At 44.2% G+C, this 115,343-nt stretch carries 93 protein-coding genes, 1 tRNA gene, 5 pseudogenes and 1 riboswitch (1 of these 100 running past the window's edge); of the genes and pseudogenes, 33 read left to right on the forward strand and 66 right to left on the reverse strand.

Translation table 11 applies throughout. The features are described 5' to 3' along the window. The first annotated feature begins 150 nt into the window (after nt 1–150). Entirely contained in the window at nt 151–1,269 is a 1,119-nt protein-coding gene (locus WA381_RS00005; RefSeq protein ID WP_156086917.1) for an adenosylhomocysteinase, read from the forward strand. A 188-nt stretch (nt 1,270–1,457) separates the two neighbouring features. Further along, the gene (locus WA381_RS00010; protein WP_156087369.1) at nt 1,458–2,663 is read left to right on the forward strand and encodes a M24 family metallopeptidase; all 1,206 of its coding nucleotides are present in this window, start codon (nt 1,458–1,460) and stop codon (nt 2,661–2,663) included. A 26-nt stretch (nt 2,664–2,689) separates the two neighbouring features. Here WA381_RS00010 and WA381_RS00015 read toward each other — a convergent pair whose 3' ends face one another. Together WA381_RS00015 and WA381_RS00020 are read right to left on the reverse strand one after the other, a co-directional pair. Then, on the reverse strand, nt 2,690–4,393 hold the full coding sequence (locus WA381_RS00015) for a protein adenylyltransferase SelO (RefSeq protein ID WP_156086916.1): 1,704 nt from the start codon (nt 4,391–4,393) through the stop codon (nt 2,690–2,692). 113 nt (nt 4,394–4,506) lie between these two features. After that, nucleotides 4,507–5,064, reverse strand: a complete 558-nt coding sequence (locus WA381_RS00020) for a DUF1439 domain-containing protein (protein ID WP_156086915.1) — start codon at nt 5,062–5,064, stop codon at nt 4,507–4,509. A gap of 351 nt (nt 5,065–5,415) precedes the next feature. Further along, nucleotides 5,416–5,543, forward strand: a riboswitch (yybP-ykoY riboswitch). 52 nt (nt 5,544–5,595) lie between these two features. Here WA381_RS00020 and WA381_RS00025 point away from each other — a divergent pair. Then, complete coding sequence (locus WA381_RS00025) at nt 5,596–6,153, forward strand: manganese efflux pump MntP (protein ID WP_014950655.1); 558 nt, start codon at nt 5,596–5,598, stop codon at nt 6,151–6,153. Nucleotides 6,154–6,161: 8 nt separating this feature from the next. On the opposite strand, the pseudogene WA381_RS00030 reads toward WA381_RS00025, so the two are convergent. Next, nucleotides 6,162–6,374, reverse strand: a pseudogene (locus WA381_RS00030) (TonB-dependent receptor plug domain-containing protein); the annotation flags it as partial. A 310-nt stretch (nt 6,375–6,684) separates the two neighbouring features. Here WA381_RS00030 and WA381_RS00035 point away from each other — a divergent pair. Continuing rightward, nucleotides 6,685–8,571 carry a TonB-dependent receptor plug domain-containing protein gene (locus WA381_RS00035; RefSeq protein WP_156086914.1) on the forward strand — a complete coding sequence of 629 codons (1,887 nt, stop codon included), beginning with the start codon at nt 6,685–6,687 and terminating at the stop codon, nt 8,569–8,571. A 10-nt stretch (nt 8,572–8,581) separates the two neighbouring features. Beyond that, on the forward strand, nt 8,582–9,025 hold the full coding sequence (locus WA381_RS00040) for a DUF6314 family protein (RefSeq protein WP_101565768.1): 444 nt from the start codon (nt 8,582–8,584) through the stop codon (nt 9,023–9,025). Nucleotides 9,026–9,043: 18 nt separating this feature from the next. Here WA381_RS00040 and WA381_RS00045 read toward each other — a convergent pair whose 3' ends face one another. The 3 genes from WA381_RS00045 to WA381_RS00055 form a co-directional block, all read right to left on the reverse strand. After that, nucleotides 9,044–9,901, reverse strand: coding sequence for a DMT family transporter (locus WA381_RS00045; protein ID WP_156086913.1), 858 nt, complete (start codon nt 9,899–9,901; stop codon nt 9,044–9,046). A gap of 181 nt (nt 9,902–10,082) precedes the next feature. Continuing rightward, the gene (locus WA381_RS00050) at nt 10,083–10,952 is read right to left on the reverse strand and encodes an MIP/aquaporin family protein (protein ID WP_014977345.1); all 870 of its coding nucleotides are present in this window, start codon (nt 10,950–10,952) and stop codon (nt 10,083–10,085) included. A gap of 284 nt (nt 10,953–11,236) precedes the next feature. After that, the gene (locus WA381_RS00055; RefSeq protein WP_014977344.1) at nt 11,237–11,428 is read right to left on the reverse strand and encodes a hypothetical protein; all 192 of its coding nucleotides are present in this window, start codon (nt 11,426–11,428) and stop codon (nt 11,237–11,239) included. A gap of 238 nt (nt 11,429–11,666) precedes the next feature. Between WA381_RS00055 and WA381_RS00060 the strand changes: the two genes are divergently transcribed. The 3 genes from WA381_RS00060 (at nt 11,667) to WA381_RS00070 (ending at nt 13,873) form a co-directional block, all read left to right on the forward strand. Further along, nucleotides 11,667–12,083 carry a Dabb family protein gene (locus WA381_RS00060; protein ID WP_014977343.1) on the forward strand — a complete coding sequence of 139 codons (417 nt, stop codon included), beginning with the start codon at nt 11,667–11,669 and terminating at the stop codon, nt 12,081–12,083. A 157-nt stretch (nt 12,084–12,240) separates the two neighbouring features. Beyond that, nucleotides 12,241–12,573, forward strand: coding sequence for a DUF1904 family protein (locus tag WA381_RS00065; RefSeq protein ID WP_014977342.1), 333 nt, complete (start codon nt 12,241–12,243; stop codon nt 12,571–12,573). Nucleotides 12,574–12,700: 127 nt separating this feature from the next. Then, a complete protein-coding gene (locus WA381_RS00070; protein ID WP_014977341.1) occupies nt 12,701–13,873 on the forward strand; it encodes a thiolase C-terminal domain-containing protein in 1,173 nt (390 codons plus the stop codon). A 105-nt stretch (nt 13,874–13,978) separates the two neighbouring features. Here WA381_RS00070 and WA381_RS00075 read toward each other — a convergent pair whose 3' ends face one another. Together WA381_RS00075 and WA381_RS00080 are read right to left on the reverse strand one after the other, a co-directional pair. Next, nucleotides 13,979–15,298 (reverse strand): histidine kinase dimerization/phospho-acceptor domain-containing protein, encoded by a 1,320-nt coding sequence (locus WA381_RS00075; protein ID WP_014977340.1) that lies wholly within the window; start codon nt 15,296–15,298, stop codon nt 13,979–13,981. 5 nt (nt 15,299–15,303) lie between these two features. After that, on the reverse strand, nt 15,304–15,969 hold the full coding sequence (locus WA381_RS00080; protein ID WP_014977339.1) for a response regulator transcription factor: 666 nt from the start codon (nt 15,967–15,969) through the stop codon (nt 15,304–15,306). Nucleotides 15,970–16,077: 108 nt separating this feature from the next. Here WA381_RS00080 and WA381_RS00085 point away from each other — a divergent pair, with 108 nt between their 5' ends. From WA381_RS00085 to WA381_RS00095, 3 genes are all read left to right on the forward strand, one after another. After that, nucleotides 16,078–16,887, forward strand: coding sequence for a TlpA disulfide reductase family protein (locus WA381_RS00085; protein ID WP_231506568.1), 810 nt, complete (start codon nt 16,078–16,080; stop codon nt 16,885–16,887). 23 nt (nt 16,888–16,910) lie between these two features. Beyond that, nucleotides 16,911–17,657 (forward strand): thiol:disulfide interchange protein DsbG, encoded by a 747-nt coding sequence (dsbG, locus tag WA381_RS00090; protein WP_014977337.1) that lies wholly within the window; start codon nt 16,911–16,913, stop codon nt 17,655–17,657. A gap of 151 nt (nt 17,658–17,808) precedes the next feature. Beyond that, the gene (locus tag WA381_RS00095; protein WP_014977336.1) at nt 17,809–18,819 is read left to right on the forward strand and encodes a zinc-dependent alcohol dehydrogenase family protein; all 1,011 of its coding nucleotides are present in this window, start codon (nt 17,809–17,811) and stop codon (nt 18,817–18,819) included. Nucleotides 18,820–19,097: 278 nt separating this feature from the next. Here the strand turns inward: WA381_RS00095 and WA381_RS00100 are convergent, their stop codons facing one another. The 4 genes from WA381_RS00100 to WA381_RS00115 form a co-directional block, all read right to left on the reverse strand. Further along, nucleotides 19,098–20,534, reverse strand: coding sequence for a PepSY-associated TM helix domain-containing protein (locus tag WA381_RS00100; RefSeq protein WP_049588167.1), 1,437 nt, complete (start codon nt 20,532–20,534; stop codon nt 19,098–19,100). Between the two features lies 1 nt (nt 20,535). After that, nucleotides 20,536–21,093, reverse strand: coding sequence for a hypothetical protein (locus WA381_RS00105; protein WP_049588169.1), 558 nt, complete (start codon nt 21,091–21,093; stop codon nt 20,536–20,538). Between the two features lie 11 nt (nt 21,094–21,104). Next, nucleotides 21,105–23,273 (reverse strand): TonB-dependent receptor, encoded by a 2,169-nt coding sequence (locus WA381_RS00110; protein ID WP_156086912.1) that lies wholly within the window; start codon nt 23,271–23,273, stop codon nt 21,105–21,107. A 193-nt stretch (nt 23,274–23,466) separates the two neighbouring features. After that, nucleotides 23,467–24,627, reverse strand: a complete 1,161-nt coding sequence (locus WA381_RS00115; protein WP_156086911.1) for an AI-2E family transporter — start codon at nt 24,625–24,627, stop codon at nt 23,467–23,469. A gap of 191 nt (nt 24,628–24,818) precedes the next feature. On the opposite strand from WA381_RS00115, the gene WA381_RS00120 reads away from it, so the two are divergent. Continuing rightward, a complete protein-coding gene (locus WA381_RS00120; protein WP_156086910.1) occupies nt 24,819–27,650 on the forward strand; it encodes a PAS domain S-box protein in 2,832 nt (943 codons plus the stop codon). Between the two features lie 237 nt (nt 27,651–27,887). Then, entirely contained in the window at nt 27,888–28,976 is a 1,089-nt protein-coding gene (locus tag WA381_RS00125; RefSeq protein WP_156086909.1) for a Gfo/Idh/MocA family protein, read from the forward strand. Nucleotides 28,977–29,060: 84 nt separating this feature from the next. Here WA381_RS00125 and WA381_RS00130 read toward each other — a convergent pair whose 3' ends face one another. The 9 genes from WA381_RS00130 to WA381_RS00170 all read right to left on the reverse strand — a co-directional run bounded on the left by WA381_RS00130 (nt 29,061) and on the right by WA381_RS00170 (nt 39,308). Then, complete coding sequence (locus WA381_RS00130) at nt 29,061–30,134, reverse strand: ADP-ribosylglycohydrolase family protein (RefSeq protein WP_156086908.1); 1,074 nt, start codon at nt 30,132–30,134, stop codon at nt 29,061–29,063. An 89-nt stretch (nt 30,135–30,223) separates the two neighbouring features. After that, a complete protein-coding gene (locus tag WA381_RS00135; RefSeq protein ID WP_014950619.1) occupies nt 30,224–31,012 on the reverse strand; it encodes a lipase family protein in 789 nt (262 codons plus the stop codon). 221 nt (nt 31,013–31,233) lie between these two features. Beyond that, the gene (locus tag WA381_RS00140) at nt 31,234–33,339 is read right to left on the reverse strand and encodes an ATP-dependent helicase (protein WP_156086907.1); all 2,106 of its coding nucleotides are present in this window, start codon (nt 33,337–33,339) and stop codon (nt 31,234–31,236) included. Nucleotides 33,340–33,547: 208 nt separating this feature from the next. Continuing rightward, complete coding sequence (locus tag WA381_RS00145; protein ID WP_156086906.1) at nt 33,548–34,729, reverse strand: PD-(D/E)XK nuclease family protein; 1,182 nt, start codon at nt 34,727–34,729, stop codon at nt 33,548–33,550. A 636-nt stretch (nt 34,730–35,365) separates the two neighbouring features. After that, a complete protein-coding gene (locus WA381_RS00150; RefSeq protein WP_231506567.1) occupies nt 35,366–37,198 on the reverse strand; it encodes a lipoprotein N-acyltransferase Lnb domain-containing protein in 1,833 nt (610 codons plus the stop codon). Between the two features lie 3 nt (nt 37,199–37,201). Continuing rightward, entirely contained in the window at nt 37,202–37,558 is a 357-nt protein-coding gene (locus tag WA381_RS00155) for a hypothetical protein (RefSeq protein WP_014950617.1), read from the reverse strand. 218 nt (nt 37,559–37,776) lie between these two features. Then, nucleotides 37,777–38,151 (reverse strand): hypothetical protein, encoded by a 375-nt coding sequence (locus tag WA381_RS00160; protein ID WP_156086905.1) that lies wholly within the window; start codon nt 38,149–38,151, stop codon nt 37,777–37,779. Nucleotides 38,152–38,159: 8 nt separating this feature from the next. After that, a complete protein-coding gene (locus tag WA381_RS00165) occupies nt 38,160–38,702 on the reverse strand; it encodes a redoxin domain-containing protein (protein ID WP_156086904.1) in 543 nt (180 codons plus the stop codon). Nucleotides 38,703–38,711: 9 nt separating this feature from the next. Further along, complete coding sequence (locus tag WA381_RS00170) at nt 38,712–39,308, reverse strand: NAD(P)H-dependent oxidoreductase (RefSeq protein ID WP_071815877.1); 597 nt, start codon at nt 39,306–39,308, stop codon at nt 38,712–38,714. A 136-nt stretch (nt 39,309–39,444) separates the two neighbouring features. Here WA381_RS00170 and WA381_RS00175 point away from each other — a divergent pair. Next, nucleotides 39,445–39,805: pseudogene (locus tag WA381_RS00175) on the forward strand (winged helix-turn-helix transcriptional regulator). Nucleotides 39,806–39,914: 109 nt separating this feature from the next. On the opposite strand, the gene WA381_RS00180 reads toward WA381_RS00175, so the two are convergent. Next, nucleotides 39,915–41,003 (reverse strand): CaiB/BaiF CoA transferase family protein, encoded by a 1,089-nt coding sequence (locus WA381_RS00180; protein ID WP_156086903.1) that lies wholly within the window; start codon nt 41,001–41,003, stop codon nt 39,915–39,917. Between the two features lie 397 nt (nt 41,004–41,400). On the opposite strand from WA381_RS00180, the gene WA381_RS00185 reads away from it, so the two are divergent. The 5 genes from WA381_RS00185 (at nt 41,401) to WA381_RS00205 (ending at nt 48,811) form a co-directional block, all read left to right on the forward strand. After that, nucleotides 41,401–42,609: an acetyl-CoA C-acetyltransferase gene (locus WA381_RS00185; protein ID WP_156086902.1), complete on the forward strand. Its 1,209-nt coding sequence runs from the start codon at nt 41,401–41,403 to the stop codon at nt 42,607–42,609. Between the two features lie 22 nt (nt 42,610–42,631). Beyond that, nucleotides 42,632–44,782, forward strand: coding sequence for a 3-hydroxyacyl-CoA dehydrogenase NAD-binding domain-containing protein (locus tag WA381_RS00190; protein WP_156086901.1), 2,151 nt, complete (start codon nt 42,632–42,634; stop codon nt 44,780–44,782). A gap of 64 nt (nt 44,783–44,846) precedes the next feature. Continuing rightward, a complete protein-coding gene (locus WA381_RS00195; protein ID WP_156086900.1) occupies nt 44,847–46,490 on the forward strand; it encodes an AMP-binding protein in 1,644 nt (547 codons plus the stop codon). Nucleotides 46,491–46,569: 79 nt separating this feature from the next. Then, nucleotides 46,570–47,571, forward strand: coding sequence for a helix-turn-helix domain-containing protein (locus WA381_RS00200; RefSeq protein ID WP_156086899.1), 1,002 nt, complete (start codon nt 46,570–46,572; stop codon nt 47,569–47,571). Nucleotides 47,572–47,668: 97 nt separating this feature from the next. After that, nucleotides 47,669–48,811, forward strand: a complete 1,143-nt coding sequence (locus tag WA381_RS00205) for an acyl-CoA dehydrogenase family protein (protein ID WP_156086898.1) — start codon at nt 47,669–47,671, stop codon at nt 48,809–48,811. A gap of 168 nt (nt 48,812–48,979) precedes the next feature. Here WA381_RS00205 and WA381_RS00210 read toward each other — a convergent pair whose 3' ends face one another. From WA381_RS00210 to WA381_RS00220, 3 genes are read right to left on the reverse strand one after another with little or no spacing between them, the layout of a single operon-like run. Then, the gene (locus WA381_RS00210) at nt 48,980–49,753 is read right to left on the reverse strand and encodes a 2OG-Fe(II) oxygenase (protein ID WP_156086897.1); all 774 of its coding nucleotides are present in this window, start codon (nt 49,751–49,753) and stop codon (nt 48,980–48,982) included. 10 nt (nt 49,754–49,763) lie between these two features. Further along, complete coding sequence (locus WA381_RS00215) at nt 49,764–51,101, reverse strand: aldehyde dehydrogenase family protein (protein ID WP_156086896.1); 1,338 nt, start codon at nt 51,099–51,101, stop codon at nt 49,764–49,766. Further along, nucleotides 51,094–51,888, reverse strand: coding sequence for a CmcJ/NvfI family oxidoreductase (locus tag WA381_RS00220; RefSeq protein ID WP_156086895.1), 795 nt, complete (start codon nt 51,886–51,888; stop codon nt 51,094–51,096). The genes WA381_RS00215 and WA381_RS00220 overlap by 8 nt, the downstream gene beginning before the upstream one ends. Nucleotides 51,889–51,965: 77 nt before the next feature. Between WA381_RS00220 and WA381_RS00225 the strand changes: the two genes are divergently transcribed. Continuing rightward, nucleotides 51,966–52,883 (forward strand): LysR family transcriptional regulator, encoded by a 918-nt coding sequence (locus tag WA381_RS00225; protein WP_231506566.1) that lies wholly within the window; start codon nt 51,966–51,968, stop codon nt 52,881–52,883. 126 nt (nt 52,884–53,009) lie between these two features. On the opposite strand, the gene WA381_RS00230 is transcribed toward WA381_RS00225, so the two are convergent. The 12 genes and pseudogenes from WA381_RS00230 to WA381_RS00285 form a co-directional block, all read right to left on the reverse strand. After that, nucleotides 53,010–54,098, reverse strand: a complete 1,089-nt coding sequence (locus tag WA381_RS00230; RefSeq protein WP_197044422.1) for an ABC transporter permease — start codon at nt 54,096–54,098, stop codon at nt 53,010–53,012. 17 nt (nt 54,099–54,115) lie between these two features. Further along, a complete protein-coding gene (locus WA381_RS00235) occupies nt 54,116–55,318 on the reverse strand; it encodes an ABC transporter permease (RefSeq protein WP_156086893.1) in 1,203 nt (400 codons plus the stop codon). A 3-nt stretch (nt 55,319–55,321) separates the two neighbouring features. After that, nucleotides 55,322–56,299, reverse strand: coding sequence for an HlyD family secretion protein (locus WA381_RS00240; RefSeq protein WP_156086892.1), 978 nt, complete (start codon nt 56,297–56,299; stop codon nt 55,322–55,324). 842 nt (nt 56,300–57,141) lie between these two features. Further along, nucleotides 57,142–57,801: a hypothetical protein gene (locus WA381_RS00245; protein ID WP_156086891.1), complete on the reverse strand. Its 660-nt coding sequence runs from the start codon at nt 57,799–57,801 to the stop codon at nt 57,142–57,144. A gap of 221 nt (nt 57,802–58,022) precedes the next feature. Beyond that, nucleotides 58,023–58,883, reverse strand: a complete 861-nt coding sequence (locus WA381_RS00250; protein WP_156086890.1) for a hypothetical protein — start codon at nt 58,881–58,883, stop codon at nt 58,023–58,025. Nucleotides 58,884–59,047: 164 nt separating this feature from the next. Further along, a complete protein-coding gene (locus WA381_RS00255) occupies nt 59,048–59,548 on the reverse strand; it encodes a hypothetical protein (protein WP_156086889.1) in 501 nt (166 codons plus the stop codon). Nucleotides 59,549–59,560: 12 nt separating this feature from the next. Beyond that, nucleotides 59,561–60,034 (reverse strand): hypothetical protein, encoded by a 474-nt coding sequence (locus WA381_RS00260; RefSeq protein ID WP_156086888.1) that lies wholly within the window; start codon nt 60,032–60,034, stop codon nt 59,561–59,563. 372 nt (nt 60,035–60,406) lie between these two features. Continuing rightward, entirely contained in the window at nt 60,407–61,234 is an 828-nt protein-coding gene (locus tag WA381_RS00265) for a hypothetical protein (protein ID WP_156086887.1), read from the reverse strand. 220 nt (nt 61,235–61,454) lie between these two features. Continuing rightward, complete coding sequence (locus WA381_RS00270; RefSeq protein ID WP_156086886.1) at nt 61,455–62,525, reverse strand: hypothetical protein; 1,071 nt, start codon at nt 62,523–62,525, stop codon at nt 61,455–61,457. A gap of 532 nt (nt 62,526–63,057) precedes the next feature. Next, nucleotides 63,058–63,300 (reverse strand): annotated as a pseudogene (locus tag WA381_RS00275) (transposase); the annotation flags it as partial. Nucleotides 63,301–63,444: 144 nt separating this feature from the next. Next, nucleotides 63,445–65,385: a hypothetical protein gene (locus WA381_RS00280; protein ID WP_156086884.1), complete on the reverse strand. Its 1,941-nt coding sequence runs from the start codon at nt 65,383–65,385 to the stop codon at nt 63,445–63,447. A gap of 14 nt (nt 65,386–65,399) precedes the next feature. Continuing rightward, complete coding sequence (locus WA381_RS00285) at nt 65,400–66,383, reverse strand: MBL fold metallo-hydrolase (protein ID WP_156086883.1); 984 nt, start codon at nt 66,381–66,383, stop codon at nt 65,400–65,402. Between the two features lie 250 nt (nt 66,384–66,633). Here WA381_RS00285 and WA381_RS00290 point away from each other — a divergent pair. Continuing rightward, a pseudogene (locus tag WA381_RS00290) lies at nt 66,634–67,919 on the forward strand (site-specific integrase). A gap of 28 nt (nt 67,920–67,947) precedes the next feature. On the opposite strand, the gene WA381_RS00295 reads toward WA381_RS00290, so the two are convergent. The 11 genes from WA381_RS00295 to WA381_RS00345 all read right to left on the reverse strand — a co-directional run bounded on the left by WA381_RS00295 (nt 67,948) and on the right by WA381_RS00345 (nt 79,709). Beyond that, complete coding sequence (locus WA381_RS00295) at nt 67,948–68,793, reverse strand: DUF6998 domain-containing protein (RefSeq protein ID WP_156086882.1); 846 nt, start codon at nt 68,791–68,793, stop codon at nt 67,948–67,950. Nucleotides 68,794–68,804: 11 nt separating this feature from the next. Next, on the reverse strand, nt 68,805–69,476 hold the full coding sequence (locus WA381_RS00300; protein WP_061486496.1) for a DUF6998 domain-containing protein: 672 nt from the start codon (nt 69,474–69,476) through the stop codon (nt 68,805–68,807). A 238-nt stretch (nt 69,477–69,714) separates the two neighbouring features. Continuing rightward, nucleotides 69,715–70,818, reverse strand: a complete 1,104-nt coding sequence (locus WA381_RS00305; RefSeq protein ID WP_061486495.1) for a GGDEF domain-containing protein — start codon at nt 70,816–70,818, stop codon at nt 69,715–69,717. Nucleotides 70,819–71,371: 553 nt separating this feature from the next. Then, nucleotides 71,372–71,458: transfer RNA gene (locus WA381_RS00310), tRNA-Leu, on the reverse strand. Between the two features lie 160 nt (nt 71,459–71,618). Further along, nucleotides 71,619–72,716, reverse strand: a complete 1,098-nt coding sequence (locus WA381_RS00315) for a HupE/UreJ family protein (protein WP_156086881.1) — start codon at nt 72,714–72,716, stop codon at nt 71,619–71,621. 28 nt (nt 72,717–72,744) lie between these two features. Next, nucleotides 72,745–73,815, reverse strand: coding sequence for a hypothetical protein (locus WA381_RS00320; RefSeq protein ID WP_156086880.1), 1,071 nt, complete (start codon nt 73,813–73,815; stop codon nt 72,745–72,747). Between the two features lie 62 nt (nt 73,816–73,877). Next, nucleotides 73,878–74,456 carry an Ig-like domain-containing protein gene (locus tag WA381_RS00325; protein ID WP_156086879.1) on the reverse strand — a complete coding sequence of 193 codons (579 nt, stop codon included), beginning with the start codon at nt 74,454–74,456 and terminating at the stop codon, nt 73,878–73,880. Nucleotides 74,457–74,467: 11 nt separating this feature from the next. Then, nucleotides 74,468–76,060, reverse strand: a complete 1,593-nt coding sequence (locus WA381_RS00330; RefSeq protein WP_156086878.1) for a DUF4331 domain-containing protein — start codon at nt 76,058–76,060, stop codon at nt 74,468–74,470. Nucleotides 76,061–76,213: 153 nt separating this feature from the next. Continuing rightward, nucleotides 76,214–76,951, reverse strand: a complete 738-nt coding sequence (locus WA381_RS00335; RefSeq protein WP_069944843.1) for an anti-sigma factor — start codon at nt 76,949–76,951, stop codon at nt 76,214–76,216. Further along, the gene (locus WA381_RS00340; RefSeq protein ID WP_156086877.1) at nt 76,948–77,481 is read right to left on the reverse strand and encodes a sigma-70 family RNA polymerase sigma factor; all 534 of its coding nucleotides are present in this window, start codon (nt 77,479–77,481) and stop codon (nt 76,948–76,950) included. The genes WA381_RS00335 and WA381_RS00340 overlap by 4 nt, the downstream gene beginning before the upstream one ends. 152 nt (nt 77,482–77,633) lie before the next feature. Further along, a complete protein-coding gene (locus WA381_RS00345) occupies nt 77,634–79,709 on the reverse strand; it encodes a TonB-dependent receptor (RefSeq protein ID WP_156087365.1) in 2,076 nt (691 codons plus the stop codon). Nucleotides 79,710–79,884: 175 nt separating this feature from the next. Here WA381_RS00345 and WA381_RS00350 point away from each other — a divergent pair, with 175 nt between their 5' ends. Continuing rightward, nucleotides 79,885–80,469, forward strand: a complete 585-nt coding sequence (locus WA381_RS00350; protein WP_156086876.1) for an RDD family protein — start codon at nt 79,885–79,887, stop codon at nt 80,467–80,469. Nucleotides 80,470–80,566: 97 nt separating this feature from the next. Here WA381_RS00350 and lptG read toward each other — a convergent pair whose 3' ends face one another. Together lptG and lptF are read right to left on the reverse strand one after the other, a co-directional pair. Beyond that, nucleotides 80,567–81,628, reverse strand: a complete 1,062-nt coding sequence (gene lptG / locus WA381_RS00355; protein WP_014977294.1) for an LPS export ABC transporter permease LptG — start codon at nt 81,626–81,628, stop codon at nt 80,567–80,569. After that, the gene (gene lptF / locus WA381_RS00360) at nt 81,629–82,729 is read right to left on the reverse strand and encodes an LPS export ABC transporter permease LptF (RefSeq protein WP_049588260.1); all 1,101 of its coding nucleotides are present in this window, start codon (nt 82,727–82,729) and stop codon (nt 81,629–81,631) included. Nucleotides 82,730–82,992: 263 nt separating this feature from the next. On the opposite strand from lptF, the gene pepA reads away from it, so the two are divergent. From pepA to WA381_RS00375, 3 genes are read left to right on the forward strand one after another with little or no spacing between them, the layout of a single operon-like run. After that, nucleotides 82,993–84,498, forward strand: coding sequence for a leucyl aminopeptidase (gene pepA / locus WA381_RS00365; RefSeq protein WP_014950602.1), 1,506 nt, complete (start codon nt 82,993–82,995; stop codon nt 84,496–84,498). 6 nt (nt 84,499–84,504) lie between these two features. Beyond that, nucleotides 84,505–84,927, forward strand: coding sequence for a DNA polymerase III subunit chi (locus WA381_RS00370; RefSeq protein ID WP_156086875.1), 423 nt, complete (start codon nt 84,505–84,507; stop codon nt 84,925–84,927). A 35-nt stretch (nt 84,928–84,962) separates the two neighbouring features. Further along, nucleotides 84,963–87,737 carry a valine--tRNA ligase gene (locus WA381_RS00375; RefSeq protein WP_156086874.1) on the forward strand — a complete coding sequence of 925 codons (2,775 nt, stop codon included), beginning with the start codon at nt 84,963–84,965 and terminating at the stop codon, nt 87,735–87,737. Between the two features lie 213 nt (nt 87,738–87,950). Here the strand turns inward: WA381_RS00375 and WA381_RS00380 are convergent, their stop codons facing one another. After that, nucleotides 87,951–90,623, reverse strand: a complete 2,673-nt coding sequence (locus WA381_RS00380) for a hybrid sensor histidine kinase/response regulator (RefSeq protein ID WP_156086873.1) — start codon at nt 90,621–90,623, stop codon at nt 87,951–87,953. A 55-nt stretch (nt 90,624–90,678) separates the two neighbouring features. Further along, entirely contained in the window at nt 90,679–91,962 is a 1,284-nt protein-coding gene (locus tag WA381_RS00385) for an ABC transporter substrate-binding protein (protein ID WP_156086872.1), read from the reverse strand. 187 nt (nt 91,963–92,149) lie between these two features. On the opposite strand from WA381_RS00385, the gene WA381_RS00390 reads away from it, so the two are divergent. Then, a complete protein-coding gene (locus tag WA381_RS00390) occupies nt 92,150–92,998 on the forward strand; it encodes an SPFH domain-containing protein (RefSeq protein ID WP_014950598.1) in 849 nt (282 codons plus the stop codon). Between the two features lie 71 nt (nt 92,999–93,069). After that, entirely contained in the window at nt 93,070–93,279 is a 210-nt protein-coding gene (locus WA381_RS00395) for a hypothetical protein (RefSeq protein WP_014950597.1), read from the forward strand. 119 nt (nt 93,280–93,398) lie between these two features. Here the strand turns inward: WA381_RS00395 and WA381_RS00400 are convergent. The 4 genes and pseudogenes from WA381_RS00400 to WA381_RS00415 form a co-directional block, all read right to left on the reverse strand. After that, nucleotides 93,399–94,874 (reverse strand): annotated as a pseudogene (locus WA381_RS00400) (diguanylate cyclase domain-containing protein). Nucleotides 94,875–95,041: 167 nt separating this feature from the next. Continuing rightward, nucleotides 95,042–95,857, reverse strand: a complete 816-nt coding sequence (locus WA381_RS00405; protein WP_156086871.1) for a choice-of-anchor H family protein — start codon at nt 95,855–95,857, stop codon at nt 95,042–95,044. Between the two features lie 116 nt (nt 95,858–95,973). Beyond that, a complete protein-coding gene (gene rraB, locus WA381_RS00410; RefSeq protein ID WP_014950594.1) occupies nt 95,974–96,372 on the reverse strand; it encodes a ribonuclease E inhibitor RraB in 399 nt (132 codons plus the stop codon). A gap of 32 nt (nt 96,373–96,404) precedes the next feature. Further along, nucleotides 96,405–97,130, reverse strand: a complete 726-nt coding sequence (locus WA381_RS00415; RefSeq protein WP_156086870.1) for a 1-acylglycerol-3-phosphate O-acyltransferase — start codon at nt 97,128–97,130, stop codon at nt 96,405–96,407. 205 nt (nt 97,131–97,335) lie between these two features. Here WA381_RS00415 and WA381_RS00420 point away from each other — a divergent pair, with 205 nt between their 5' ends. Beyond that, nucleotides 97,336–98,475, forward strand: a complete 1,140-nt coding sequence (locus WA381_RS00420; protein ID WP_014950592.1) for an HD-GYP domain-containing protein — start codon at nt 97,336–97,338, stop codon at nt 98,473–98,475. A 62-nt stretch (nt 98,476–98,537) separates the two neighbouring features. On the opposite strand, the gene glnG is transcribed toward WA381_RS00420, so the two are convergent. The 4 genes from glnG to glnA form a co-directional block, all read right to left on the reverse strand. After that, nucleotides 98,538–99,947 carry a nitrogen regulation protein NR(I) gene (gene glnG / locus WA381_RS00425; RefSeq protein WP_014977284.1) on the reverse strand — a complete coding sequence of 470 codons (1,410 nt, stop codon included), beginning with the start codon at nt 99,945–99,947 and terminating at the stop codon, nt 98,538–98,540. Next, complete coding sequence (gene glnL, locus WA381_RS00430; RefSeq protein ID WP_014950590.1) at nt 99,937–101,022, reverse strand: nitrogen regulation protein NR(II); 1,086 nt, start codon at nt 101,020–101,022, stop codon at nt 99,937–99,939. The genes glnG and glnL overlap by 11 nt, the downstream gene beginning before the upstream one ends. Before the next feature lie 130 nt (nt 101,023–101,152). Beyond that, the gene (locus WA381_RS00435) at nt 101,153–101,779 is read right to left on the reverse strand and encodes a hypothetical protein (RefSeq protein ID WP_014950589.1); all 627 of its coding nucleotides are present in this window, start codon (nt 101,777–101,779) and stop codon (nt 101,153–101,155) included. Between the two features lie 238 nt (nt 101,780–102,017). Next, nucleotides 102,018–103,427: a glutamate--ammonia ligase gene (gene glnA / locus WA381_RS00440; protein WP_014950588.1), complete on the reverse strand. Its 1,410-nt coding sequence runs from the start codon at nt 103,425–103,427 to the stop codon at nt 102,018–102,020. 457 nt (nt 103,428–103,884) lie between these two features. Here glnA and typA point away from each other — a divergent pair, with 457 nt between their 5' ends. The 3 genes from typA to WA381_RS00455 all read left to right on the forward strand — a co-directional run bounded on the left by typA (nt 103,885) and on the right by WA381_RS00455 (nt 107,895). Continuing rightward, complete coding sequence (gene typA / locus WA381_RS00445) at nt 103,885–105,717, forward strand: translational GTPase TypA (protein WP_014950587.1); 1,833 nt, start codon at nt 103,885–103,887, stop codon at nt 105,715–105,717. Nucleotides 105,718–106,078: 361 nt separating this feature from the next. Beyond that, nucleotides 106,079–106,456, forward strand: a complete 378-nt coding sequence (locus WA381_RS00450; protein WP_014950586.1) for a response regulator — start codon at nt 106,079–106,081, stop codon at nt 106,454–106,456. A gap of 263 nt (nt 106,457–106,719) precedes the next feature. Beyond that, complete coding sequence (locus WA381_RS00455; protein WP_014950585.1) at nt 106,720–107,895, forward strand: MalY/PatB family protein; 1,176 nt, start codon at nt 106,720–106,722, stop codon at nt 107,893–107,895. A gap of 206 nt (nt 107,896–108,101) precedes the next feature. On the opposite strand, the gene WA381_RS00460 is transcribed toward WA381_RS00455, so the two are convergent. Beyond that, nucleotides 108,102–109,298, reverse strand: a complete 1,197-nt coding sequence (locus WA381_RS00460) for an Nramp family divalent metal transporter (protein ID WP_156086869.1) — start codon at nt 109,296–109,298, stop codon at nt 108,102–108,104. A gap of 253 nt (nt 109,299–109,551) precedes the next feature. Here WA381_RS00460 and WA381_RS00465 point away from each other — a divergent pair, with 253 nt between their 5' ends. Continuing rightward, the gene (locus WA381_RS00465; protein WP_039226366.1) at nt 109,552–110,253 is read left to right on the forward strand and encodes a UPF0149 family protein; all 702 of its coding nucleotides are present in this window, start codon (nt 109,552–109,554) and stop codon (nt 110,251–110,253) included. 60 nt (nt 110,254–110,313) lie between these two features. Here WA381_RS00465 and WA381_RS00470 read toward each other — a convergent pair whose 3' ends face one another. The 3 genes from WA381_RS00470 to WA381_RS00480 form a co-directional block, all read right to left on the reverse strand. Then, nucleotides 110,314–110,505 (reverse strand): hypothetical protein, encoded by a 192-nt coding sequence (locus WA381_RS00470; protein ID WP_014950582.1) that lies wholly within the window; start codon nt 110,503–110,505, stop codon nt 110,314–110,316. 196 nt (nt 110,506–110,701) lie between these two features. Continuing rightward, nucleotides 110,702–111,130: a CopD family protein gene (locus WA381_RS00475; RefSeq protein WP_156086868.1), complete on the reverse strand. Its 429-nt coding sequence runs from the start codon at nt 111,128–111,130 to the stop codon at nt 110,702–110,704. A 1-nt stretch (nt 111,131) separates the two neighbouring features. Then, nucleotides 111,132–112,808 carry a chloride channel protein gene (locus WA381_RS00480; protein ID WP_039235311.1) on the reverse strand — a complete coding sequence of 559 codons (1,677 nt, stop codon included), beginning with the start codon at nt 112,806–112,808 and terminating at the stop codon, nt 111,132–111,134. Between the two features lie 106 nt (nt 112,809–112,914). Here WA381_RS00480 and WA381_RS00485 point away from each other — a divergent pair, with 106 nt between their 5' ends. Further along, entirely contained in the window at nt 112,915–113,622 is a 708-nt protein-coding gene (locus WA381_RS00485; protein ID WP_039235602.1) for a DUF6776 family protein, read from the forward strand. Nucleotides 113,623–113,680: 58 nt separating this feature from the next. On the opposite strand, the gene WA381_RS00490 is transcribed toward WA381_RS00485, so the two are convergent. Together WA381_RS00490 and azu are read right to left on the reverse strand one after the other, a co-directional pair. After that, a complete protein-coding gene (locus WA381_RS00490; RefSeq protein WP_156086867.1) occupies nt 113,681–114,916 on the reverse strand; it encodes a putative manganese transporter in 1,236 nt (411 codons plus the stop codon). Nucleotides 114,917–114,992: 76 nt separating this feature from the next. Next, nucleotides 114,993–115,343 carry the 3' portion of an azurin gene (gene azu, locus WA381_RS00495; protein WP_061095795.1) on the reverse strand. 99 nt of this gene lie beyond the right edge of the window, so 351 of the gene's 450 nt are visible here — the last part of the coding sequence; its start codon lies off the right edge, out of view; its stop codon occupies nt 114,993–114,995.

Genomic DNA, 115,343 nt, shown 5'->3' on the forward strand with positions numbered 1-115,343 from the left:
AGCCGGATATACGGACGCAAACCATTTTAGTCAAAACAGCATGTTTACTCTTGCAATAACGGGGGAGACCATATACAGGCCCTAGCTGATTTATAAATACAGCATTCTCACGTATGATTCTGCTTTTCATTTTCTCAGAGTATCCTTTTCATGTACCAAGATTTTCAAGCAGAGTTGGCGTGGGCTAGCCTTCATATGCCGCGCACTCGTAATGCCATTGCATCACTTCCCGATCTGTCGAACGTTAAACTTGCTTGCAACATGCATTTAGATTTGAAAATGGCGCCTTTGGTTGAAGGGCTACTTTCACGAGGATGCGACATTTTTCTTACCACGTGTAACCCCACTACAGTGCAAGATGACGTGGTGTCTTATCTTGTTGATAAAGGCGCAACGGCCCATGCATGGCGTGATATGAGCGAGGCTGACTGGTCTGAGTCATTCGATAAAGCGCTGGCGTGGCAGCCTACCCATTTGTGTGAAATGGGCGCTGATCTGACAACTCGACTTCACGAAAATATAAAAGCAAGTAAACCAGTACCGAGTATTGTATCGGGCTTAGAAGCAACGGGCTCTGGCATTAACCGTTTAAATGGTATGGCGCCAAACTACCCAATTTTTAACTGGGATGATTTGCCAGTAAAAGAAGGGCTTCACAACAGGCACATGGTGGGCTTAAGCGCATGGCAAACCTTCTTCCAAACCACTCATCTAACCCTGCACGAAAAAGTAGTGGTTGTTATTGGTTATGGCTTGGTTGGGCAGGGCGTTGCCGCCTCGGCTAAAGCGTTCGGGGCACAGGTTCAAGTAGCAGAACTTGACCCAGCAAGAGCGCTTCAGGCGAAATACGACGGCTGGCCAGTGGTTGATTTAAATGGAGCGGCTAGCCAGGCTGATGTTATTGCCACAGCAACTGGTGCGTATGGCGTGGTGAATTCGAGTCATCTAGACAACATGAAAGACGGAACGTTTATTTTAAACGTAGGCCATGTAGCCCAAGAAATTGATGTGCCTTACCTTAAAAACAACGCTACTCACAGTGAGCCAATGCCCTATGTAAATGCTTATAAACTAGGCGATAAAACACTGTATCTTCTAGCCGATGGCTCTATGTTTAACTTAACTGCGGGCTATGGTGACAGCATTAATGCTTTCGACGTAACCTTGGCCGTCATGGCTGCGGGCATCGGCTATATCGTGAATGAAGGTGCAAAAAGCGAAAAAGGCTTGTACTTGTTACCAGAGGCTGCGTGGAAAAGTGCGCTTTAAAGCGCTGCAAATCATAAGAGAGTGTTTATCTTTAGGTACGCAGTACAAAAGGTCTAGCCACCTCTGCTTATCTCGACATTCCTATTGAATGTTGTACAGTGAGCCCGTTTTAATAAATTCATAGTTAAGGCGGGCTGATGACCATTCAAATAGACAATCAGCCTTGCGCCAGTGTAGGGACGAAAAAAATGGGTAAAATAATAGGTACAAAAACACCACAGCAGGCTTTAGATAGCCTTGTCAACATGACAGGCGATTTGCGCCCCATAGAGCTCTCTGAATACAAAGCCCGAATTGCCAAAGCGCAGCATTATATGCAGGAAAATGGCATTGGTGCGCTTTACTTAAACGCTGGTACTAACTTAGCGTATTTTACAGGTATGCAGTGGTACGCCAGTGAGCGTTTAGTCGGTGCGCTTTTACCTGCAAAAGGTGACCTTGTATATCTAGCTCCTACCTTTGAAATCGACTCTTTAAACGAACGTAAATTAGTGGAAGGCGACATAATTGGATGGCAAGAGCACGAGAGCCCATATGCGCTTGTCATAGCTATGCTAGATAAACTAAACACCGCTGGAGGCGATAAACTGGGTGTGGATGAGTCGACCCAGTTTTTTATCGTAGATGGTTTGAACAAGATGCTTGGCCAATCTGGGCAAATTATCAATGGTGCAGAGGTAACAGCACACTGTCGCATGCACAAATCTGAAAGTGAACTCACGCTTATTCAACGCGCTATGGACATGACCCTAGCTGTGCACAAAGCGACTGCCAGTATGCTTTATGAAGGCATTACCACGACAGAAGTTGAAGCATTTATTAACGATGCACATAAGAAAGTGGGGGCCGCTGGTAACTATTTTTGCATTGTACTTTTTGGAAAAGCCACCTCGTTTCCCCACGGCGTTAAAGACCCTCAAGTACTAAAGAAGAACGACTTAGTATTGATTGATACTGGCTGTAAGGTGCACGGCTACCTCTCTGATATCACGAGAACCTATTGTTTTGGTGAGCCAACCGATAAGCAACGAGCATTATGGGAAAGCGAAAAGCGCGCGCAGCTTGCCGCATTTAACGCTGCAAAAGTTGGTGTTCCCTGTGGCGATGTGGATAAAGCCGCGCGAGACAGCTTAGCTAAAGATGGCTTAGGACCAGACTATAACTTACCAGGTTTGCCCCATCGAACCGGGCACGGCATAGGCATGGATATTCACGAATGGCCGTATTTGGTAAAAGACAATCCTCACCCGCTAGCATCTGGCATGTGTTTTAGTAACGAACCTATGATCGTAGTACCAAACGAGTTCGGTATTCGCTTAGAAGATCACTTTTATATGACCGAAGATGGCCCGGTGTGGTTTACTGAGCCTAGCGAATCGATTGACTCTTTGTAAGTAAACTAGAATGAAGCTGCTCTTTGTTACGAAGAGCAGCTGTAGTGCGCGACTCCGCCAGCACTGAAAAATTCAAGTGGGCGCAGCTGGTAGTACTTATTCTCTACCTCTTTTGATTGCTCATCATAAGGCGCAGTAAGTATCTTCTGAAGTTCGTGAATTGGCGTAAAGTCACCTTTCTCTGCGGCTTTATAGGCAGGCACAATTAACCATTCGCGCCATGTGAATTTAGGGTTTGCTTTGCGCATATTCTCTACGGTAGCAGCAATAGCGTTTGTAACATCACCTTGTGTTTCGGCGTCCTTTTCAATGCGCTCACGCCATGTTTGTAGCCATGCTTCCCATTCTGTCATGACCTCTGCTTTAGGCGGGTAGTAAAAGCTTTTCGTCAAACTCGCCATATCTTCAGGCATTGACGATAGCTCTCGGAAAAACAGATTGTAGTCCACGCCTGTGCGCAGCATTAATTGCAGCAGCTTAATCAGCAAGTCGTGGTTGTAGCTGGCAATGCCAAGCTTTGTTGCCCACATACTCTCCATGGCGCGTTCCATCACGCCAGAAAAACCGTCGTTGATCTCGTTAAGCTTTGAGAGCTGTTCACTGTTGCCTTCAAGTAACGGCATCAGTGAGCGACAGAACATATCAAAGTTCTTTTGCGCAGCAATGGGCTGGTTTAAAAACGAGAAGTGACGTCCGCCGCCTGTCCAAGGTTGGTAGTCTGCTTCAAAAAATTCACAAAAGCCGAATGGTCCATAATCCAGCGTAAAGCCTCCTGCGGCGCAGTTATCGCTATTAAAATTGCCCTGGCAATAACCGACGCGAACCCAACCAGAAACAAGACGCGTTAGCCGGTCTCGAAATAGTGCAGCCAGCGTTACCACTTGCTCTTCAAACAACGTGGTTGTGTCAATTTCACTTGAGTACTCTCGCTCAATAAGGTGCTTAACAATGGCTTCTAGTTCGTTTAACGCTTCGCTGTGTTCGTTACAGCGAGCTCGCCTAGCAAAAAGCTCTATTTGGCCTACGCGCAAAAAGGAGGGCGCCACGCGGGTAGAAATAGCAGTTATATTTTCTACCATCACTTCAGGTTCATAGGAATGAGACCCTTCGCGATACCACGGCCTGTCTACCGTGTCTGATTCAGACATAAACAAGCTCAGCGAACGTGAGGTCGGAATGCCAAGCGCATGCATGTGTTCTTGCACTAAAAATTCGCGCACGCTTGAGCGCAATACGGCGCGCCCGTCTGCGCCGCGACAATAAGGCGTGCGACCCGCACCTTTTAACTGCATTTCCCAACGCTTGCCGTTTAATACTGCTTCAACGATAGAAATTGCTCTGCCGTCGCCGTAGCCGTTACCTGTTCTAAACGGGCACTGCTGTGTGTACTCCGTACCGTAAATAGAAAGTGCGTAGCCGGTTGCCCAGCCGAAGGGGGTCATTGGAGCAGGTACATCCGACATGTCCCCTGAGAACAGCTGGGTGAAATCTTTAGATGTTGCCAAGCTATCGTCTAAGCCTAATTCGGCAAACAGCGTTTCGCTATGAGCAACGTACGTCGGTGCATTTAATGGGGTCGGAGTAACTGGCACATAGTGACCTGAGAACACTTGGCGCGGGTCATGGTCGTCACCATCGCACGTCGACTGCGGGTCTGGGGTAAGGGTATTCAGCAAAGAGTAATCTACGTGCTTTGCGAATTCATCTAGTGTTTTGATACGTTCTGTCACTATGCCTGCCTATTTCACTGAATGGGAAAATCTGTTTGCGAGCATCGAGGCTCAGGTTACTTTTGCACCTTTAACCATTAACAATCTCGACACTTCATACGTTTTTTCAATGATTATTGTTTAGGTCGAAGTGCAAGCTGGCCTTGCTCTACAGTTAGCTGTAAAGGTACCGTTGAAAGCATGCTTACCGCTTTGTTCGCAGGATCTAGGCGATAAACAGGGTTATTGGCTAAATAGCCATTGATGAGCTGCATGAATTCGCCACTTACAGGGGCTAAATTACCCTTAAAGCCGCCAGCATCAATTGTGCTATCAAGTAGAGACAATGAGCGCACAAAAATCGCTTTTTCTTCACTGTCGTAATAAGGCGTGCCTTCCAAAGCAAGACTTACTTTTGCAGGGTAGTTCAACCCAAATGCACTAATACGCGCAGTGGCAATAGCGCCTAGCTGAACCACGTCTCTGCCATCTGGGCCTATGGTTGCTGTCATATCTTCCACGTCTAAATAAAGAGGAATACCAGCAAGTGACGTTTGCTTCTGCAACTTACTCACTTGGCTATCAAGCACTTGTTCTAACTCGGCATTAGATACAGTGTAAACTGCCAGTTGAGAGAGAGTAGCGCAGCCTGCAAGAATGGTAGCGAAGGCAATGGAAAGTAGAATTCTCATAAAAAAGTCTCTTTTAGCAATGAGTTGTCGAATTACACCGTGCGAGCCGGAAATACTGGCGCTGCAACAAAGAAGTGCCTCTATTGTACGGGCAGAGGAAAGGGATGAACAATGAAATCGTTAATTCGCTAAGACAACGGCTTATTCAGGGAGTCCATGAGTAGGAGAGAGGCGCAAAGCGTAACGCTGGAAAAAAATACTTGGTTGCCGACACTTAATAAAATTGTGTGTATGACCACTGTTGGAATATGTGCAATCGAAAGAGCGTGAACATGGCGTCATTTATATCTCAAGTTGGACAGTTTGTCGCAATCAACTTGATTAGTTTATAGCGGCTGTATTACCGTAGGCCCCTCGGTTGGGGAGTAGCCTGTTTCCGTTTCGAATGGAAAAGTTTGTATCAACATAATTGGTCACATTACCATGGTACAAACACCTCTTGGTTGGCGAGACCATCGATAAGTCCACGCGTAAAGGTCAGGCGTGCGGATTTGTCGTGGACTCAATTAGCCTGACCGGAGTTCTAAAACTATGAGTATCTTCGCTCTTATCTTGCTAGCCTTTGCTATGTCAACAGATGCGTTTGCCGCCGCGATAGGCAAAGGTGTCAAAATCAATCGCCCTCGTTTAAGTTTTGCCCTCAAAATTGGCCTTTTGTTCGGACTTATAGAGGCAACAACTCCATTTATAGGCTGGTTCATTGGTCGCGCGGCGTCTTCATACGTTGAAGCATGGGATCATTGGATTGCGCTAATAATTCTTTCTGGTTTAGGTATTCATATGGTACTCGAGAGCCTGAAACCTGCCGAAGAAGAGTCGACGTCTCAAAAACAATCCTTTATTTTGTTGTGTATTACTGCGTTAGGCACAAGCATCGACGCAATGGCAGTGGGTGCAAGTCTCGCGCTAATTGACGTGAACATTGCTATTGCTGCGACGTTAATTGGGATAGCCACTTTTTCTATGGTAACTATTGGCATTATGTTGGGCAGTGTTATGGGAACATTGATAGGTAAGCGAGCAGAGACATTTGGTGGCATTGTGCTTGTTTCGGTTGGTACTTGGATCTTTGTGAGTCACACACTCTAGAGCGTGTTGATCTTTGTGGTTTGAACGTTAACCGTGCTTCTATTACCGCTATAGCCACGCACGTTGAAACCGTTTATTAGATAACCCGATGGGTTATTTTCATCGCCAGAAAAACCTCGGATCGCAAAGCTATCGAACATGCCGCCAGAGTTGTTTTGTCTAACAATGGTGGGCGCAAAATCTAGTGCATCGATGAAGCGCGAGATCCCTTCTTTTAAGATCAAGCATAAGCAAGGTATTACGTGTCTTTGGCAGGTTTTGCAGAGGTCATGAACGTTATGTTATCTCGTTTCTTTTAGCAAGGAAGGTAAGCAAACAATAAGGTGAGATTGATGATTATTGCGGGCTGCTACAGATACATACAGGCTGTTTATATTGATAAATGGAAATGTGCAGAGCTGTGAGTAAAAATAAACTTACTGGTCTAAACTCACCTGCGCAGCGTTTTCCTCGGTCTACTAATGCTATACACTTCGCGTTTTTATTACTCTTGCCTGCAGGCTGAACCTAAATTTTTAACTAGGACACTGAATGCGTCACACAACCCTATCTTTGCTCTTTTGTACTTTACCTTTTGCCGCCATGGCCGCTGAAAGTGTTGATTCATCAAACGCTAACTCTGGCGTGGACAGCAACGAAAAAGGCGTAGAAAAAATTACGATTGAAGGGGCGGCGACGGCGAACAACAAGCCGGTAGGGACGTTTAATTCACCTATATCTAACTTAGAATACGATCCGCGAGTCGATTTGCAATCAAGGAACATGGCAGAAGCGCAGGCTGACGTGACTATTCGCGGCGGTATATTCGAAAACACGGGTTTTCGCATAGGAAGCGCAACGCTGATCGACCCGCAAACGGGGCACTATTTCGCTGAAATTCCGATTGCGCCAGAAATGTTGACGAAGCCGAGTATTTTCACGGGCGTCGATAACGCGCTTTACGGCGTAAATAGCTCTGTAGGTACGGTGTCTTACGGCTGGCGTCCCATCCAAACAGCAGGCAGTGTGTCAGTGGGAATAGGTAATAACAACTTCAATTTGCAGCGTGTACACGGTGCAGTAAAGCACGCGCTTAGTGATTTACCCGGTTGGTCTGTTGGCGTTGAAGGAGAGTATTCTCGCTCTGAAAGTGATGGCACTATTGCTAATGGCGATCATAATTTCGAACGCGCGTCAGGGCGTATTCAGCTGGCAAGTAATGACTCACAAACCGACGTGTTTTATGGCTTTCAGCAAAAGTTTTTTGGCTGGCCTAACTTGTACACGCCTTTTAATGTAAACGAGACAGAAGACATTCAAACCCGTTTGGTCATGCTAAATCACAAACAGCGCTACGGCGAAGAGAGCATGAAAAATACCTTTGAGGTTTCTGCTTACTACAGAGAGAATGACGACCATTACGTATTCTCACGTGAAAATCCTGAAGCGTTTCAGGCGTTTCACGAAACCAAAGTTAAGTCATTGGCGTTTTCCGGTACTCATAATGTTTCGCAAGAATTTGGTATTAACTACGCAGCACAGCTTACTGCAGACGACATCACCTCAACCACGCTAGAGAACAATTTCACCTCTCGCGACTACTACAAAATAAGCGTAGTGCCCGAGTATCGAACTCAGTTGAACAGCAATGAATCGCTTACCGTTCGTTTAGGTGGGGCGTTTGACGATACAAATCGCGACGATGACCGACTGTCTTTTGTGGGCGATATTAGCTGGCTTACCCAAGCAGGGAGCAATGCCTCGCGTACACTCTATCTTTCGTATGCAGAGGCGACGCAGGTGGCTGGCTACACTGCTGTAGGCGGCAGTACCACAAGCGGTCTGTTTAGAAGTAACAACCAGTTACAGCGAGAAGTCAGCAAAAACCTAGAGTTTGGGGCATCATTTGATAAATCCTCTTTCAAAGTTGATACCGCCGTATTCTATCGCTGGGATAACGAGCTGACAGATTGGACGTATAGCTTCGACGCTACGTCAGCTCGCAGTGCAAACCCGGTTGATATCGAAACCTTAGGTGTTGAGGTGATTGCCATTAAACGCTTTGAGAGCGCAGATGTGGTGGCCAGCTACACCTATTTAGATAAGTCTGAAGACTATCGAATTGATGAGGTAGACGCGAGCTTTTACGCGCTTAACTATCCGCCGCATCGCGCCACCCTTGGGTTGGTGTGGTTTGCAACCGATACGGTTGAAGTGCGCATTGACAACGAGTGGCGGAAACAAGAAACCAATGCGCTTAGAAACGGCGGTGACTCTGCGTTTTTCTCACATGTCACTTTCACATATTCACCTGCTCAGGTTGAAGGGTTAAGCCTGGTATTGGCAGTCGATAACTTGTGGGATGAGCGCTTTGAAGAAATCCCAGGAACGCCGGGGCGCGGCGACCAATATTCTGCCACTGTTACCTATTTTTGGTAAGGGCGGCGCAATGACAGTTAATTATCCTCATACCTTGGACGATTTTGCTGGACGATGGACGCTAACGCGCAAAATCATCCAGCGAAATGGTGATGTATTTACCTTTTCTGGCGAGGCTGAATTTAGCTGGCTGGAAGGCAGCGTACAAAAAGAAAAAAGCGGCTTGGCGTATTACGAAAAAGGCGAAGTAACTGCGCCTAACGAAAGCGTAATGCCCGCAGAACGTCGGTATTTCTGGCAGCAGCCTCAAACTGGTTTATTTGAAGTGTTGTTCGACGATGAACGTTATTTTCATTCTTTCAGTGCGACCAACCCAAACGCAGAGCACTTGTGCGGCGATGATAATTACGTGGTGCGCTATGACTTCACAGCGTGGCCTGTGTGGCGCTCTACGTGGCAGGTCAATGGGCCACGCAAAGACTACACCATGGTGAGTGAGTATAGTCCTGCGTAGCTTTGGCCTTTTTGAGGCTTAAATCTGCTTCTTGGCGTGTTGATGGGACATCCAAAGTGCAATAGCAATGATGGTACCGCCAAGAAGCAGGCGAGAAAAGTCGGTGTCTTTTTGCCAAAGCAGTAAATTAACCACAAGCCCCGCTGGAATAAGTGCGTTATTCATTATGGCTAATGTACCTCCAGATACTTTAAGCGCGCCTTGGTTCCAAAAGTAATATCCAAGCCCCGACGCCACAATACCCAACCACAGTAGCACTCCCCACTGCTCGGTATTTTTCGGTAGTTGACTTGGGTTGCCGAATAGGAAAAATGCGGGCAAGGCTACAACTAACGCGCCTAAATAAAACCACGCGAATACGTTGTGATAGGGTACTTGAGCTGTAAAAGTCGAGGTCAGCTTTTTATAACCCACTTGTCCTAGTGCAAAGGAAAGATTAGCACCCTGAACAATGGCAAAACCAAACCAGTAGTTATCAGTCACGCCATCAAAGCGAATTATGGCTGCACCTGCGGTGGCAATAAGTGCGCACAATAAATAAAACGGGGTAAACCGCTTAAACAGGGCGTCGTTCAAAATGGCGACATAAAGCGGCGTAAAAATGGTGAAAAGCAACACTTCTGGCACGCTTAAAAACAAAAATGCGTGATAGAAGAAGATGTACATCAGCCCTAATTGCACAGCACCTAAACTGGCCAGAATCACCTTTTGTTTAAGGTTCAATAATGCCGGCCTAAGGAAAGGAAGGAAGACCAGTGTGGCGAGCACAATGCGTGTCAAAACAGCAAAATAACTGTCTACTGAGCCAGCCAAAAACTCGCCTATGAGCGAAAAGGAAAATGCCCACAGGACAGTAACTGCTACTAAATAAAACACACGCTATGCTTCTTTGTAAGTTCAACCGCGGCGTAAAATAGGCCATCGCCGCTTTTATATCAACAGTTAGCTTCTTCATTGCCGATAATTTTAGTGAATAGAAGGATGCCCGGAGTTTATTATTCCAACGGTGTTCTCATTACCTTTTCTTCTGCCATACCTTCACCCTGTTAACATAAACCTAGCCCCTCTCAATACGTGTTTCAGACGTATTTCTTATCACGGGAGCTTCGCAATCGTTAGGAATAGTGCAGCCATGACTTTCTTGAGAAAGAGAATGGCCTATTAATGTTGGATACAGCCACGCACCAAAGCAAGCGCCAAATATTGGTGCAAAAATAGGAATAATGAAGTACGGGATATCCTTTGCACCGGAAAGTGAATACTCCCATCCTGCGAAATAGGTAAAGAGTCGCGGTCCAAAATCCCTTGCGGGATTCATAGCAAATCCGGTCAATGGCCCTAAAGAAGCGCCGATAACGGCGATTAGAAGACCCACGAGGAGTGGATTCATAGCTCCTCGCGGAGCGCCGTTTTTTTCGTCCCCTAACGCCAATATTGCGAACATTAAAACTGCTGTGATAACGAATTCAACACTGAAGGCACCCCAGAATGAAAGTGCTTCGTGAGGATACGTTGCGAAAATGCCCGCAGTAGCGAGTGCCCCTATGCTTTCTCTTGATAGGTTGTGCGCAAGTTCATAGTCAACAAAAAGTTGATAATATAGGCTGTAGATAAGAGCTGCAGAACAAAATGCTCCCAAAAACTGGGACGCTATGTAGGGCGCGACTTTGTGTTTTTCAAAACCGTGGAACATTGCGAGTGCTATGGTCACCGCGGGGTTGATGTGGGCACCCGAAACGCCAGCAGTACAATAGATGGCAATGGACACGCCCACGCCCCAAAGAATACTCATTTCCCACTGGCCGAAGGAAGCACCTGTTAATACCAATGCTGCCACTGCGCCAACGCCGAAGAATACTAGAATGCCTGTGCCTACAAATTCAGCAATACACTGCCGGACAAGTGTTGGTTCCGAGAGAGGTAACATATGATTTCCTTTTTATTATAACCCGTACAGTGCATGAGTAGAAAAAAGAGGACAAAGTTACGTGCTAGCAAATGTAGGCGAATACCGCTTCTAATGAGCGCGATTATATCATTACGCTAAATAACTCATTTGTCGTAAGTCGTTTATCTAAACTGCTTCCAATGTACAATTAAGAGAAAATCATCATAAAACGAACATAAACGAACTGCAAATGATCAAAATCGAATATTAGTGGCTTTTTGTATATGTTATTGCGTAAAGGTAGGGGCGTATAAATACACTTCTTAGTGGAGTATAGATATCTCCGAATTACCATTGTTGCTTTTGGCGTCGCAATCACCTTTTAACTCACCCGCCTCTTCAACTAATGCCGTCATGGCATCAATAATATCTAGGAAACTCGACAGTTGTTCTGGCGTTAGGCCGTTAGATAAGTGCTCGATCTTATTAATAAGCTGTTTAGTAGGTAAGCGCATAGCGTCAAAATCTCGTTGTTTACGTGTTTAAATTTCGTTTCTTTTAAATGTCTTTCAAGTTGCTTGCCAAGATGCGAATTATTGCGTTCAAAAACCTTGTTAATAGATGGCAATTTATGTCGCTGCGCAATGTTAGGTGACAGATGACTCATCAACGGATTCTTATTGCTTCAATGCGCGTCCAGTGTCATTGTAGAAATTCAGTTTTTTTACCCGTTATAAAAAAAGGATGAAGGCAATGACAGATACAAAAAGAAGACAATTTTTAGCAACCGCAGGAGCGCTAGCTTCACTATCTGCATTGCCGGCTTCTGCACAGGCAAACCCCCGTGCTAGCGCTGAGTTACCACCTATCCTTCACATGGTTTACTTCTGGCTAAAAGACCCAGCGTCGACAGAAGATAAGCAAAAGCTTATTGACGGTTTACAATCGTTGCGCGCCATTCCACAGGTTCACTCGCTCCACATTGGCGTGCCTGCGAATACACTCAAGCGGGATGTTATCGATAATTCCTTTGACGTCTCTGAGCTTATGTTTTTTGAAAGCGTTGAAGCACAAGATGAGTATCAGCTTCATCCTATCCATAAAAAATTCATAGAAGACTGCGCTCACTTATGGCGCGAGGTAGTGGTACGCGATTCCATATCGGTTTAACTATCCGTAATTCCCAAAATAATATATCTGTCGATGTTATACGGAGTCTTTAAGCGTGCTGAAACAAGCCCTTAGTTTCGCGATTTAAAATGCGTGATATGATGTCAGTAAAGACATGATAAACAACAATTTGAGCGCTTTAAGAAGGACCAAGAAAATGCCACATATACGCGCAAGAGGTATTCAGCAAACTGTATTAGAGAAAGTCGCAGTGGATATTGTTGAGCAGTTTGCGAAGCTCACTGATACCCCCAACGATCACTTCACGGTAGAGCATATTGCGAGTCAGTTTGTTGCGGCTGGTGGAGCCTCATCAGGCTATCCTTTCATAGAAGTGTTGTGGTTTGATCGCGGGCAAGATTCCAAAACTGCGGTAGCTAACCTTATCGATGAAGCGCTTCGTCCGTTCGTAGGAAAACATACGGACATTACCGTACTTTTTGAAGACCTAAACGGCAAAGATTATTACGAGAATCGCGAGCACTTTTAGGGCGTGTGCTCAATACTTAACGTGTTGAGCAAAGGCCTCTGGTAGCAGGTTGAACGAAATAATACGCTTTAAATTGTTCAAGTCTTATTATCAGTGTCGCCCGAGACAAATATTGACAGAGACAGACATGAACAACGTTAAAATTATAGGTGCCGGCATGACGAAGTTTGTTAAGCCAGGTAGCCAGTTACCCTATCGCATTATGGCTTCGAATGCCGTGGAATCAGCCCTTAAAGATGCAGATATTGATAAAAAGCATATTCAGCAAGTTTTCGCATCTTATATCTATGGTGACAGCACCTGTGGCCAACACGCTTTTTACGACGTGGCACAGCTTGGCGTGCCAGTTGTCAATGTAAATAATAATTGTGCAAGTGGAGCCAGTGCTATTTATCTTGCCCGACAAGCAATTCTTTCCGGAGAGGTCGACTGCGCTGTAGCTTTTGGTTTTGAGGAGATGCAGCCGGGAGCTTTGGGCAGTCATTGGCAGGACAGAGAAAGTCCGTTTGACCGTTTCACGCCTGTTTATGATGAGTTTGATGTGCCTCCAGCTCCTATCGCGTTGAGAGCGTTCGGTTCAGCTGGCAAGCACTACATGGAAAAATTCGGTGTAAGCCCAAACCTTTTTGCTGAAGTTTCGGTTAAGTCTCGACAGCACGCTATCAACAACCCTTTTTCTTTGTTTACTTCTCCACTTAGCGTGCAAGAAGTGCTAACAGACAAGGTGATTTTCGATAGCTATTTAACGCGAACAATGGCTTGTCCACCTACCTGTGGCGCTGCAGCAGTTGTGTTGTGTAGTGAAACATTTACCAAGAAACACGGCATAACAAATGCGGTGTCTATTCTTGGACAAGGAATGGCTACGGACACTATTGATTCTTGGCGTGACCCCATTTCAGCGGTGGGGAGTGAGATGACAAAAATAGCATCTCACAAGGCATACGAGGCTGCAGCGGTCTCTCCAAACGATATAGATGTAATAGAGCTGCACGATTGCTTCACAACGAATGAGATTATCACTTATGAAGCACTTGGGTTGTGCCTTGAAGGTGAAGCTGAAAAGCTCGTCATTGACCGAGACAATACCTATGGTGGTAAATACGTTGTTGGACCGTCAGGTGGTTTGATGTCAAAAGGCCATCCCATCGGGGCGACGGGTATAGCGCAGTGTGTTGAACTATCGTGGCATTTAACTAACAGAGCAGGGCAGAGACAGGTAGAAAATGCAAAGCTTGCTCTGGCGCATAACATAGGTCTGGGGGGCGCGGCGGTAGTGACTATCCTTGGCGCCGACTAGCTTACAATACATGCCCAGCAGCAAAATGTAGCCGAACCGTGTTTGGGCTAGACGGGCTCGTTGAGCTAAAAAGAAGCTTTCGCTCAATCACAGATTCGGTGTGCCTTACTCGGTATTTGGCGAAGTTGGGAAGGTGATCATTACGTGTAGCTGGTCACCTTCGTAATTGACGTTAAATGTTCCATTCAGCGCTTCTACCAGTGCGTTCACAATCGCTAATCCAAGCCCGTTTCCTTGTGAATGACTTTCACGCCAAAATCGTCTTGTCATGTACGCTAGCGTTTCAGTATTAAGCGTTGCATGATTGGAAACGCGAATAACAAACTCGTTGTCGTCTTCTTCAATGACTATTGAAATCGGCATTCCTTTAACACCATGTTGACGGGCGTTATCTATTAGATTTTTCATGACAATAGTGAATGCGAATACGGGGATGTGTGATAGTCGTTTTGAAACATTGGTATGAACCTGAATGTCGTTGTTTTCACAGCCTAACTCTGTCAGCAGGTTGCTAAGTTCTTTAGACAGTTCCCACGGTTGCACATGCTGCTCAATTGGCGCTTTGTCTACTCTTGCCAGCAACAGCAAGTTTTCTAATAAGCTTTGCAAGCGACGTGCACTAAATAAACTCTTCTCAATGGCACGCTGTTGCGTTTCTCCTTGCGTGACTTTTGCTACCTGTAGTTGACTAATAATGCCCGTCAAAGGTGTTCTTAATTCATGAGCAGCGTTATCGGTAAACGCTTTTTCCCTTTCAATAGCGTTTTCAAGCTTGGTGAACAACTGATTCTGGCTATCAATTAGGGGAGTAATTTCTTGCAGGTTATGCCTTAACCGAATTGGATTTAAATCGTTTGGTGAGCGATTGGTGATGGCGTCTTTTAGTCGCTGAAGCGGCCTCAACTCTCTTCCTAAGGCAAACCAGATCACAAGCAGCGAAACCACGAGGGAAATGAGTGTTGGAAGGGCGCTGACGATTACCATCTGGACAAATATTGCATGTCGCTCAGAAAGCTTTTCAGCGATAGAAATGGTGTGCTTTTCTGTTTTTAAAGAAAATACCCGCCACTCGATGTTTTCAACAATAACGGTATCAAGTCCCGATGGTAGCGTATCAGGTAGTGTTAGCTCTTGAGGGTGGCTATTAGCAATAATTTCACCATTTAACGCGCTTATCTTACAGGCAAGGCCTTTTAAGGTGCCCGCATCGTTGAACGTACCGTTTGGGGAAAGCCCCAAGTTGCCCACTGAATTTTGGTCGGACAGCATAAGGTTATTCATCATTCTTGCTGTGGAGGCAAGGCGGCTATCCATGGCTTGGTTTATCTCGCTTTTCAGCTGGGTAATAGAGAAATAACTGGCTGTTAGCCACAAGACAAAAAATACAGGAGCAATAATTGCGATGAGCTTTAGTCGAAGACTCATGTTTCTTATTCCTGCTGATGAGCGAGGCGGTAGCCCAGACCACGTTCCGTGATAATGATATGTTTACCTACTTTTTTTCTAAGATTAAACAAATGCACGTTTAAGGCGTTGCTATTCACATCATCGTTGACGCCATATAAGTAGTCTTTAAGCTGTGCTTCACTTAAAATTCTGCCTGGGTTTGATAAGAATAAATACAGAAGTTTCAGTTCACATGCAGATAAGGATAACTGTTCGCCGCGCACTTCTACGCGTTTGGCTTTAGCATCAAACGTAAGCTCTTCAAACTTCAATATCTCGTGTAAATGCTGATCTTGTCTTCTCGTTACGCTGTAAATTCTCGCAATTAACTCTTCAAAGTCAAAAGGCTTTGTCACGTAGTCATCTGCGCCTTTGTTGAGCCCCGTCACCTTATCTTCAATGGCATCTCTTGCCGTTAAAAGAATGATTGCCATTGGCAGCTTTTTCTTCCTGACTAACGATAACAATTCCAGTCCGCTTCCATCGGGTAGTGCGATATCTAACAAGCACACGTCAAACTGGTTGATTGATACATAGTGCTTAGCCTCACTTAACGTGACGGCGTGGGTGACTTGCATGAGTTTGCTTTGAAGGTAAACACATACTGCGTCTGCAATAACGAGGTCGTCTTCAACGAGAAGAATATTCATAGTTTTTCACAAAGCGGTTTGATGCGTAGAAGCTAATGGGTGAACATTAATATTAAATTAATCTTTGGTAATTAGTTTACCAGCTCAAACTTACTAAGTGCATTTAACGTGAATACGATCAATTTAGGCCCTTTCGCTATGATGACCAGCACCGCATTAATTATTGCGGGTGTAATTATTTTCTGGAGCCTTGTCGGCTATTTGGCAAGAGCCAGTAAGCAGAAGAACGAAGTTACTGACACTATATTCTGGTCTATCGCAGCAGGGCTAGTTGTGGCACGTTTAATCTTCGTCATAGATTTGTGGGAGATTTATCAAAAAGACTGGCTTTCCGTACTCAATATTAGAGATGGTGGTTTCAATAGCTATTCTGGATGGTTTGCGGGCCTAACGGTTCTTTTGGTTAGAGCAAAAAAGCATCGTCAGCTTATGTCGTTTTATCTTAAATCTGGGGCTATCACCGCGGCTGCGTTGTTTCCACTAGTTGTAATTCAAACCTTATATAATACCTCTCCTAGTCCGCTAAATATCAATGCTCAGACTTCAAGTGGCGAGTATCAATCACTAGAGCTAAATATCGGTAAACCTGTCGTCATCAACTTTTGGGCTTCATGGTGCCCTCCGTGTCGCCGCGAAATGCCCGTTTTAGCGCGGGCACAACAAACGCAGTCAGACGTAAAATTTATTTTTATCAATCAAAGCGAAGCGCCCACGAAAGCAGAACGCTTCTTAATGAGCCAAGGTGTTGACCTTGAAAATACTTACTTTGATTTTGCAGGCAATATCTCAAAAAGCTTTGGCGCATATGGCCTGCCAACTACGTTATTTTTCAATGCAAAAGGCGAGTTAGTTGACCGCCACATGGGGGAGCTGTCTGAGGCTAGCCTTCAGCATTACCTCCGTCCTCTTCTCAAGTAAATTAAGTACCTCAAGGAATAAGAATGCTAAAAGTAGTCTCTTGGATGTTAGCTTTCTCTAGCTCATCATTCGCCACTGATAGTGAGCTTCCAAAGCCTCTCAGCATCGTTGAAAAGCAAGGCGGAGAGGTGATAAGTCGCTTTGATGCGCCATCCCAAATGACAGGCTATGTCATTGACTTCAAAGGTAATGCAATCACGGTTTATGTCACGGAAGATGGTCAGTATATGTTGGCTGGAAAAATGTTCGACGCAAACGGACAAGATGTTGGAGCTAACGAATTAAATAACTACATAAACGGTGCGCAAAGCGAAAAAATATGGCAGCAGTTGAGTGAGTCGAGTTGGGTTTTAGATGGTAACCCTAATGCTAGTAGAGTTGTCTATGCCTTTACCGATCCGAACTGCCCTTATTGTCAAAAGTTTTGGCAGCAGGCCCGACCGTGGGTTGACGCCGGTAATGTTCAAATTCGGCATATCCTGGTCGGTATATTGAAGGCTGATAGTTATGGAAAATCTGCAGCCATTCTTAGCGCAGAAAACCCTAGTGAGATTCTTCACAACCATGAAGCTGGTCAATTAGCGCTGCTTAAGCCTTTGAATAACCCGACACCAGAGGTGAAAAAGGAGCTTGATGACAACCACAGGCTTATGCGACGACTGAGCCTTTCCGCTACGCCTGCCATTTATTTTAGGGATGAGTCTGGTGCTGTGAAATTACAAATGGGGCTTCCGACCACAGCTCAATTAGAAACAGTGCTAGACAATTAAAGATAAAGGGAGAGACGGAATTAACAATGAGTACAAAATGTTCCCTTAAGTCAGGAGCTACATTTACTATTTATCTCAGATAAAAACCTTCAGTAATCTCATTTGAATCGTTTACGTATATTACTAATCAAAATTAAAGAGATATCCGTACATGAGAAAAGTTGTTATTGGAACCCATGATGAAGGGCTTAAAAGATTAAAGACGACAGACGTTGACGAGCCTCAAACAGTTGGAAGTAAAGAAATTAAAGTACGTGTTCATGCGAGTTCATTGAATTACCATGACCTTAGTGTTGCTAATGGCACTATTCCTACGGCGCAGAATCGTGTACCCCTGTCTGATTGCTCTGGCATCATTACTCAAGTTGGTGAGGACGTTGATGAGTTCGAGGAGGGCGATCATGTTGTGTCGACATTTTTTCCGGATTGGCTGAACGGTGAACCTAGGTGTAGCGATTTCAGTCGAACGCCTGGTGATGGCCTTGACGGATACGCAACAGAATATGTCGTTCGACCAGCCACATGGTTTACTAAAGCTCCACAAGGATGGAGCCATGCAGAGGCCGCCACAATTACAACGGCAGGGTTAACAGCGTGGAGAGCATTAGTTGTTGAGGGTAAGCTTAAAGCTGGCGACAAGGTGCTGTTGCTAGGTACTGGCGGTGTCTCAATATACGCACTTCAAATAGCCAAAGCGATGGGGGCATACGTTGCTATCACTTCCTCCTCGGATGAAAAGCTTGAAAAGGCTAAAGCCCTTGGCGCTGATTTCATCGTGAACTATAAAGCAGAACCCGAGTGGGGGAGTGCGGTTAACGCGTGGAGCGGAGAGAAAGGTGTAGACCACGTTGTGGAAGTGGGAGGGCCTGCTACCTTAGCACAGTCAATCAATGCGTGTCGTGTGAATGGAAATATTGTCCTTATTGGCGTATTGACCGGCGTGAAAGGAGATGTTCCAACAGCAGCGCTGATGGCAAAGCAGATCAATCTTAAAGGGATTATTGTTGGGAGCAGGGAGCATCAAAATGACTTCGTAAATGCCCTAGAGGCGAGCGGAATAAAGCCTGTAATTGATACAAGTTTTTCACTCGATGAACTCGCTAAAGCGTTTGAATATGAGGTTAATGGCAAACACTTCGGCAAGATTTGTATTGATATCTAAGAGTTCTGGCATTGTTTGTGACGCTATCAAAGTTAATGGTTTGCAAATCAAGTGATGCATTGATAACAAGACTTCTTTGTCAAAGCTGGATCATTGGCAGTTAGGGAGCCACTTGAATTAAATGATGATGATGGATTAAGTGTGCCAGCGGTGTTTCGCAACAGACTTCAAAAGCAAAAAGCCTTCCACACGGAAGGCTTTTTAATATCAATTATGCTCAGACTTAGACTATGTAAAAATGCTAATTTTTACTCAAACTTAACCTTCATCTGGTTGAGCTAAATGTTCCAGCCTTTCTTCAACCTAGAATATAGGTAGCGCCATACGCACAGGGCAAAAACGATAAACGCGCTGTCTATAATGAGCGAGTTCATGACTAACGAACTAGGGTAGTGAACAGCAAAGTGAGTAATGGCCAATACAACTAACAAGGCGGCGAGACAATTCAACAGCACCAAGTGAGTTTTCATAAGCACTTTTTGCATTAGTGAAGCGATAAGAATAGCTGTCAATGTTACCCAGAAAACAGGTTTTGTGGGCAGCGCCAGCGTTAACTCTAACAATGCAGCCCAAATAAATGCGATAGGCGTGCCCCACACGAAACCCAGCCAAAGCTGGTTTAAGGCATCTTGCTTAGCGCGTTTTGCCAGCCACAAATTTATGCCGGTAACAGAGATAATGGTTAACGCGAACCCCATTAATCCGAAGAATATCTTCATTGCTTCTGGACCAAAGTGGCCGAAGTGTATGCGATATACAGAAAATATCGCTTGTTGGCCAGCATCACCATCTGAATAACCGACTTTATCGATGTATTGTCCACTGGCATCAAAGCGGTATTGTTCTGAATAAATGAGCTTATCCAAGTGCTGAGAGCCGAGCAAAATATACTGATTGTCTTTGGTCGCGTTTTCCAAAGTAACAAAAATGGGCTGGGTATTGGGCTCCATTTTCATTATGTCGGTCAGCGCTTTTTCTATATTCGCAATGGCTGGCTGATGTTCAAGCTGAATTGATGAACCATAAATGTCGGCAAACAGATCAAGCTTGTTTCCTTCATATAAGGTATCGGCATAAATGGACGTTAAAAACGATGCTAAACCAAAATAAACGCCGGTTAGTGCAATCATCAAGTGAAAAGGCAAGCCCCACACGCTCATTCTATTGTGTAAGTCGCCTTGTGTAAGTTGCTCGTTGTTACCTGTTCGCAAGCGAAAGGCATCTTTAAAAATACGTCTGTGAGCAACAATGCCAGAGATAATCAATGCACTCAAAATAGCACCCAATACACTGACGGCCATCATTCCGATGTCTTCTGGCAAATGAAGAGCGGTGTGTAAATCAACGATTAAATCAGTAATAGGTGTTGTGGATGGTTCACTTAATTCGCCGGTTGGAGAAATATTCCAATACTCACCGTCTGCACTAATGCGTGCGCGTGGCAAATCGTGCGTAGGCAAGCGAATGACAATGTTTCCCTGTGTTTGACCCTCTTTCATTGTGAGAAAGCGTTCATAAGCATTTTGAATGCTGCCAGGGGTGTAATCTAGATTATCTGCAATATGGGGTTGTTCCCACCGCAGAAGTTCTTGAGAGAAAACAGATAAAGTGCCTGAAAAGCACACCCAATACATCAATACACTAACGGCTAGTCCTAACCAAGCGTGACTTTTTAAGGCGCTTTTATTTGCGCTGGGAGAAATAGAAATACTCATTTTATATACTATACAAGTAGAAGTAACTTAACGCGCTAAGTACACTCAACACCCCAACCGGGCGCCATAGTTTACTGTCTGCACACAGCCAGTATGCGCCACATCCCCATAAAAGAGGCATGGTGTAAATTCCAAGTGCAATCTGATTCACTTTGCTCATGCTAAGTGCTGTTGTCCACACTACAGTAACTAACATGGCGCAAATAGCACTTAAAAACACACTGCCAAGTAGTTTTACAAGGGCGTTAAAAGCAATAGAGGTAGACGGGGTAGTCAATCCAGATGCGAACGGTAAATTGACGCGTTTTACATCTTTACTTATTCGTTGTCGGGCGAGATAAATCCAACTCCATGCTTGTAACGAGAAAGCGACCACTGCGTAACAGGTACCTAATTCAGGGCCGTACTCTGTAACCCAAAGGCTTAAACTCGCCAGCATTAACAACAATGCCGAGAGTTTAGATATACGTTTAAAGGCGATCTGTGTGCTTTGCCAAGCGCGGTAAAACAAACCTATCGCCAATGCGCTGCCTAAAAAGGCAGCGATTGACAGCAGCATAACTTAATCCGTTAAAAATTGAATGAAGCAGACAGTCTGAATGTCCGAGGTTCACTTAATACAAGGTAGTTTGAGCCAGGGAAGCCTCCTACCGACGCCCAGTAATTATTGTCAAAGACGTTATCTACACGAGCGCGAAGTGTGATGTCGGTCATTCCTGCAAAGAAGCTGTAACGAACGCCTAAATCGAAACGATTGGATGCATCGACTTCAAGGCTATTATCGGCACTGGCATATTGTTTCGATGTATAGGCCGCACGTGCATCGACAGTAAGCCCTGGAAGGGCATCAACATCCCACTCAATATTAATGTTAGCTTGTAAATCAGGAACACCAATGGCCGTTTTGCCATCTAGTGTACCGTCTTGAGTTTTCGTCATTTCCGCATCGAGCCAAGTGAATCCGCCCAAAACACGTAAATTTGAAGTTGGCATGCCAAATACGCTTAACTCAAGCCCTTGGTTTTGCTGTTCACCATCGGTACTGAAAACATTGTCTTTAATAATTGAGCTTTGCTTTGAGGTGTTGAAAACACTCAATGAACCACCGTATTGGCCAGCATCATATTTCACACCTACTTCTATTTGCTCGGCGCTGTATGGGTCAAAAGCTTCACCCGCGTTTTCAATTGGTTCACCACCGCTTGATGCAGGCGCTACCTCACCAGGAAGCAGCCCCTCGATATAGTTGGCGTAATAAGACACCTGTTCTGACGATTTATAAACAATGCCCACAACCGGCGTGAATTGAGATTCGTCGTACCCTGACAACTCATCACCTGTATTGTAATCAAAGGTGCGGGTTTCAATGTTTTGAACACGGCCACCAAGGGTTAAGAGAATTTTTCCATCGTTAAACGAAATCATGTCTGCAAGAGCAAAACTAGAAAGGTCTGTTTTTTCTGTGATTAGTGGGTTGCTAAGGTCGCCACCAATAAAGAAGTCAGCATCGGGCACGGTTGCCGTTACCGGGTTATAAATATTTCCAGCAAAGCCGCTAAAATCTGAAAACGCATAGGCATTTTCAGATTCTAGAAAAAACGTTGATGCAGACGTAATGATCGTGTGTCCCACGCTTGCGGTTTTGAATTCGATATTGAGACCCACTTCACCTGAGCGAATTTCATCATTTCTAACGTTATCAAAACGGTAAGCGGAAAAGTCGCCATTTGCTTCTGCCTGTCTAGGGTTAGCAAACACATTATCTTCTTCACCCGATCTGAAACCATACGCCGCCCATGCAGTGATGTTGTCGGTAAAATCGTATTCTCCTCGAACCGCACCGAAAAATTGACGCTCGTTAGTGTAAGTCCACTCTTGGGCAAAATTGGTGTCGCTGTCAGGCGCTTCTGGAATTGTACTGCCTGGCGTGACTGCAGGGCGTGGTGAGTCAACCTGATGGTCTTGGTAGCCCAAATCCAAAGAAAGACGGAAGTTATCGCTATCGTGATCAATGCCGATAGCAGCAACGCTCAATTCACGATCTTGGTTATCGATGCTTGTTTCGCCGCCTCGTTGTACAAAATTAGCTCTTACGCCGGTACTTTGGCTGTCGTCGCCAAATCTGCGGCTTACATCTGCTGCGCCATACCAATGTCCTTGAGACTCGTATCCAAGTGTTACACGGTTTAATGGGTCATCGCCCGCGCGCTTAGGTACTATATTTACCGAACCACCTAAGCCGCTTCCTCCCGGTGCTGCGCCGTTTAGAAATGCACTGGCACCACGGAAAACCTCAACGCGTTCTGACAACTCTGCAGCAACATATTGGCGAGGTAAAACACCGTACAATCCGTTGTAAGTCATATCGTCAGAATAAACGGGAAACCCGCGCATTACGTATAGCTCTTGAAAATTACCGAAGCCTTTTGCCACACGAACCACCGGATCGTTTTGCAACACATCGGCGATACTTCTTGCTTGCTGTTCCCTTATGATGTCTGCGGTAAAGTTGGTGCTTGCAAATGGAGAGTCCATCATGTCGAGATTACCTAAAATACCCGCACGACCACCGCGAGATACTTGGCCTCCTGCAAAGCTATCTCGTAATTCAACCTGAGATGCATCAACAGTAATATGCTCAATGTCATCATTATTATTTTTTTCTGTTTGTGCATATACAGGCGCGCCTGCACACGACAGGCCGATCATCACGGCCAAGGCACTTTTAAGCAAATTCATGGGAGCTCCAAAAATCAAAAGACAACGAATATGATAACTATTTTCATTTTAAAAAGGCAGGATATGTTCCTTTAAAATATGCATTTCGTCTTTTATTTGAAGAGGACTATCGTGCTTTGTGCCTAGATTTTAGGTAAAAGTCCGTACACGCTGCTATCCATGCAACGTGGTTGATGGGGCGAAGAGAGTGAAATTATTTTGACTCGAGAAGTCTTATCCAGTGATCAAATACGCCCAGATTCTCAAGTATGATCTTAAAACACATTAGAATAGGCACGGCAAGTAAAACGCCTACCACACCCCATAGCCAACCCGTTATTGCTATCCAAATTATGATTATTAACGGGTTAAGCTGCATACTTCTTCCTAGCACCGCAGGCGTGATGAGTTGTGATTCAATAATATTCAATACTAAAAACAGACCCGCAGGCAGAAATGCACTGCTGGTAAGCCCAAACTGCACAAGCCCAACTACCAGCAATACCACGCAGCTCGCCACACCACCCAAGTAAGGGACAAAGTTCATCAGCGCAACCAGCGCTCCCCAAAGTAACGCATCGTCTATTCCTAAATAGTAAAACACGCCTGCTGTAGCTAACCCTAAGCAAGAGTTTATGATGCTGATGGTGACGATATACGAAGACAGCTCCCGTTGAATTTGATCGACCAATACCAGCGTTCGTCGCTTGTTGGTAACAATGGGGAAGTCTCTTACAAAAACATTGAATAGGTTGGGGCCAAAAACCAACAAGAAGAAAATTAAAACGATACAGGCGAGCACCTGTGCCAGTAAAAATGGCGCGTTACTGAAGAGTGTGAGCCCAATATCTATTCCGCTTTGTTTAATTTTGTCCGTCACAGAGTTTGTATTGTCTTGTGATGGAGAAAGTTCAGGTGACTTTTCATCGTCACCAAACCAGCTAAAGAATGAACGTTCTTTTTCAACGGGTTCAGCTGGAGGCGTTGCATAAGCGTCGATGTTGCTGCTTATCTCTTCAATTTCTTTGGATATCTCGGCAGCAATTTTGGGGAGAGATTGCATCCAGCGTTCTGCCGGCTCAGCAAGCTCTATACCTAAAAATGTAAACGGCGCGACCAGCAAGACAATCAGGGCTCCTGCTGACAGTGTGCGAGGTATGAATAACTTGCGTGCGAATGCAACAAGAGGGCTCAAAAGCAGAGCAACAAAGGCGGAAAAGAAAAGAGGAACAAGTAAAGATTTGGCAAGGTACAACGTATAAATGACAGCAAAAATCACAAGAATATTTAGCAGTCTGGTTTGTTGGGCTATTTTGGGGAACTTCCCAGCGTACTTCCCGTTCCCTTTATCTTGATTCGAGCCAGCGTTGTCCATGTCTTAGCCTTGGTAGAAAGTGATCTTGGTAAAGCTTTTACTTGTAACAGCGTAAGTGTTACGAAAATTTAATCATTTAAGTTCACTTACCGCACCGCTAGAGAAGTCGCTTTGTACTGCTTAACGTAAATCGTTAGCTAAATAGTGACTTCTACTTTAGTATAATTTTTTCTACATTATTTGAGCGAATTATGTCTGAGCCAATAAGTAAGGCTTCATCTTCTTTTACCGACGACATCCCCTTTCAAGCTCTTATAGAAAATATAACTGATGCGGTGATATTTGCCGATATTAAAGGCAACGTTATTTACGCTAACCATCAGGCCCGTTCCATCTGTGGATTAGACAAATCTGATCTCTTTGACTGCTCGGTGTTTAGTTTGTTTCCTCAGTCGCAAGTACCGAATATTACTCAACAGTTCGAACTGGCAGTAAAACAGGAACCCGGTAAAACAACGGAAATTCGGTTTGGTATTGACCACGCCTGGTTCAAACTCACCATTTTCCCCGTTGCGGCAGGTGTAGTGGGGTTTTCGTTTCATGACTTCTCTATGAAGCGCAGGCTACAGATCATTTCTCAGTCTCAAAGAGATGCCATGAGACTCGCATTATCTGGCGCTACACTAGAAGATGTGTTGACCGTTTTAGTCAATGCAGTAGAGAAGGTGACAGATTTTCAAGCTGTAAGTGGAATATCCTTGGTATCTGAAGATGGGTTATCACTCATTAGCGCGGCTGCACCGTCGATGCCAGAAGAAACTAGGCGGTACTTCAAGAATATTACAATCGATGAACTAACGCCGTTAGGAAAGTGTTGTCAAACTCGTGATGTGGTGAATATTCACATCAACGCCCAAACTGATTCGAGTGATTTTAGTCTCTCCACTCAGGCATTAGGACTTCAATCATTTTGGTGTCGTCCCATTTTATCTGCAGAAAGTCGCACGGTATTGGGCACTTTCTGTTTGTTTCATCGCGAGCGATTTACCCCATTACCCGATGACATTGACGTAATTAATGCACTGTCTAAAACCGCTGCAATCATTATTGAGCGCAACAACGAAAATCGCGCTCGACGGGTTGCGGAGTCGGCGTTACTAGAGAACATTGAGTCTTTTAATAAACAGCGCAGGCTTTACGAAACGGCTCTGTCGAATACGCCCGATTTGCTTTATATCTTCGACCTTGAGGGGCATTTTACGTATGCCAACGACGCGTTACTGCAAATGTGGGGGCTGAGTTGGGATGAAGCGATTGGTAAAACATGTTTAGAGCTTGGGTATGAACCTTGGCATGCAGATATGCACATGCAGGAGATTCGACAGGTAATTGAAACAAAGCAACCTATTCGTAGTGATGTTCCTTTTACCGGTACTCATGGTCGCCGTATATATGACTACATATTTGTTCCTGTTATTGGTGAAGACGGAAACGTTGAAGCCATTGCTGGTTCGACGCGAGATGTTACTGAGCGTAAACACGCTGAAGAAATGGCTAAGCGAGCAGAGTCTCGCAGACGCTTAGCTCTGGAAGCATCACACAGCTTTGGTATTTGGGATTGGGATATTAAGCAAAACTTGTTCACGGCAGATGAGCGTTTGGGAGAACTCTTTAATCTCAGTAGCGATGAGGCTGAAAACGGTGTAGCCATTGAAGTGCCCAAACAATATATCCACCCAGACGATTTAGCAGCGTGTGAGGCTGCTATTTGTGAAAGTATTAATAACCGCACCCTATTTGATGAAGAATACCGTATCTTACAAAAAGACGGCACTGTCCGCTGGGCTTCATTCAGAGGACGAGTCATTTATAACAGCTCTGGTGAGCCGGAACGTTTTCCGGGAGTAGGTGTAGACACCACGAGAGAACGAAATGCGATAGACGCGCTTCAAGAGGCCGATCGCCGCAAAGATGAGTTCCTTGCTACGTTGGCACATGAATTACGTAATCCGCTTGCACCAATTCGCAATGCATTGGAAATTCTGCAGTCAGACGACTACAGCCAGAATCAGAAGAGCGAGGCATTCGGTCGAGTCGAACGACAAGTTACGCAAATGATACGGCTTGTTGATGACCTTATGGATGTGTCACGAATTACCCGAGGGAAAATTCGAATTCATCGAAAGCCTGTGAACTTGTGTGAGATTCTGGATACGGCGATTGAGACTATTCAGCCCCTGATTGATGAAAAACAGCATACGCTGCTGGTGGAAAAAGTAGCAGAGCCCGTTTGGGTAAACGGAGACCTTATCCGGTTGTCGCAGATTTTCTCGAATATTATCAACAATGCTGCAAAGTACACTCCGCCGGGTGGCAATATCGAGGTCTGCATCAGTACTTGCGATGGTAAGGTTACCATTGCAGTTAAAGACAATGGAGAGGGCATTCCAGCAGACAAACTAAAATCGGTTTTCGATATGTTTACTCAGGTAGATGGTGCCCTTGAACGTTCTCAAGGCGGGTTGGGGATTGGCCTTACTCTAGTGAAGAAACTCACTGAATTGCACGATGGAACGGTAAATGTGCAAAGCGATGGCGTTGATAAAGGCACAACGTTTATCGTTACCTTACCCGTTTTAAGTAAAGTACCCAAATTAGCCAGTAAACCGGAAAAGGCCCATGACGTAGTAGACGCTACCGCTGAAAAGCTCAACGTTTTAATTGCCGATGATAATCAAGATGCCGCTATTACCATGGGATGGATATTGGAGGCAAAAGGGTGTCAGGTTCAAGTAGTGGAAGATGGGCCATCCGCATTAAAGGCTGTCGCGTCTTTCACGCCCGATTTAGTGTTGTTGGATATCGGCATGCCGGGTATGAATGGTTACGAATTATGTACGGCACTTCGTCAAAATCGTGCGTTAGCTGACGCTGTATTTGTGGCGCAAACGGGGTGGGGACAACCATCGCACATCCAGCGTTCGAAAGAAGCTGGATTTGACCATCACCTTGTTAAACCTTTGGATTTGAGCGACCTTGAACCTATCGTGGCAGAAGCTTGGCGAGCAAAGCGCAAACAGTAAATTATGTTGTCGATAAAAGTGAGCTGCTTTTCGTCTGATTTTGTTGTAAATCGTTTCGCGTTACCAAACGGCACGATGCGCCATAGGGCTTTAAAGCTGTATTGGTTGTCAGCTATAAACCTTCGATGGTGTTACAGGTAACACATTCGATAATATCGCAACGGTGTTGTGATCTTTCTGAGTAAGAAAGGTACTACTAAAACCATGCACGGATTAATTTCTTAATGGAGAGTACTAATGCCCCGCATTACTCGTCGTCACTTCCTTCAATTGGCAGGTTCAGGTTTGCTGGTTGCGCACAGTCCTTATTTAATGGCACAGCCTTCGAAAAAGAAAATAGGCGTGGCGCTGTTAGGGTTGGGCAACTACAGCACAAATTTACTCGCCCCTGCCTTACAGGACACTAAACACTGTGAATTACGGGGGATAATCACGGGGAGCGAGAGTAAGATCCCGCAGTGGCAGCAAAAGTACGGCATTAAAGACAGTAATGTGTACACGTACAGCACCATGGCAGATATTGCGAATAATGACGATATTGATGTTATTTACGTTGTAACGCCTACTGGCACACACAAGGACTTTGCGGTAAAAGCCGCAAATACCGGAAAGCATGTGTGGTGTGAAAAGCCAATGGCCATGGATAGCGAGGAATGCCAAGCTATCATAGATGCGTGTGACAAAAATGGCGTGCAGTTGTCGATAGGCTATCGCATGCAGCACGAACCCAATACCCGCACTTTTCATCAGTATCTTGAAACTAAGCCGTATGGAAACTTGACCGCGGTATCGAGCTTCGCTGGTTATGCAGGACAAGGAAGAGCGCCTGACAACTGGCGAATGAAAAAGCACATGGGCGGCGGTGCACTCTATGATATGGGCGTTTACGCGATAAACGGCGCACGCTTTTTAACGGGCCGTGAGCCATTAGCGGTAACGGGAAGTCATCCACCACAGCGCTTTCCAGAGACGTTTACTGAGGTTGATGAAACGACCTTGTTTACGATGGATTTTGGCGACGGACTAGTGGCCGATTGCGGTACCAGTGTAGTAAAAGGGTTTAACCATTTTAAAGCTGATTGTGAAAAGGGCTGGTATCAACTTAAACCCATGCAGAGCTACAGCGGGGTAACGGGCACCACGTCTGATGGAAAAACGCTGGCTCCCATAAACGGTATGCAGCAAACGCTGCAAATGGATAACGATGCACTGGCCATATTAACTGGACAACAGCCTATGGTGACTGGCAATGAAGGTCTGGCCGATATCCGCATTGTGAACGCTATATTTAAGGCGGCGAGAACAGGGGAAACGGTTGCGTTGTAAGGCGCTTTTGCGCGAATACGCTACCGGACAGTGAATGCCATTTGCTCATTTTGCGACTGGGTCTACCAGGCTTTTGTGTCTTAGTTACCGTTCATCAAGAAGGTTAATTAGCGCTTCCAAGTCCTTTTTGTCAGCTAATTCACTAAACCATTGGGATATTTCTGTCGCCTGAATTAGCCCCATTATGGCCCCCAATACAAAACCGCGGTGCACGTTGTCGCCCCCCACGTTGGTGTTCGCAATCAACGCCTTCTTATGCGTATCAGCATAACGGTAAGCGAAGTACAAAACGGCGGGCCACGCGTCTGAGATATAACACGCTGGCGAATACATACGCCCAACAATCTCGATATCGCTTTTGTTTTTTGCCGCAATCGCAGCCAAATTCATGTGCGCAGATTTACGGGCAATATCTTCTAAAATGGCCTTGGGTGATTCACCTTCGCGATGCACTAATTTGTAGATTAACTCAACATAGAAATCGCACACCGATGCTAAAGACTCATCCGGGTGAGTTAAATAAAGGTGACTACGACACAGGCGTTTGATGTCCTCAAGGGCTGTGCTTTTGCTTGCTTCTACTACCGCCAAAGGTGTTACCGACACAAAAGCGCCTATTGAAGCCGTATCATGTGTAGCCGCCCCACATTTGTGTGCTGGAGTACCTTGTTCTAAGTTCGCAAAAAAGCCTCTGTGATAAGACTCAGCGTATGTGTCAGGGTGTTTGGGTTCATCAGCGCGCATAAAGCTAATATATTGAGTTAAAAACTCGTTTTCGTCATACCCTTTAAGTGCGCATGATAAAACGATACGCGCGCAATGTGCATTGAGTGTATTTTCTCCCGCTTTCATACCATGATGGTAATGAATGTTGTCCTTGCTCCAATACTGCCTTTTACCTTTGAGAATAACGTCGCCCACTATCTCTTTTTGATTTGCAGACGCCTTATTCGCGCGCCCACCTTGCTGCGTGGAATGTAGCGACATTATTGAAGACGGATGAAATGATGGCGCATCCTCAAATTGCTCTATCCCTAACGGAAATGCCTTATAAATATCTGCTGGGTTGTAATACCAATGTACCGGCATAGCCAACGCGTCGCCGATAAACGCGTTCTTGAGTGCCGCTTTTGCTCGTTTGATTGACAGTGAAGACATTTCTTTAAGCCTACCTCTTACGCAGTACTGTGCGGGATTGAATAATCAAGTACCTTTAAATTACGCACTGTAGGTCGAAAATGATCGTTCTAATGCTCATCGAAAAGTGACTTGTTGCGGATATATTTTCGCATGTAGTGATAGGTAATTGGGCGTAACAACCAGCTGTGAAGCGACATCAAAAAGCGTTTATGGGTAGGCGTGTTTTCGTAAATTTTATCATCGTGCAGCCACAGCATCTTGCCAACGTGCCAGAAGTAAAAAGGGAAGGGCGGCATAAAGGTTATTACATCTAAATCGCAGCAAATGCGATACGTTCTATGGTGTAGCGTGTAGTGCTTATACCAAGAGCGAGTGCCCACTGCGGGCTGTCCGAAAGTCACTACCCTTTTTACTGACTTTGCGTATAAACGCTCAAAGTAATCAGCCATTAATACCGCTACTGCGCCGCCGGACGAATGGCCAATGAATGTAAAGCGCTTGCCTTGCTGCCTAAGTGGTTCAAGCACTTTTACAAGTAGCTCTCTAAGTGGTAATGCTTCATTGGATGTCTTAGTGCTGGAATACATAGGTTGAGCCAATAGCCGCGCAAACCCCCAGTGGACCCAGAATTTTCTGTTTAACTGATTGAGTTTGTTTGGGATGAAGAATAAATTCGCTAGCCAATCTCTTACCCCCAATGATCCGCGAAAAACGATAATGACCTCTTTTTTATTCTCGACCCACAAGATTCTTACGCTCATTCTGCCGTACTTATCGACTAGCTGGCGTTCATAAAAAGGATCTAAGATTTTTTGGTATTGCTCGTCGGCATCAGGGTAGGCGAGTTGGCAGAGAATGGCATATCTTTCATATTGATAGCGTTTCAATTTCTTCATGAAAACTCGTATTGGAGCATTTAGCGTTTTTGAAGCTGAGCCGTTGAAGACTCTTTCACTGAATACTTCACGCTACAGGGAGTTTATTTCAGTGTTATGACGGGGCGCGTCATTTTTCTTTAAATGTCCGTACTCTTTGTTGTGTCACCTTGATGTAGAAGCACTTTACCTGCTGTAACACGCCTTGATTATGAACATTTTAACTCTCGCTGAGGGGAGAGTTATCTATGCGGACTGGTATTGTTCCACATCCCAAGAATATTTTTCTTTATATCGGCTATAGCGCCTTTAGCTATCTTCTTTTCACTGGCTGAAGCAGTACGCTTAGGGTAAGCAATGGGTTCCATGCAAGCGCAAACTGCATCGGTAAAGAAACGGCTCTTGGCACCGTATACATGCTTGTCACCAAACTTTTGTTGCTCTGGCACCCAATATTTCAGGGGCTGAACTAAGCTAAGCTCATCTTTCGCTCGTGTTATGGCAACGTAAAGTAAGCGTCGCTCCTCTTCGAGAGCACGTTTATCACCCGCTGCGTACTCGTTGGGAAAATTGCCATCGGCAACATTCAGTACGAACACATGCTTCCACTCCTGCCCTTTAGCGCTATGCACCGTCGATAAGATAAGAAAGTCGTCATCAAGCAAAGGTTTGCCCGCCAGATCACCTGTGCTCTGCGGTGGATCCAGTGTGAGTTCAGTTAAAAATTGCTCTCTCGATGAATACTGCCCAGAGATCATTGTGAGCTGTTCAATATCGCCGAAACGTGTGAAATGATCGTCATAATTAGCTTCCAACAAATCTTTGTAAAACGTTGCGATGGCGCTTGTTTGCTCGGTCCATGGAATATTGTTGTGGTGCACGTTATCTAGCAAATCAACAAGAGAAAGAAAGGTAGGCTTCGCTGACTCTGAGATTGCGAAGTGGCGTAAATTCCCTATTGCAAAATCTTGCTGCTCTAAAGCATTAAACGCCTTCTCGGCTATCTTCGGACCTATACCAGGTAACAACTTAAGCACTCTAAAAGCAGATATTTTGTGTTTGGGGTTGTCTGCCCAACGTAAAATGCAAAGCATGTCTTTTACGTGAGAAGCCTCTAGGAATTTAAGGCCACCGTGTTTAACGAAAGGGATATTACGTCGAGTAAGTTCAAGCTCTAGACGATCGCTGTGATAACTTGAACGAAACAACACCGCCTGTTGTTTTAAATCGACCCCTTCTTCACGAGCTGCTAAAACTCGCTCAACTATATACTCTGCTTGGAATATGTCGTTTTCAACGGTTATCCACTTAGGCATAGGGCCGCTTTTACGCTCGCTGAACAACGATACCTTATAGCCTTCATCTCTTTCTGAAAGAAGGGTATTAGACAAGTTCAATATGTTCGGATGTGACCGATAATTCTGTTGTAGCGTTATCACTTTGCCAGGCAAGGAAAATGCGTCGGGGAAGTTAAGGATATTGTCTACCGTTGCTGAGCGAAATGAGTAGATTGATTGGGCGTCATCGCCTACAACGGTAAGACCTTCACCGGTTGGGAAGAAACCTTTTAGAATGCCAGCTTGAAGTACGTTGGTATCCTGATACTCGTCTACCAACACATTGTCGAATTGCTCTCTTACTTTTTGAGCAATAGCGTCGACCTGCGCCATGTGAAAACAGTAAAGCAGTAAATCGTCGTAGTCTAAACTCACTTGTTCAATTTTAGTTTTCGCATAGTGAGCAAACAGCGTGTTCAGCTCTTCTTCCCACTCGCTACAATAGGGGAAATGAGTATCGAGTATGTCGATAAGCGGTGCTTGCGCGTTCACGCAACGAGAGTAAATGTCTAAACACGTTTTCTTTTTAGGAAAGCGCCGATTTACGCCGCTAAAGCCAAGTTCGTGACGAAGCAAGTCAAGCATATCCGCGCTGTCGTTACGATCCATAACCGTAAAGTCTGGATCTAAACCAATGAGTGAAGCGTGCTCTCGTAGCAGTCGCGATGCGATTGAATGAAAAGTGCCCATCCAAGGAAGTGTGATCGGATGATACGCCTTTTGTTTCTCACGTAACGTTCGCTCTATTATGCGGTTCGCCCGTGAACTTAATTCCGACGAAGCCCTTCGCGCAAACGTCATCAGTAAAATTCGCTCTGGCGCAACACCATGCAATATTAACTGTGCCGTTTTGTGGGCGAGGGTGTTAGTTTTACCTGTGCCAGCGCCTGCAATAATTAACAGCGGGTGGTGCGTTTCATCGCTCAGCTCCGTTTCGCCCGCTCCTACGGAACTCAACCCGTAGTTCACGGCTTCTTGCTGCTGCGGGTTTAATTCAGAATGAGAGAGCATAAAAAATCCTATTGAAGAGCACTTCAATAGGATAAATTAATGCACTGTATATTTAAACAGTTTTGTGTGGTGTTTAATTTTCTACCTCTGGAATTTATGACGCTCTTTCGGGTTTCACATTTCATCCATTAATACTTTAGCTTTTGAAGCCTTGTCAGGAACGCAGGCCTATAGGCCTGCTTTAGTATCTGTTTTCAAAAAGTAGACATCATCCGTCTTTACTTTTACTCAATTCTGCAAGGAAAGGTTGGAAATTCGGACAAGATAGAAGCAACTCCTGTAATAAACTAATTGAACGAATAAATTCATTAAGCTGCTCTGGAGAATCATGTAACTCAGAGAAAAATGCATCCATGCGCATCAAAACAGCGAAAGGGTGATAAAGGTTTACTTCGGCATTTGTATCAGCGCTCAAATTATCAATCACTTTCCACTTATTATCATGGGGCGAATAACTAACGTTCGATGCATTTAACTCGTTAATTCTTTCAGCGATCTCGCTTCTAAGCCCTTTAAAAGTAGTGCTTGATTGGAGCGAGTTATGTAACGATTTTTGAAAGTCGAAGATTAATCCGACGTGCATGTGTTTGCCCGTTATGTGTTCAAATTTATGGTCAGCACCATCAGCCAAAAAGCCGCAGAAAATACCTGGCTTCCAATCAAGCTTCTGCTCATTTCCAAAACTACAAAACTCTATTCCAATTCTACGCTCAACAGCGGAAAGTCGATCTTTTACAGTAGGTGCCAAAAATTGGGCTAGAGGCCAAAGGATATGTTCAAGAGAGGCTTGCTTGATAAGCGAGCGCATTTGTTCTTCTAGCTGTTTAGCTTCAAGGTAATGAGTAATAGCCAATTGATTGATAGGAGATATCTTACCCAATCCCTCTGCTTGAAGAAGTCCTTTGAAGGACTCCAAGTACCATTTGGCTGTTTCATTTTTTAAAGGCTTAATTTTACCCAATAGTTCGTGAATATCATGCCAACAAATAGCGCAGTCGGGGTTTTGTTTATGTTGATACTCTCGTGCAGTTATAAGAACAACGTGATGATAATTGAAATGTTCTTCAGCATAGGCTCTGTAATTATCGAGCTGAGAGTAACTCAATTCAGAATAGACTTTATGCTCGAAAACTATTACTACGTCGTCCCACTTAACAAGCATGTCAGGAAACTTTCCGTCGAAATTTGCTTGAGTTGTGACCTCATAGTTATTGGTATTGAACGCATTTGGGAGCGCTGATTTTGAATTAATCTCCTCTAAGAGAGCTACCATAACCTCGCTGCTATTCTTCAATAAGTGCGCAAATGCCTCTGTTAAAAAGTTCTCTAATGGATCTGATTTATCTCTAGGTCGATACTTTCTTAAGTTTACGAGTAGGTTGTCTTCCATGCTCTGGGCTCTTCCACATTATTTATTTAATTATCAAGTAACTCACAGAAAGCACCATTTTCATAAGTGCTTTCACCTCGCTCGCGAATACTTATTGCAACCTAACGATAAGAGTTAATGTATCCGGTAAATTGATTATGCGTTTGAAAGGTGAGATAAAAGTCATTAGTAAGCGATTCAAAAGACCGCATAGTGAGTATCTCTTTTCCATTTACATTTTTCGTCCTGTAATGAAAAAGTGTCGATAATGAGTTTTCTACTGCACTTATTTTTAATAATAGTGCTATCAGCAAAAATTTTAAACGTAGCACATCTCTTCTCAAAGAGAACTCGTCCACGAGGGAACATCTGATACTCGGAATTCATAAGTGTAGGAAATTCTGGAAGGTAAGCTTTCTCGGTTTCCCAAACACTTATATGGCTAAAACATGTGTCGGCAATACCCAGACTACTGTACTTTGCTTTCGACAATAATATAGACCTAGATATTAGCCTTTCATGGTAAATCCAAAAGATACCAATACGTGAATTCGATGCTGTCATTTAAGCTGTCTTAATTTAGTTTTACACCCCACTGACACTTTTCATTTTTAGAACCCTCTTTAGATGTTACGTTTCGAAAGCCCCAAAAAAATGTTAAAACCGATACCCCAACATAAAAGCTGCGCTAGATTCATATTCATCGGCAACTTTCTGTATATTCACTTCAAAATCTAACGCGATGTTTTCGAAACCATATTGGTGTAAGCTAAACGATACTGCATCGATTGGGTCATCACTTCTATATTGGTTGTAGGTCCTACTTAAGTTAACCGCCAACTTACTATTCAGTTTTGTATATGCATATAGCCCAATAACGGGTTTGGCGTACACAAATGCTTCGTGCTTGTTAGCGCCTGCACCCACGATGATGTCGCTATACACCCCTAAACCCTGCATTACTTCACGTGTAAAGCCTAAACCAAACTCCGATTGCACAATGAGTTTGCGTTTTCGCTCGCCGGTTAGCACGCGATTTATTCCAATGTTAAATGATGATGACCAGTTGCTTATATTTTGTGTAACAGGTACCCGCGACACCATTTGGTAAAGCATGGCCTTGTCCACATAGATATCACCTAAGTTGCTTTGCTCTAAACCAACTCTGAACTCAACGTCGGCCAAGATAAGCTCGGTTTCACCAATCATGCTCCTGTTGTCGTCGGCTAGCCTTCTTGCAACAGGAAAGGCACGAAACGCCATGAACGAACGGCTGTCTTGATGAATGAAACCGGCAGCAACATAACCTTCTTGCTGGCGAGAGGAAGGAACGGGGAATTCAGATACGTCTAAAGAAAGGTGCTTATATTTAGCATCAAACGCTGCAATTTCAGCGGAGTTCTTTTGATATTTCTGTTCTGAAATTGTTTGTGCTGACCTAAAGTACTGATTAAGCGCCAGTGCGTATTTGGTTTCAACAAACGAAAGTGATAATGAATCTAGCTGAGCGCGAGCTAAATGCGAAGATATGGCAGACGCGCGTTTACTCCCGATGCTTTCTTCTAACGTCGTTATTTCCCATTTGTTAGAAGGTACGAATTGGGTTGATGCAACGAGAGAGTTTGCTTGTGCAAACTTAACAACATCAAGAGGGGTCAGCCAGCTTGCTACCTGATTTAGATGAGCAGGACGAGCAATATTTACCAACAACTGAGTAACGGTCGCACAGTTGAATATATGAAAAAAATAAGCGGGGCTCTGCTGTCCCAATTCCCATATGTAGTCTTGCACAAAGTGGCGCTGTTGCTCGTTGAAATTTAGCGTGTATCGCCAAATGTTTCTTTGCTCTTCATAGAGATAAAACTGCTCAAATTCTTGGTAAGGAGCAACCTTAAATACGCCTTCTTTTCCTGTCATCAATGTTTCGTACATGATGTGAGGAACGTTTAAAGAGTCTAGTTCTGTAAAAAACGTAATACCGTGCTTAACGGGAATGCCTTTATCGTTAGTTCCATCTAGACGAAGCATAATATGCCCCATCATAGAGCTAGCAGATGTAACATTTTCTGAGGCGTAAATTAGCTTGATACTATCGGCCGGAACACTTTCTACAAATTTGCGATATTCTGCGCAGTGCTCGGCAGGGGTAATAGATGCAAATTCGGGTATGTAGCGCTTGAGCAGCCGTAAACGGGCAGGGTAGTTGCAAATGTTTTGGGTATTACGCTGAAAAAGGTCAACGGTAGCTTGCGCTTCGGCTAACGGGCTGACGAACGACTTTGATATATAAATAGAAGTGTCGTTAGTAATTGGCTTCCCATTTTTAAGTTGTAACAATAGATGCCACAATGGGTCGTTAGCTATTTGCTGTAACGTTGCGCTATCAACTTTTGAGTAGCTAGTTTGAGTAACGTCACTGGCCGTGGAATTAGCTGCGAAAATCAAAAAAAAGGAAGCAAGAATGCTTCCTTTTAGAATTCGTGTAAACATATCTTATTTACAAGGTACGCTTACTGAATCTTGGTATTTCCACATTTTGTCTGAGCCGTAATCGGTAGACGAACCGAATACACCGCCACTAAGAATGTTGATGAAAAACGCAGATTCAACTTCTTTGTTCAGGTTAACGTCGGTACATTTTGCATCGTCAGCAACTAGCACTTTATCTTTGTTCTCTTTCTTAACAGTAACCACGCCAGGCACTGTTTGAGACATGCCGTCAACAGTAACTGTAGTCGTTTCACCGCTAGTTGTTGTAACGTTTATTTTGTGTGTTTCTTCGGTAAGAATGGTGGCACAACCTGAGGTAAGAATAAGGCTTGCAGCAGCTAGTCCAATTATTTTTTTCATTATATTTCCCTTTCTGATTTTGAATGTCGAATTTTCGACGAGCGTTAATATAATGTTTACGCTATAAAAATCAAATAAAGATTGTTTCTAAATTGGTCTGCTGGTGGGAGAGGGCAAATATAAGTAAGCGTATGCGCCAAGATAATGAAGTTAGTGCCAAGTAACCCTGACACTAACTTTAAACGCGTTCCTATCACTTACTATAATCGAAGGCTTGGTTATTTAGCTTCCACAATTATTGCAGTAATCGTTGAGTCACCAATATTTTTAACTTGGTGCTCCCATTCGTCATGCCACATGACATAACCATCAGGGATTTCCAAGGTCATTGCTTTGTCAGCTGTTTTGATGATGGCTTTTCCGCCATCTTCAAAATAAACGGTTTCAGCATTGTGTTTGTGCCAAGTGTCTTCCTCGCCGGGCTGAAGCGTCATCTTTAAAACGAGCACGTTTTCGTTTTCTAAAAGAAGAGTGTAGTGCTTTGGCGATACAATATGAGCGTGTCCTGTATTGTCATCGTTCGCCATAGCACACCCAGATAACATAGCACCCGTTGCCAAAAGGGCTGCTACGAAATTAGCCACTTTTTTCATAGAAGCTCCTATTTATGCATACCGCGAATAGGGTAGTTGTTATCAGGATTACGAATCCAGCCCAAACCACTTACTAATGTCTCTAACTCAGGTCTAACAAATGGGTTGTTAGAAATATCAGCGACGTGCACATTACCTTCATTGTTCACAACAAACAGCGCTGGCTCAGAAAACGGGTGATCAGTTTCTTGAGGAGATCTTGGATCAGAGATATATACGCCTAATTCTTCCATCTGCTCCACCGTTAAGCCGTACGCAATTGGAAAGTTGATATCCAATCTAGGCAGGTGACTTTCAAGCTGCGCTTTACTGTCACCAGACACTGCAATAAGGTCTACGCCAGTTTCGGCAAGATAACCTCTAACACTCTCAAGTTGATTGAGGTATCGAGTGCAAAGTGGGCAATGTTGCCCTCGGTAAACCACTATCATTTTCCAATCAAGACCGTTCTCAGGTGTCGCTAACTTTATAGTGTCGCCATTTAACAGCTTTGCTGAAATATCTGGAAAAGCAGAACCTGCATGTAACTTATTGGTGTATTCAGTACTCATGATAAATCCTTAAAAATGCTTGTTGATGTGGGCTTCAAAACGTTTGAAATCGTTTTCTACATCGGCGTTTTTCATTACGTCAAAGCTAGCGAAAGTTTCCATTGGCTTCATGCCAAAGAACTTGAAGTTCATATGCATTGGAAACAGTAAATCGTCTACAGATTTACCTTCGAAAAACTCTTCGCTGTCGTTAAATGACTCTTCTGGAGCATTGAAGGTTAAAGACATCATATATTTAACGTCGGTAAGGGTACCGCCTGTGCCGTAGTTTTTCTTCGGCGCTTCTTCAACGCGACCGTCGCCGGCACATAAGGCGCCACCCATACCTGCAGTGTAGATTTCATCCATATACTTCTTGAATGACCATGGCACACCCATCCAGTTAATTGGTGCCTGTAGAAATACGATGTCAGCCCACTGATGATGGGCCAACTGTTCTTCAACGTTGTGTTCTTCGGCCATTGTCACTACCCGAGTGTTGTAGCCTTTAGCTTCAAGCAGCGTTACTGCTTTATCGACGAAAGATGCGTTTAGCTTGCCTTCCGAGAAAGGGTAATACTGGTGTGCATTAATAATTAGTACATTGTTTTTACTTGTGTTGCTCATTCATATACTCCTAATTGGTAATGTCTGAAATAGCGATATGTTTTCTCGCTCAATCATGTGTGGTATATTTTAGTAACCTGGATACAATAATCAACCAGTAGTGTTTTGGTAACCTATGTGGAATATGAGTTAAATTTTGGAAAACTTAGTAAAAACAAATGGTAAAAAGAGAAAAAATTAACAGCATTATTGATAAGCCTTGCGCTATCGAAAGTGGAATGCGTTTGATTGGTGGAAAATGGAAAGCTTCAATTATCTATCACCTCAAAGATGAGCCTGTTAGATTTAATGATCTAGCAAGGATGCTTGGCGGTGCCAGTAAAAAAATTGTCGATCAAAGGCTTAAAGAACTGGAAAGCGAAGGAATCGTTTTGCGAAAGGTAGTTAGCGAAAGGCCGATCGCTGTTACTTACGAGCTAACTGAGTTTGGCAGAACGGCACTACATATTTTAGAAAAGCTAAGAATATGGTCAGAAAATAATGATGTTCAAACATGAAATGGCCAATATAAGTCTAATCGGGTCTGTTATGAGCTTTGCGTAAAGCCCACTGACCCGCTTTATTACGTAATCAACCTATCTACTGTAGGTTGCAGCCTCGTGTCTCTTACTTTTCTAATCCCTTCAATATTTCATCGGTATGCTGACCTCGCCTTGGTATTCGCGCGCTTTGCTTATGAGCGCTAGGGCTACCGACAAATCGTGGTGCGGGCGCTGCCTGCATAAAACCTTCAGAGGTAGACCATATGTTTCTTGCTTTCATATGCGGGTCTTGCTGCGAATGTTCTGGGCTAAGTACGGGAGAAACGCAAGCGTCACTATTTTCAAAGAGCTGTATCCAATGCTGTTGAGCGTGTTCAGCAAATAATATTTCCAGCTTTTCGCCCAGCTTTTTCCAAAGGGTAGGATCTTTTGGCTTACAGAATTCAGGGTCTTGTTCCAACCCTAATTTCATTAAAAAAGTCCTGTAAAATTGTGGCTCAAGGCATTGAACAGACATCCATTGACCATCAGCGCACTGATAGCAGCGGCTCCAATGTGGGCCATCTAACATACTGTGCCCGCGTGTATCGGAGAATACACCAAGGCCTTTCATGTACATAATTAGGTTCATCATATGGGCTGAGCCGTCTACGATAGCAGCATCAACAACAGCGCCTTTGCCTGATTTTCCTACTCTGTAAAGAGTTGATAGCACTCCTGTGACAAGATAAAGCGCCCCGCCTGCAATGTCTCCTACTAGAGTGGGCGGTGTGAACGGGGCTTGCTTGGGGGGCGATGCATACCAAAGCGCTCCAGACAATGCAATGTAGTTTAAATCATGGCCCGCTTGCTGGGCACGAGGCCCGCTTTGTCCCCAGCCGGTCACTCTTCCGTAAACTAACGCAGGATTAATTTCATGAAGAGCGACGGGTCCAAGGCCAAGTTTTTCCATAGCACCAGGCCGCAACCCTTCAATAAGTACATCAGCGGTTTTAATTAGTTCGCGAACACACGCTTTGCCTTCGTCTGTTTTTAAGTTCAATAAGACAGACTTCTTTCCTCTATCGAGTAGGCTTTTTTCAGTCATCCCCTCTATGGGAACGTCTTCCCGGTGAACCACTGTTACATTCGCCCCTAGGTCTGCAAGCATCATTGCCGCAAAAGGTCCCGGACCAATGCCTTCGATTTCTATAACTTTTAAGCCATCTAACATGTTTTATCGCCTTCTCTGAAGCTTTTGGTCACATTCATTCGGTTGTTGTTCATATAACAGCACTGCACTTTATTTACCGTCGCCAATCTGTAATCTGTGGCCAAAATTTACTTTGTTTTAACAATCTATGTTTTTACAGCGCAATTATTAATGACCAGAAAGCTCAGCATTATTGACAAAATACAACATGCTGCTGCGATATCTTTCGTGTCGTGCACGTAATCGACTTATTTGTCACTTTTAGTCAATTTATATGGTGCCTTTAGTCATCGTTTTTTCGTCCATTCTCTCTATAGTTTTAAGCAACATTTTTTTAACAAGGCCGTGGTCTCAGTGAAATAGTAAAGGTTTCACCATGTACTGTGGCGTCGCTGATACAGCAAAGGGGAATGGTGTTATGGCAATACAAGCTTATATTTTTGATGCGGTGAGAACACCACGCAGTAAGGGAAAGTCTGATGGTTCGCTTCATGAAGTGAAATCTATAGAGCTGGGTGCGGGTTTATTACGTGAATTGCAAAAACGCTACGACCTAGATACGTCCTACGTCGACGACGTAATGTTGGGTTGTACTGGTCCCATCAAAGAGCAAGGTGGCGATATTGCCAAGTCAATTGTGCAGTTTGCTGGGTGGGATGAGAGTGTGGCAGGCGTACAAATGGACAGGTTTTGCGCTTCAGGCTTAGAAGCGGTCAATTCCGCGGCTCAAAATATTATGTCGGGTTGGAATCAGTTAATTGTAGCTGGTGGTGTGGAGTCTATGTCTAGGGTCCCCATGGGAGCCGCGGGGGCTTCGATGATGTTTGACCCCGAGTTTGTAATGACGCAAAAAACACCACCCCAAGGTATTGGCGCTGACTTGATTGCAACCTTGGGCGGCTGGACTCGAAATGATGTAGATAATTATGCGCTTCTTTCACAAAAACGCGCAGCTTATGCCCGGGATAATGGGTATTTCGACCGTTCAGTAGTACCTGTGCGAGATGCAAACGGCTTAATGATATTAGCTAAAGACGATTTCATTAGGGGCAATGCCACGTTAGAAGGGCTCGCCAGTTTAAAACCGTCCTTTAAAAAAATGGGCGAAATGGGAATGGACGCCACACTATTGTCGAAGTATCCGTATATAGAGCGCATTAACCATGTCCATACTCCCGGTAACTCTTCTGGGATTGTAGATGGTGCTAGTGCCGTGCTTATTGGTAGTGAGCAAGCAGGAAAAGATTTGGGGTTATACCCACGTGCAAGAATTGTTGCCGGAGCGGTTACCTCTACAGAACCTTCTATTATGCTAATCGGGCCAGCACCTGCTGCCGAAAAATGCTTAAAAATTGCGGGGCTTCGCAAAGAAGATATCGACCTCTGGGAAATCAACGAAGCTTTTGCTTCTGTGGCGCTTAGGTATATGCGTGAATTAGGTATTAGTGAGGAGGTGACCAACGTTAACGGTGGTGCAATCGCCATGGGACATCCGTTAGGTGCTACCGGCGGTATGCTCGTCAGTACGGTGTTAGATGAGTTGGAACGCCGTGAGTTAAAACGCGCAATGATTTCACTTTGTGTAGGTGGTGGCATGGGCATTTCCACCATTATCGAAAGACTGTAACCGAAGGATAATGGAGGAAAGCATGAATACTTTTAAATACCAAAAAGACGATAACGGCATTGTAGTCATTACCATGGATATGAATGGACCGGTAAACGCAATTAATGACGAGTTTTATCGCGAAATGTCGGAAGCACTAGACACTTTGGAAAAAGAAACAGATTTTTCAGGTGTTGTGTTCACTTCAGCTAAAGATACGTTTTTTGCTGGTGGTGATCTCAATATGCTTATGGCAATGGAGCCAGGAGATGAGCGCAAAATTTTCGATACGGTAGAGGCGAATAAGTCGTTGTTCCGTCGATTAGAGAAGTTACCGGTTCCCGTAGTCGCAGCGATAAACGGTGCAGCGTTAGGTGGTGGCTATGAGCTGTGCTTAGCGAGTAATTATCGCGTTTGTGTAGATAACCCCCGCATTGAAATTGGCTTACCAGAAGTGTCGTTGGGACTATTACCTGGAGCGGGAGGCGTTGTTAGGCTTACAAATCTAATTGGGTTAGAGGCAGCGCTTCCAATGCTTCTTGAAGGTAAAAAAGTCAGGCCGCAGCAAGCTTTGAAAACTGGGTTAATTGACGCCACTGTACAGAGCAAAGATGAGCTTATTTCACATTGTAAAGCCTGGCTTGTTAACAACAAAGATAACGGTGAAGTCGCTATTCAGCCTTGGGATAAAAAAGGTTTCAAAATACCCGGCGGAAATATCAACAGGCCTTCCATAGCGCAAACTGTAGCAATGGCGCCGCATATGCTCCTTAAGAAAACCAGGGGCTTGTTACCCGCGCCAGAAGCGATTTTAGACACAGCAGTACAAGCGGTTACCGTTAATTTTGATACGGCACTTAGAATAGAGTCCAGAAAATTTGCCTCTTTGCCAGTTACTCCTGAAGCAAAGAATATGATGTCAGCTTTTTTCTTCCAATTGAATCAGATTAATGGTGGTGGAAGCCGCCCTGACGTGAAAACAAAGTTCACATTCAAAAAGATTGGGGTAATTGGTGCTGGCATGATGGGGCAAGGCATTGCTGCAGTAGCGGCAGGTTTAGGTATTGAGGTCGTGTTAAAGGACGTGTCTATTGACGCAGCTCAGAAAGGTAAAGCTTATACGGCCAAAGTTTATGATAAGAAAATAGCAAGAGGCCGAGCAACTGAGCAAGATAAAGAGCAAGCTCTCTCACTTATCATTGCTACTGATAATGATGAAGACTTGAAAGGCTGTGAACTTGTTGTAGAGGCTGTTTTCGAAGACATGTCGCTGAAGCACAAGGTGCTTGAAGGCTCAGAGCAATTTCTAACCGAAGATGGAATTTGGGCTTCTAATACCTCAACACTTCCTATCACTCAACTGGCTGAACCTAGTCACAAGCCTGAAAATTTCATTGGGCTGCATTTCTTCTCTCCCGTCGACAAAATGCCGCTGGTAGAAATAATTTGTGGCGAAAAAACGAGTGACGCTACCCTCGCAAAAGCATTCGATTTCGTCCAGCAGATAAAGAAAACCCCCATCGTCGTTAACGACAGTGTTGGCTTTTTTACTTCCAGAACCTTTGCCTCGCAATTACAAGAGGCGGCAACTATGGTCAGTGAGGGTATTCATCCAGTCAGAGTTGATAACTTAGGAAAAGCTATTGGGATGCCCGTAGGTCCACTAACGGTAAATGACGAAGTAAGCTTAACGATTGGTATCAAAGTACGAGAAACGCAAGTAGCCGCGGGCTTGATAAAGGCCGAGGATGATCGTTGGCCTGAAGGGAACAAACTCATCGAAAAGCTTGTGAAGGAACACAATCGCGGTGGTCGCTATCACGGTGAGGGCGGGTATTTTAATTATGTTGATGGTGACAAGGCAATTTGGCCTCAATTACTTGATATGTATTACGACTCAACCATCGACATTTCCGATCGTGACATCAAAGACAGGCTGTTGTTTATAAACGTAATAGAAAGCTTACTGTGTTTGGAGCAGGGTGTGTTGAAATCAGTGGCCGATGCCAATATCGGCAGTATCTTTGGGATAGGTGCACCCATTTGGACAGGCGGATACATTCAATTTGTTAATAGCTATGGGCTTGAGCGCTTCCAAGCCAGGTGTGAAGAGCTTGCTGAAAAATATGGTCAGCGATTTAAAGCCCCCGCCATTGTAGGAAAGAAAATAGCAGCAGGTGAATTATTTCTTTAGAAATACTTCACCTATTTTTTCGAACAATGTTGCTTTACATATTTAGATTGAAGGGGCGTATAGCATGAGCCAGTTAAAAACACCGTTAGACTATTTCTATTATTGGGAAGAAAAAACACCTACTGACATATTTCTGCGGCAGTCTTTAGGCAATGGGCAGTGGAGGGAGTATTCATGGGCAGAAGTAGGAGAGAGAGTTAGAAAAATAGCTTGCTTTATCCATTCTCGCAACCTTCCTCCTCAAAGTAAAATAGCGCTTTGGTCAGCAAATTCAGCTGATTGGATCATGGTAGATCTGGCTATCATGCTAAGTGGGCACATCAGCGTGCCCTTATTCCCCAATCAGTCGGTTAAAGCCGCTAATCATGTGCTAAAAGAATGTGATGTGTCGCTAATGTTTGTTGGTGAGTGTGGGCAAGAGCGAAAGTTTGCAGAATGGAATACGGCAAACGTCACCCTAGTGGGCATGCACGGCTGCTCGATAGCGGTAGACCACAATTTAGCGCAAATTCAGCAGACGTTTGGTCTTGTATTAAGCAACCCAAAAGCAGAGCTCGATAGTCTAATGACAATAGTATACTCGTCCGGCACAACGAGCACCCCCAAAGGCGTTATACACTTGTATTCTGCGCCGGCAAAGGTAACGCCCTCTATCGCCAGAGAGTTCAAAATTTCACGAGAAGAAGGGTATAGAGCCTCACTTTTCTCTTTTTTGCCACTGGCTCATATGGCAGAGCGTGCCCTTGTTGAGTTTACGGGCCTATATAGTAATGCCTGTATTTCATTTTCTGCAGGTCTCGATGATTTTAGCGACGAAATCGTTAGCGTGCAGCCTACATTTTTCTTTGCGGTTCCAAGGCTGTGGGACAAGTTTAAAATGTCGGTAGATAGCAAAATTCCCCCTGAGGCACAGGCTGCATTGAGTAAAGAGGATAAGCATAAAATACGATATATGTTGGGCCTCTCTAGAGCTGATATGATCTTGAGCAGTTCAGCGCCGCTGCAACCACAAGTACACCAGTGGTACTTAAATATGGGAATCAAAGTAAGAGAAGTTTACGGAATGACCGAGACTTTTGCGACAGGAACGGGATGCTTTGAGGATATACCCGCGGCGGGAACAGTAGGGAAACCTATTGGTGATATCGTAGAGGTCAAACTGTCCGATGAGAACGAGGTCCTTATGCGATCTGAGGGTATGATGCTTGGTTATTATAGGGCTGAGGAGAAAACACTAAGCGTGCTTAAAAATGGGTGGTTTCACACGGGTGATTGCGGTACTTATGACGAGAATGGCAACCTAGTGGTTACCGGGCGTAAAGGAGATGAATTCAAAACAGCCAAAGGAAAATTCATTCACCCGGTACCGTTAGAAAAATGCTTCAGCGGTGTACCGGAAATAGAGCAATTTATCGTCGTAGGGCAGGGGCTTAATCAACCGATTTTGTTAGCGACACGCTCTGAGTCTGCTTGTTTATTAACAAACAGTGAGTTGCGCGATAAGCTGAAGCATTATTTGTCGAAAATAAACACCACACTTGCCCCTTACGAGCGCATTTCGCATATTTTAATTACTCGGGCTGCGTGGACAATTGATAACGGTATGTTAACCCCGACCTTGAAATACCATCGAAAAACCATTGAAAGCTGCTTCAAGCCAGATGCCCTAAAATGTTGTGAAAACAAGGAAGAGGTTGTCTTTGTTTAATATCGAGATCCCTTGTATTACATGTATTCGATACGGTATTGATGGGATCAATGTATGAGAGTGTTCTAACTTTAAGCCAATGAAGAAAAAGCAATCGTTACAAAAAGCAGCCTTACAACACCTGTTTGCCGGCTATGAAAAACATGGGCTCTCGATTAAAGCGTTATTTACCGAGTTGGGTTATGACGCGGAAGATTTTGAAGAAGCCAGTTTTAGGTTGCCGTCAGAAAAGTTGGGAAAACTGGTTCGACTTGCGGCAATCAAACTCAACGATGAAACCATAGGCTTTTTTGAGCGCCCCACGAAACTAGGTGGCGTGAAGATAGGTGTGCTGTATGCCTTACGAGGTAAAACACTGCGAGATGCGTATTTCAGACTATTTAAATATCTAATGCTGTTGCATGATGATTTAGATATAAAACTGGTTGAGAGCGGTGAAGAAGCGAATATTGTTATTAACATAAAGCGAGAAGAGTCGGATGCAGACATGCTGGTTTATATAACGCTTATGTTGTTTGTATTTAGATGGTCGTCTTGGGTAACAAATCATCGAATATCGCTTAATCGCCTGAATTTCAGTGGTAAAAAGTCGACTTACTCACACGATTTAGACTCTGCTCTTCCCTGTCGTCACTACTACGAAAGGCCGCAGACGGAATTAAGTATTTATCGAAGCGACCTAGAATTACCTGTTACCCAAAAAGAAGAAAGTGTTACTCAGTTTATACATTCCCTTTCCAACTTACTCATTAATCGCATGTCTGACGCCAGCATTACGGCGCAAATTAAACGCATGTTGAGAGAGTGCGACAATTTAGAAAATTTACCCCTCAAAAAGGTGGCTGATGATCTGAATAAAAGCCCGCAGACTGTTCGTCGCTATCTTGCCCAAGAAAATACAAGTTTTGCGGCATTAAAAGAAAGCGTTAGGAAAGATATTGCAACCTACCACCTTACGCAAAAAGACACCTCCATTAAAAATATTGCCTATCTGGTCGGTTTTTCAGAACCCAGTGCCTTTATACGCGCATTTAAGAAATGGACTGGCCTCACCCCTGGGGAATGGCGCGAACGTCAATGATCGTTTTGGTCTATTCTCTGGCGCTTTCGGTCATCGGTAAGCACTAATTAGGTTGTTAACATGTTGTGAAACTTACATTGAACGTTGGAGTAGGACCATGTTACCGAGAACCTTATTTAGTTCTGAGCACGAGATGCTGCGTGATAGTTTTCGAAAATTCTTACAAACTGAAGCCGTTCCACATTACGAAAAATGGGAAAAGATTGGGCAGGTTGATAAATCAATTTGGAAAGCGGCGGGCGAGCAGGGCTACTTAGCACCGCTCGTTTCAGAGGAATATGGCGGGCTGGGTCTAGACTTTCTATACAACGTTATCCTTACAGAAGAAATCGGCAGACTTGGACTAAACGGAATAGGTTTCCCATTACACTCTGACATTGTCGTTCCTTATCTATCGAGATTAGGCACTGAAGAGCAAAAACAAAAATACCTTCCCGCGTGTGTTTCCGGCGAAATTGTGACGGCAATCGCTATGACAGAACCAGGAACAGGGTCTGATTTGCAAGGAATGAAAACTACAGCAAAAAAAGAGGGTGATGACTTCGTTATCAACGGAAGTAAAACGTTTATTACGAACGGTCAATTAGCTGACTTGGTTATTGTTGTCGCGGTAACCGACCCAACCGCTGGCGCAAAAGGTTTAAGTTTAATACTTGTTGAGGCAAATACACCCGGCTTTGAGCGAGGTTCAAATTTAGCGAAAATTGGCATGAAGTCTCAGGATACTTCGGAATTATTTTTCAATGATGTGAGAGTGCCTCAGTCTAATTTGCTCGGCCCCGAGGGAAGTGGCTTCGCGCAATTAATGGCAGAGTTACCACAGGAGCGCTTAACAATCGCTGTGCATTGTATGGCAATGTGTGAATCTGTTTTAGCGCAAACCGTTGAGTATGTTAAAGAGCGAAAAGCGTTTGGCCAAAATATAGGGGCATTCCAAAACACTCAGTTCGTTTTAGCAGATTTAGACACTGAAATTGATGCGGCCCGCGCTTTTACAGACCGCTGTATTGAATTACATTTGACGAAAGACCTCACTACAGAACTTGCATCAAAAGCTAAATTATTGGTGACTGAACTACTCGGAAAAGTGGTTGATAAGTGCCTACAGCTTTACGGTGGATACGGTTACATGCTGGAGTACCCCGTTGCAAGGGCATACGCAGACGCGCGCGTTATGCGAATTTATGGCGGTACAAGTGAAATTATGAAACTTATCGTTGCTAGGCAGCTGCTAAAATAGCTACCTAATACGCTAATCAGCCTTTACCGTTGGCTTGACGGAAACAACCGCTATAGACGGCTTATGCTGTATGCGGTTGGCCCTCAAGCCGTTAGCGTTAAGGAAGCCGAGGCATCGTGTTACTCATGATGCCAAGTATACACTGTTCGTCTACGCTCTAAGTTACCGTCAGATTTCAAACAGCATATCTGTGCGAATAATGTATTTAACGCCCTTCGTTATTGGCGTTGAACTGTGTAAACAGTGCAATGAATGATGTCCATGTGGAAATAAGAGCACACCGCCTACAGGCGTTCGCACATTTACTTGTGCTTGCCTGTCGCCTCGTTTCGCTGGTTTTCCCGGCTGGTCAGCATTAACCAAAAACTGTGTTTCTCCTCCTTCGAAATTGTCGTTAAGCAAAATAAGAAACGTCATTTTGCTATACCTGTCCGAATAGGCGTTATGAATCAACTTGTCTCCTTCCACTTTAGAGCCAGGCCAGTCCCCATCAATATGATATTTGAAATAATCACCCTCTTGATATCGGTAAAACCGAAAGCGAGTATTAATACCCAGCGGTTTCTTACCGTCGAATATGGTAAGGTTTTGCTGAGTCAATGCCTCAATGCGCTGCCATATCAAGCGCTCCGTAGCATCATCTACAACGATAGTTACATTGTCGTTATGCCGAATTTCACGGGGTAGTGACACTGCCGCATCTTTTAAGTAGCCAAGCTCTTCCGACGTTTTCAGTAGTTTTCTACACTCTTGTTCACTAAAAACATTCAGAAGTTGGTAGGCGCCAGGCACTTCACTTATTTCACGGCGAACCGTTTGTTGCTGAGTTTGCGCTGATGAACTATCAAGCGCAAAGGCGTTATTTGTATGGGCAGCCCATGTAGGAATAGCTGGGTTTTGTGCGCCAGGTTCACGCGCTATAACGAAAAAGTTGTCTTTCATGATACTTCCCTCATGCACTAATTACTTGTACTTGTGTAAACTGGCGATGCCCTTCAAGTGAACCGTGATAACCAAAGCCGCTTTCTTTCGCGCCCACCCATGGACCATCACCTGCGCCTGGGCCACCGTTAATACCCACCATGCCAGCTTCCATATTTTCTGCTACGTAGGCAGCGTTACACTCGCCAAAAACGACTGCACCAAGACCAAGGGGAACGTTGTTCGCACGCATGATGGCTTCATCGATATTGCTAAAACTATCAATAGCGACGACCGGGCCAAACGTTTCTTCTTTTGCCATCAACATCTCATCTGTTAAACCGTCGATAACGGTGGGTTGAATATAAGGGGGGAGGTAATCATCGCTGCCCAGTAAAAAACGCGCGCCTTTTTCTTTCGCGTCTTTTAAATGATGAATTATCTGCTGGTGCTGCTTTTTATTAACGATGGGGCCAATATTTACTCTGGGTTGGTCCCACGGCCCAACGGTATATTGTTTTGCAATCTCCACCACGCGTTCTACAAACGTGTTGTGAATACGCTCATCTACGTAAATACGCTCCGTTGAAGTACACATTTGACCAGCATTTTCGAAACTACTCGCAACAGCAAAGCGAGCAGCCTTATTGATATCAGCGTCTGCAAGAACGATCATAGGGTCGTTGCCACCTAGCTCCATAACAAGTCGATGAAGTTTGTTGGCTGAACTCGCCATAATATGTTTTCCGGCTGCCGCTGAACCAGTAAATGCGACCATATTAATATTGCTGGCAACAAGTGCTTTGCCCACTTCTCCGTCGCCATGAACAACTGACAGCACGCCATTAGGCAAGACTTCATTGAGTTTTCTTACGAACATTTCAGCAACCAAGGGAGTGATTTCAGAGGGTTTCAGTACTACGGTATTTCCTGCTACAAGTGCTGGTAGAAGTAAATTATTTGCCATAGCCAAAGGGTAGTTCCACGGCGAAATCACGCCCACCACTCCCAGTGGACGGTAGTAGATTTTTGTGCCGCTTGGCTTCTTTACTGGTGCAATAGCTTGCATGATCTCTCGGCAAAGATAAGACGCACTTTGTATGACCCCCATCACCTCATAGGTAGCTCGACGATGATCTTTACCCATTTCTTTAGAAATAAGGTTTACTAACTGCTCTTGAACACGGTTTAGGCGCGAGAATGCTTCAATAATTAGTTGTGCTCGCTGCTCTGATGTTAGCTTGCCCCATGCAATTTGGGCGTGTTTTGCGTTGTTTACAACAGTAACTATATCGTCATTACTTGCGACCTTTACGCTTCCCACTTCCTGTTCATCAAGCGGGTTTCGAGATATTAAAATGTTATTCATTGCTTTCACCACTAAACACGATTGCGCGTATTTCTAGGCTTGTACGCGGTTTTTTAGCTTCATCGTTTAAAACATCCACAGCTGAGTGTGGTACCCCAAACATTCCTTGTTCAAATGTAGAGTCATACACTTTGAACAATAGCCCTTCACCCGGCGTCATTTCCGACTGATAAAACCATTTGTGATTAGGGTTATAAGTGATGGCAGCAAGTTCACCGATACGATCGGGATAGATAAGTTTGAGTCGCTGAAAATCAGTTGGCTGCACGGTAGATATATCGACCATGGCTAGCGGAGATGACTCCACTTTATTTCGTACAGGAAGCCACAGGTTCACCAAGGTATAATCGCGGTTTCTTAAATGCTCTTGCCCTTTTGTCTCTTCCATCATGCGGTGATTCGCTGATACATCAGTGTAGTCGTTGTGTACTGTTCTTACCGGGGCTCTATTGTGAATAGACTTATCCGCACGGGTAGTCGAGCGATAAGTATGATCAAAAATGATCACGTCATCACTGTTCATTCTGCGCTTCAACATATCGATTACATATGGATATAGTTGCTTTTGTATTGCCTCGTCATCCTCAAACGCTTCAAAGTCGGGTGAAAACGACACAACTTCAAAGCCATTTTTTTCCAGTGAAAACGTGCTTTTTTCAGCGCGCATATCACTAACGCTAATAGTTCGTTTATCTACTGACGATGTAAGTTCTGAAGCGCCAGGGCCCTTATACGTTTGGTCGTAAACCAAAGGGGCGTCGGGTGAAACGTAGTTTACTGAAAACATAATCATATCCTGTTCTTTAGCTTGTGATTTGATCCTACGCCTTTATCCATTACAATAAAATCAAGTGGATGATGTATGTGATACAACAAAAAATGGTAAGTCAGCTAGACATTAAGCAGTTGCGCACGTTTGTTGCGCTTATAAAAGTAAGAAACTTATCAAGAGTGGCGGAGCAGTTAGGTGTTTCGCAACAGGCCGTGAGTGAGCATTTAAAAAGAATGCGCAATGTGTTTAATGACAGGCTGTTTGTTCGAAGTGGAAATGGTGTACAGCCCACCGCGCTCGCCGTCGCTTTACAGCCCAAAGTTACGGCTACGCTGGAAGCTTTTGATTCGCTTTTGACACCGGAAACTTTCTCACCTTCAACGACATCGACGACTTTCACGTTGGCATGCACTGACTTCGAGCAAGTGTCACTGCTGCCGAGTGCACTTGCCGACATTCGACAACTTGCGCCGAAGTTAAAAATAGCGATAAAAAAATTAGAACTAGATAGCTTGGCGAATGACCTTAAAAACGGTGAAGTAGATCTGGCTATCACAAATCCGTCGTTAGCACCTTCGACATACCCGAGTGAAACGCTCTATCGCGAACGCTATAAATGTGTTGTGTCATCGCAAAGTAAGCTAAGCAAAAATGAAATGACGGTGGCTCAAATATCAAAAATACCTCAGGTTGTGGTTTCGCCCTCTCGAGGCGATTTCAGTGGGGCTATTCATCATTGGTTTGAAGCGAAAGGCCATCCTAGAGAAGTTTTTATGTCTTTTCCTACTTTCTCTGCAGCTATTGAAACAATACACAGTACCGACTTGTGTGGTTTCGTACCAAGTGCGCTTATACCTAATCGAAAGTTACGCGTGATCGAGTTGAATGAAACGCCGCCAGGATTTGATGTTATCAGCACATGGCATCATCGATTATCAAATGATCCACTGACTCTATGGATAAGAAAGCTGTTGATTAATACTATTGAGGGCCGTTCTACGCCGGGCTAGCAAGTAAAATATCGAATGAAGGGTCTATGACTGCGATAGTTATCAAAGTCCCGTCCGCGAAGCACAAATTGAGACTTTTAGTAGAAATTACCAAAACTGGCCGGTATTAATAATCTCAACTGCTAGCTACTTTTTCTGTCCGAATTTCATAAGGCTTAATGAAAGAATTGTATATCCGACAGCTAGCGCTAGCTCAATGAGAATTTTGTCAGCCACTTCATTGAAGCCAGCCCCCATTTGGTCTACTTGCACGAAAGCGGATATAGCCGTTGTCGAAGGAATGAGTAGCGCTATCAATCTAATAGGCTCAGGAATACTTTCCAATGGCCAAGAGATGCCTGATAGAAAAAATAGCGGTAACCCCATAACAACTAAAAAGAATACAACACCTTCTCGTTCTTTAAACACTTGTGATATTGCAAAGCCTAATGCGGTGACAGCAAGCAAAAATGGTATGGCTACACAATAGAGATTTAACCAAGTTCCGAGGCGTGGAATACCATACAAAAACGGCAATAGAATCTGGGTAACAGCAATCCATAGACAGTAGATTGCTATGTACGCAAGAGGAGCCGCCAATAATTCGACCCCTTTAAGAGGCTTGCGACCGGCATGTAAGATCCCAATCCCCATTAAAAATGATTGCTGTACAATCAACACAAATGCCGCAGGTATAACATAAGTAGCGTACCCGCCCGATGGGTTATACAATGCTATTGAAGTGTTCGTAATCGGACTAATCACTGTATTGGCTATTTCTGGATTTATCCCAGATGATGTTAATCGCACATATTCCACATCTGCGCCAATACTGCGTGTTGCTTGAACTACTGCTCCCATCATAGCGTTATAAAGTAAGAAATAACCTGCATCACCGTACGCTGCGACTGGTGATGGCTTACCATCGATTAAGTCCCTTTCGAAATGTGCAGGGATCATCAACACCCCAACAACATTGCGTTCAAAGAACAGCGTTTTTGCTTCTAGAAAGTTGTTTACAATAGATACAACTTGAACCTTGTCAGAAGAGTTGATGCGTCTAATAAGCTCGCGACTTGCATTTGAGCCATCTTGATCAACAACGACAATTGGAACATCACGAGTTACTTCAGATTTATACGGTTGAGGATAAATGACCGCATAGATAATGATCGATGCAATCATGGTTGCACGGGCAGCAGGGTTGGTAACCAATCGCCTTATTGACGTTGCCATACTGCTAATCAAGCCTTTCATAAATTTCTCTCCAAAGAACTTGGATCGGATACATCCTTTGTTTTAGCTTGTTTGGTAAGTAGCAATAATGACATTCCACAAAATAGACAAAGCAACAGCAATAGCCAACCTAAAGTAGGCAGTGATACCCATGTTTCTGCGCCACGCACTACTTGATCGGTCCGAAGTTGGAGGTATGGAGTGAGAGGAATGGCGCTTCCCCATACAAAAGAAAAGTCGTTCATCATCATTCTTGGAAAACTAATTCCGGCAAATGCAAAAGCCGGTGCCGTCAGAATTCCTACCAGTCCAAGGCTACCAAGCGTGTCTTTAGCTAAAAGTGCTAAAAAGGTACCTAGTGATAAGCAAGAAAATACAAACAGCACAGTGTATCCCACATGCAAAAGTAAACTTCCTTTAAAAGGAATTTCAAAAAATACAAATAAAATTGAATCGGCTAAAAGCAATGTTGTTAAATAAGCTAGTGCATATGGCGCGAGCTTTCCTAGCATTGACTTTATTGGAGTTTGCCCTAAGCGCACCAATCTCGACATATGTCCCTTACTATGACGATCACGAGCAAATGCCATTACAGCACTGGCACAAATAAAGATTTGCAATACTGCTGGCATAACAGCAGATAAAAGAAACTGGGTATAGTCAAGTGCAGGGTTGAACAGAGGACTGCGCTGCAATGGAATTGTGTTTTTTGCTGCCATAGCTTCGTAAGCAATTTGCCCTTTAGACTTGCGAACTTGAATTGAAACACCTACCGAAAATGTACCAACAGCAGCATTTGCAGCGCGTGAAACAATGCCGCCTATAGTAAGCACTTGATTGTTGTAAAATGTTACAATTTCTGGTCGTTGCCCAGAGAGTAAATCGCGTTCTGTATGTTTGGGAATGAGAACAACGCCATAGACTTGTCCTTTAGATATTGCCCTTTTAGCCTCGGTTAAATTTGATAAACGAGCAACTATCTCCAGTTCAGGGGTCTCATCAACCATTCTAGATATTTGTCTTGAAACATTGCTATCGTCTTGATCAACAATCGCTACTGGGAGAGCTGTTGGCAAACCCTCATAAAAAATCGAGCACAGCAGCGCGAACAATAAAAGAGGGTAGGGCAGCAACATGAACGCCAATCTTGGTCGCTTCTTTATTTGGCGAAGTTCACGACGAAAAATACGCCAGAAACCCGGTTCGAGGTGACCAAACATAGCTTAGTCCCGTTCTAAGTTGATCAATGCACTCATTCCGGGTCTTAGCTGAGGATCGCGTTCTAAAGGCGTTAGTCGAATTGAAAACGTTCTTAAGTCGAAATCACCAGTAGCTTTGGTTGCTCGCCAATTTGCATAACTACCAAGTGCATTAATAGCTGTAACTTTTGCTTTAAACGTTTTATCCCTCAATGCTGGAACCCGAACATTCAACTGATCGTCAACCTTCAAACCACTTAAATAATCTTCTCTAATATGGAATGTAAACCAGGCATTATTAATGTCGACTACTGAAATGAGTGGCGATCCTGCTGAGAAATTTTTCCCCAATTCAGCCATACGAGCAGTTACTTCACCATCAATTGGCGATACAACTGTTAATTCAGCAATATCTGCTTCCATTTGTTTCACAGTAGCTATTGCTTGCTCAACTTGAGCCTGTGCTACGGATTTTTGTTCTTCACTACTTCCATTCTCGGCTAGTAATAAGTTGGCCTCAGCAGCTTCTTTAGTCCTTAAAGCTGAGTCGAGTGAATTAGATGCTTCATCAAGATTTTGAGCAGAGGTAATTGCTGAATCACGCAGGTTGGCAACTCGGTCGTAAACTTTTTGGGCAAGCACTACATCTGTATTGGCCTTTTCCAATTGAGCCTTTCTTGCAGCTATCGTCTCGGGGCGAGTTGAATAAGTTAAATCTCTATTAGCTTCTGCGACGCTTAATGCCGCTTTCGCAGCTGAGAGAGCCGAGGAAAGCTGTGGGCTTTCTAGGCGCACCACAACTTGAGCTTTTTCAACTTTGTCACCAAAATCAACAAGCACTTCGGAGACTCTTCCAGAAACGCGGGGAGTGAGATCTATCCTAGTTGCCTCAACTTCTCCTTGAATCAGTAGGGTGTCTGAATTTGTCATGGTTTTTACAGCAAAGCCAATCACAGCTACTGCAATAACCACACTAATTGCTATTAATTTACGCGTTGGCATTGACTCTTCCCCTTCACGGACAACTCATTAAATCTAGGTATAAATGCATTAATTCAGAATATGCAGAAATTACTATTTCTACCTTAGAAGACCTTATGAGCGAGCCTAAAGGCGGTACTTTCCACCTTAATGAACCGAGGGGCATTCTTCGCGAGAAAAGCCTACCAAAACAATGAAATGAGTTATGGTAATGTTGTCGGATAAAATAACTTTGATTAGTGAATCGTCATTAGGTGAGTAACGCCTAAACTACACTAGTCATATAAGCTCAAGTCTTATTCAATCTTCTAAGCAGTGTGAAAGACAGTAGACAATATAAATATATAGTTTAAAGTCCTCGTGGTTTATTTTAGTTACCTGTAAAACTATTTCAATTAGTTTACTTTTGGTGACTTGGTTATCATGCATGGAGCCAATTTGGATTTTCTAGGTATTTAATTGCTTGATAGCTATCCGTTTCAAAGAGAAGAAATGCCTCAACGAATCACCGTAGAATTTAAATCACAAGCCATAAATTGAGTTGCATACCACGAAGTCTCGCACGTGTATGATTCGTCTAAATCGATTGGAGGAGCTTTATTAATAAGAGACTGGTCACCATGCGATGGAGCAACACTCGGCCGACACGCTTGCGTGGCGATTTGCTGAACTTCAGACACAAAAAAACCAACTAAAAAGTCGGTTTTAGTATCTACTTCTAAAAGAAGAGATGGTACCAGTGGGCGGACTTGAACCGCCACGCTATCGCTAGCAACGGATTTTGAAAAAAAAGTGTCTACTCTAATATTTACAGATCAATATGTTGATAGATGAAAAAGACACTTTTTAAATTCTTTGCAAGGCTACCCTTCCTCGCCAAAGTTTTTCTGAAAATATTTTGAGCCGTTGAATATCACTTTTTCTCGCTTTAGTTCTTGGTAAATAGAGCGATACGTGATGGTTATTTTTAGGCGTTGCAGTGCATTGCGTATTTGATCGTTGCGGCCAAAACTGTAAGGCTCTGTACTTACTGCAAATAACTCTATGGCTTCGCCAACTTGAAACATGGTGCCTGGTTTAAAATAGCCATAGTTAACGGTATCATCTAGCTTTAAAAATGTAGTCAATTGTTCGAAGCGTTCTATTCCGTGAGCTCGGTAAGGCATGTCATCTACCAATAACTCCCACTTCTCAATTACTGCGGGGCCCAATCCATTGTTTACTAAAAACAAACCAATGCGATCTACTGAATTGCTGAAAACTACAGCATAGTCCAGTTTAGGAAAAACCGAAATACGATTGTGTTTCCGTGCCAGGTAAGAGCTGTATGCTGTTGCTCCAAAAGCAGAAAGTGCTATAACCGCAGAAGCCAACGCTATTTGATCCGACTTATTAAGACCGATATATACTTCTAGCGAATTTGAATCTATGACTTGAATCAATAATCCAAGGCATAAACCTATGACAAACGCCACTAAAACGGCGAGTGCATTAACTTCAATCTTGGAAGGAAATAGTTTCATAGCATTATGATTTAACTTATTCATTAGCTGATTTAGAGAAGCTTTATTATCTTTCGGCGTTTCAAAAGTATTTCCGGAATCGCTGTTCGGAGCAGGCCGGAATATGTATTAGAGTATTGATTCAAAATGAAAATCACGACAGTCAAAGAAGCTGACAAAAACATTCTAATCTATAACTGTAACCTCTTCACCGTTTCCACGGTAAATGCGGTCTACTGTGCCTAAGATTGGAATTCGAATTCAAACTCAACAGCGTTGCCGGCGGTCGCTTTTTCAACATTTTCTTGAATAAAAATCTTTTCGTTGGATGTCGAAGTAGTGATTTTCGCAATCACATGTCCATCAACCACATGCACTGCTTGGAATACCAGTAAATCTAGTGGCTTCCGTTTGTAATCAACCCCGGACAACGTGATGGTGACATTTCCTTCTACGTTTTCGAAGTTTTTGAGCTTCACTTTCACGATAGTGGTTTCGAAAGTAGTTGCCTGATGCGCGGCTTTTTTCGCCTCAGCTTCAGCCCGTTCTTTTGTGGTGTTCAGTACCGTTTTGAACGATTCAATAGCTTTATCGATGTCATTTCCCCAACTGGTTGTTTCTTCTGTTTGGATTTTATAAAGCTCTACCAGTTGCGCTTGGTAGAAATCACAGACTGACACGATGGCGGCTGCATCCAATCCAGATTCACCATACTCAATGTTGATACGGTGCCAATGAAATTCGGCTGTTTCTTCTAGCTCGGCAATTTTAATCTTGGCAATGGTTGATCTTTTCCAGTTTCCGGAAATGATAAACAACTTGTCAACAGCAACGAGAATGCCGGTGGTCGCAATAAGGAATAAGGAGGCATTCGCCTTGCTGCCAAAATACGTTTTCACGATGGTTATATCTGTATGAGCGAATGTTAGGTATACCGCCGCGATAGCCACTACTAATGACAATCCCCTGGTTAGTCCGGACCACAATCTAAAAAGAGACGACCACTTCTTATAATAGGTGGATGCTTTTTTAGTCGCGTTCGTAATGTATGTTTTTAATATTTTAATTTCATCATATTTTGATTGGGGGGCAGCATCGGTCATTTTAAGACTCCCTTCGAATTATTAAGAACCGTTTGTGTTGGAAGACATTCAATCAAGTTAATGCCTCACTAATTGTCTACTTGTAATCCCTCTTTAATCAGTTGCACTCATAGTTTGATTTTTCGGTCAGTTTCTGAATATGAAGTGTTAAATACTGGATGTAGTTAAGATGCTTTTAAAATAACCTCATTTAAGTAGCTCAAGATTTTATAGTACGCGCAACCTAAGATAATAATTTTTAAGTAAAACAATGAATTAGTGATGATGTTCCAAGAACTATCCACTAAGATATCCATTTCCCCCCTTGCTTTCAGAATGGCATCTCTTTTGGCTCGTTTGATTTTGAGTTCATCTTCACTATCAGACTCTTTATCTTTCAAGTCGTCTGATATTGGGTGATCTTTTTCGGCATTTTTTTCTGCCTTATGAGCAAGATGCAAGTAAGCCAAGCTTTTATACGTGTATTGGGCGAAATCACAGACCATAGATATCACCACAAAACGCACAGCTTCAATCAGCTGTAATGGTAGCTCAAAAGTTCCATCGTTTTTTTTCGTATGAAAAATCCAAACAAGTGCAATTGCTGCAATTGCGAAAGCTCGGCAGTTAGCGGATAGCGTTGTGGTTGAGCTGCCAAATGCTTCCCACATAGATTGCACTTTCATGACAATATGTCCTTATTTTTCCTTGTTTCCAGCACCAGTACCAGAGGTGCCGTGAATCATTCTTGGCGACTGCCGCTCTCTGCGCGTAAGTCCATATTCTAATATCTGTTCACGCATGACAGAATTGTTTGAGTCAACGACTTCAACCTTTAGCTGGTTAGTTATTCTACCGACCCGTGTTTTTCTATTTTTGGTAGAAAGCTTACGTCCACCTCTTAGGATTAATCTGGTCCCTGTTGCAGTAACAATAACATGAGATGAACCTGCCCCAGTTCCGCTTGTACCATGCCTAACAAGAGGTTTCTCAGATTCTATCTTTCCTATGGTTAGTTTTTTTCCCTCAGTATCAAGTACGTAGTGCTCTTTGCTGTCGCTGGCTGTTTCTACTTCAACTAAATTCGTTATATCTCTAGCTTGCCTATGAGAAATCTTTAGCTGCTGGGCGATTGCTTGTATCAGTTTCGCTCTATTAACTTTTAATTTCATTGTTAAATTGCACTCCCTGGCTTATTCATGGATACAAGTAATCTAAATTATTCGTATCTATGCTTTCATTTTCAGTCGTTGTAATAAAAGGTGTCACTTCTTGCATCATCTAGGATTGAGTAAACCTTTTTTCCTAATTCTCTCGTGCTTTATAAATTGGACAAAGCTTTTTGCTACAGAGTTATCATGGCAGTTTTCGTGTCGACTCATGCTTTCTTCCAGCCCATTCGATTTTAAAAAGGCCTGCTAGTAGTGACGTGAATAATGACTTCCTTAAGCAAAATAGACCTTGACTTTCTGTTTGGGGTTACCTGTTAGACTGCCATTAGCAATGCGTTAAGTGCGATATCCTCATGAATTATTTAACCATCATTATTTTCCTAAAAACTGGCTGCGAATTTCTTTTATTCTGGATTCGGTATTGAATAATGCATGCAGCAGATCGACAGAAATGAAAATGCCATTTTCGTTTTCGTGTCTTGCCATACCAATGGTGAGGTTATTGTTAAAATGCACGGCAGCACCGTATGCCCAGTCGCGCACTCCATCTCGATCAGCATGGATCGTCACCAGTGATGCGCCAGTAGGTTGGTACCATTTGTCAGATTGCCAGTAATTAATTCCAACCACTTCTATCATCAGCGCCGGTTCGGTGTTTTCGCCATCTCTGGCATCTTTTACATTTTCTATCACCGGGCTGGGGTGAAGTAGTATTATCTGGTAATCCAGAGGTGTGCCGACCTCTCCGGCCCGCTTTGAGCGCGCCCACCACGCATAGTTGGCAATATACTCCCAGGGGTACTGAGAACGACCTTCATCAAAGTAACGGTTCCATTCTTTTTCTGCCGCATCCCATACTTGCCAGACTTGTTCGGCAACAGGGGCTGCTACCGTTTGCTGAGCAAAGGTGTATACGTCTTTGAATTCTGAAAAATAGGACATACAGGTTGCATCCGTGTACGTTTGTTGAATGGTTGAGGTACATGCATCCAGAGGAAGAGAGTAGGTTTGTAATGAGCCTAGGCCCAGCTCCATTGTTGACGCGGTGCGTCGTGACTGGAAGTTTGGAACCCCCAACGTCAGGGGCATCGATGCCAGGCTGTTTATCATGAGATTGAACGTAAAAGACTGATTAGTTCCGTTAACCGGTATGCCGTTAACCGCAGTAAGCGGGGTTGAGTCGGCTACCATTGCAGACACTAAGGCCTCTCTGAACGCTCTCACATCCAGCGTAGCGCAATAAATGTCGCGTAGCTCGTTTGTACTGTCACCAAACGAGGTAAAGTATTTGGGGGTAATACTCAGTTCTTCGGCACAAAATGCTTTCCACTTTTTTCTATCAATGCCATCTGCCCGTGCCGGGGCCGAGCCACAAAAAAGTAAATACGCATAAACTATTACGAGGAAGACCGGGATGAGTTTAATTTTCATCATCTTTCTCCTCAGTGCTTGCTAACGTACTGCCATAAGATTTGATAATATCCAGGTAGCTTCTCACCAGAGCCAGTAAATCGCTCACTGAGCCAGATGGAAAATCAAAAAGCTGGTCACACTTTTCGGCCACTTCTCTGTAAATTTCTTTGTTCGAGGTGTTAAAATAGGTGGTGTCTGCATTCAGTTTATCCGCATTTTCCGGCCAGAAGCTTTGATCAAAAAAAGGTATCATTTCCCGGTGAACAAGAGGGTTTTCAATATAGTGCGCGATATCATGTGTGTTTAGCTGAGCAATTCTTTTGATTTGGATCAGTTTATAAGGTTCGGGTTGCCAGGGTGGGCTGGCTGGCGGGTTGAAAGGGCGCACCCAGGTAAACGGGTCGTAGTGGTGCCTGTATTCCCGGTACGTATAGGTACAACCGGAGTGTGGTTTGACAATAGACTGGTCAACGTGAATAAACGACTCAAGCACCCGTGACACATTAGCCACAAGATGAACACTGGCCAGCTTATGCATTTCCGGCGACAAAGCAGTAATGTCATTCTCTATATCAAAACCCTTGCTATAGGCAGAAGCAAGAGCATCGTGAACAACTGCTGTGCCAAGAGAGTGGCCCAGCACATGCACGTTTGCAGCGCCTCTCTCCTTAACCGCTTTGATAATAGCCTTCCCAATACGAATACGGCATAGTTCGCCTAATACTGTAAATCGGTAAAAAAGCACATCTAGCAGGTGGGTATAAAAAAACTTATCCGCGCCGAACTTCTCAGTATATAGGGTAAACTTTGTAGTTAGCTCCTGAGTGACATTCTGACCGGGGATCCCGGTCAAAACGCTGGCAACGGAAGCCGCTTGTTCCGCCATTGCCTGCCGGTGTTCCTCTAGAATAGAGTTGTATTCAATTACCTCAATATCGATAAGTTCTTCGATATTTTTGTTTTTGAAAGACGGATACTGGTTGTAAGCGTAATGAAATGCATCGACAACTTCTTTTTTGAAAGACTCATCTGTAGATGAGCCCATACCATGGGTCATGATAAGAATGGGTTTAGTCACAATGAATCCCTTCTCTGTGTCACTTTGCAGTAAATGAAACTATCCAGCACTTCCTAGCATAAATTTGCCGCCGGAAATCATGGTCATGTGCCCTGATTGATTATAGTATAGTCAATAAAATCAGGTTGTGTTAATTCCCTCTATAGTTTTTACAAGACAAAGAGCGTACCGTGACGCTCGTGTTAGTAAAGAGCTTTCATTCGGTCCTAATTATCCGAAGCTGTCCCTTTGGGAAAAATTCATGTTCTTTCTTGCGAGAAAACCTGCTTTAAAGCAGGGAAAACTGGCTACTAGTTGTGGATGTCTCACCTTATATCAAGGGGAATCAGTCTAACGGGTGTTTTTAGACTATCTTGATACTACTGTAAAAAAAGAGCCATTATTTGACTATTGAAATAGTTGCTGAGCAAGTTCATTGCTGTAGCGTTTTTTCATTTTGAGATATCTATTGTCTCCAGTTTATTGGAAATCTCATCAATGTCATGGTGTTATTTTGGGGGGATATGTCACTCCAATGCATTGACAGCTGCATTTTTAATATATCCCGCTCTTCAGTAGCCCGCTTCAGCTCTTTTTGCAAGCGTTTGATTTCGGTCTGAACGTTGGCCAGCTCGTTATATTTCGTGGAATCGGGTCCATATTTTTTAACCTAGGCATAAAGGCTATGCGTCGTGATATCGAGACGTTTGGCGACATCTGCGACAGAGTGACCACGATCAACAACCTGTTTAACCGCTTCTTGCTTGAATTTTTCGGGGGAGCGTTTTCTGCTCATGAGCACCTCCCTATTTACGGTTAGTTTATCTAACTATGAGGTGTCTAGGAAATCATTGGCGATTCAAACGCTTGTGGAAATTAAATTTATAGAAAGAATAAACTTGTTTTAGCATTATTACAGTTAAAAATTGTTTCAGAAACACTATAAGCAAGATGGCTTTGTCGCTAAAGTTACATCGGGAAGAGGACTTATCATGATATTTCCATCGACAACTGAAATGCGTCTTGTAATATGACGTGCTAAGTCTCGGTACGCAAAATATATGTCTAGGCTCATGTTTCCTGCTGTGTATGCAGTACTGTGATTAGGAAACGGGTTTTTTTCATTGTTTTGTTTACAACTACCATCGGTGCTGGCAGTCCAAAACATGCGTTTAATATGTTGAAATGTTGAGCAAGGATAAAGGCTAGTGTTATTTGAACAGTCAGGTGACAAATACCGTTTGACGAGTGAAGACTTAACATAAATGATATTAATGTAATTTTGGCCCTTGATAAAACCATCTCGAAACCCAGTCACTCTTCCTACGTAGATATTTTCACTTGCATCTAAAGGGTCTTCTATTACCTTATCTAGAGGATTATTTTTATCGTCTATTAATTTTTTACCCGATATACTTAGCTCCAACCCATGTTCTTTTTTTAGGTTACTAGCAAGTAATGTTAGTGCTCCCCATTTCCCCTTGCTGTCATGCTCAGCATCGATAATTATGACATTTTTTATACCTCTCACAATTAATGAATACGCGCCTAAATTTTCACTGTGTCCACCATCGCTTAGGTAAATGTCAGTAGAATTTTTATTTCGTGAAAAACCGTGAAGGTAGTAAAGAGGAAATGGCAAAAAGTTATGGAACGTTTGGTTCGCACTTTCTGGGTTGTAGTTTTCTATGCTTTCACCTAGATCAACGTTTATTAGATGTAAGGAGCCTGCAAGAGCTGAACGGGTCCATCCAGACATGTCATCAGAAGTGAATTGAATGTCTAAAGCTGCTCCAGAGGCAGATACACTTTCAGACACGCTTAACTGGTTAAATGCAGTGTGTGAATAACCATACTCACCAGAGCCATACATCAACGGTGAGATTTCAAAAACTGAGTCAGACAATAACGGTGCTTTATCAAGCCATTCATATGTCATATTAGCGACACCCGCTGTACTATTGATAATCCAAACAGGCGGCCTGATGCATTTTTTTGCAATACTCATCTTCGTACTGCAATCAGCTAATTGCTGCTTGGTAAAAATTCTCAACTCATCAAATGATAATTTTTGTGCGCCGTAATTATCCATCCAGAGAAGTGAGTCAGAGTTGTGATATTTTTTGTCGTCTATTTTTTGCCACGATAGATCGATTGGAACTAAGCCAAAAGCTCGCTCAATTCCGTGTTGATAAGCATTTTTTACCGCAGATACATTCCAACTCCAATCGAATAAAGTATTGCCTAAATGATGTGGAATAAGTGAGCCAACCTGAGCACCCAAAACTCCTACAAACTCGGACCATTGCTGTGCCCGCATTTTGTGAAAGTTAACGCTACCCCTGTCTGTGTCTTGGTAATAATTTAGTAAATCACTTTGTTGTGCGACTTGGTTTTGAAACATATAACTTTTTGACTTTCTATCATCTTCTGTAACACAGTTACTATATAAATAGTTATATGTGTCTTTGTACAATTGAAATTGAACGGGGTAGCAATCGTTAAAATAGTCAAGATATGTAGTGTTAGTATTTTTTAAGTCTGAAAAGTACAAATTGCTTAATAGCCAATATCCAGTATACCCGCCACCTGATACTGAAGAGAGAAAATCTGTTTGTTGTAGTACGCCTGAATCCATTAGCCCGGCAAGTGCACCCATTGTGAAGCTGGCTGAACGCATTCCACCACCCGATAAGCTTACACCAATATTATATTGCACATTAGTATCTATTTCGGGTTTATAGAGTGTTTGCTTTTCTTCATTTGATAATAAATTCACTTGTCCTGGTCGATATATTATTTCCGTCCTTTCGACATTGGGTACAGTCGAGCATCCAATAATGACAGCCATAGTAAATAAGAGAAGTACACTTCTAATCATCAGCAGATTTCCACTCATTGTGTTAAAGGCGAATTAATTAAATCAAGAGAGAAAGGCTCAAAAGCTTTTGGGAACACAATTTTGACGGGACCACCGTCACATCCGCCTTTTTTCGCTAGATTTTTAAGTACATCTACAGTGTAAATAACGTCATCAAAAATTCTTGGTGGCGGTGTAAGTGGCTCAGTGAGTGGTTTTGTAAAGTTGTCCCAATGAATAGGGATAACCCACTTAGCACAAGAGTTAACAACTGCATATTCCCAATAGCTTTCTATTTCCTTTTTTTCTTGTTTAGACAATAGGCCGATACCTAAAAAAACAACATCAGCTCTATCAGGAAGAGCTAGGGCTTTATCGATATTCGCGCTGGGAACTATTAATAAGTTGGCTTTAGGGTGACGAATAAAAAAGGAGTATACGTCGCCTGAGTCGTTAAATTTCCCACCACCAAGGGTCCAAGTTAAGAGTTTCTCTAGTAAATGATTGAAAGTTGATTTTTCTACGTGAGGCGTTTTAAAAAATGATATTTCAAATTCTCCATTTTTTAACGTTTTTTCGACATTGATAAGCTTCGTTGAGACATTTTCTACTAATGACAAGGTCGTTTTAGATCCAACTACAACTGCACCGGTTTTTTTCGCTGTCGTCTCACTATCTAAAAGGTGGTCATAATGAGAATGTGCAACAAGAACAAAATCCACTTCATCAATATCAGCTTTAGCAAGAATACTGTGAGTAACTTGCGTTTTCGAATGCATTCGCTCGAAAAAAGTTTCAATAAATCCTTGCCTGGTAAAAAATCCATCTATTATCAATGCATTTCTACTATCGCTTAAATAAATTGTAGACGTGCCAAAGAAACGTGCATGTAATTCGTCTTGTGTTAGATTATGAGCTGGCTTAATGCTCTCATATTCTTCAATGGAGCTAGCGCAACCGATTAGAATAACTACGAGAAAAGATAGATAAAGAGTGTGATGAACCTTCATCGTTGACATTTGCGAGTTCCGTTTGCATTTATTTTATTTATTAATTCTCTTTTAGTGTAGTTTAGGTTAAAAAATAAGCAAGAAAGTTTGTTTTCGCCAGTTAGTGCATAAATTTTGAATAGATTTGAGGTACTAAAAAACGTCGCGTTAATGTGTATCAACATAACCTAAAAATATCTATATAAAACAGGTAGCTATTGTCAATAAGCCATATATACTCGAAGTAAGCGCATTATTTTTTCTTTGCAAATGAGTATTTATGGCTAAGCAGTTAGCAAGACACGACATCGACGACACGCTCTACGTTTTCCTGCAAGATAACAGCAAAAAGTGGTACGCCCGTTTTCAAATTTTCGGGAAATGACACTGCAAATCAACTAAACAAGTTGATAAAGAAGAAGCTGTAGCAGCGGCTAGATTGCTACGCATGGATTGGAAAATAAAAGCGGAAACGGGAACTCTTACAACAAGTAAGCGTTTTCGCGATGTAGCTCGAAGACTATTCTAGCTATGGAACATGAGCTTGCGCACGGCGGCGGTAAAGTTAGCTACAAAGACTACATGGGAGCTTTGAAAAAATATCACATTCCATTTTTTGACCGCACTTATATCACTTCTATTGATCAAGACAAGCTTAAAGAGTTCGACTTTTGGCGAATACAAAAGGCTGGTAAGGTTCTCAACAAGTCTACTCTATTAAATCATAACGCGGCGCTACAAATGGTGTTTAAAGCTGCGGTCGAAAACCAATGGATGTTACCAGTTCAAGTGCCAGTATTAAGCAACAAAGGAGAGCAGGGGGCTAGACGTGCTGCTTTCAGTGAAGTTGAATATGAGAAGGTTGTTGAAACTTTAGAAAATATGAGGGACAACAGCCGCAAGGAAAAGACTAGACAAATAAGAGAGTTGTTGCTTGATTATGCTGACGTAGTCATCAGTACAGGTATTCGTCCTAGCACTGAAATGGAAGAGCTGACTTGGTCTGTCATCCTAATGACAAGGCAAGAGCACCAAGTCATTTTTAAAATTAAGGTACGAAAAGGCAAGACCACGAAACACACGGGTACGAGAACCGTCGTTTGCAAAGATGAGTTTGTCTTTCCCCCAATTAACTTAATGGAGCGTTTCCCTAATCGCCGACCGTCTGACAAGATATTTTTACTAGCTGACGGTTCAAGTACCAATGAACTAGGTAGAACCTTCGTATCAGCACTAGAGGAAGCAGAACTAAAGACCAGCCCAGATGGACCTAGAACACTCTATTCGCTGCGCCATACTTACATAACTTGGCAATTACTTAGCCGAACTTTAAGAGTTGATGTACTTGCTCGACAATGCGGTACTAGCATTGCGATGATAGAGCAACACTACAGTCATGTCGTACCTAGTATATTTGAGCAGGAGCTATCCGGAGTAACGTTCGAAAATAAAAAAGAAAGGGCAAAAAGCAAACGTGCGCTCGCACGAGGATTGAAAACTAAAGAGCTACTTACACAGCGTTTCAAAGCTTGGGAGGCTGAATATAGAAAGCGTGGATGTATCTAGAGTTACACTGAGCTAGTACAACTGAGCTTTAAATATCTGATACTTTGGACTTGTAGCTTTCTAATTTTCTAGCACTGCCAATATCTAACTCAAATTTCATTTTTTCTGGGTAATGTCGTGCAGAGTCTAAGGCTTGCTCCATTGGACCATAGTAAACAATGTTCAGCTTACCTGCCGTGTACTGAATAAGCATGAGTTCATCTGCTAAATTGGCTGTAGAAGCTGAGATTGCAACAAATCCATTTACCTGAGCTGTTGCTTTTACACTTATAGTTTTGCCGTGCTTTGATATTACGTCAAAACCGTGTTGATTAGCTCTAGAAGCTAATGCACCACCAACTTTAAGTGCACAATAAAATTCACCGATTCGACCTATTAAATGTCGTACTTCGGTAGCTTTTACTCCGAACTCTTCAATCTCTAATTTAATCAGAGCGTAATATTGTTCATAAAGCTCCTTAATTTTATCAATACTTATCGAATTAAGTTGGGTATTTACATGCAACTTGGTATCGGTATTTGATGTGTTATCAGGTCTAAATATATCCTTTATCTTGTTGTGATGTATTGAGGAGTCATTCTTTGTGGAAAAAAGTTTATGTATTTTCGAAGCGAAATCAGGATGAATGTCTATTTGATGAAGCTTGTACCAACTAGGATACTGTTCAAGCAGGTCACATGCTTTTTTCCATGAACTCACCTTTATCTGACGCTGTTGTTTAGAGGACGGTAAGCTATCGCTTTCAGATAGCAATTCTGACAAGGCTTCTGAACTTGTTTGTATGTGGTATTTCCTTAAACCATCAGTACCTCGAGTACCTATAAGTGATAAGGTTTCTCCTTCACCACCAAGCTTCAAAATAACTTCTTGCATAAGCCTACTGTTCAGTTAATTGTTGTCTTTATGATAAGGCTACCAAGTTGCCTCGTATTCATTGGATTCCCCGCGCCGTTGAGGATACTGATGTTGAGTTGCTTCGCTAGCTCGCGAAGTATCGGCTTAGCTGGAGTGAGTACTTGATTATCTCTTTCGACTTCTATTGTTCCGTTTTCCAACTCTTTGATTGTGTACTCTGAAATTTGAATAGATTTTAATACACTGATATTACTGTTTGGCTTTTTGATGCTTATAAGTTTTGATAGTGATATTGCAAACTTCCCGCTAGTACCGCTCGTTTCGCGCATCAAACTTTCTGCAACTCCTTTTTCTTCATTTAGGAGAGTTTCGATCTGCATCTCTTCAGTGTTGATCCTCAGAATAATAATGCGGTCAACAGATATAAGTGTGTTGGGATTGAACGCTATATGCCCACTAGAACCCATCATAGCCGTCGTCTTGACGGATATTCTCTCGCCGTTAGCACTGACGACATCATAGCCTTTTTGATTCACTTCTGTAGCCATTTGCCCGTTTGTAATGAGTGCGGCATAAAGTTCACCGATTCGGCCAATTAGATGCCTAAGTTCAGTAGGAGGCACGCCCCAAGTTAATTCTCGCTCGAACCAAGTCATCGCTTCTCCCAGCGACTGAATTATTTGCATTTGAGTTAAAGCCATTGCTCTTCCTTAAGAATAATATGCTGGCCCAGCAACTGAGCTTTGATGCATTCTAAAATAGCTAAATTTGCTTTTAATATTCCACAAATTTAGATAGGAGAGGGTACATTCGGTTTTTAAATTGAAGCATGTAGCTATCTCTCACACCTCTTGAACCGCTAGGGTGGGGTAAGTATATGACATGAGTGAAACCTTATGGTGATCGCTCGATAATCGAAAATAACGAGTTTCGGCTTCACTACTTGTCTATAACCACTCTGTTTCTGCCGGACTGTTTAGCGCTGTATAAATTTTTGTCAGCCCTTTTAAGCGTCTCTTCCCAACTGCGATCATCATTGTTCGCTATTGCTCCACCAATACTCACCGTGACAGACATTGTATGGTCATTACCCTTGATTGCTAAGTTATTAACAGCAGACCGAATTCGTTCGGTGGTATTTTTTAAACTAACTGAGTCAATATTTGGAAGAAGTAAAACAAACTCCTCCCCTCCAAATCTGCAACAAAAGTCATAGTCTCTAACTTCGTCGGCCACACAACTCGTAACAGCCTTAAGTACTAGATCTCCTGATAAATGCCCGTAGGTGTCATTCAAAACTTTAAAGTGATCAATATCAAACACACAGATACCAAGGGGGTGATTAAGTCTCTTGAATCGAGAAAACTCTTTATCAGCTTTAATTGCAAGGGCTCTCCTATTAGACCAGCCAGTCAAATAATCAGTAAGCATTGAGTCTCTGAGTGCTAATTCTTTTTTCCAAGTGACTATGTGATTGAAACCTATAGTCAGCAAAAAGATAAAGGCAATTATTACGAATGAGCCTGCGGTTTGCAGGTAATCATTACCAAAGAGGCTTAACCGCTCGTCGCTAATGGCTATAACAAAGAGTCTTATGATCATTAGAGCTGCAAAAATAATAAGAGTAATGAGTAAAGGCCAGAAGGAATGTGAGTCTTTGCGATATAAATTCTTGAACAGCAAAAAGGATGACAATAGGTCAAGCAAAATGATGATAGGGCTAAATACGAAAAAGCGAACTTCAACGGAATTGGCGACCGCAGGTACTGCGTGTAAAGCTACTGACAAGATAAATATGCCACTTACCAATAAAGGAATGGGCCTTGTATATAGATAAACGTAAACGCCATTTAAAATAGCCGCGTGCGCCGCGTAAAAAGATGCATTGGCAATTACCGGAGATATCGCCTTTTCAGGGGCGAATATATTCAGACACAAAGCGACAATGTTTGATAAAGCGAATAAAACACCAGCATTTAGCCAATACTTTATGTATTTCTCGTCGGGGCTGGATAAATACGTTAGCCCCATATTCATTGTCATAATGAGACTTGCAAGGAGGGTACATGAGATAAGTGTTATTAAATCCATTTAAAATCTAGAACTTTGAGTAAAGCGGCGAATTCAGATTTTGTAAGTCTATAGTGATAGCAACACTCTTCAAACAATAATATGCAAGTATTTTTCACATTTAGAGATGAGTTGTATTGCCAGCCTAAAGCTCTTACTGTCTTTCGACAATACGCTTTGTTTACCTGAAGTGTGCTAAAAACTGCAATTTACACGTCTCCGCCGAAAGACAGCCTCACTCCCTGAGTTCTTCAACAACCATTTTAACCGGACGTGTAAGATTTGACTGATGTACGCATATCGATACAAGTAAATAAAAAATATAGGTAACGTTAATGAAGATTAACGCAAACTAAATGCTTAACTAAACCAAATGTTATCGACCCTTAAATTCCATGTTTGAAGAGGGTGTTACGCGGATATGTTGAACTAAAGTTGTAATAGCTTCTTTGGTACAAATTTTATTCCAGAAACAAAAAAACCGACTCAAAGGTCGGTTTCAGTATCTACTTCTACAAAGAAGAGATGGTACCAGTGGGCGGACTTGAACCGCCACGCTATCGCTAGCAACGGATTTTGAATCCGTCATGTCTACCAATTCCATCACACTGGCATTGTGTATGGTTATCAACGTGGTGTTGATGCATGGCATTATAGCGATGCGGCGCGCCTATACAACAACTTTTTAAGCTTTTTGTGATTAAGTGCCGAAAGATTGTTCAAAAGCGTATTTTGCTTTATCTATTTCTTATTAATCAACAGAACGCACACTTTTACCAACGCTGAAGCGTCCAATTAATCGCTACTACCGCGATTACTGACGATGCAATTGGCATTATGGCTTTTGAATATAACCTTACGTTTCTAAGTAAGATGAGTAAGGGCAATAGCAGCGTAACTATGGCAAGTTGACCCAGCTCTACCCCTATATTAAAAGCGAATACATTCATTACCAAGCTGCCCGACTGGGCATTAAGGTCGCCAAACACGCTCGCAAATCCCATTCCATGGAGTAGGCCGAACCCAAAGGTAATTAACCCTAAACGCATGATCACTGGGTACACGTTATTAAGCGCAGTTATAGCCACTGATATAGCAATGCCTAGCTCAACAATACGGCTATTTAGCGTAATAAAATCCAGTGCTGTGGCAGTTAATGTAATCGAGTGCGCTAACGTAAACGTGCTTACTAATATCACCGTACTTTTTATAATGTGCCTTTTGCTTTGCTCTTTAACCCAGCGCTTATTTTCCCTGTAAAGATTAACGGTGAGCAACGTAGCAACCAAAAACAGTATATGGTCTAGTCCAATGAAAATGTGCCAAATTCCCTGATAAACCATTTCCCCAAACTGCGAAATCCAGCTGTTTCCTGTAGCAGAAGCAGTGATAAAAGAGCGTTCATCACTTAGCACATAAACACTTGTGTGATCGTTTAACGTTACCGTTGTGAGTAGCTTCTGGGTGGGAAAATCGCTAACTATGCCAGTGTATTGTATCGATACTTCGTTTACATATACGCAGTTTACCGACAGCGGGTATACCAGTAATGACTCTGCAGATATATCTCGTATAGAAGGGGGAGCAATACTAACCGTACATCGCGTTTCGCTATCTCGAATCACTAGGTGGTTTTGGATATAGTCGTTTGCCATAGTGTGGTTTCTGTTGACTTCACCCCAGGTCAAATTACCGTTATTATTACTATCTAGCCCTGCTGCTTGTCCTATATCTTCAGGCTTTAGCAAAAGCTCGCCAGACAAAGTGTTATTTGAATCGTTTTTAAGCGTTAAGTAGCCGTTACTCAGTTCGTGTGTATGCGTGAAAACGCTGAAGGCGGCGAAGATGAAAAATGTGATAAATTTAATCATGACTCGTTTACTGAAGGGGGGGAGAACATTAAGCATTGGTCGATACTTCATTAGCCTGTCGAGCGCGCTCTAGGAGGTTTTTGTCATCTAATGACTGTGCGTATTGCCAGTTAATTTCGGCAAATCTAAGCGCCAGTGGGTAATTGGGTTCAATCTCTAAAAAGTAAGTGGCGACCTGTGCGGCGTGAGAACTGTCTTCTCGCCACACTCGAATTTCCATGTTCTTAGCAAGTTGAGTTTGCACTTCAGAGCGCACAATACCTTGCGCTCGTTCGGCAATCGTCCATTTAAGTAGCAAGCCATCGTCGGCTGTCAATATATCGGGTACGGAGTTGCTAAACCCAGAACTCACTGCCTTATAGTTATTCAACGCAAAATGTGCGTCGGCCCAAACTAACATTGCGCTTATAGGTAGCTTTTCGAATTCTGTTTGTGACAAATGCTCAAGCGCGGCTTCAGCGTTACCAAGTTGAAGCGACATGTCTGCAAGTACTTCATAAAACCACTGGCGCTCCGCAGGCCTCACTGTACTCGTGTAGGCCTCAAAAGCACTAAGCTTTTTAAAGAATTTTACGTCTTTATTTTGTGAAAAATCAGCGTTAACCATACACGTGAAAGCGATTAAAAAACTTGTTTGCCCTACCAGCTTTTCGCAGTTTTCTTTCGCCTCTTTAGCGTTACCTTGCTGAACGTTTATGTCTGCCAACAATAACTGTGCAGCTGGAGAGCGAAAGCGGGCTATTTTATTAAGGTGTTGCTTGGCTTGTTCGAACTTATGAATGCCTTGAAGTAGTCGAGCTTCTAAAACAACTAAACGCTCTTTTTGACCCGCGTTCAACGAATCGAATTTTTGTCGCATTATGTTCGTGAACCTAACAATACGCTCTCTTTCATCACCTTTTGCTTGAAGGTATCTACTTGAAGTTAAAATTTTTTCCGCTTCGTCGATACTTGCTATGGATAGCTGTTGAGGCTGCCACGTTGCGATGACGGTATCATAATTGAGTTTTTCAGACTGAGCAGATACCGAACAGGCTGTTAGGGCTGACAATACGCTCATTATAGGGAGTATGAGAGTACTGCTTCTCATCAACTTCATCAGAACTTCCTTTAAAAAAGCCGTCCCTGGCTTTACGGTTGACACTGGGTACTGAACGTTCGTTATTGACCAATCAATAAATCATCGAACGTGGTGTCGTCAGCATCTTGGGTGAACTCGCGCCCGTTAATTGGCAGCGGTTCATCGGTTGGTGCTTGATTAAAGGCATCACGGGTATAGCTAGAGAACGATACCTGCTGTGCCTCAATCGTAACGCTAACGGTGGCCGTAACTTCTGGATTTACGCCGTCAGAAACGGTGAATGTGAAGCTATCGCTACCCGTTACCTGAGCGTTAGGTGTGTACGTAAAGCTGCCATCAGCATTAACTTCTGCATTACCTAACGAACCGTTTTCACCAAGCCCGAAGGTGAGTGCATCACCATCGGCATCGGTTGCTGTCAACGTGCCATCAAACGCAATATCTGCTTGCGTCGTTAGCATTTCATCAACGGCTACGGGCGCTACATTTTCTTCTGGCGCTTGATAATCGTTATCGTCGTCACTATCGAAACAACCAGTTAGCGCTAGCACCAATCCAGAAATGACCCACAACTTATGTTTCTGCAAAGGGGCTTGACCCGACTTAACAAACGCGGGTGCATTTGGATTCTTGTTAAATAACCTAATCTTCATAGACATGATTGATCTCCTTATTCAGAGCCAGCAAGTGGTGTTTTTAGGTAAGGAAACGATGAATCAATCATGCTTGCATCTACAGGTGCACCATCAGTGAAAGGTACATTACCTACGCTGGCGTCCTCTGGTGTACAAAGGCCAAGGTCTGTATCTTCACCTGCTACCGGGATGGGATAACACAAACGGCCCATAACAACGCGAAGGGCAATATCAACCACGTCATCACCTGGGCGGCGACCGTTAGGGAAACCCGCTAAGTCATCGCCTGCCACACCAAATGCTGACTGCGATTCGGCTGGCGTTGCTGGGATCCCTGTGTTTAGGCGCAGCATTTCTGATGCTGTTACAGTTGCTTGTTGGTTAACGCCTGGGAAACCTGTAAGGAACGCTGTCACTAAGTCCATACGCGGGAAATTCGTCGGCGCAAGGGTCTCAATATCCGTACCCAGCGTAGTATTCACTGCATCTTTAAACAGAATGTTCAGTAGTTCTGGTAAAGAAGGGTGGGTTACATAATCAGCGAATTGACCGTCTGCACTTGGATGAGAAGTAGAGAATTTGTCTTTATCGCCAATACCGATAACAAGCTCATTTACTAGCGGGCTACCTAAACGAGACACTTGAGTCATAGCACCACCATTAGTCTCAGGTTTCGCAAAAGTAGCATCTGGGTTTAGGATACGCGCTTGCGGCAAGCTTGCCGTGGTCCAGCTACCAATTACGCCATTACCTTCACCGGTAACACACGCCTTGGGTACTTCAATAGATAACGCTGTCACGTTTTTATCGGCTAAGTCATCATTCATGGCACTTTGCGTTATACCGCCAGGAAAACCTTCACCATCGCCTGCGCCCGGTGCGCTGTCGCCCTCAACAGGTACATAATTTACCAAGTCGAATGTTTTGCCTAAGTTAACAACGAAGGGGTCTTTACGCTGACCAACAAATACTTTGGCCATGTCATCACACCCAGGGATACTGAACGAATAAATGAAGCTTTCAGCATAACGTGCGTATTCCGCTTCACTGGTAAAGGTTTTATTACCAATGTAATCAAGCGGCTTTTTAAACATATCGCCCATGGAAGGAGTGAGAGTAGTGCGCGTGCCTGTCTGCATGTCGCCACTCACCATAGTAAGGCTGTACATTTCCGAGAAGTTTGCTGCGCTTGAATCGTCTGCGCTGATACCGCCTACATTTTTAAGCGGTACTTTCACCATTTTCTGTTCGCCTTCAGGGCCTATAGGCAAGGCGATACCTTCGTTATCGGTAGCAAGCATATTGTTGAACTTAAAAACAAAGCTTAAGTCTTCAACCGCGTCGCCATCGCTATCAATATGAATGGCGTAGTGCGCATTCGGGTCCATTGCAAAGTAGTTAGGGCCACCATAAGCATCTTGCAGTGGAATATAGTTTGCTATGAAAGTCACATAATCTTCACGGCCTTGTTCATAGCTATTGAAAGCATAAAAGTCGGTGCTATCTAACGCTGGGTGGCGAGTGATATTCGGTGCTTCTCGGTGACTTGAAGCTATTGCGCCAGCAGTTACGGCTGCACATGTCACGGCGACAGCCAGTGACAAAGTTTTGCGTTTGAATTGGATCATGTCGAGTCTCTCTGTTTTTTTATGAGTTCAAGAGACCAAACGACTGAGGTTTCACCTTAGATGCAAAAATATTTAAAAAATTAAAATAAAGTTTTTATAAAAAGTAAAAGGCCACGTTTCGTGGCCTTTTGGTGTGCTGCTTTGTGCGTAAAATTACACTGAAACAATCGGCGCTATATATAGCACTTCCGTTGGTGCGCCTGTTACCGAGCCGCCTGGTGCTTCTAAGCTCACTGCTAACGCCGCGATACTTTGATCTAGCAAGATATCTGGTGTCGCGCGCGTGTCGCCATTAACTTCAGGCATCAAGCCGAGAGAAATTGGTGCTTCGCCGTTTGCCGGCACCATCCAAAGCTCATAGTCTTTGTCTGCTAACGCCACAAATGCATCGGTGACCTTAACATTCATTGTCGTGTCAGAAACTTCTATTACCCACAATGGCGTGTTATCAGCATTATTGACTACGGCAATATGGGAAACCTCTGGGGTAGGCACAGGTTGCATCATGAAAAGCAATACGGCTAACACCAATGCAGCAGCTGTGGATATGAATGATAAGTTCTTCCAGCGTTTCTGCTTTTCTTTTTCAAGATCAACTACATTGTCGCTACTTGGTTTTGCGTTAGTCGTTTGATCGACAAACTCTGTATCATTGGCCGCCTTGTGGCCAAGCTTCACTTGTATGCTCTCCCACACGCTGTCAGGTGGTGTCACCGGAGGCAAGGTTTCAGCAAATCCAGTAAGGTATTGCTCCCATTGTGCGGTTGCATCGCTAACAGCCTGATACTGCATCATTAACTTTTGATAGCGCGTACGCGCTTTGCCGCGCAGCGTTCCAACTACATACTCAGCGGCGAGGGCGTTTAATCGCTCTTCTTTTAAATAATTCATAGTGATAGGCACCTCTGCAAGCTTTGCAAGCCTCGTCTTATCCAGCTTTTAATGGTTCCAAGTGGTGACGCCAAGTGAGTTACCACCTCTTGATGCGACATGCCATTCACATAGGCTAATTGGATAGCCTGACGCTGCGGTCCATCAAGTTCATCTAAACAAGAGGCCAACTTTGCTTGCTCTGCCTCTAACTTTATTGATTGTGTGGTTTCCATACCTGACGGTGCGTCATCATTTAATTCGACTTCATTTCTTACGTTGTGATAGCGGATTAAATCGAGCGCACGATAGCGAGCTATACTGACCATCCAGGTAAGTACCGTACCTTTGCCTCGTTGATAATTACCGGCGTTATGCCAAATTTTTATATAGGCGTCTTGTGTGGCTTCGTCAGCGAGTTCAGGGCGTTTCAAAAGCTTTAAAGCAACAGCGTAGAGCTGTGGACTTGTTATCTTATAAAGCTCTGCGAACGCTTTTTTGTCGCCGTCTGCGGTTTTACACAGCAGAGGAAACAGAGTTTCGTGTTCCATTGTTGCTCCTATTTTTATCGTTGTAGTGCGGCCATTTGTTTATTGCTCTAACTATTTGGCGGCTACTTCTTAAAGTAGCATGTTTTATATACAACTGCCTGAATGGTTACCTAATCAATAGACAGCCCCCCAAACAGTAAAGCGTTTATGTATTAATACTTTATTGAAAAGGTAAGGCGAACATTTCTTGGCTCTACAGGGTGATAATGCAAATCCTCAATCCCTTCCTCTGGCTCTCCGGGCAGCCTAGATGCGTAAAAATAATCAATATCGTGATCGTCACTGTCTAGGGCATTGAGTACTTCTAGTGTTACGTCCCAAGTTGGCTGGCGATAGGCAATTTGAGCATTAATCAAAAATGTTGATGGCGGTGAAATTTCATCGAAACTTTCTGGGGTGCGAGAGCTTAGGTAGCGGCTTCGTAAGGTATAGCTGAACCCTAGTTGGTTACTTCTTTGATAGTAGGTTAGCCCTGCACTCACCACACCTGGCACGGTGCCATCGATGTGGCGACCTTCGCCTTCAACGCTGTCGCTAAATCGGGCTTTGGTCCACGCAGCTTCAATGTCTGTTGTTAGGTGATGGCTTATCCAGTAGTAGGCACTCACTTCAATGCCGTGTCTCTCGGAGGGGCGACTGGCTTCAGTAAAGCCTGCATCACCAACATATACCAGCTCGCTATCAAGCTCTAGGCGCCACAAGGCAGCAGACAGGTTATAGGTTTTGTTATCGGTATAGTTAACGCCCGCTTCATAGCCAAGGCTCTTTACTAACAAGGGAGCAGCTTCGGTGGCGTCACCACTTACCGGGTCTATATTAATGGTGGCTCCCCGTGCATCGTTGGAATGAAAGCCCTGCCCAACGTTGGCAAATGCGGTAAGTTGGTCTGATACACTGTACTTCAAGCCTGCTTTAAGGGTAAATAAACCGTCACTTTCGCTTCCTGAATTAGCACCAAGATTACTGGTAACGTCCACATCTAAGTAATCGTATCTGCCTCCTAATGAAAGGCTTAATGCGTCACTTAGCACAATGTTTGACTGGGCAAAAAGTGCATAGCTGTTACTGTCTATTTCGTCTTCTCGAATAGTGCCAAAGCGGGTTAAGTTTTGGGTGCGATACAAACCCACGTTTTCAATATCGTCGAAACGCCACTGGCCGCCTAAGGTAATACTGCTTCCATCCGTAAGCGCCAAGGGAAGGGTAGTGAATATTTCACCACCATAAATTTTTCGGTCGTCGGCCTGTTCGAATTGATCGCCTCTCTCTGGGTTATCAAGGAAGTAAGTGAAATTAGAAAAAAGGCTAAGCGTTGTATCTATGGCATACAGTGAAGCATTCCATGTATCACTGGTATAGTTTGCGGAGAGACTATAGCGAGACGAATCGCCGCCAACTTGGGTGTCGATAGAGCCAAGACGGTCTATTATGCCGCTTTCAATAGCGCGCTCAGGTACTTGGTCAGCACCGTTCCAGCTATTATCGTAGGCCATTCCTGTAATGGTGAGTTGGCCGTCTAACAAAGGCGTAATATAACGAATATGGGCGTTTTTCTTTTTTACATCTTCGTCAACGTCAGTCCACGGGCCGTCATAGGTTTGATATTCCAACGCTGTAACAACGCGGTTCTCTCCTGCTTCAAAGTGATTTAATGCAACAGCGCGCTTGAACCCATATTCTCCTAAACCTAAGAACAACTGGTTTTGCTCAAGTGAATCTCTTAAATTGAAGAATGCCCCGCCAGCGCTAGAAAAATCGCCGATGTTGGCATAATAGGTGCCTTTGAAGTAGCTTAGATTGTCGATAAATTCGGGAATAATAAAGTTAAGGTCACTGTAGCCTTGGCCATGTCCGTGGCTTCGCATGTTCACAGGCATACCGTCTACACTCACCGTGAAATCCGTGCCATGGTCGAGGTTAAAACCGCGCAGGAAGTACTGGTTGGCTTTTCCCGAACCACTGTGTTGGGTCACCATCATGCCCGGGATGAATTCGAGTATTTCACCGGCGCGCAACATTGGGCGTTCAATCAAGGTGTCACCAGACACCCATCCCTGCGAAGCCGAGATAAACTCTCCGTCTTTTACAGATGAGTCACCACGTACTCGAATATGCTCAATATTACCTTCGGGGTCGTCTAACGCCATTGCAGCGCCCATACCAAGCGAAAATGAGCTAGCGAGAAGTGTTGTTACCAGAGTTTTTGCTGTCACCGTATTTACGTCCATTATCCGTTTGTAATAGCAATAACGATTAACAATGGTTAATGGATGCAAAAAGGTGGAAATCATTTTTCTTTGCTTATTGCACTATTAAATGCCGTTAACTAAGGCTTATGTTGTTTAAGCGATGTGGCGCTTGTGTCAAAATAAACGCTGTTGTTAATGAAGCGAAGAGAAGCCCGTGGCGAGACACGACAAAAAAGCCAAGAAGAAGTCCTCATCATCTAATCACTTAAAGGCGAAGGATGATAAAAACGCGCCCAACTCAGAATCAGACAGTTCATCGCTTGAGCGAGCTGGATTCGTTAGGCGTTTGTTGGCAATGATTTACGACACGCTCGTGGCTACTGCCGTAGGGATGTGTGCGGCCATGGTCATGATCGTAACGCTGGTGGTCATGCTGAAAAATGGCGCCCTTGACCTGCAAGGCTATGCTGAACCTGCCGATCTGATTCAGGCCTCTTTTGGTTATAAGCTGCTTATTCAAACGTGGGTGGGCTTGTGGATAGCTGGGTTTTTCTTGTGGTTCTGGCGCAGGGGCGGGCAAACCCTAGGCATGCGTGCATGGCGTTTGCGAATTTACAGCACGGTTGAAGAGCCAATGACCTGGCCACGCTTGTTCATTCGCCTAATAGCATCGTTAGGTGGTCTAGGCACCTTACTTGTTTTGTTTGATTTTAAAAATAAACAATCACTGCAAGACCGACTGGCAAAGACCGAAGTGCTGAAGTTGACCAAAGAAGCGAACGACCACAAGAGCTGGTAAACGTGCTTTGTAAGGCGCTAAAAAATAACAAAAAAAGAGGCTGCAAGCTCTTTTTATTAGTTTTGACTATTGAATTAGATGAATGCTGATAGCTTGATCAACGCCTCAACATTACCCCTGCAATAGCCGCAAACAATAAGCTAGGCAGTAAGGCGCCAAGGAATGGTGGCAGCTGATAGACTAAACTCACTGGCCCAAATACTTCGTTAAGAATAAAGAAACCGAAGCCTGTCAGTACGCCCATGATCACGCGAGCGCCCATGGTAACGCTACGCAGCGGGCCAAAGATGAATGACAATGCCATTAACAGCATTACGCCTACCGAAATAGGTTGGAATACCTTGCGCCACAAGGCGAGTTGATAACGAGATGGGTCTTGGTCGTTATTTTCTAGGTAGTTCACGTAATCCAGCAGCCCAGTAATAGATAAAGCCTCTGGCTTAACCGCAACAATGCCTAATTTGTCTGGTGTCAGTGTTGAATTCCAACGCATGCGGTTATTTTCATCTACCGTAACATTCGTTTCAGTAAACTTGGTTACTTCAACGTCGCTTAGCCACCAACCGTCGCCGTCGAAGGCCCCATTTTTAGCGTGAGTAATGCTCTCTAGCGACAAGTCAGGGTTAAAGCTAAATATGCTCACATCTTTGAGAGAGTCTTGGCTTAACACCTGACCTATGCTTACAAATCGGTCGCCATCCTTTGCCCACACCAGCTTATCGGAAGAAAATAAACTACCGCCTGAAATGGCTTCAGTTCTTATCTGTTTTGCCTTGGTTTCACTGTACGGGGTGACCCACTCGCCAACGGCCATCACTAATAAGATCATTACAAGGGTCGACTTCATGGCTGAGTTTATGATGTTCCAGCGGCTCATACCTGCGGCCTGCATCACTACCAATTCGCTATTGCTAGCCAGTACGCCCATACCAATAAGGCCGCCTAGCAAGGTTGCCATAGGGAAGAACTGCTCTAGGTCGCGAGGCAAGCTTAGCAATACGTAGATAAAAGCGACCAGCATGTCATAGTCGCCTTCGCCAATTTTTCGCAGCTGTTCTACAAATTTAATAAGCGCGCTTAAGCCAATAAGTACACTAAGCGTAACGGTAATAGTGCCTAACAGCGTGCGGGCGATATATAAATCGAGGATCTTAAACATCTACTTTTTCCCCAATATCCAAGCGCGCAGCTCTGTGCCGGTTTTTCTGTCTCGTACAATCAACATAACACCAATGATCAGCATGATGGTATGCACCCACCATAAGCCAAGTTGAGGTGGCATTTTGCCGTCTTCTAACACTCGTCTACTTGCCAGTAGCAGCAAGAAGTATCCCAAGTAAAGCAGGATGGCAGGGAACATTTTACCAAAGCGCCCCTGACGCGGGTCGACTGCGCTTAGCGGCACAGCAATTAGTACTAAAAACGGAATGGAAAGCGGTATGGCAATACGCCACTGAAGCTCGGCTCTGGCTTCAATACTGTCGTCTTCCCACAGTTCGTTAGTAGGCAGTACGCTTACCTTACGACGAGTTTCGTCAGCAGGTTTATCGGCAATCTGAATTTGGTATTCGTCAAATTCTACTTTGCGGAAAGCTTTTTCAGATTGCTTTCCTTCGTACTGTACCCCTTCTTTCAATACAAGGTTTCGCGTGCCGTCAGGGTTATTAGCCACTTCACCAGTTTGCGCATACACAACGCGCACGTCGCCTTCGCTATCGTCTGTTTGATTTTGCGATAAAAACACACGTTGTAGCTTATCGTTATTGTCTACATCGTGAACAAAAATAACCGCTTTTTCGTTACCGGTTTGCTGGAATCTACCTGGCATTAACGCTGATATTCCCGCCTCATTTCTGGCTTTTTCTCGCAGCTGATATTCGTTCTCTGCAGCCATTGGCGCGAAATAAAGGGTAATTGCGCCTGTGACTATCATGATAAGTACAGACAAGAACAGCATTACCCGCGTTACATACCATTCACTGATACCACAGGCTCGCATTACGGTCATTTCACTGTCTACATACAGCCTGCCATGTGCCAGCATAATGCCCAAATAGGCGCTGATAGGCAGCACTAGTGAAGAGAGGATAGGGGCATATAAACCTAGGAAGCCAAGCACTAGCCCAGCGGGAATATCACCGTCTGAGGCGTCGCCCAAAACGCGCACAAATCGCAAGGTGACAAAAATTGCCATTAGGATAAAGAAAATCGCTAACTGAGATTTCAGCGTTTCCTTAAGTAAATAGCGGAATATCAGCATCTCAGCCCTTCCGGAAAATTAGGAATTTTAGTGAAAGAAAGCACAATTTTGTTTAAACTTACCGTTTTTACAAGTTTTGCCTGCAATCATAAACCGTTTGCATGGTGTTTTGACGCAAATTTAACCTATATTCAATAGGTCTTTAAGCGTGAATTGCAGCGAACTAAAAAGTTATGCTGCGTATTAAAACATAAAGCAGCGCGAAACGTTACGTGATTTTAGTCATCGTGCAAACCATAAACGACGAAAAGCGAGGTGATATCGTGGAGTTTAGTGTAAAAAGTGGCAGTCCTGAAAAGCAACGCAGCGCATGTATTGTTGTGGGTGTCTTCGAGCCGCGCCGCCTAACGGCAGTGGCTGAACAGCTAGACGAAATCAGTGAAGGTTATATCAGCAACTTGTTACGCCGCGGCGACCTTGAAGGTAAAGCCGGTCAAATGTTGTTGTTACACAACGTGCCAAATGTACTGAGCGAGCGCGTGCTTCTAGTCGGTTGTGGTAAAGAGCGCGAATTAGACGAGCGCCAGTACAAAAACATTATTGCCAAAACCATTCAAACATTGAATGAAACAGGCTCAATGGAAGCGGTATGTTTCCTTACCGAGCTTCACGTTAAAGGTCGCGATACCTACTGGAAAGTACGTCAGGCAGTAGAAGCAACTGAAGACACGCTTTACACCTTTATGCAGCTTAAAACCAAGAAAGGTGAGCCACGTCGCCCACTGCGTAAAATTGTATTTAACGTACCTACACGCCGTGAACTTACCGTTGGTGAACGTGCAGTTGAGCATGGTTTAGCGGTTGCTCGCGGTGCGAAAGTGACCAAAGACGTGGCTAACATGCCGCCAAACATCTGTAACCCAGCGTATCTGTGGCAGCAAGCGCAGGAGCTTGCCAGCCAGTACGACAGCGTAACCGCTGAAGTCGTTGATGAAACCCAAATGGCCGAGCTTGGTATGCAAGCGTATTTGGCTGTTGGCCGTGGTTCAGACAATGAAAGTATGATGAGTATTATGCATCATCGCGGTGGCCCAGCTGATCAAGCCCCAATTGTGCTTGTAGGTAAAGGCCTTACGTTCGATTCAGGCGGCATTTCAATTAAGCCAGGCGAAGCCATGGATGAAATGAAGTACGACATGGGTGGTGCTGCAGGCGTACTGGGTACCATGCACACTATCGCGGCGCTGAATCTGCCAATTAACGTTATTGGTGTATTGGCAGGCTGTGAAAACATGCCAGATGGCAAAGCGTACCGTCCGGGTGACATTCTAACGACTATGTCGGGTCAAACCGTTGAAGTGCTAAACACTGATGCCGAAGGCCGTTTGGTATTGTGCGACGCACTAACCTATGTAGAGCGCTTCGACCCAGAGCTAGTGATTGATGTAGCCACGCTAACTGGCGCAGCGATTATCGCACTTGGTCACCATGCAACAGCTGTAATGAGCACGCACAACCCGCTTGCTCATGAACTACTTAATGCGTCAGAGCAAAGCTCAGATCGCGCATGGCGTTTACCGCTATGGGACGATTACCAAGAGCAGCTTGAAAGCCCGTTTGCCGACATGACGAACCTAGGTGGTCGCCCAGCAGGGTCAATTACGGCGGGTTGTTTCTTGTCGCGCTTCACTAAGAAATACAACTGGGCTCACCTTGATATTGCCGGTACGGCATGGCGCAGTGGTAAGAACAAAGGCGCAACAGGCCGTCCAGTGCCTATGCTGTCTCAGTTCCTAATGAACCGCGCTGATATCAAGCTAGAGGACTAATCATTCATGCCACAAGTGATATTTTATCAACTTTCCAGCAGTGACAATGGTGTGGCAGGCCGCGCCAGCGAAGTTATTGCATCAGCGTTTGCCAATAAGCAAAAGATTAGCGTGCTGTGCGATACACAGGCGCAGGCTGAAGAAGTTGATGAATTGTTGTGGCAGCTGCCGGCTGACCGCTTTGTGCCTCATAATCTTTATGGTGAAGGGCCACAATCGGGAACGCCGGTGGAAATTTGTTGGCGGCCAGAGCAGGTAGCCAGACGACAAATGGTGGTTAATGTGGGTTCCGGTATGGTGCCTTCACCCAACCAGCATCGTCAAATCATCGATTTTGTACCCGTGGACGAGAATGCCAAACAGGCCGCGCGGGTAAGATACAAAAACTATCAGCAAGCTGGATGCAACATGCAGTTCAAATCTGCGTAAGTCATTCGCGTTTAGCTTCAATTTGAGAGTGTGTAATGGATAAAACCTTCGAACCGCAGTCCATCGAGCAGCAATGCTACAAGTCATGGGAAGAGGCGGGTTTATTTAAAGCTTCAGGTAGCGGCGACCCTTATTGTATTTTGCTTCCGCCACCAAACGTGACCGGTAGCCTTCACATGGGTCATGGTTTCCAACAAACCATTATGGACGCCTTAACCCGTTATCACCGCATGAAAGGCGACAATACGCTTTGGCAAGTGGGTACTGACCACGCCGGTATTGCTACCCAAATGGTGGTAGAACGCCAACTTAACGCTGAAGGCAAGACGCGCCACGATTTAGGTCGCGAAGACTTCATCAAGAAAGTGTGGGAATGGAAAGAACACAGTGGCGGTACGATCACCGGTCAAATGCGCCGTTTAGGTACGTCACCTGACTGGTCTCGCGAAGTGTTCACCATGGACGAAGACCTGTCTAAAGCCGTAACGGAAGTGTTCGTTAAACTACACGAAGAAGGCCTTATTTACCGTGGTAAGCGTTTGGTTAACTGGGATCCAGTGCTTCACACTGCAGTATCTGATCTTGAAGTACTGAACGAAGAAGAAGACGGCCACATGTGGCACATGCGCTACCCACTTGCAGATGGTAGCGGTGAGCTAGTGGTTGCAACAACGCGCCCTGAAACTATGCTAGGTGATACTGCCGTTGCGGTTCACCCAGATGACGAGCGTTATCAAGGCTTTATCGGCAAAGAAATTAAGCTACCGATTACTGGTCGTTTAATTCCGGTTATCGCCGATGACTATGTAGATCAAGAATTCGGTACAGGCTGCGTTAAAATTACCCCTGCTCACGACTTCAACGACTACGACATGGGTAAGCGTCATAACTTGCCTATGATCAACATTCTTACCGACGATGCGAAAATTAATGATGATGCGCCAGAAGCGTATCGTGGTTTAGATCGCTTCGACGCCCGTAAGCAAATTGTTGCTGATTTAGACGCACAAGGCGCATTGGTTAAGATTGAGCCGCACAAGCTTAAAGTGCCGCGCGGCGATAGAACTGGCGCAGTTATCGAACCATACCTAACTGACCAGTGGTATGTAGCCGTTGAGTCTCTTGCTAAGCCTGCTATTGAAGCGGTTGAAAGCGGCGAAATTCGCTTTGTGCCAGAGAACTGGAACAAGACTTACTACCAGTGGATGCACAACATTCAAGACTGGTGTATTTCGCGTCAGCTGTGGTGGGGACACCGCATTCCAGCGTGGTACGACGAAAACGGCAACGTTTTTGTTGGTCGCACTGAAGAAGAAGTGCGCGAGAAGCACGGCCTTGGCAGTGACGTAACGCTTTCACAAGACGACGATGTACTAGATACCTGGTTCTCAAGTGCACTATGGCCGTTCGCCACCATGGGTTGGCCAGAAGAAACGCCAGATCTAGAAACCTTCGTGCCGTCTTCAGTGCTAGTAACCGGCTTTGACATCATTTTCTTCTGGGTTGCCAGAATGATCATGATGACGAAAAAATTCACGGGCAAAATTCCGTTTAAAGACATCTACATTACTGGTCTTATCCGCGATGAGAACGGCGATAAAATGTCAAAGTCGAAGGGCAACGTGCTTGACCCAATCGATTTGATTGACGGTATTGATATTGAGTCGCTAGTCACTAAACGCACCGCGGGAATGATGCAGCCTCAGCTTGCTGAGAAGATTGCCAAGCGTACCCGTAAACAGTTCCCTGATGGTATTCAGGCCTACGGTACAGATGCACTGCGCTTTACTTTTGCAGCCATGGCGTCAACCAGCCGCGATATTAACTTTGATATGGCTCGTGTTGAAGGCTACCGCAATTTCTGTAACAAGATTTGGAACGCATCGCGTTTCGTATTGATGAACACAGAAGAGCACGATACAGGTCGTGACGGCGGCGAAATGGTACTTAGCATGGCCGATCGCTGGATTTGGGCTAAGTTCCAACAAACGCTGGTTGAGTTTGAAAAAGCGCTTGAAGACTATCGTTTCGACATTGCGGCGCAAACCGTTTACGAGTTCACCTGGAACCAGTTCTGTGACTGGTATCTAGAGCTTACTAAGCCAGTGCTTAATAATGACGATAGCACCGAAGCTGAAAAGCGCGGTACACGTCATACGCTTATCAACGTGCTTGAAAGCCTGCTTCGCTTGTTGCATCCGCTAATGCCATTTATCACCGACACAATTTGGCAGCGCGTTGTGCCACTAAGTGCGCTTAAGGTGGAAGAGGGCGCAAGCATTATGGTTCAGGCATTCCCTGAAGTTGATGCAGCGAAACAAGACGACAAAGTGCTTGCCGATATCGAGTGGGTGAAGAAGTTTATCGTGGGTATTCGTAATATCCGTGGTGAAATGGATATCTCACCAAACAAACCGCTTAATGCGCTACTTAAAAACGTAAGCGACGAAGACGCACGTCGTCTTGATGCGGCTAAGGCATTCCTCGATAAGCTTTCTAAGCTTGAAACCGTGACTATATTGAAAGACGGTGAAGAAGCACCAGCCAGCGCGACAGCGCTAGTGGGCGAGATGGAAATTCTTATCCCGATGGCAGGGCTTATCGACAAAGACGCTGAGCTTGCTCGTATTACTAAAGCCATGGAGAAAATCGAGAAAGACGTATCTCGTACTCGTGGTAAGTTGGGTAATGAGAAGTTCGTAAGTAATGCGCCAGAAGCAGTAATTGAAAAGGAACGCGCTAAGTTGGAAGAGGGTGAAAAAGCCCTAGCCAAACTTAAAGAGCAGTTCGAGACCATTAAAGCGCTTTAAGTGCAGCCCCTAGAACGGGGTTTATCGATACAAATTAGAAGGGTTACCGAAAGGTAGCCCTTTTTTATTAGCGATTTAACAGGCCCTAAACATAGCGCGTTTGTTCGAAAGCCGTTCCTGCATTCTCACACTTCGCTAGGAAGCTTGCCAGCGCCTATTGAGTGGGTAACTATTTATGCGAATTGGTATACGAACCTATCTTTACGTTGGCGTTTAGAGCTGTTTGCCTAAGTACTGTTTTAACATGCCTATCAATGATTTTTGCTTTATTGGCTTGGTGAGGTAGTCGTTCATACCGGCGTCTATCGCGCTTTGTTTATCTTCCTTCATTGCATTAGCCGAAAGGCCGATAATAGGTACGCCAGTAAAGCCTTTTTCGCGGAGTTGTTTGGTTGCTTCATAACCGTCCATCACCGGCATTTGTACATCCATCAATATTAGGTCGTACTGCGGGGCATTTTCTACTTTTTGCACGGCTTGCTTGCCATCTTCTGCAATATCGAAAGTAAGCCCAAGATTGGTAAGCATTTCTCCGGTGACGAGTTGATTTATATTATTGTCTTCCACTAATAGAACGTGGCCTTCTAGCGACGTTGCTTCCGCTTCTTCACTAAAATGATGTCCATCATAACTTGCATCTTTAGATATCACCTGATGAACAAAACGCTCAAATTGCGCAGGTGTGAATGGATGCATGATAAGTGGACCTTTCCATAGCGTGTCATATTTAGCTTGTAGCGCGCTGCCTGCACTTTCCATTACCAGGCCTACCGACTTCCCTTTTTCTAGCAAGGCGTTTAACCAAGCAATATTCTGTCTGAATTCACTGAACTCATGGATATCTACAATGATATGTTCAGGTAAAGCGGCGATATTTTTGGCATCTTCTATTGATAGCGTTGATTTAGTTGGCAGCTGTATTTGGTTGCAATAAGCCGCAGGCAGCAATGCTGCTTCAGTAACATAAAGGCTATCAACAGGTAGCTGAGGTGTTTGTTCAAGCACGCCAGGTTGGTTTTTAAATGCTTTCAGCGGCAGTTCAACTTCAAACGTACTGCCTTTTCCCATAGTAGAAGTGGCATCAAGGCGGCCGTTCATAAGTTCAGTAAGCTGGCTTACAATCGCAAGGCCAAGGCCGGTACCGCCGTATTTTCTATTGGTTGAACCGTCTGCTTGAGTGAAAGGCTTAAATATTCTATCTAGCTGGGCTGCACTCATACCTATGCCGGAATCGGTGATTCGCATGGTAAGGTTTAACACGTTCCCTTTTTCATTCAGGCTGCCATCAAACTCAATATCTATACGCCCTTGCTCGGTGAACTTCACAGCATTGTTGCCTATGTTCATAATTATTTGGGCAATACGCAGTGGGTCGCCAATTACTTGCGGAGGTATCTTTGGGTTTACCGTAAAGTGCACCGATAAGTTCTTTTCTTTTGCGCGTAGTGCAATGACTGCAATGAGGTTGTCGAACAGTGAATGCAAAGAAAAGCTCACTTCCTCAATCTTCAATTTACCCGCTTCAATTTTTGAGAAGTCGAGAATATCGTTAATTACGCTCAGTAATATTTGCCCAGAATACGCTGCCTTGTCGAGATACCCTTTAACAGTAGTGGACAGCTCTTGCTGTTGCGCCAGTTCTATTAGCCCGATAATGCCATTCATCGGCGTGCGGATTTCATGACTCATATTGGCTAAAAACATACTCTTTGACGCGGTTGCTTGCTCCGCTTTTATTTTCGCCTCAGTAATCGCTTTATTTAAGCTTTCAAGCTGAGAGTTCATGGTTCTTGCTTCATCTAGCAGTTTTTCTGTCTCTCGGTTTTTATCACTAAAAACAAGCGCCGCTTTTGCTAGCTTGCCAATCTCATCTTTTCGGCTGCTGCCAGGAATATTGGAAATTTGTACGCCTTGGGCAAGTTTGTTGAAAACTTGAGTGATAGAGCGGATAGGGCCCAATATGCGAAACATGGCAAACAGCGCGGCTGAGAGGGCGAGTAGAATGGCAACAAGAGAAAATAACTCTCCGTTACGCTGTGTGCTTTCAGCCAGTGTGTAGGTGCGTTGAGTCGCAATTTCAGAGTCTGTGGTTACTTTTTTGGCCAGCTCACCGCTTAAATAGAGAAATTCATTGGCAGAACCCGCCATGACTACGTTAACCAAGAATAAATTACCTTGGGTTATCTGGGTTAGCTTAACGAAATCGGCTTTAATTTTTTCCGACAATCGCTCCACTCTTTCCTGAAGGGATGTATTTTTCGTTAGCGTTAATTTTCGTAGTGAATCTGCGGCTTCGTTGAATGCTCGAATAAAACCCATGTCGGGTTTCATCAGATATTTCAACATCGCATTTTCTGCCCGAATAAGAAGCGTCTTTGCCTGTTCTTCAGAGGCAGCAGAGATATCTCCGTTTGTTTTAGCGTCACTCAGTATCTTTTCCAGTAACGTAATATCAGATAGGGTGCCTCTTGCTATGAGGTTATCCCTTTCAGAACGCGCATCGACAACTTGAGTAAAATTCTCCTGATAGGCGTTAAGGTGCTCCTTCATTCTTGAAAGGATATGGTTGTCTTCCTGTATTTCCTTGTCTTCGTCTACCAGGGCTAACTTGTCGAGTTTGGTGTTAATAGTCACCATGAGTCGACTGAAGCGAGTAATGGCTGATTTACTCGCATTCTCTTTGAATATGAGCACGTTGCGCTGTAAGTCCACCACATCCCGTTCAAGTTCCTTAACAAGTGCAACATCAACTACTGCCTTTGACGCTGATGCCACGCCTTTGTTTAGGACTTCTTGGTTTTCTCTAGCAATAAACCCCTGTGCCAATATAAGCGCTATAAGAGCGAGTAGCACGGTGATAAGCTGAATTCGAATTGACGATAACATGTGAACTAAAAAAGCCTTATTCCATTAACGTTATGGGTTTTTACTTAACGCAACATTATGCAGTGATGAATTCGTACCACTTCTGCAAACTGTATTCGTAGGTTGGCATAACGGTATTCCATACGGCAACATTACTAAAACGCTCTTCATAACTCCCACCAGTGCGCTGGGCGCCTTGTCTAACACTAATATTTCCGTCGGGCCCTTTTAGCGGCTCTGATGCTACTTGCCCTTTGTACCAGTAATTCCATTCGGCGTCTGAAAGATATTGAGCTGAACGTTTAGGGTTGGAAATATAGTAGCCTTGTCTGGCAATAAATGCGCCAGGCCACCCCGACAGCCACCAATTCATATACTCATAAGCCACGTCCTTTATTCTACCTTGTGTGGCAGAGGACATGCACATTACACCGTGCCATCCGCGGTAGCCTTCTTTCGGTGCCGCAAACGTAACCGGAATATCTTGACCGTTCAGTGCAGAGACCGCAGGCGAGAACATGCTTTCGATTGCAACCCGTCCACTTTTCATGAACTCAACAGACTCAGGGACCGAGGTCCAGAATCCATTGAAATGGTTTAACTGAGTCAACTCTATAAGTAAGCTAAACAAATCATCAAGTTCATACTCGGTCATGGCACCGATGTCTTGGAATTGAATGAATCCTTTAGCTTGTGCGGCAAGTGCTAAATCGAAAAGTCCGATAGTGGGGTCGTTAACTATGCCCACTTTTCCTGAATAGCGACTGTCTAAAAGCCAGCCCCAGCTTTCTTCTTGCCCTTGCAGTTCGTTGGGTAACTTTGATGTGTCATAGCCAAAAGAGTCAACATTGTGCACATAAGGTAAAAAGCTAATTGTGTCAGTATGGTTGGCACCTAGTGTGCCGTCGTCCTGAACATTAATAATTTTATGCGGTGCGTCGCCAGCGCCCATTCGCGCTTTCTCGGTAAGTTTTCCGGTCTTGCTTAAATCGTTTATTTCTTCCCAATACTGAAGGCGTTTTTTCTCTATGGGCTGAATAGCGTGAGCGCGCCACAATACATTAATGCTATTAGACCACTGCTCATAAAGGTCGAATGACGTGGGGTTCATCGACGCCTTTTGAAGAACGGTTGCACTGCCACCTGGCTCAAACTCAATATTAATGCCTAAGTCTTCCATGGCGCGCTGACGAATGGCTTCCTGAAGCGTGACATGTGTGCCTAATACGCGCAGCGTCGGTTTTTCTTTTCCGATTGAAAAAGGGGTAATGCCCGCAGTAAGACCAAAGGCGAGACCGCCCTTTAATAAGGTACGGCGCTGGAAAGAAGAAGCGACGTTTTTATCTGAGTTTGGAGGCATTAACGTACGTCCATAGTAAACGATGACCCTCCATTATTCTGGCATCTATTTCATAGAGTTACCAAAAAATGTTACCCCATAGTTAAAAATAAAATGTTGCTTTGACATATTTGGTAACACATCAAAATTAGCGAGTAGTTAAATTTTGTATTATAAAGATATCAAAATGATATCAAAGGTGAGTGGTATGAAAGAAAAGAAAGGGTTTTCGGTAAACGGTTATTTGATGATCTGTGTTTTGCTAGTCGCACAGGTTGCTACGTTTTTCTATGCAGTGTCGGGTAACCCCGAAGCTGGTGTAATTCTAAGCGTTTTAGTGGGAAGTTTGTGGTTGGGCTATTTCATGGTGCAACCCAACCAAGCAAAGGTCATGACGTTTTTCGGCAGCTATGTAGGTACTGTCTCTGATGTTGGATTACGCTGGACAATTCCTTTGTTCCGTAGAGCTAATATTTCTCTGCGCATAAGAAACTTTGAAAGTGCCAGAATTAAAGTTAACGACAATCAAGGAAACCCCATTGAAATCGCCTCTATTGTCGTGTGGAAAGTGAGCGATACTGCTGAAGCAATGTTTGACGTAGACGATTACGAAAGTTTTGTGCGAATTCAAAGTGAGTCCGCGATCCGCAATATGGCAAGTAGCTTTCCTTACGATCCACGTGACGACGAGCAAGCGGAAGTCGCACTTCGTAGTCACCCAATAGAGATATCAGCGCGTTTACAAGAAGAAATCCAAGCTCGCCTTGCGAAAGCTGGGATCACAATTTTGGAGTCTCGTATCAGCCACCTTGCCTACGCGCAAGAAATCGCAAGTGCCATGCTTCAGCGTCAACAAGCATCAGCTATTGTGGCTGCCCGGAAGCAAATTGTAGATGGTGCTGTGGGAACCGTAGAAATGGCACTTCAGCGATTAAATGAAAAGGGTGTAGTAGAGCTTGATGAAGAGCGTAAGGCGACGATGATAAGTAATTTATTAGTTGTGCTGTGTGGTGATAAGTCGACGCAACCGGTTATTAATACAGGTACAATCTACTAGCTCGTTTTTTTAATTTAAGTTTGAAATTGTAGTGCCGCAGTGATGCACTGCGGCACATAAGGTTTGTGATTTTGGCAAAGAAAAAAGCGTATCCACTTAGGATAAATGAAAATGTACTTGCCGCCATGGAGCGATGGGCTGCCGATGACTTGCGAAGTGTAAATGCGCAAATAGAGTATGTATTAAGACAAGCGCTAGTGAAGCAGGGAAGAGTGAAGCTGGTAGAAAAAGTGGTAGTAGAGGTTGAAGGTATTGAGCCGCCTGACGGGGGAGAAAACTGAGCAACGTGGCTGGACAGCCAAATCGATGCTGAGCTGATAAGCTAACGATTTAGGTTATTAAAGGTGAGCCGTAGTGAGCAATATGCTCATGTAGCGTTACCACGAATCAATATTAGCTTTTACGTAACATGATGAGGTTTAGAATGAGACTCTGTGCCAGCTCTACCATCTTCACAGGGTTCTAACCCTTCGTTATCGATATCGTCATAACATTCGCACTCTATGGTATTGCGACCTTTATTTTTGGCTCTATAAAGGGCTTCATCTGCATCGCAAAGTAGTTGCTTTATGCTTGCCTCTTTTAAGTCGCTTACATATACCGCCCCCAAACTAAGGGTAACTTGTCTTCCTTTCAACGGAGGATGGGTTTCATGGAGAATGCTGACTTTCTCGCGAAATCTGTCTAATAGTTGGCGAGGGGAGACTGGACTTGTTAGTACCATACAGAACGCAAACTCTTCGCCACCTATGCGCCCAATGGCATCTTCTTGACGAAAAAATTGCTACATTGTTTGAGCAACGATGGTTAATACGTCATCGCCAAATCCGTGGCCATAACTATCATTAATAGCCTTAAAGTGATCTACATCGGCGATGCCAATCAACATTGCATGTCCATTGCGTTTTGCGAAGTTTAACGACTTTGCAAATGCGTCTAGAAATGCCCGTCTATTTGGAATGTTCGTAAGCGCGTCATAATATGCCAGTTTCTCTAATTTATGATTGGCTGAACGAAGCTCGCTGGTTCGATGGTTAACCAAGCTTTCTAAGTTCTGCTTTATTTTCTTAAGTTCTGAATTGCGCTTATCTAGCTGTTCAGATTGGAACTTCATTTCGCTAACGTTACGCTGAACAGCTGCAAAATGGGTTACTTCACCAAATTCATTGGTAAGCGGGAATATGTTCATTTGAACCCAGAAAGGTGTGCCAGACTTCGTATAATTTAAAAGTGTTTCGGTACATGGGCGTTGATCAATAAGTGACTGCCGAATACGCAGCGTAGAGGCTTTGTCGGTTAGGGCACCTTGAAAAATGCGAGGTGTCTCACCCAATAACTCCTCAAGACTATATTCAGTATGTTTACACAATGCTTCATTTGCATAGATGATTTTAGGAGAAAGCGGGGCATCGATATTCTGAGCTTCCGTTACCAAAATCATATCTTGTGAATGTTGAACAATATCTTTGTAAGAGAAATCACTAATCTTTGCCGTGATATCAGTGAAATAAACCACTACAAAAGACGGTGAACTGCCATTGACCTTGTACTTTTCGGGATATGCGTTGACATTAAACCACGTTATTTTATCGGTATCTTTATTTATCGTTCCCAATATTCGGTTATTTATAGCGGTGCTAGTAGCAAGCACCTGGGCAATGGGAAGTTCGTGGTAAGGTACTTTTCTGTTTTGCATGTCAATGAACTCCCAGGAGTCCACGTCTAAGCTTTTCTCTTTAAGTTTATCTATACTTAATCGAAGCAGCGTTAACGCAGCGGGATTGGCATACTCTACAACGCCAGTAGCATTGTGAATGACTACGCCAATTTGCGTATTTTCTAATAGATTGAACAAGTTAACATTGTCGATGCTCATTGCACTACACCAATTGAAAGCGTCAGTATGTACTGTTTTCCTTGGTACATTGGCGAATCAACGTTAATTGGAAAAGAAGGTTTATATTATATAATAGACTTTAGTATAAAAAATAGCCAAAAGCTGCAGGTGCATGCAGCTTTTAGCTGATTAACTTTCCAAGATAGTTAGCAGTGTCGGCGTCTAACAGTTCGTCTAACAAGTACAATGCCACCTAATAGACACAGTGGGAGTAAAGACCATGCTCCGCCATGCTCTTCTACTATGACTACCGTATCTTCAACCACATATTCATTATTTTCACTTTCAAGGGGAAGATAGGCGAGTGCACTGTCATCATAGGCATCGGTATACGCCACAAGCATTTCGGTATCTGCATCATAAAGCTCTAATAGAATGTCGTACTCACCGGGCGGATAGCCAGAAACTAATGTGCTTTCAATGGTAAAGGTATCTGTTGAGTCTTCTGAGTAAATGTAAAATTCAGACGACACGTGAATAGACTCGTACACGTCGTTTTTGCCCAAATACAGGACCGCGTATACTGGCGCGCGAGTGAAAATGGTGTCGGCGTCAAACTCAATCGAAAACGTAGAGTGATAACCATCGTAATCAATGTCTTGCTCAAGCGTTACCCAGCTTTCATAAATCCAAAACTCATTAATACTGCTGACTACGATATCGCTAGAGGACTTACTCACGGCTAAATGCTGTTGATGCTTACCCGCCTTGGGAAGGGACTGTTGATTAGTCTCAACGTCATCAACAGATTGAGTGATTGTTTCTTCGCTTGTCAATGCACCTGAGGTTTTAGGCAGAAGCGATTCAGCGGCAACAAATGGTTTGTCGTAACGGTATTCGTTAGAGGTAACGTTTTTGTTTTGTGCGCTATTTTCGGTACTGGCATGCACAGGTGACATAAGCGCAAGCTGTAATGTTGCAATAGCAGAATATGTAGTAAGTGAGAAAAGTAGCTTTTTCATCTGTCCATCCTTTTCCAATCGATAATGACAGTGTCATTGTTGACGGAAAAAGATGAACAAAAGCTGAAGGGGAAATTAACGCCTTCTCAGTTAAAGCGGTGAGGGTGCCTTAGAGATCAGTCGTCGAAGTAGTGATCTTCTTCTTCGTATTCACCTTCTTCACGCGGCTCGAAGTAAGTACCCCAACCGTCGTAGGTTACATCATGCTTGTCGGCAATTTTAAGCAAGGTGTCAGAGTCCGCATTAAGCTTTTCAATATCTAGCTTTCGCTCTGCAACTGCGTCGAAGCAGAAAATGGTTTCGCCATCATCAAGAATAAGCTCTTCTGCGTCGGTGACTTCAAAACCAGCTTTAAACGCATCAACAGCTGCCTTTTCTAGCACGTCGAAGTCAGTGCTGGCGAAGTGGTGCTCAATGGTATAGTCGGCATCGGCTTGGCTGCCGTCTTCTAGAAGGGCATCAATAGTTTCTTGGTTAAACTCGTACCACTCTTCTCTTTCATCGAACTGGGTCATAATAAACACTCGTTAGCAATTTTGACGCAAGTTTACCTGCTTTTTTCCAGTTCATCGACCTGTGTATTAAGCGCATCAAACTTTTGTTTCATTTCATCGTTAAAATGCACCATCCACTCTTTAATTGTCTTGTCTTCGCTCAAAGCCTGAGGGGCGGCAATATCAATTAGCACAATGCCGTTATTCCAACGGTTCCATTTTACTTTATTGTGCAAATTGCTGGCGGTTACCATAACAACCGGTTCGTTGGTGGTCTTAGCTAGGCGAAACGCACCTTGCTTAAAAGGTAATATGCCTCTGCCATAGCTTCGTGTACCTTCTGGGAATAGCCATACCGACGTTTTCTTTTTCGCAATGCGTTTTGCAGCAATATCGAGTGTATTACGGGCTTTACCGGAATTCTTTCTATCAATCATGATATTGCCTGACAACCAATAGATTTGGCCGAAAATAGGGATCCACTTTAAGCTCTTTTTGCCAATGGTTACCACGCCAGGCAGTGCAGCTTTACAGATAGTGATAACGTCGAAACTGTTTTGATGATTGGCGATGTAAACGTAGGGCTCGTTTATTTTAACCGCAGGATCTTTCTTTATAATAATTTTGAGACCTACGACCTTAGCCATAAGTGAATACATACTACCCGCAATATGCACGTTATCTTTGTGAAAAGGTCGTACGATACAAACAATTAGCAGAACGATGTTAATGAGTAAAAAGGCGATAAAAAGTGCCGGAATGCGGAATAAAGCGATCAAAACAACTCCTAGATACAATTGACGCGCGCAGTATAGATGAAGTTTCAGCGTACACTTGTCCGATGAGTTTTTACAGTGCGGAAGGTATAGTTGAGCAATAAGTTGGAAAAGTGGCTATGTTTCTCACCTTTAGTATGAGGAAATTTTGCCGATACCCAATTACAATAATAAAAAGCGCAATCGAACCTAACTCGGTAACCACTATATGCAGACATTTACTCCAGACGACCTAGAAGAAGATATTCTTGCTGACCTTATGGAGGAAATAAACGAACTCTATGAATCAAGTGAACAAACCTTGATTGAATTAGAGCTTCGTCCGGAAGACAACGAATTGCAGCGTGCTCTGTTTCGCTCAATCCACACCATTAAAGGTGATTTAGGCCTGGTTAATTTCTCACCCATGATCCCGCTTTTGCAGCATGTAGAAGACTTGCTAGATTATTTGCGCAAAGGGCAGGTGGCGTACACAAGTACTATGAGTGACTTGGTATTGCTTACAATGGACAGAGTAAAAGCCTTCGTAGAGGCTGTAATGGCCAGTGGCAAAGCCGAGTACGATGACAATCTTCACAATCAGCTGGTTTTAGCTATCGGTCGTGTGACGCCTGAAAATACTGCTGAGCATGAAAAACGCCTTACCGAAGCGGTCTTGTTACTTAACCCAGCGTTAGATATTGTTGCGGATGAAGACGACCCACAAAACGTTCAGATAAAGCCCCCTACGTTAGCGGCTACAGGTATCCCTAAAGATATTAGTAGTGAAAAGAAGCAAGATATTCTATTTTTCCGCGACTTAATGCAAACCATTGAACGCCGCTCTAACTACTGGTCTGGTCGTGGTGATCGCATTGCCAAACTGGCTATGTATATTAACGATGTGGCCGAAAACCCTATCGACGAAGATCAGCTTGCCGTAGCCAGCTATGTACATGACTTCGGAATGGCCTTCATGCCATTGAAGCTTTTGCACAAAGGCGATGCGCTAAGCGATATCGAATTTAATCTTATGCGCTCTCATGTGTATAAAAGCGCCCGTTTGTTAGAGCACCTAGACCAATGGGATATGGCGCGCAAAATCGTGATGCAGCACCATGAACGCACTGATGGAACAGGTTATCCATTGGGGCTAAAAGAAGACGATATCTGTGAAGGTGCGAAGTTATTAGCCATTGTTGATACCTACGATGCAATGACACACCCAAGAGCGCACAATGAAGATAACGTACTTTCCAAAAAAGAGGCGGTGATAGAAATAAATCGAAGCGCCAAAGGCCAGTTTAGTATGAAGTGGGTAAGGCATTTCAATCAGGGAATGACGGCGCTACTGACGAAAGGACATTAGGTCGCAAGCCGCTTATAAGCTAGCAGCGAGTTCCCTGCTAGCTTACGGCGTAATCACTAGGGTTAGTTCACGCCCAATTCTTTTAACTTTCTTGTTAGGGTATTTCTTCCCCAACCCAAGCGTTTAGCCGCATCTTGTTTGTGGCCATGAGTGTGCTGAAGTGCTCGCTCAAGCATAATACGCTCAAACGTCAGCATCGCGTCGTTAAGAATGTTGTGATGGCCGTCGCGAAGCTGTTTATCGGTCCAGCTTGCCAACAAATCTGGCCACTCACCCGATTCAGCGCTAGGTTTTTCAATACTGCTATCGCTGTGAATTTCCGGTGGCAGATCGCTGGGCAGCACTTCTTGACCACTCGCCATTACCGTTAACCAGCGACACACGTTTTCTAGCTGCCTTACGTTTCCAGGCCATGGTAGCTGAGACATTACGCGCTCAGCGTCTTTCGATATGCTTTTAGCTTCTACATCAAGTTCTTTGGCTGCTCGGCGCAAGAAATGACGGGTTAGTAATGGAATATCTTCGCGGCGCTCGTTAAGTGAAGGAAGGTGCACTCGGATAACGTTTAAGCGGTGGAACAAATCTTCCCTAAACTTACCTTCAGCAACCCTTTGTTCTAAATTCTGGTGAGTTGCAGCGATGATGCGTACGTCCACACTCACTGATTGATGGCCACCGACACGATAAAACTGGCCGTCTGCAAGCACACGTAAAAGGCGGGTTTGTACATCTAACGGCATATCGCCTATTTCATCTAAGAACAATGTTCCGCCGTCGGCTTGTTCGAAGCGGCCTTGGCGAGCTGCCTGGGCTCCGGTAAACGCGCCCTTCTCATGGCCAAATAGTTCTGATTCTACAAGGTCGGCAGGAATGGCGGCCATATTAAGTGCGATGAAAGGTTTACTTGCTCTTGGGCTGTGCCTATGAAGGGCGTGCGCCACAAGTTCTTTACCCGTTCCTGATTGCCCGTTAATTAGCACGCTAATTGAAGAGCGAGACAAGCGACCTATGGCACGAAACACTTCCTGCATGGCAGGTGCTTCGCCAATAATTTCCGTTACTACGTCTTCAACTTGCGCTTTAGATACGGTGGACTGCTCTCTGGCATGTGCCAGCGCCCGCTGGGTTAAGGTTACTGCCTCGTCGATATCAAATGGCTTTGGCAAATATTCAAAGGCGCCTTTTTGATATGCGTTAACTGCGCTGTCTAAATCCGAATGCGCCGTCATAATGATAACGGGGAGCATAGGGTGCGAGGCATGCACTTCGTTCAGTAACGTCATGCCGTCCATTTGTGGCATTCTTATGTCTGAAATGATGACTTCAGGGGCTTGGCCGCTTTGAAGTTGAAGCAATAAATCTTCAGGGTTTTCAAAACTTAAGCAGCTGATATCTGCTGCTTGTAAGGCCTTTTGCAGCACCCAACGAATAGAACTGTCATCATCGACAATCCACACAGACTCATTCGTCATCGTCTGTCTCCTTACGATCTATTGGTATGTAAATTACGAACTCAGTGTGACCAGGGTAGCTATCTACATCTATTTTGCCGCCGTGGTGGTTTATAAGGGTCTGTGAAATAGACAAACCCAACCCAGAGCCATTTTGCTTGCTTGTGACCATGGGGTAGAAAAGTGTGTCTTTTACTTCAGCCGGAATACCCGGGCCGTTATCAATAATTTTTATTTTAGCTACCAGCGCGTGACGCTTCGTTTGAATTGTCATTTGGCGCTCTATTCGCGTAATTAACCTAATTTGTGGGTTGGGGGTTTGGCTCTCGGTTAATGCCTGAACGCTGTTGCGCACAATATTGAGCACCGCTTGCTGAATCATGTCAGGGTCTAACATAAGCGGTGGAATGCTGGGGTCATAGTCGCGAACTATGGTAATGGGATTGTCTGAGTCAAAGCGCATTAAGCTGCGTATTTTTTCAAGCGCTTGATGCACGTTGCTTTCTTCAAATCGAGGTAGTGAATTTGGTCCAAGCAATCGATCAACTAAGTTTCGCAGACGGTCAGACTGCTCAATGATCATGCTTGTAAATTCTTTATGCTCGTCAATCAGTTCTTTTTCTAATAGCTGTGCTGCACCGCGAATACCACCAAGAGGATTTTTGATTTCGTGTGCAAGGCCGCGAACCAATTCCCGTGCTGCGTAATGCTGCGCGTTTTGTAAAGTTTCTCGAGAAATTCGCTTTTGCTGGTCAATCTTTTTAACTTCAAATAGCAGTCGTGGGCCGTCTTCGAAGTGCAAGTTGGTAACGGTTAGGTCGGCAGATACATAGCGGTTATCTCGAAAAGCCAACTTAATTTCGTTTTCGGTGAAATCTTCACCTTTTCTGATGGCAGCTTTAAGTCGGGTGGTTTCTATTGTGCCCGGCAAGAAAAAATCTTGAAGTGGATGCCCAATAAGTTGTTTTAATCCAGTCTCAAACAAAGCTTCACCAGCGTGGTTGGCATAAACAATCGTAAGTTTGTTGTCTACCATTACCAGTGCGGTATTTAGGCTATTGATTAGCTGTTGTGTTTCTAACTCGGTGGAATGCATCCGAGCTCGTCTCCTTTGCACCATAATTGTGCATTGTAGCTTGCAATGATGCGTTGCGCGAATAAAGAGCTCAAGAAGAAATGTTCACTGAACCTCTATGGTGCGCATACATAACAGTGGTTGCACGCTATTAGTTATTAATTAACGCCGATGCCTGATGCAGGTAAAGGGTTTGTAATGGAGACGATGCAAGAGTCTTGCCCGTATTGTTCGTGAGTTCAACTTTATAAGTATGTGCCCCACGATGGATACCAGTAAGCTTAAAGACGCCTGAACTATTGCTAGCTAATGGGGCGTCGTCAAAGATTAATCGGTAGATTGGCGCTTTGGGTGCACCAGGTTGTGCGGCAGAAATAGTGAATTCACCCAAGTTATTGCGAATTGTCGCTTCTGGTGCAGGTGACTTAATGACTACGCGATAGTTGGGCTTGGGGGCAGCCGGCTTCGCAGGGGGAGGTGGGGTAACCTTTGCCGCAGTTACTACGTTTTGCGTTTTTACATCGAAAGCTAGGGGTTCTGCGTTTTGCTGCGGCTTGTCGGTGTAAGTCACAGAGCCGTCTTTACCTACCACCTTGTATATGGTCATTGGAGAGGTAGCTGCGGCTGATGTTGCATTGCTGCTTTGTCCGGTTTCGCTTTCTTGTGCTTCTTGCTGGGTACTTTCTTGGCTCAGCATTTCCGCTTGCACAGGCAGTAAGCCATTGCCGCTACTTAGTAATAGCGAAATTAAGCAAATGTGTCGCGTCATGTAGTGCACGTGTCGTTACCTAATCAATGTGGTTTTGGCTAGCTGGCTAATTCAATAGCTTGCTATGTTTGGCTTATGGATAACCTTTCTAGTTGTATGCAGATGCAAGCGGGCAAAGCCCTGTGCGCAGTTGATACAGCATGAAAGAGTATTCATTAGCATAGCTATAAAAACATAGTAGATAAATCGTACGCATAAAAAAAGCCCGCAGAGCGGGCTTTAGTATAAATTGCTATACAGTGCGAAATTACACGCTGTAGTACATGTCGAACTCAACAGGGTGAGTAGTCATGTTAAGTTTCGTTACTTCTTCAGACTTAAGATCGATGTATGCATCAATCATGTCGTCAGTCATAACGCCACCAGCTTTAAGGAAGTCACGGTCGTTATCAAGAGCTTCAAGTGCCATTTCTAGCGAGCTTGCAACTGTTGGAATTTCAGCAGCTTCTTCTGGCGGTAGGTCGTACAAGTCTTTATCCATTGAATCACCAGGGTGGATCTTGTTCTTAATACCGTCGATACCCGCCATAAGCATAGCAGTGAACGCTAGGTATGGGTTAGCTGTTGGGTCAGGGAAACGTACTTCAATACGACGTGCTTTATCGCTAGTTACGTGAGGAATACGAATAGATGCAGAACGGTTACGTGCAGAGTATGCAAGCATTACCGGTGCTTCGAATCCAGGAACTAGACGCTTGTATGAGTTAGTAGAAGCGTTAGCAAACGCGTTGATTGCGCGCGCGTGCTTGATGATACCACCAATGTAGTAAAGTGCTTCCTCAGAAAGACCTGCGTACTTGTCACCTGCAAAGATGTTTACGCCATCTTTAGAGATAGATTGGTGACAGTGCATACCAGAACCATTATCGCCAACAAGCGGCTTAGGCATAAAGGTAGCTGTTTGACCGTATGCGTGTGCAACGTTGTGAACAACATACTTGTAAACTTGAATTTCGTCAGCTTTCTTAACTAGCGTATTGAATTGGCAAGCAATTTCGTTTTGGCCAGCAGTTGCTACTTCGTGGTGGTGCGCTTCGATAACAAGGCCCATCTCTTCCATAACTAGACACATTGCAGCACGGATATCGTGAGCAGAGTCCACTGGTGGTACTGGGAAGTAACCGCCTTTAACGCCAGGGCGGTGTGCCATGTTGCCGCCTTCAAACTCTTCGCCAGAGTTCCACTTTGCTTCAGAAGAGTCAATCTTGTAGAAAGAACCCGCCATGTCAGTGTGGAAGCGTACGTCATCAAAAAGGAAAAACTCTGGCTCTGGGCCGAAGAAACATGTGTCACCGATGCCAGTTGATTTTAGGAATTCTTCTGCACGACGAGCAACTGAACGAGGGTCACGCTCATAACCTTCCATTGTTGAAGGTTCAACGATGTCACAACGGATGTTTACTTGTGTTTCCTCAGCGAAAGGGTCAACTACGCAGCTTGTTGCGTCTGGAAGAAGAACCATGTCTGATTCGTTGATGCCTTTCCAGCCAGCGATTGAAGAACCATCGAACATTTTACCTTCTTCGAAAAACTCTTCATCAACAACGCTCGCAGGAATAGATACGTGTTGTTCTTTACCCTTTGTATCGGTAAAACGTAAATCTACAAACTTCGCTTCACTTTCTTTAATCAGCTCTAATGCCTTTTCTACTGACATCGTGTCCTCCAGGTTTAATGTAAAAATGCGGAATGATCAGCTTCACTCCAACAGTGGAAAAAGTGAAAGCGATTATCATGCCATCTATATGTATACCGATTTCTGTGGCATAGACGGGCATTTATCACTTCCGTTTGAATTAAATTGCATTGTATTGGTGCAATGTTGCACCAATATGGCGTTTTGTGCTCATTTATACGTCAATCAGCCTAGATTACTTTGTAGCGTATAGCCACCAAATATGATCAATTAGGTGCAACGGGGCTGGTTATTTGTTGAACAAGTGTTTGAAAACCAATAAAACTCGTTTCCATCAAAAAAAAGATGCGCAAACGTCGTGGTTTTTCTGTACAATCCGCGCAAATTTTTCTATCTGCATTTTTTTGCAACAAATCTAACGCATACTCCTTTCCACTGAATTGAAGTAGACGTTGATTTACACAGGCTCTATATAAGCATGAATACCACTGATATTAATAAATTGCGTAACATCGCAATCATCGCCCACGTTGACCACGGTAAAACCACCCTGGTAGACAAACTGTTACAGCAGTCTGGCACCCTTGAATCTCGAGGCGAGCAAGAAGAGCGCGTAATGGACTCGAACGACATCGAGAAAGAACGTGGCATTACCATCCTAGCTAAGAACACAGCGATTAACTGGAACGACTACCGTATCAACATCGTAGACACTCCAGGACACGCTGACTTCGGTGGTGAAGTAGAGCGTGTAATGTCGATGGCTGACTCTGTACTTCTACTTGTAGATGCACAAGAAGGCCCGATGCCACAAACCCGTTTCGTTACGCAAAAGGCATTTGCTCAAGGTCTTAAGCCAATTGTTGTTATTAACAAAATCGACAAGCCTGGTGCGCGTCCTGATTGGGTTATGGATCAAGTTTTCGACCTTTTCGACAACCTAGGTGCAACTGACGAACAGCTAGACTTCCAAGTTGTTTATGCGTCTGCACTTAACGGTTGGGCATCACTAGATGCAGATACTAAAGAAGACGATATGACGGCATTGTTCCAAACTATCGTTGACCAAGTTTCTCCTCCTGATGCAGATATCGACGGCGCATTCCAAATGCAGATTTCTCAGCTTGACTACAACTCATACGTGGGTGTTATCGGCGTAGGTCGTGTTAAGCGTGGTTCTGTTAAGCCAAACCAACAAGTAACGGTTGTTACTGCTGATGGCAAAAAGCGCAACGGCAAAGTTGGCTTAGTTTACGGCTACCTTGGCCTTGCTCGTCACGAAGTTGAATCTGCTCACGCGGGCGACATCATTGCAATCACAGGTCTTGGCGAACTTAAGATCTCTGACACCATTTGTGACATCAACACTGTAGAAGCACTTCCTCCACTTACGGTTGACGAGCCTACAGTAACCATGACGTTCCAGGTAAACACCTCGCCGTTTGCAGGTAAAGAAGGTAAGTATGTAACGTCACGTAACATTCTAGAGCGCCTTAAAGATGAACTAGTACACAACGTTGCACTGCGCGTTGAAGAAATGCCTGATCCGGACAAGTTCCGTGTATCTGGTCGTGGTGAACTTCATCTAGGTATTCTTATCGAAAACATGCGTCGTGAAGGTTACGAGCTTGCAGTGTCGCGTCCAGAAGTAATTCTGAAAGAAGTTGACGGCGCAACGCAAGAACCATACGAAACCTTGACTATTGACTGTGAAGAACAGCACCAGGGTTCAATCATGGAACAGCTTGGTCTGCGTAAAGCAGAAATGACTGACATGTCTCCTGATGGTAAAGGTCGTGTACGTATCGACTTTATCATTCCAAGCCGTGGCCTAATTGGTTTTCAAACAGAATTCATGACGTTAACGTCGGGTTCTGGTTTGCTATATCACACGTTCGATCACTATGGCCCGTACAAAGGCGGTATCATTGGTAAGCGTAAGAACGGTGTTCTAATCGCTAACGCAAACGGTAAAGCACTGACTAACGCTCTGTTTAACCTTCAAGAACGCGGTCGCCTATTCATCGGTCACGGTGTTGAAGTGTACGAAGGTATGGTTATCGGTATTCACAGCCGTGACAACGACCTTACTGTAAACGCCCTTAAAGGTAAGCAGCTTACTAACGTTCGTGCATCAGGTACTGACGAAGCGCAAACACTAGTTCCACCAATCAGAATGTCACTTGAGCAAGCGCTTGAGTTCATCGATGACGACGAACTAGTAGAAGTAACGCCTGAATCTATCCGTATTCGTAAGAAGCTTCTTACAGAAAACGAGCGTAAGCGTGCATCACGTGCACCTAAGTCTTAATAGCTTCTAAGACTTACATTGATTTTGAAAATGCCAGCGTCAGCTGGCATTTTTTTTCCATTTTGCCGATGAGTTTGGCCTGCAATCTTTCAACTCGTGTCTCAACTTACACACCGTCACTTCCTATCAAAAAAGCTGCTTTCTAGCATTATCACTAAAACGTTAGAAAAAGTTTAAATATCGACCAAAGGTTAGTGGTCAAAAGCGTTCAGAGATTCTATGCTTGGAAAATCAGTCCGCATAGATCAATACCCAGCGAGCATTAATCTATGCGGATTGGTACAATAGACTGATGCCTTAACACGTGAGCTAAGTCGTTGTAATATTTACGGCTAATGACCTAACAAAAAGGGGAAGGGTAGTGTTTTCTGTAGCAGTAGTTGAAGATGATCCTATCACGCTTGACCTTATTACTGACGCGTTGGAAACGCAGTTAGACGCCACCGTGTATCCATTTACACGTAGTAAATTTGCAAGGGATTTTTTGCTGCAACAAACCGCAGAATCTATCAGCTTGATCATCAGTGACCAAGTAATGCCGGATTATGATGGACTAAGTCTTCTAAAAACCTGTCAGTCTTCGGGTTTGGACGTTCCATTTTTACTCATTACTGCCGACCCTAACAAAGAGTTAGTGATAGAAGCGCGTAAGCTTCAGGTTACCGGTTTCCTTGCTAAGCCACTCAATATGGAAGAGCTAGTTCAAAAATCGAGAGAGGCGGTGTCGCAGGCCAGCTAAGCCTGTAGGTTGTATTTCATTTTATGCATCGCACGCTAAAGGTGTGCATGCGGGCCAAAAATCTACTTCGTGGTTAACGATGACAATGTAAAACAGGTTAGGACAGCAAAGCGCAATTTACCGTTGGCTTTAACGTGTTAATTTATCTCTATTAAAGTACATTTCGATATAGAAAATTCGGGTTAATTCATCTCACGCCCCTAGTTTATGAGGCGCTAAAATTCTACACTGTTGGCATAAGTTTTTATGCAACAGGATGTAATGTGAGCGCCTTATTCGATAATACCCCTCCCAGAAAAGACACATTTTCGTTTAAATGGCAAAAGTACAAAGGGAAAGACATCATTCCTGCGTGGGTTGCCGATACTGAGTTTCGTTGCGCGCAGCCAATTCTAGACGCCATTTCGGGTCAGGTTGAGCATGGCAACATGGGTTACATACTGCCTGCACATCACGAAGGCGCTATTCAGGCTGTAGTGAGATGGCTTAAAGATAAGCATAATTGGGAAATTCAACCCGAGTGGCTAGTGTGGACACCAGGCGTTGTGCCAGCGTTTAACGTAGCGTGTAAAGCCTATTGTGAACCCGGTGATAAAGTACTTATTCAAACACCTAATTATCCGCCTCTACTGGCTGCCCCAAAACTAAATGGTCTCGAACGGGTAGATATAGGCACGGTAGTGCAAAATGACGACGGCACAAGTTCTGAAACTATCTCGAGTGTTGAAGGTGCGCGCTATACGTTAGATTTTGAAGCATTAGAAAGAGAAGCGGCTGATCCTAAATGTAAGCTGTTTATTCTTTGTAACCCAATGAACCCGGTAGGTTCGGTGCTTACTAAAGCTGAATTAGATCGCATTGCTGAGATCTGTAACGCGAACAACGTTAAGCTATGTTCTGATGAAATCCACTGCGACCTTATTCTAGAAGAAGGCAAACAGCACATACCGGCGGGCCGCGAGTCCAACCTTGCTGAAAATAGCGTCACGCTAATGGCTGCCAGTAAAACATTTAATATTGCTGGTTTGGGAACGTCTTTTGCCATCATCCCTAATCGCCAACTGCGTCAGGCATTTACCAATGCCGCAGCGGGCATCGTACCTTGGGTTACTGTATTGGGCTTAGCGGCTACAGAAGCAGCATTCACTCAATGTGATGAGTGGCATCAGCAGCAACTTACCTACTTGCGTGAAAACAGAGATATGGTGTTTAACACAGTAAACAGCATTGACGGGCTTAAAATGCTCAAAGCCGATGCGACGTTCCTTGCGTGGGTAGACGCCAGTGGACTAGGTGTAGAGAACGTCCAGCAGTGGGCCGAAGAGAAAGGCGTAGGCCCGTCACCAGGCATCGATTTTCACAAGGCGGACCATTTCAGAATTAACTTTGGCTGCAGCAAAGCGATGCTCCAAGATATTCTGCAACGCCTCGCCAGCTAAAAATTGGGGTCAGAGTACTTTTTCATCCCCAAAATGGGGGCAGAGTACTTTTTGCAGCTACGCTTTCTATTAAAAAGGGCCAAAGTATTACTTTGGCCCTTCTCATATGCAGTAAGTTTGTTAGTCACGTAATTTCATTGCTATCTGCGAGTGCACACTACAACGACATACAAAGGGAGAAAATTATTCTGACCCCATTTTTGCAGCTAGCTAAATACGCCGATTAGTTTATACAGGCCTAAACCAATCACAGTACCCACTACTAGAAAGCCTGCCAGGTTACTTTTCCATGTGTTTCTAAACTCCCCCAGTGCGGTGCTTTTATTCATAACGACCAATAGAAATATGGCAATAATTGGCAGTAAAAGAGCATTAGTCGCTTGAGCAAACAGGATGGCGGGTAGGGGCTTAAAGCCAAGTGCTGCAACGCTGACACCCACTACAATGATGATAAACCATACCGCTTTAAAGCTCTTGCTTTGCATATCGTCAGAAAGCCCCAGCGCTCCTGTTACCGCATAAGCGGCTGCTAGCGGCGCAGTGATAGCACTGGTTAAGCCTGCGGCGAATAACCCTAGTGCAAAGAACCACTGAGCTTTGTCACCTAAAACCGGTTTTAGCTGCTCGCCCATGTTCGAAGCGTCCATAGTGGCAGCTTGATTGAAGAACGCCATCATTGCTGTTGCCATTACGATAAGCGTAATAAGCCCACCCATACTAATAGCTCTAGCAGACTGGTTTCGGCACGCGACGACCGCTTCTTGTTTATCTTGGCCTTTCGATGATTTTGCAACTAGGCTCGCGTGAAGAAATAAGTTGTAAGGCACGATGGTGGTACCAATAAGCGCCAGCACCGTGGTAATGGCGTCAGCGTCCAGCCGCGGAGACATTAACTGACTAAACATCGCGGCGATATCAGGTTTGGCTACCAACAGCGTGATAAGAAATACGCCAGCCATAATAAAGACTAGATAAACCAGTACTGTCTCTATCCACTTGTAGCTGCCCGACCAGAGTAAAACTATAGCGATCGTGCCCAAAATACTGGCCCAGGGGGCAATGCCTATACTGATAAATGCGTCTAGCCCGATTGCAGCGCCGGTTAGGTTGCCCGATTCATAGGCTGCGTTGCCAATGCCGATAGCACTGACAATAAGCACGATAAAAAGATTCTTTAGCCATGGCTTGTAAGCCATATTTTTCATTGCACTGGCTAGGCCTTGGCCGCTGGCCACACCTAAACGCGCTGCCATGTCTTGCAATACTATGGTTGCGAATATGGAGAAAAGGAGCGCCCATACTAGGTGAAAGCCAAAGTTTGCACCTGCCAGACTTGCCGTAGTTACTGTTCCAGGGCCAATAAAGGCGGCCGCGATGATGTATCCTGATTTATCTTTTGCCATTGCAACGACTCTTAGTTAAGTTTTGCTATCATGACAATAGGTAGGCGAGCACGCAACAGTACCGCTAAACCAATACAGTAACAGATTGGTTTTAAACCTATTGTCGCGTACCCAGTGTAGAAGTTTGTTGTTTACTCTTTACCTTATTTCCCATTATTTTGGGTAGATAAAAGGTTACAAAACATGCCCTCTACAAAGTGGCCGCGCAGACTACCGTTTCATAAAAGAGAACGCAAATTAAAATAGGATGGTAATGGTGAAAGATGGGTTTCCAATTAACACAATCAGCGATATTGTTTCGCTTCCCAGTTTCGAGAATGTGCTTCCGGATGCTTATTATGTAGATGGAATGATCTTTGCCGTTGCCTCCGCACCAGAAATTCCCATGCCCGAACAGTGGATGCCCTGGCTCATACAGTCTAGTGACAGCCACCTTGTAGACAAAGATGTAGATAAGCTTGCTGATACATTAATGAATGGCCTGCGGGCGCATTTGGATTTTATGCGTCAGGAAAAGTCGCCCATGCCTAGTGAATTGAACGTTGCGATAGAGGTGCAAGGAACGACGAGGCCTTCGAAAGAGCTCGAAAGCTGGCTAAATGGGCTTTTACACGTGCACAAGCAATTAGAACCTGTGTGGCAAAATGCGTGGAACCATTGGGAAAAGCATTTAGAAAAAAGTAAGGCGAACAAGAAAGACTGTGACGATAACGAGCCTGAGAAAACAGAACCTGCAGAAGCTCGCCTGTCTCGATGTTTAAAGCTTTTCTCAACGCTTGCTAATATTGAATTAGCCTTGTCTTACAGAAACGACAAACAAGCTGCTCAGCTTGAAAGTAATATAAACATGCTTGTTAAACAGCTTCCTTCGGTGCTGGCAGATTACACTAAGTTGTCAGGGGAGCTAGCAGGCGCGTTACCCAATCAATTTGAAACCTTTAACAAAGTAACCTAGGGGAAAATTTGATCACTGGGAGCTGCAGGAGAAGCAAAAAACAAAAACGCTAATTCAAAATTAGCGCTGTCTTTGTTGTTGATGCCGTTGATTCAACGTGTGTTTAAGCGAAGCGGTATAGCTGTCTAGTTCAAGCTTCGCCTTTTCGTATTGCTCGTTGAGAAGCCGTGAAGCAGGCTCCCTCATAAGCGCCTTAAAGGCAATGTCTGTCTGTTTGAGCAAATGCTTGAGGTGTTGATTACTGTCATCCATGTATAGCATTCCGATAAAAACAATTCGTTAAACCCGAGAAACAGCAGGTTCTGGGCGACTGTGTGCAATGCTTACAACACTCTCAACAACAAGCTTACAATTACTTCTCACACTACACAGCAGTACTGGTTCCTTGAGTACTGACTTTTCAATAACTTTGTACGTGCGCCTTTACTATTTATTTTGGCTTAAACTTTTATAAAGATTTTACCACAGCCAGGCAAACGATGGCGAGAATGATAAGCACCGGCGCTTCATTTAAAAAGCGATAAAAGCGCGGAGAGTGTCTATTTTCGTCGCGTGCAAATTGCTTCATTAACTTAAACAAATAGAAGTGATAGCCGTAAATAGCAAGAAGCAGCAGCAACTTTATATGAAGCCACCCCGACATTTTAAACCAAGTTCCACCATAGCTGACAATAAGCGCAACGCCGAATGCCAGAGTTAACAAGGCGAATGGAGTAACAAAGAACCACAGGCGGCGCTCCATGACCTTAAATTCGTCTTTTACCACTTGAGATTTCGTTGTCGCGTGATACACGAAAAGTCGCGGTAAATAGAAAAGTCCTGCCATCCAAGCCAGCATGAAAAAGATGTGCAGCGCTTTAAACCATAAAATGTACATACTAATAATGAGCCTTTTGTAAGAAGCTTTGTAAGATATTCCACGTTACTACGCCAATAATATCGTTTAGCTCCTGATCGTAAATATAAACTGCGCCAGAGCGCGAGTTTTTAAGGTGTTCGTATACTTCGTGCAGCGTAGACTGCGCGCTAATACCTTCCATTTCGTAATAGTTTAACGCTGTTGCATCGTGTTCCAAACTCACATTGTATTGGACCAGCTTATACTGCACATCTATTTCAAATTTTAACTTCTGAATGACAATTTTTGTTGGATCGCTTTCTAAGTAGTTAATTAACGCTTGCTCCGGCGCATCGTGAAATAGCTTGTACTCGGTATTCATCGCTGCAAGTACGCCCGTTTTCTCAAGTGCTTCACGAATAGACGAGATAGCGTATGGGAGATTTTGATAATCAAGCTGGCGTATGAAAATAGAGCGGTTGCCAAAGAACTGCGTAGAAGTCACGTAAGCAGGCACAATTACCAACATGGCTGGTAGAATAATTTGCGGGCTGTACGATAGTTCCATAACCGCGGAAAGCGCTGCAAGAGGCGCGTGCAATACTGCGGTCAACATGCCTGCTATGCCTAACAGGGCGAAGCTGTTGGTAAATTCGGGTACGTCAATAAAGTACGACAGTGGCAATAAAAGTACGGCGCCAGCAAGCATGCCAATAACCATCACAGGGCCGATGATCCCTCCTGGAATACCGAGGCCAATAGCAAATACCGCCAAGATAACTTTAAACACCAAAGTAGAAACCAACAGCAGCGCGCCGGGGGAGCTATCAAATAAGTGCTCAACATCGATAAAGTTGGCGCCAAGGGCTTCAGGTATAAACATACCAATGGTACCGGTAATTAGCGCAGCAAGTATTAAACGCCACACCATGGAAACCGGCCTGAACCACGTCATCACCCGCATAAGCTGGCTATTAAATAATACCGCTAGCATGCCTAACAGAATGCCTAGCAGCACCAAGTAAAAATACATCCACTGGCTAAATGCATTAAACGATAAAAACGAAAGCTCGTTTACTTCTCCAAATACAATGCGAGTGAGCACCGAGCCACAGGCAGCAGCCAGCATGACAGGAACAAAAATATGTATTTTGTATTCCCTAAGTACCACTTCCATCACGAATATTACGGCAGCAAACGGGGTGTTGAATGATGCCGAGATCCCTGCCGCAATGCCGCAGCCTGCAAGTATTCGAATACTGTTGTAGGGCAAGCGAAGCCATTGCCCTAAGAAACTACTGCCTGACGCGCCTAAATGAACGGAAGGGCCTTCTCGACCAACAACGAAACCGCCGGCCAGGGCTAGCATGCCCCCAAAGAACTGGTTAATGGTGGTTCTAAATGGAATATGACCGTAATAGTACTTCACTCGATGAATAACGAAGGGAATACCTAAACGGTAGTGCTTGAAGCCCGTAAGAAAGGCGATAAATAGAATTAACCCTACACTGATAAATGGCATGATAAGCCAAACCAACCAGTCATAGGTAAGCACCGACTGAAGCGACGAAACGCCTGTTTCTTGTAGCCATTCTACGCACAGCCGAAACAGTATAATGATAAGCGCCGCGCAGGTTCCCCCTACAATGCCCAGCATGCACAACTGAATGGATGTGCGTGGATGAGCTACTTCCTCTCTTAAAGCCTGCAAGCGCATGTTGTGGTACAGTAGATTAACGTAAAAAGAAGCTTACCATAAACACCTAAAATTCATAATGTTTAGAGCGCCTTAGCGCACGGTGTTTTTTGTTGATGTAGATATCATGACGACAGATCAGTTAAAAGAAGTTTTAGGCAACTACAAGTGGACACTGTTAGTGGCGCTTATTATGTTTGCCATGGTTGGGTTCGGCTATAAGCTAGCGCGAATTATTGACGAAGGCGACAGCAAGAAAGTACAGGCTCAGCAAGAAACTATTGCTATTTTGTCTGAAGAAAACCATGCGCTTACTACCAAAGTGAATCAGCTGGAAGTCGCCATGGAGCTTGCCACGCTCGAGACGGAGAGTATTACCAATACATTAGGCGAACAGAAAAAAGAACTTGAGGCGCAACAAGAGTTGCTGAGTTTCTATGAACGCGTCGTGGCGCCTGAGAAAACCGACGAAGGTTTTGCCATTGAAGGGGTAGAAGTTTTTAAGTTAAGTGACAATACCTATCAACTTAGGTTGGTTCTGCTGCAGTCTAAACAGCAAAAAGCAGTAATAAATGGCAGTTTAGATATTGCCGTAGTCGGTCAGCGAAACGGTGAAGCGATCACGCTGAAATCGGGCGAATCGAGCCTGCTGGCAGAAGATATCAAATACCGCTTTCGCTTTTTCCAAGCCGTTAACGTAACTCTCACTATCGAGGAAGATATAAATCCCGAATCCATTAGTTTTTCTACAACGGTCTATCAATACAAAACCCGTAAAGGCAACTATGAGATAAGCGTGCCGTGGAATGAAGCGCTTTCGGTCGAAATAGAGTAATCGCTGTTGGGCAGCGCTAGCCTAGCCGTTAATTCAACTTTTCAACGCATCGAAAGCTTTATTCAAACAAATACCAGTAGCCATAACCCACAAGAAACGCAGGAATAGCAGAGTACACCGTGGCAATAAGCGCTGCTTTGGGTGAGAGCGCAATGGCGGGAAACAACGCGTCGCCGTCATTACTTATTGCATTGCCAAGTTGTGCTGAAAACGGAACTGCGCCATTAAGATATAAGCTGGTTACCAATATCTGTGGGCCGCAGCCAGGTAAGAACCCGATGATGATCGCCAGGCCAACTAAGCCGGGACCCATGGATTGAAGCAGCCCTGCAATGTCTAGCCCAAACCAGACAACAGACAGCTCGAACATAAGAAAAGCGAGTACTACCCATGCCAATACAAACTGTGTGTCTAGTGCGGCTTTCTCTTGCCATTTAGGCGGAGGCGGAATTAAATCCTCTTTCGTAATCGAAGCGTATCCGCTTCCCGAACCACACAAAGACCATAGTCCAAGGCTCGAAATACATAACGCGGCACCAATCAGCGTTAGCGTACTTTCACTGATAGCAAGGTAACTGTGTACGGGAAGTTGAAAGGCCAAACCAAGCGCAATCGCCAACGAGGGTAAGCTCGCAATCATCCAGAATACTTTAGAAAGTGATATGGCTTTGTGGCTTACTGTTTTGGGTTTATCACAGTTTTGCGATTGTTGGAGCGCACCATCGGCTTCAGGAGCCTGGTAATTATGAAATTTATTGACCACTAGCCCCGTCATTGCACCCACCGTGACGCTGACGGCCATTACGGTTAAGGCATCTAACGGTGCTTGGGCGAGTAACAGAAATGCGGCATCGCCCATAGTGCTGGTTAGCACTGCTACCACAGCTCCAAAGCTTGTCACACCTCGCGTGTACTGAGTGACAACGATAATAGCACCGCCGCAGCCTGGCAGAGCACCAAGTAGGGCAGATAATCCTACCTCATGTACAGGGTGCGCTTTCATATAATTACCAATGGCTTCGGCCGAAACGCGTAACGTGGCGACGTAATAAAGCGCAAGCGATGCATATACAAACGCTGCCACTTGAAAAAATGCATCTGACAACACCGATAAGGTAATCGCACGGGTGCTGTTATAAGTAAGAAGAATGGCTATAAACAGCGGCATCAACAGCCGCTTATTGGTTAAGTGAGGAAAAAAAACGTTTCTTAATAGGGCGCTAGTAAAAGAAGGTAAGTGCTTATACCGGACCACCGCCTTAGCGCTTTTTGATGTGTGAGACGCCGTATCCATTACAACTACACCCTCGACCTACTGTTATCCATGTTTAAGGCGTGCCGAGTCAAGCACGCCTAGTTTTCGCAACGCCTTAGCTCGAAAGCGTAACTGTGCCTTTCATGATGCCGATGTGACCAGGGAACGAGCAGAAAAACATATATTCTTCATCTTTGCTTAACCCTTCAACAGAAAAGGTCGTAGAAGTCTGTTCACCGCCGCCAATAATGTCAGTCGCGCCAATTACACGCTCATCGTCTGGCTTAACGTAATTGTTGTCTAAACCCGCACTCATACCGTCTGTTGCCACTGCTTGTCCGTTGGCTTTTGTTGTCATCACCCAGTTATGGCCCATGGCTTGTTTAGGTAACTGACCTGTGTGCTTCAAAGTCACGGTAAACTCGCTACAACTCGCCGGGATAACAACGTTCGACGTATTGAATTG

Source organism: Alteromonas sp. CH_MED4-4, from assembly GCF_037029575.1.
GTDB lineage: Bacteria > Pseudomonadota > Gammaproteobacteria > Enterobacterales > Alteromonadaceae > Alteromonas > Alteromonas macleodii.

Bases quoted from the DNA above. Each gene is read 5' to 3' on its own strand.
- WA381_RS00005 (WP_156086917.1), top strand. From the start codon at position 151: ATGTACCAAGATTTTCAAGCAGAGTTGGCGTGGGCTAGCCTTCATATG.
- WA381_RS00010 (WP_156087369.1), top strand. From the start codon at position 1,458: ATGGGTAAAATAATAGGTACAAAAACACCACAGCAGGCTTTAGATAGC.
- WA381_RS00020 (WP_156086915.1), bottom strand. From the start codon at position 5,064: ATGAGAATTCTACTTTCCATTGCCTTCGCTACCATTCTTGCAGGCTGC.
- WA381_RS00025 (WP_014950655.1), top strand. From the start codon at position 5,596: ATGAGTATCTTCGCTCTTATCTTGCTAGCCTTTGCTATGTCAACAGAT.
- WA381_RS00035 (WP_156086914.1), top strand. From the start codon at position 6,685: ATGCGTCACACAACCCTATCTTTGCTCTTTTGTACTTTACCTTTTGCC.
- WA381_RS00040 (WP_101565768.1), top strand. From the start codon at position 8,582: ATGACAGTTAATTATCCTCATACCTTGGACGATTTTGCTGGACGATGG.
- WA381_RS00050 (WP_014977345.1), bottom strand. From the start codon at position 10,952: ATGTTACCTCTCTCGGAACCAACACTTGTCCGGCAGTGTATTGCTGAA.
- WA381_RS00055 (WP_014977344.1), bottom strand. From the start codon at position 11,428: ATGCGCTTACCTACTAAACAGCTTATTAATAAGATCGAGCACTTATCT.
- WA381_RS00060 (WP_014977343.1), top strand. From the start codon at position 11,667: ATGACAGATACAAAAAGAAGACAATTTTTAGCAACCGCAGGAGCGCTA.
- WA381_RS00065 (WP_014977342.1), top strand. From the start codon at position 12,241: ATGCCACATATACGCGCAAGAGGTATTCAGCAAACTGTATTAGAGAAA.
- WA381_RS00070 (WP_014977341.1), top strand. From the start codon at position 12,701: ATGAACAACGTTAAAATTATAGGTGCCGGCATGACGAAGTTTGTTAAG.
- WA381_RS00075 (WP_014977340.1), bottom strand. From the start codon at position 15,298: ATGAGTCTTCGACTAAAGCTCATCGCAATTATTGCTCCTGTATTTTTT.
- WA381_RS00080 (WP_014977339.1), bottom strand. From the start codon at position 15,969: ATGAATATTCTTCTCGTTGAAGACGACCTCGTTATTGCAGACGCAGTA.
- dsbG (WP_014977337.1), top strand. From the start codon at position 16,911: ATGCTAAAAGTAGTCTCTTGGATGTTAGCTTTCTCTAGCTCATCATTC.
- WA381_RS00095 (WP_014977336.1), top strand. From the start codon at position 17,809: ATGAGAAAAGTTGTTATTGGAACCCATGATGAAGGGCTTAAAAGATTA.
- WA381_RS00100 (WP_049588167.1), bottom strand. From the start codon at position 20,534: ATGAGTATTTCTATTTCTCCCAGCGCAAATAAAAGCGCCTTAAAAAGT.
- WA381_RS00105 (WP_049588169.1), bottom strand. From the start codon at position 21,093: ATGCTGCTGTCAATCGCTGCCTTTTTAGGCAGCGCATTGGCGATAGGT.
- WA381_RS00110 (WP_156086912.1), bottom strand. From the start codon at position 23,273: ATGAATTTGCTTAAAAGTGCCTTGGCCGTGATGATCGGCCTGTCGTGT.
- WA381_RS00115 (WP_156086911.1), bottom strand. From the start codon at position 24,627: ATGGACAACGCTGGCTCGAATCAAGATAAAGGGAACGGGAAGTACGCT.
- WA381_RS00120 (WP_156086910.1), top strand. From the start codon at position 24,819: ATGTCTGAGCCAATAAGTAAGGCTTCATCTTCTTTTACCGACGACATC.
- WA381_RS00125 (WP_156086909.1), top strand. From the start codon at position 27,888: ATGCCCCGCATTACTCGTCGTCACTTCCTTCAATTGGCAGGTTCAGGT.
- WA381_RS00130 (WP_156086908.1), bottom strand. From the start codon at position 30,134: ATGTCTTCACTGTCAATCAAACGAGCAAAAGCGGCACTCAAGAACGCG.
- WA381_RS00135 (WP_014950619.1), bottom strand. From the start codon at position 31,012: ATGAAGAAATTGAAACGCTATCAATATGAAAGATATGCCATTCTCTGC.
- WA381_RS00140 (WP_156086907.1), bottom strand. From the start codon at position 33,339: ATGCTCTCTCATTCTGAATTAAACCCGCAGCAGCAAGAAGCCGTGAAC.
- WA381_RS00145 (WP_156086906.1), bottom strand. From the start codon at position 34,729: ATGGAAGACAACCTACTCGTAAACTTAAGAAAGTATCGACCTAGAGAT.
- WA381_RS00150 (WP_231506567.1), bottom strand. From the start codon at position 37,198: ATGTTTACACGAATTCTAAAAGGAAGCATTCTTGCTTCCTTTTTTTTG.
- WA381_RS00155 (WP_014950617.1), bottom strand. From the start codon at position 37,558: ATGAAAAAAATAATTGGACTAGCTGCTGCAAGCCTTATTCTTACCTCA.
- WA381_RS00160 (WP_156086905.1), bottom strand. From the start codon at position 38,151: ATGAAAAAAGTGGCTAATTTCGTAGCAGCCCTTTTGGCAACGGGTGCT.
- WA381_RS00165 (WP_156086904.1), bottom strand. From the start codon at position 38,702: ATGAGTACTGAATACACCAATAAGTTACATGCAGGTTCTGCTTTTCCA.
- WA381_RS00170 (WP_071815877.1), bottom strand. From the start codon at position 39,308: ATGAGCAACACAAGTAAAAACAATGTACTAATTATTAATGCACACCAG.
- WA381_RS00180 (WP_156086903.1), bottom strand. From the start codon at position 41,003: ATGTTAGATGGCTTAAAAGTTATAGAAATCGAAGGCATTGGTCCGGGA.
- WA381_RS00185 (WP_156086902.1), top strand. From the start codon at position 41,401: ATGGCAATACAAGCTTATATTTTTGATGCGGTGAGAACACCACGCAGT.
- WA381_RS00190 (WP_156086901.1), top strand. From the start codon at position 42,632: ATGAATACTTTTAAATACCAAAAAGACGATAACGGCATTGTAGTCATT.
- WA381_RS00195 (WP_156086900.1), top strand. From the start codon at position 44,847: ATGAGCCAGTTAAAAACACCGTTAGACTATTTCTATTATTGGGAAGAA.
- WA381_RS00200 (WP_156086899.1), top strand. From the start codon at position 46,570: ATGAAGAAAAAGCAATCGTTACAAAAAGCAGCCTTACAACACCTGTTT.
- WA381_RS00205 (WP_156086898.1), top strand. From the start codon at position 47,669: ATGTTACCGAGAACCTTATTTAGTTCTGAGCACGAGATGCTGCGTGAT.
- WA381_RS00210 (WP_156086897.1), bottom strand. From the start codon at position 49,753: ATGAAAGACAACTTTTTCGTTATAGCGCGTGAACCTGGCGCACAAAAC.
- WA381_RS00215 (WP_156086896.1), bottom strand. From the start codon at position 51,101: ATGAATAACATTTTAATATCTCGAAACCCGCTTGATGAACAGGAAGTG.
- WA381_RS00220 (WP_156086895.1), bottom strand. From the start codon at position 51,888: ATGTTTTCAGTAAACTACGTTTCACCCGACGCCCCTTTGGTTTACGAC.
- WA381_RS00230 (WP_197044422.1), bottom strand. From the start codon at position 54,098: ATGGCAACGTCAATAAGGCGATTGGTTACCAACCCTGCTGCCCGTGCA.
- WA381_RS00235 (WP_156086893.1), bottom strand. From the start codon at position 55,318: ATGTTTGGTCACCTCGAACCGGGTTTCTGGCGTATTTTTCGTCGTGAA.
- WA381_RS00240 (WP_156086892.1), bottom strand. From the start codon at position 56,299: ATGCCAACGCGTAAATTAATAGCAATTAGTGTGGTTATTGCAGTAGCT.
- WA381_RS00245 (WP_156086891.1), bottom strand. From the start codon at position 57,801: ATGAAACTATTTCCTTCCAAGATTGAAGTTAATGCACTCGCCGTTTTA.
- WA381_RS00250 (WP_156086890.1), bottom strand. From the start codon at position 58,883: ATGACCGATGCTGCCCCCCAATCAAAATATGATGAAATTAAAATATTA.
- WA381_RS00255 (WP_156086889.1), bottom strand. From the start codon at position 59,548: ATGAAAGTGCAATCTATGTGGGAAGCATTTGGCAGCTCAACCACAACG.
- WA381_RS00260 (WP_156086888.1), bottom strand. From the start codon at position 60,034: ATGAAATTAAAAGTTAATAGAGCGAAACTGATACAAGCAATCGCCCAG.
- WA381_RS00280 (WP_156086884.1), bottom strand. From the start codon at position 65,385: ATGATTAGAAGTGTACTTCTCTTATTTACTATGGCTGTCATTATTGGA.
- WA381_RS00285 (WP_156086883.1), bottom strand. From the start codon at position 66,383: ATGTCAACGATGAAGGTTCATCACACTCTTTATCTATCTTTTCTCGTA.
- WA381_RS00295 (WP_156086882.1), bottom strand. From the start codon at position 68,793: ATGCAAGAAGTTATTTTGAAGCTTGGTGGTGAAGGAGAAACCTTATCA.
- WA381_RS00300 (WP_061486496.1), bottom strand. From the start codon at position 69,476: ATGGCTTTAACTCAAATGCAAATAATTCAGTCGCTGGGAGAAGCGATG.
- WA381_RS00305 (WP_061486495.1), bottom strand. From the start codon at position 70,818: ATGACAATGAATATGGGGCTAACGTATTTATCCAGCCCCGACGAGAAA.
- WA381_RS00315 (WP_156086881.1), bottom strand. From the start codon at position 72,716: ATGATTAAATTTATCACATTTTTCATCTTCGCCGCCTTCAGCGTTTTC.
- WA381_RS00320 (WP_156086880.1), bottom strand. From the start codon at position 73,815: ATGAAGTTGATGAGAAGCAGTACTCTCATACTCCCTATAATGAGCGTA.
- WA381_RS00325 (WP_156086879.1), bottom strand. From the start codon at position 74,456: ATGTCTATGAAGATTAGGTTATTTAACAAGAATCCAAATGCACCCGCG.
- WA381_RS00330 (WP_156086878.1), bottom strand. From the start codon at position 76,060: ATGATCCAATTCAAACGCAAAACTTTGTCACTGGCTGTCGCCGTGACA.
- WA381_RS00335 (WP_069944843.1), bottom strand. From the start codon at position 76,951: ATGAATTATTTAAAAGAAGAGCGATTAAACGCCCTCGCCGCTGAGTAT.
- WA381_RS00340 (WP_156086877.1), bottom strand. From the start codon at position 77,481: ATGGAACACGAAACTCTGTTTCCTCTGCTGTGTAAAACCGCAGACGGC.
- WA381_RS00345 (WP_156087365.1), bottom strand. From the start codon at position 79,709: ATGGACGTAAATACGGTGACAGCAAAAACTCTGGTAACAACACTTCTC.
- lptG (WP_014977294.1), bottom strand. From the start codon at position 81,628: ATGTTTAAGATCCTCGATTTATATATCGCCCGCACGCTGTTAGGCACT.
- lptF (WP_049588260.1), bottom strand. From the start codon at position 82,729: ATGCTGATATTCCGCTATTTACTTAAGGAAACGCTGAAATCTCAGTTA.
- WA381_RS00370 (WP_156086875.1), top strand. From the start codon at position 84,505: ATGCCACAAGTGATATTTTATCAACTTTCCAGCAGTGACAATGGTGTG.
- WA381_RS00375 (WP_156086874.1), top strand. From the start codon at position 84,963: ATGGATAAAACCTTCGAACCGCAGTCCATCGAGCAGCAATGCTACAAG.
- WA381_RS00380 (WP_156086873.1), bottom strand. From the start codon at position 90,623: ATGTTATCGTCAATTCGAATTCAGCTTATCACCGTGCTACTCGCTCTT.
- WA381_RS00385 (WP_156086872.1), bottom strand. From the start codon at position 91,962: ATGCCTCCAAACTCAGATAAAAACGTCGCTTCTTCTTTCCAGCGCCGT.
- WA381_RS00390 (WP_014950598.1), top strand. From the start codon at position 92,150: ATGAAAGAAAAGAAAGGGTTTTCGGTAAACGGTTATTTGATGATCTGT.
- WA381_RS00405 (WP_156086871.1), bottom strand. From the start codon at position 95,857: ATGAAAAAGCTACTTTTCTCACTTACTACATATTCTGCTATTGCAACA.
- rraB (WP_014950594.1), bottom strand. From the start codon at position 96,372: ATGACCCAGTTCGATGAAAGAGAAGAGTGGTACGAGTTTAACCAAGAA.
- WA381_RS00420 (WP_014950592.1), top strand. From the start codon at position 97,336: ATGCAGACATTTACTCCAGACGACCTAGAAGAAGATATTCTTGCTGAC.
- glnG (WP_014977284.1), bottom strand. From the start codon at position 99,947: ATGACGAATGAGTCTGTGTGGATTGTCGATGATGACAGTTCTATTCGT.
- glnL (WP_014950590.1), bottom strand. From the start codon at position 101,022: ATGCATTCCACCGAGTTAGAAACACAACAGCTAATCAATAGCCTAAAT.
- glnA (WP_014950588.1), bottom strand. From the start codon at position 103,427: ATGTCAGTAGAAAAGGCATTAGAGCTGATTAAAGAAAGTGAAGCGAAG.
- typA (WP_014950587.1), top strand. From the start codon at position 103,885: ATGAATACCACTGATATTAATAAATTGCGTAACATCGCAATCATCGCC.
- WA381_RS00460 (WP_156086869.1), bottom strand. From the start codon at position 109,298: ATGGCAAAAGATAAATCAGGATACATCATCGCGGCCGCCTTTATTGGC.
- WA381_RS00465 (WP_039226366.1), top strand. From the start codon at position 109,552: ATGGTGAAAGATGGGTTTCCAATTAACACAATCAGCGATATTGTTTCG.
- WA381_RS00470 (WP_014950582.1), bottom strand. From the start codon at position 110,505: ATGGATGACAGTAATCAACACCTCAAGCATTTGCTCAAACAGACAGAC.
- WA381_RS00475 (WP_156086868.1), bottom strand. From the start codon at position 111,130: ATGTACATTTTATGGTTTAAAGCGCTGCACATCTTTTTCATGCTGGCT.
- WA381_RS00480 (WP_039235311.1), bottom strand. From the start codon at position 112,808: ATGCGCTTGCAGGCTTTAAGAGAGGAAGTAGCTCATCCACGCACATCC.
- WA381_RS00485 (WP_039235602.1), top strand. From the start codon at position 112,915: ATGACGACAGATCAGTTAAAAGAAGTTTTAGGCAACTACAAGTGGACA.
- WA381_RS00490 (WP_156086867.1), bottom strand. From the start codon at position 114,916: ATGGATACGGCGTCTCACACATCAAAAAGCGCTAAGGCGGTGGTCCGG.